This is a genomic window from Frigoribacterium sp. CFBP 8754 (assembly GCF_014841815.1).
Taxonomy (GTDB): Bacteria; Actinomycetota; Actinomycetes; order Actinomycetales; family Microbacteriaceae; genus Frigoribacterium; species Frigoribacterium endophyticum.
Genome location: NZ_JACYUO010000001.1, coordinates 609,952 through 724,060 on the forward strand (window position 1 = coordinate 609,952; position 114,109 = coordinate 724,060).

The window sequence follows — 114,109 nt, forward strand, 5'->3', positions numbered from 1 at the left end:
CCGCCGAGGCCGGGCGGCCCGCCCAGGGGGCGTCCGTCGCCGTGACGGCGCCGAAGTTGCCGACGCCCGAGCCGCCGTAGACGGTCGCGTCGGTGTTGAGGATCTCGTCCCAGGTGCCGGCCTCCGGCAGGCCCAGGCGCATGGTCTGCGGCACGCCCGAGAAGTTCGCGAGCACCGCGACCGACTCGCCCTGCCCCGACTTGCGGAGGAAGGCCACGACGCTCTGCTGCGCCGCGCCGCCGTCGATCCACTCGAAGCCCTCGACGTCGAAGTCGTGGGCCCAGAGGGCGCTCTCGCGGCGGTAGACGGCGTTCAGCTCGCTGACCAAGTCGAACACCTGCTGGTGCTCGGGGCGCTCGAGCACCGACCAGTCGAGGCCGTTCTCCTGGCTCCACTCGGTGGGCTGCCCGTACTCGGAGCCCATGAAGAGCAGCTGCTTGCCGGGGTGGCCCCACATGTAGGCGAGGTAGGCGCGGAGGTTCGCGCGCTTCTGCCACTCGTCGCCGGGCATCTTCTCGAAGAGCGAGCCCTTGCCGTAGACGACCTCGTCGTGCGAGATCGGCAGCATGAAGTTCTCGCTCCACGCGTAGTGGAACGAGAAGGTGATCTCGCCGTGGTGGTACGAGCGGTAGGCCGGGTCCTTCTCGACGTAGTCGAGGGTGTCGTGCATCCAGCCCATGTTCCACTTCAGGCCGAAGCCGAGGCCGCCCTCGCTCGTCGGGCGCGAGACGCCGGGCCAGCTGGTGGACTCCTCCGCGATCATGACGATGCCGGGGTGGCGCTTGTAGGCCGTCGCGTTCGCCTCCTGGAGGAAGGAGATGGCCTCGGTGGCCTCGCGGCCGCCGTGCTCGTTCGGCAGCCACTCGCCGTCGTTGCGGCTGTAGTCGAGGTAGAGCATCGAGGCGACCGCGTCGACGCGGAGGCCGTCGATGTGGAACTCCTCGAGCCAGTAGAGGGCGTTCGCGACGAGGAAGTTGCGCACCTGCGAGTCACCGAAGTTGAAGACCAGCGTGCCCCAGTCGGGCTGCTCGCCGCGACGCGGGTCGGAGTGCTCGTAGACGCTGCGGCCGTCGAAGTTGCCGAGGGCCCACTCGTCCTTCGGGAAGTGCCCGGGCACCCAGTCCATGATCACGCCGACGCCCGCCTGGTGCAGGCGGTCGATCAGGTAGCGCAGGTCGTCGGGGGAGCCGTAGGTGCTCTGCGGCGCGTAGTAGCCGGTGACCTGGTAGCCCCACGAGCCGCCGAACGGGTGCTGCGCGAGGGGCATGAACTCGACGTGCGTGAAGCCGAGCGCGGTGACGTAGTCGACCAGCGGGTCGGCCAGCTCGCGGTAGCTCAGGCCCGGGCGCCACGAGCCGACGTGCAGCTCGTAGACGCTCATCGGGCCCTGGTGCTGGTCGGTCGCGGCGCGCTGCGTCATCCAGTCGTCGTCCGACCAGGCGTGCGCGGCCTTCGTGATGACGGAGGCGGTGGCCGGCGGCACCTCGGAGCGGCGGGCCATCGGGTCGGCACGGTCCACCCAGGCGCCGTCGGGCGTGAGGATCTCGTACTTGTACGCACCGTCGACGACGCCGGGCACGAAGAGCTCCCAGATGCCGTTGCCGTCGAGCTTGCGCATCGCGTGGCGGGCGGCGTCCCAGCCGTTCAGGTCGCCCTTCACGCGGACGGCGTTGGCGTGGGGCGCCCAGACCGCGAAGGAGGTGCCGCGCACGCCCTCGTGCTCGCGCACGTGGCTGCCCAGCATCTTCCAGAGCTGCTCGTGGCGGCCCTCGCCGAAGAGGTAGAGGTCGAACTCGGTGACCGTGGGGGAGAAGCGGTAGGGGTCGTCGGCGACCCAGGGAGAGCCGCCGTCGTAGGTGGCGGTGACCTCGTAGCCGCCGAGCGGCGCGCGGGCGGCGCCCTGCCAGAGACCGTGCACGAGGTGCTCGAGGGCGACGACCTCGCCGGAGGCGCCGGTGACGGTGACCGTCTCGGCGAGAGGCCGCACGACGCGGACGACGGTGACCCCGTCGCGCACGTGCTCGCCGAGGATCGCGTGCGGGTGGCCGTGGCGGCCCTCGACGGCGGCGAGGACCTCGTTCTCGTCCAGGACGGGGAGGGCGGCGGCCGGGGTCGACTCGTCGACGCGGACGTCGGGCGGGGTCGGGTCCTCGGGGGCGGCGGTGGCGGGCTCGGGCTCGGGCTCGACGATGGGCTCGGGCTCGACGGCGACGGGCTCGGCGGGGTGCTCCGCGACGGGCTCGACGACGGGCTCGGGCTCGACGACGGGGTCGCGCTCCGGCTCGGCCTCGACCGCGGCCGGCTCCGGCGTGGCGACGGGCTCGGCGGGCTGCGCCGCGACGGGCTCGACCGCAGCGGGCTCGGCCGCCGGGGCCGTCCCCGGCGCGATGATCTCGTCGAACGACGGGCGGGCCGTCTCGGGCTCGGGGGCGGCGGGCTGCGCGGCGGCGCCGCGCCCGGGCTCCTCGGGCTGGGGCTTCGGGTGGCGGAAGATGCTCATCGGGGTGCTCCTCAGGGGGCGCGGTTCAGGTCGACCGACAGCACGTGCACGGGCTCCGTGAAGGCGTCGAGTCGGACGTAGTTGTCGTCGGACCAGGTCCACTGCTGGCCGGTGATCAGGTCGCGCACCGTGTACGTGCCGCCCGGGCGCAGCCCGAACTTCGTCACGTCGAGGTGCACGGTCGTCTCGCGGGCCGAGTGGGGGTCGACGTTGGCGACGACGATGATCGCGTCGGCGCGGCCGCTGCGGGTGTGGGCGCGGCTGAGGTACTTCGAGTACACGAGGATCGCGTCGTCGTCGCTCGAGTGGACGTCGAGGTTGCGGAGCTGACGCAGGGCCGGGTGCGACGACCTGATGCGGTTCAGCTGCGTGAGGTACGGAGCGAGGCTGGCCCCCGCCTCCTCGGCAGCCTGCCAGTCACGCGGCTTGTACTCGTACTTCTCGTTGTCGATGTTCTCCTCGCTGCCCGGGCGGGCGACGTCCTCGAACAGCTCGTAGCCCGAGTAGACGCCCCAGGTCGGCGAGGCCGTCGCGGCGATCGCGGCGCGCACCTTGTAGGCCGCGCGGCCGCCGTACTGGAGGTACGGCGTGAGGATGTCGTGGGTGTTGACGAAGAGGTTCGGGCGCAGCCAGCCGCTCGTCTCCTTCGACAGCTCGGTGAGGTACTCCTCGAGCTCCCACTTCTCGTTGCGCCAGGTGAAGTACGTGTACGACTGGTGGAAGCCGACCTGGGCGAGGGCCTGCATCATGGCGGGCTTGGTGAACGCCTCCGACAGGAAGACGACCTCGGGGTTCGTCTCGCGGATCTCGTGCAGCAGCCACTCCCAGAAGCGGACCGGCTTCGTGTGGGGGTTGTCGACGCGGAAGATCGTGACGCCGAGCTCGATCCACCAGCGCACGATGCGGAGGATCTCGCGGCTGATGCCCTCGTAGTCGTCGTCGAAGTTCAGGGGGTAGATGTCCTGGTACTTCTTCGGCGGGTTCTCGGCGTAGGCGATCGTGCCGTCGGGCAGCTGCGTGAACCACTCCGGGTGCTCGGTGACCCAGGGGTGGTCGGGCGAGCACTGCAGCGCCAGGTCGAGCGCGAGCTCGAGGCCGGTGTTGCGGGCGGTCTCGACGAACCAGCGGAAGTCGGCGACGGTGCCGAGGTCGGGGTGGATCGCGTCGTGCCCGCCGTCGGCCGAGCCGATGGCGTAGGGCGACCCGGGGTCGTTCGGCCCCGCGGTCAGGGTGTTGTTCGGGCCCTTGCGGAAGGTCGTGCCGATGGGGTGCACCGGCGGGATGTAGACGACGTCGAAGCCCATCCGCGAGATCGCGGGGAGGCGGCGGGCGGCGGTGCGGAAGGTGCCGCTCTTCCAGGTGCCGTCGGCCTGCTTCTTCGCGCCCTCGCTGCGGGGGAAGAACTCGTACCAGCTGCCCAGGCCGGCGCGGCTGCGCTCGACGCGGAGGGCCTCGGGCTCGCTGCGGGTGCGCAGGCTGCCGAGCGGGCGGGCCGCGAAGACGGCGGCGAGCCGGGGGTCGGTGGCCACGCGGAGGCGCGCGCCGGGGGTGAGCGACGTGTTGCCGAGCGCCTTGGCCGCGTCGGCCACGAGCGGGGTGTCGGGGTAGTCGCCCGCGGCGGCGGCCAGGAGGCGGCTGCCGAGGGTGAAGGTCACCTCGACGTCCAGCTCGGCCGGCACCTTGATCTCGGCGGTGTGCAGCCAGGTGGCCCAGTCGTCGGTGTAGCCCTCGACCTGCCAGGTCCAGTCGCCCTCGACCTCGAGCTGCACCTCCGTCGTCCAGCGGTCGGTGCCGGGGAGGCCCGCGACCATCGGGTGTCGGGTCTCGACGCCCTCCGGGTCGGTGAGCACGAGGTCGGCGCCGACGACGTCGTGCCCCTCGCGGAAGACGGTCGCGCCGAAGGGCACGACCTCGCCGCTGAAGGCCTTGGTCGGGAAGACCCGGTCGGGGGTGGTCGGGGAGAGCGCCGTGACGGGGATCCGCCCGACTCTGGGTTCGTAAGCAGCCACGGAGGCGACGCTACCCGGTATCGGGGGCAGCCGCTCCGGTGCGTCGCGCCGCGTGCGCGCCCCGGACGACGAGGAGGCGCGGTGGGCGCCCCCGGGCGGGTGCGGGCACCGAGGTGGACCGGTCCGTCCCCCGAACTGGGTCCATGCACGTGCATCGGAAATGCTTGTCCGCACTTAGGGGGACCAGTAATGTCGGATCCGTCGAGAAGGCCAGCCCGCCTCGGAGCCTGAACCCTCCTGAGAGCCCGGCGCCCTCGACGCCTCGCACCACGAGGTGAACCGCACACGCGTCGTCCACCCGGCCCCCGGTCAGCCATGCCCGGGGCGGGCGGCGCCGTGCCGACGCGCGACGGAGCGTGCCCGGACCTAGCCCGAGCTGGTCCGGTCCGCACCGTCGACCGCCGGAGGGGAGCCCGATCCCTTCCGGCGGGATGCGTGCGGCGGCCTCACCGTGCGGCGGGCGCAGCGTGCTGCTCCCCAGGGTGCAGGGGCCTCAGCCGCCCGGTGTCAGCACCAGGGCCACCACGACGCCCACGACGGCCACGTTCAGCACGACGGTGAGCACGAACGAGCGGCGGAACGACGCCTTGCGCGTCTTGTGCCGCAGCGTCCGCTGCGCGACGAGCGCCCCGGGCCAGCCGCCGACGAGGCCGAGGGCCAGCAGCGTCCGCTCCGGCACCCGCCGGGTGCGGCGGCGGGCCGCCCGCTTGTCGAGCGCGTAGACGACGACGGTCACCGCGTTCAGCACGAGCAGCGCCGCCCCGAGGGCGAGCAGCGCGGCGGTGCCGAGCGACGCGTCGGAGAACAGCAGGGCCACGCTCAGTCCCGCGCGACGGGCAGCAGCTGGGCGCCCGTGGCGCGCACGAGGTCGGCGGGGGCGATCTCGATGTCGAACCCGCGCCTCCCCCCGCTGACGAAGACGGTCTCGAAGGAGGCGGCGCTCGCGTCGACGACGGTCGCCAGCGCCGTGCGCTGGCCCACCGGGCTGATGCCGCCCACCACGTAGCCCGTGCGCCGCTCGGCGACGGCGGGGTCGGCGAGCGAGGCCTTCCGGGCGCCGACGGCGGCCGCGAGGGCCTTGAGGTCGAGGCGTCGGGAGACGGGCACGACGGCGACGACGAGGGTGCCCTGCGCGTCGGCGACGAGCGTCTTGAAGACGCGCTCCTCCGAGAGGCCGAGCTCGGCGGCGGCCTCCTCACCGAAGTTCGTCGCCGTGTCGTGGTGCTCGTAGGTGTGCGCCGTGAACGGGATCCCCGCGGCCAGGAGCGCGACGGTGGCGGGCGTGCCCGGCCCGCCCGCGCCTCCCGCGGGCTTCCGGGTCACGCGCTCTCCTCCGCCGTCGCGGGGCGGGCGCGGTAGATGATCACGGTCGGGCCGGAGACGAGCACCTCGTCGCCGGGCGCGACCGGGTGGAGGTCGGCGGAGTCGTCGCTCGTCCAGAGCGGCTCGTAGCCCTCGACGCCCTCGTGCCGGGCGACCGTCACGGCGGTGCTCGTCTCGGCGCCGTGCACGAGCACCAGCACCGCGTTCGGCGCCTCGTGCTCGGGCGTGGAGCGCGCGAAGTACTGCAGCGTGCGGACGTGCGGGTCGTTCCACTCGTCGGGGTGCATCTCGGCGCCCGAGGCCGAGAACCAGTCGATCTCGTTGGCGCTGAGGGTGCAGGCGCCCTCGAGGCCGAAGCGGGTCGGCCGCAGCGCCGGGTTCTCGGCGCGGACGCGGGTCAGGGCCACCACGTCGTCGGTGATGCCCTGCTGCCAGGGCTGCGTCGCCCAGTCGACCCAGGTCAGCTCGCTGTCGGTGCAGTAGCCGTTGTTGTTGCCGCGCTGCGAGCGGCCGCGCTCGTCGCCGGCGGTGAGCATCGGCACGCCCGACGAGACGAAGAGTGTCGCGAGCAGGTTGCGCATCGAGCGGCGCCTCGCGTCGCTGATCCACGGGTTGTCGCTGTGGCCCTCGACGCCGTGGTTGAACGAGCGGTTGTCGTCGGTGCCGTCGCGGTTCTGCTCGCCGTTGCTGAGGTTGTGCTTGGCGTCGTACGAGACGAGGTCGAGCAGCGTGAAGCCGTCGTGCGCGGTGACGAAGTTGAGCCCGGCCAGCGGGCCGCGGTCGTGCGCGAACACGTTGCTCGACCCGCTCAGCTTCGAGGCGACGCTGCCGAGGCCGGTGGGCGGGGTGCCCTGGGCGCGGGCGGCGGCGACGTCGGTCAGCCAGAAGTCGCGGGCGCGGTTGCGGAAGCGGTCGTTCCACTCGATCCAGCCCGGGGGGAAGGCGCCCGTCTGCCAGCCGCCGAGGCCGACGTCCCAGGGCTCGGCGACCATCTTGACGCCGGCGAGGGCCGGGTCGGTGACGATCTCGTGCAGCAGGGGGTGCTCGGGGTCGAAGGCGTGGTCGGCGCCGCGCCCGAGGGTGGCGGCGAGGTCGAAGCGGAACCCGTCGATCTGCATCTCGGTGGCCCAGTAGCGCAGGCTGTCCATCACGAGCCGGTGCGCGGCGGGGTGGCTGGTGTCGAGCGAGTTGCCGCAGCCGGTCACGTCGACCGGGCGGCCCTCGGCGTCGTGCCGGTAGTACGCGGAGCCGTCGAGCCCGCGGAGGCTCGTCACCGGCCCGCCCTCCTCGCCCTCCTCGGCCGTGTGGTTGTAGACGACGTCGAGCCAGACCTCGATGCCCGCCTCGTGCAGCAGTCGGACCATGCCCTTGAACTCGCGGACCACGGCGGAGGCGCCCGCCAGCTGGGCGTCGCGGCTCGCGTACGCCGCGTGGGGCGCGAAGAACGAGAGCGTGTTGTAGCCCCAGTAGTTCTCGATGCCCTGCGCGACGAGGCGCTGCTCATCGACGTGCTGGTGCACGGGCAGCAGCTGCACCGCGGTCACGCCGAGCTGCTTCAGGTGCGCGATGGTCGTGTCGGCCGCGAGGCCGGCGTAGGTGCCGCGCAGCTCGTCGGGCACGAAGGGGGCGAGCCGCGTGAGGCCCCGCACGTGCGCCTCGTAGACGACGACGCGGTCGAGCGGGGTGCGCGGCTTCTCGACGCCGCCCCAGTCGAACGACTCGTCGACGACGGTGGCCCGCCACTCGCCGCGGCCGGTGCGGCCGAGGCCGCGCGCCCACGGGTCGAGCAGGGGGAGCTCGGGGTCGAAGACGGCGCCGCCCCGGGTCTCGCCGTCGGCGCGGACCCAGTAGCGGCGGCCCGGGGTGAGGGCGTGGTCGGTGGCGCTCCAGACGTCGTGCTCGTCGCGGGTCATCGGCACGACGCGGTCGTGGGGCGCGTCGTCGACGACGAGCTCCAGTCGCGTCGCCGCGGCGGACCACACACGGAGGGTCGGGCCCTCGGGGCCCACGCGCACACCGAGGTCGGAGAGGGGATCGGCGTCAGGCACGGGACTTACAGTAGATCAGCGGCGGAGCGCCCCCCGAGAGGCGGGAGCGCCGATCCGGGCGTCGCCCGACCGGCCGTCGCACCGAGAGCAGGAGGAGCCGGGCATGAGCGTCTACCTCGACCACGCCGCCACCACGCCCCTGCACCCGGCCGCGCTCGCGGCGTACACGGCGGCGCTCGGCACCGTCGGCAACCCGTCGTCCATCCACTCCGCCGGCCAGGGCGCGAAGCGGCTGCTCGAGGAGTCCCGGGAGCGCGTCGCGGCGACCCTGGGCTGCGACCCGATCGAGGTGGTCTTCACCTCCGGGGGCACCGAGTCCGTCAACCTCGGGGTGAAGGGCCTCTGGTGGGCGCGGCAGTCCGACCGGCCGCGCCCGCGACTCCTCGTGCCCGGCGGGGAGCACCACGCCACCGTCGACACCGTCGAGTGGCTCGAGCGCTACGAGGGCGCCGTCGTCACGACGATCCCGCTCGACGAGCTCGGCCGCGTGCGGCTCGACGCGCTCGCCGCGGCCCTCGACGAGCACGACGACGTGGCCCTCGTCACGCTGCTCTGGGCCAACAACGAGGTCGGCACGATGCAGCCGGTCGACGAGGTCGTCGCGCTCGCCGCGGCCCACGGGGTGCCCGTGCACTGCGACGCGGTCGCCGCCTACGGCCAGGTGCCGATCGACTTCCGGTCGACGGGGCTCGCCGCGCTGAGCGTCAGCGCGCACAAGATCGGCGGGCCCATCGGCATCGGTGCGCTCGTGCTGGCGCGCTCGGCGACCGTCGTGCCGCTCATCCACGGCGGAGGGCAGCAGCGCCAGGTGCGGTCGGGCACGCAGGACGCCCCGGCCGCCGCCGCGTTCGCCGTCGCGGCCGAGCAGCCGCACCAGCCGTACGAGCCGCTGCGCGACCGGCTCGTCGAGGGCGTGCGGCGCGCCGTGCCGGGCGCGGTGCTGCGGGGCGACCCGGTCGACCGGCTGCCCGGCAACGCGCACTTCACCTTCCCCGGGTGCGAGGGCGACTCGCTGCTCTTCCTGCTCGACGCGGCCGGGGTCGCGGTGTCGACCGGGTCGGCGTGCCAGGCGGGCATCCCGGAGCCGTCGCACGTGCTGCTCTCGATGGGGCTCACGGCCGAGGAGGCGCGGGGTGCGCTCCGCATGACCGTCGGGCACACGAGCACCGACGCCGACGTCGACGCGCTGCTCGCGGCGCTGCCGGAGGCCGTCGCCCGCGCGACCCGCGCCGGCTACGCCGACCGCGCCCCCGCCCTCGGCGCCCGCTAGCGCGACCTCGCGCGTCCAGGTGACTCTTCCCGGGGCCTCGCGGGCGCCGAGGGCCCAGAAAGGGTCATCTCGCTGCACGGGGTGGATGTGAGTCATCCCCGGGTGACGTTTCTTGGGGGCTCGCGGAGCTCTCGGCCCCAGGACGAGTCACCTCGATGCGCGCGAGCGTCATCCCTCCCCAGGGCCGAGGAGGCGCGGGTCGTCCCGACAGCGTCGGCCCCGGTCGGCGGGGGCGGCCCACGGCCCGGCACGCTCCTGGCATGCGACCGCGCCCCCTGCCCTCCGAGCTGACGTCCCGCCCCTTCTCGGTGGCCGAGGCGCTCGAGGTCGGGCTGCGTTACGACAGGCTCCGCGCGAGCGACCTCCGAGCGCCGCACCGCGGAGCACGGTCGGTTCTGCAGGCGGTCGACCTGCGCGGCCGGTGCGAGGAGTTCGCCCCGCTCCTCCGTCGGCACGAGCACTTCGCCCACGTCACGGCGCTCGGCCTCTGGGGGCTCCCCCTGCCGAGGTGGCTCGAGGAGTCGCGACACCTGCACGTCTCCGACCCTGTCGCGCGGCAGCGGCGACGCCCGGGCGTGATCGGACATCGTTACTCGGCAGCGTCGTCGCACAGCCTGGACGGCCTGCCCGTGGCCGAGCCGCTGGAGGCCCTCGTCCAGGCGGCGGCGGACGTGCCCGTCGACACGCTCGTCGCCCTCGGCGACGCGCTGGTGGGCGGGTGGTCGCCGCACCCGCGGGCGCGGCTGCTGCCCGTCGCGGACCTGCAGGAGGCCGCGTCCCGAGCCCACGGCCGGCCCGGCGCGCGGTCGCTCCGGCGCGCGGTCTTGCTCGTCCGGGCGGGAGTCGACTCTCCTCGAGAGACCGCGCTGCGACTCCTCGTGGTCCGGTCCGGGCTGCCCGAGCCGGAGGTCAACGTGCGGCGCTTCGCCGCCGACGGCGCGTACCTCGGCAAGCCGGACCTCAGCTGGGCCTCGCCGCGCGTGGCCCTCGAGTTCCAGGGCGACCACCACCGCGAGGACCGCGACACCTGGCGCTACGACCTCCGCCGCCGTGAGGGCTTCGAGGACGACGGCTGGCGGGTGGTGCTCGTCAGCGACGACGACCTGCACGGGGCGGAGGCCCGGGCGCTCGTCGCCCGCCTCGCTCGCCTGTTGAGGCGGTGACGGCCATCGAGGTGCCGGTTCCTGGGCCCTGCTCCGTGTCGAGGGCCCAGGAAGGGGCACCTCGACGGCTGACGGTCGACACTGGGGGCATGCAGATCTACTCGTCGTCGCCCGTGGTCCGTGCCCGGCAGGTGGCGGGCGACCTCGTCGCCGTGGGGCTCGTCGTCGTCTTCGTCGTGGTGGGCGTCGCCATCGCGCAGTTCATCGCCGGGTTCGCCGACCTCGGCCGACAGCTCGAGGAGGCGGGGGCCGGCTTCCAGGGGGCGATGCAGGACGCCTCGCGCACCCTGGGCGACCTGCCGCTCGTCGGGGGCGCGGCCAGCGCGCCGTTCGACGGGGCGAGCGGGGCGGGCGGCTCCCTCGCCGACGCGGGCCGCCAGCAGCAGGACGGCGTGGCCCGCGCCTCCCTCGTGGCGGGCCTCGTCGTCGCCGGCGTGCCGAGCGTCGTCGTGCTCTGGGTGTGGCTGCGCGGGCGCGTCGGGTTCGTGCGCCGCGCCTCCTCGACCCGGTCGCTGCTCGCGACGCCCGGCGGCGAGGAGCTGCTCGCGCTGCGCGCCCTCACCGGCCGCGACTCCCGGGCGGCGCTCGCCGTGTCGCCCGACCCGGTCGCCGACTGGCGCGCGGGGGAGCCCGCCGTGGTGCGGGCGCTCGCCGACGTCGCCCTGCGCGAGGCGGGCGTGGCCCGCGCCCGGCGCTGAAGCGTGGGCCGGCAGGCCCCGCACGCCCCTCGCACCCCGGGCCGGTAAGCTCGGGCACCATGATCGCACTGGACTTCTCTGAGCAGATTGCCGCCCTCCGGGCCACGTTCGAGGACATCCGTGCGGTGATCGGGCAGGACCGCCTCGTCGCGGAGATCGCCCAGCTCAGCGAGCAGGCCTCCGCCCCCGACCTGTGGGACGACACGGAGAACGCGCAGAAGGTCACCAGCGCCCTGAGCCACCGCCAGTCCGAGCTCGAGAAGCTCGAGACCACCGAGCAGCGGCTCGACGACCTCGAGGTGCTCGTCGAGATGGCCAACGACGGCGACGACCAGGAGAGCGCCGACGAGGCGCAGGTCGAGCTGAAGGCCCTGCAGAAGATGATGGACACCCTCGAGGTGCAGACCCTCCTCGACGGCGAGTACGACCCGCGCCCCGCCGTCATCACCATCCGCGCCGGCGCCGGCGGGGTCGACGCCGCCGACTTCGCCGAGATGCTGCTGCGCATGTACCTCCGCTACGCGGAGAAGCACGGCATGTCGGCCACCGTGATGGACACCAGCTACGCCGAGGAGGCGGGCATCAAGAGCGCGACCTTCGAGATCGACGCTCCCTACGCCTTCGGCACGCTGAGCGTCGAGGCCGGCACGCACCGCCTCGTGCGCATGAGCCCCTTCGGCGCCGCGGGCAAGCGCCAGACCAGTTTCGCCGCGGTCGAGGTGATCCCGCTGATGGAGGAGACCGAGTCGATCGACATCCCCGAGAACGAGATCCGCGTCGACGTGTTCCGTTCGTCGGGCCCCGGCGGCCAGAGCGTCAACACGACCGACTCGGCCGTGCGCCTGACCCACATCCCCACCGGCACGGTCGTCTCGATGCAGAACGAGAAGAGCCAGATCCAGAACCGCGCCGCCGCCATGCGCGTGCTGCAGTCGCGCCTCCTCCTGCTCCAGAAGGAGGCGGAGAACGCGAAGAAGAAAGAGCTGGCGGGCACGATCACGGCCAGCTGGGGCGACCAGATCCGCAGCTACGTCCTCGCGCCGTACCAGATGGTGAAGGACCTCCGGAGCGAGCACGAGGTCAACAACCCGTCGAACGTCTTCGACGGCGACCTCGACGGCTTCATCTCGGCGGGCATCCGCTGGCGCAAGCGCGACGACAGCTGACGCTGTCCGACAGTCGTCGTCCTGCGGGCCCGCACCGCGCCTCCTCGCTGTCAGCGGATCCATAGCCGCCGCGGGCGGGGCGGCGCAGCGAGTCGCTGCCTGGATGGGCGCGGCCTCGGCTTAGGGTGATCCCCGTCATGATCCGATTCGATGAAGTCACCAAGGTCTATTCCGGCAACCCCCGGCCTGCGCTGAACTCGGTCACCCTCGAGATCCTCAAGGGCGAGTTCGTCTTCCTCGTCGGGGCGAGCGGCTCCGGCAAGTCCAGCTTCCTGCGCCTCGTGCTGAAGGAGGAGAAGCCGAGCACCGGCCAGATCCACGTCCTCGGCCAGAAGCTCAGCACGCTGTCGAGCCGCAAGGTGCCGTACTTCCGCCGCAACCTCGGCGTCGTCTTCCAGGACTTCCGCCTGCTGCCGCAGAAGAGCGTGTTCGACAACGTCGCGTTCAGCCTGCAGGTGATCGGCAAGAGCAAGGGCTTCATCCAGGAGGCGGTGCCCGACGTGCTCAAGATGGTGGGCCTCGTGGGCAAGCAGCAGCGCCTGCCGCACGAGCTCTCGGGCGGTGAGCAGCAGCGCGTCGCGATCGCGCGCGCCATCGTCAACAAGCCGTCCATCCTGCTGGCCGACGAGCCGACGGGAAACCTCGACCCCTCGACCAGTGCGGGCATCATGACCCTCCTCGAGCGCATCAACGCCGGCGGCACGACCGTGATCATGGCCACCCACGACGCCGGCATCGTCGACCAGATGCAGCGCCGCGTGATCGAGCTGTCGGGCGGCAACATCCTCCGCGACGAGCGCCAGGGCGGCTACCAGACCCAGGCGGTGCCCATCCAGGCGATCGGCGTCGAGGACTTGAGCACGAGGGGAGCGGACGCATGAGGCTCGGACTCGTCCTCAGCGAGGTCGGCAGCGGCCTGCGCCGCAACGCCTCGATGGTCATCTCGGTCGTGCTCGTCACGTTCATCTCGCTGACCTTCGTCGGCACCGCCGCCCTGCTGCAGCTGCAGATCAACCAGATGAAGGGGTACTGGTACGACAAGGCCCAGGTGGCCGTCTACCTCTGCACCGACACCGACACGACCGGCAACTGCACGGGCGCCAAGGCGACGCAGGACCAGATCGACGGCGTCGAGGCGCAGCTCTCGAGCGACGTGCTGGCGCCGTTCGTCGACCGCTCGTACTTCGAGACGCAGCAGGAGGCCTACGACCGCTTCACGACGCAGTTCGCCGACAGCCCGGCGACCGAGTTCGTGCAGCCGTCGTACCTCAACGAGACCTTCTGGGTGAACCTCAAGGACCCGACCCAGTCGGACGTCCTCACCGAGAGCCTGTCGAGCCTCGCCGGCGTGCAGAGCGTCGTCGACCAGCGCGGCTACCTCGACCCGATCTTCTCGGTGCTGAACGCCGCGAGCTACACCGCGATCGGCATCGCCGTGCTGATGCTGATCGCGGCCGTGCTGCTGATCGCCACGACGATCCGCCTCAGCGCGTTCAGCCGACGGCGAGAGCTCGGCATCATGCGGCTGGTGGGCGCGTCGAACCGGTTCATCCAGACGCCGTTCATCCTCGAGGGCGTGATCGCCGCCCTGCTCGGGTCGGTGCTCGCCGGCGGGGCCCTGATCGCGATCGTCAACTTCTTCGTCAAGGGCTACCTCGTCGAGAACTTCGCGTCGACGCCGTTCATCGGCCTGCAGGAGACCGCGATCGTCGTGCCCCTCGTGGTCGTGATCGGCATCCTGCTCGCGGCGCTGTCGGCCAACGTCGCCATCCGTCGGTACCTGAAGGTCTAGCGCGCGAGGGCCTGGGGGAGGCGCGGTGCTGGTCTGACCGGCACCGCGCCTCCCTCAGGTCTGAGCCTGTATGCTGACAGGCTGCCTGCACCAGGCAGCACCACCCATGACGACCAGGAGACAGCGTGGCGAAAGAGCGCGGTGAGAAGGTCGTGGCCACCAACCGCCGGGCGCGCCACGACTACACGATCGACGACACCTACGAGGCCGGCATCGTGCTGAGCGGCACCGAGGTGAAGTCGCTGCGGCAGGGGCGGGCGTCGCTCGTCGACGGCTACGCCTTCGTCGAGGGCGGGGAGGCCTGGCTCGACGCCGTGCACATCCCCGAGTACACCGAGGGCACGTGGAACAACCACGCGCCGCGGCGCAAGCGAAAGCTGCTGCTGCACAAGCAGCAGATCGTCAAGATCGGGCAGAAGACGAAGGAGGGCGGGTTCACCGTCATCCCGCTCAAGATCTACTTCAGCGACGGCCGGGCGAAGGTCGAGATCGCGGTCGCCAAGGGCAAGCGCGAGTACGACAAGCGGCAGACCCTGCGCGAGCGCACGGCGACCCGCGAGGCGGAGTCGGCGATGTCGGCCCGCAAGCACCTCGGCGAGTAGCCGAACGGGCCCCCAGGGCCTACACTGGAAGGCCGCGCGGGAACGCGCGGAACGGTTCTCCCGACAACAGCACAGAGTGTGACAACGGCCCCTCACGGGGATGATCGGTTTCGACATCGCCTGTGTGCGAACGAGAAGCGGGCCGAGGATCCAGGGTTATCTCGTAAACGATCTCTGGAAAACAATAAGTGCCAATAACAAGCGCACTGACTTCGCTCTCGCTGCGTAAGCAGTAGAGCCACATGAAGTCCGTCAGTCTGGTGACCGCCTTCTAACCAGTCCCTGACGTCATCTAGAGGGCTCGCTGCGTGACTACGCCTGGGGGTCACGCGGGACTTGCACTCGGGCTGGGCCCGTCGACCTAGAAGCCAGTAGCAAAGGTCGGGGCCGAGCAGAACGTCTCATCTGGCTACGCCCGTAGAATGCGTGCAATCTCAGCGATGGACGGGGGTTCAATTCCCCCCATCTCCACCACCGGCCGCTGTCACACTCCGTGCTCGTCCCGCCCCGTGCCTCGGCACCGGCGGGCCGGTGGCCCCCCGAAGCCCCCTCGACCTCTCCGGTCGAGGGGGCTTCGTCGTGCGGGCAGCTGCGGCCCGTCGGTGCTCGCGCACCACGTCCTCGCACGCGCACCACGCCGCGGCGTGGTTCCGGTGCGAGGAGGTGGTGCGTCGTGGGAGCCGCGGGGGCGGGGGAGTCGCGGGCGGGGCTGGGTGCCGACCCGCGCCTCCCCGGGGGCTGGCGGCCGCACGCCGAAGCCCCCTCCGCTGCTGGGGCGGAGGGGGCTCGGGTGCTGCGGTGTGGCGGGTGCTGCTAGTCCTGCTGCGCGTCGACGGTGCTCAGCTGAGCACGGCGACGACGGGCCGCGAGGACGAGGCCGGCTCCGGCCAGCGTGAGGGCGGCGCCGAGGCCGATCACGAGGCTGGAGTCGTCAGAACCGGTGAACGCCAGGCTGCCGGCGGCACGCACGGGCGTGGCCGAGGTGCCGGCGGGGACGATCGGCGTGGCGGCGGCGACGCGGAACTCGACGACGTTGGAGGGCTCGGAGATCAGCGGGAAGCCGTCGGCGTCGAGGGTGGGCTCGCCGTTCGCGTCAGCGAAGAACGAGATGGCGACGACGGAGTACTCGCCCGGCTTGACCATGCGGACGGTCGAGCTCCAGGTGCCGTCGGCGGCCACGACGATGACCGAGTCGGTGATGGCGTCCTCGAGGGGGCCGGACGACTGCGGTGCCTCGTCGGTCGGGTACAGCAGGAAGGCGATGTTGGCGCCGGGGGTGCCGGTGCCGCTGATCGTGACGTCCTGGCCGACGACGACCTGGGCGGGGACGGGCGAGGTGATGACGGGCGCCGCGGGGGCGACGGCGTCGGGGGTCACCGCGGCGGCGGGGAGGTTGAAGCTGCGCGTGACGGTGTTGTCGAAGCCGCTGGCGCCGACGAAGCCGCCGACCGTCACGGTCTGGGCGACGGGGGCGGTCTCGGAGTAGGTGACCCGGATGGAGTAGGTCGAGCCGTTGCCGAGGTTCTGGCGGCCGAGCTCACCGGCGGGGCCGGTCACGACGACGGTGGAGCCGACGGGGGCGGTGCCGCTGAAGGTGACGAGGCGGCTATCGGTGGTGGAGCCGGCGACGGGGCTGTCGAGCGTGACGGTCTTGGCCGGAGCGGCGACGGCGGGCAGCACGATGTCGCGCGTGACCGGGTCGATGCCGCTGCCGCCGAGGAGGCCGTTGACGGAGAGCGTCTGGTTGATCGCGTCGGCGTCGGTGAAGACGACGGGGATCGAGTACGCGCCCGAGGCGTCGAGGTTCTGGCGACCGAGCTCACGGTCGGCACCGCGGACGATGACGATCGAGTTCGGGGTCGCGGTGCCCGTGACGGTGAAGCTGCGGCTCGCGACGGGGCCCGCGGCGGGGCTGTCGATGGTGATGAACTTCACCGGAGCAGCGGCGGGGAGGGTGAAGTCGACGCGCTTGGGGTCGCTGAACCCGCTGCCGCCGTAGATGCCGGTGACGTAGATGCTCTGCGCGACGGGAGCGTCGACCGCGTACGTCAGCGTGGTGCTGAAGGTGGTCGCGTTGCCCGTGTTGATGCGGGTCTCGCGGGTGCCGCTGGCGTCGACGCCCTTGTAGATGTCGACGATGGCGCCGGCGAGGACGGTGCCCGACACGGTGACCGTGCGCGAGTCGACCGTCGAGCCCGCGGTCGGCGAGGTCACGACAAGGTTGGCCGGCGCAGCCTGTGCGGCGGTGGAGGTGAGCAGTGCCCCGCTGAGGGCGAGCGTCAGCGCGGCCGGTACGGCGAGCGCGCGGCGCCAGGAGAAGACGTTCTTCACGTGGTGTTGGTGCTTTCTGATCGGTGTTCGAGCTTCATCGCTCGTCGCCCTGGCCCAGCACCCGGATGACTTGCACAGGGGCAGTCGGTGATCGCCCCTCTCGGGACGCTATGCGACAGCTGTGCCCTTGCCTAGGAGCTGTGCGCTTCCTGGCCAGGTGATCCTGCGGAGGCGGCGGTCACCCTCCGGGTGGAAGCTCGCCCGGACCGGGTGGTTCGGGTGGTCAGCGCGGGGAGTCGGCGGAGGCGGCCGAGGACGACGCGTCCTCGGAGCTGTCGAGGGACCCTGCGCCGAGGGCCGGCAGAGTGACGGCCACGGTGTCGGCGTCGAGCAGCTCCCCGCCGTCGGTGCTGTCGACGTAGAGGCCCTGCTTCGCCGCGGCGCCGTCGCCGTACTCGATCTCGGCGGAGAAGCGTCCGTCGACGACCTCAGCAGTGGCGAGGAGGATCGCGTTCGAGTTGTCGTCGTAGATGCGGACGGTGGAGCCCTCGGGCGCGGTGCCGGCGACGGCGACGGATCGGGTGTCGGAGACGGCCCCGTCCGTCGGCGTCTCCACGACCAGGCGCGCCTCGGCGGCGGCGGGCAGGAAGGTCAGGGCTGCTCCGCCTGCGGCGAGCACGCCGACGACACCGATGGCCAGGACAGGGCGCCAGGGGAAGGATCTCGTCACGCGCGTCAGCTCTCTCGAGGGTGTCAGGGATCATGCACCTCCGTCGCGTCGGCGACGAGAGGTTCAAGGCGTCGGAGTTGCATCGCCCCGATACCCAAGAGTATCGACATCTGACCTGTCTGTTCGCGTGCTGTCCCCTGGGCGAACCGCCATGCACCCCCAGAAGTGGGGGGCGGTGGCCCGTCGGTCCTCAGGCGGACCAGGTAGCAGCGACGGCTAGGCCGTTGAAGACGACGTGGGCGAGGATCGCCCCGCCGATGCGCCCCGTCCGCGCGGCGAGCGTCCCGACGAGCAGGCCGAAGACCGTCGTGCTCACCAGGGTGACGAGAAGGCCGGCGGGTGAGAAGCTGCCGACGAGCGCGTGCATGAGCGCGAACACCAGCGACGTCGTGATGACCGCCATGACCGCGGCACCCCCCGCGTCGAGGCGCGTCGGCGTCGACAGCAGCCGTGCCGTCGAGCGCTGCAGCAGTCCCCGGAAGAAGACCTCCTCCACGACGGGCGCGAGCAGCACCCGTGCGAGCACGGTCGCGACCAGCACGCCGGCGGCGGGCCCGCCGTCGATGGTCGGGACGGGCTCGAGGCCCGTGCTGCCGACGACGACGAGGTTGACCACGGCGTCGAGCACGCGGGCGATGAGGCCGATGCCGACGCCCCACAGGAGGTCGAGGGGGCGGAGGCGCAGGCCGAGTCGTCGGAGCGCGCCCGCCCGCCCGAGACCGAGGGTCGCGAAGACGACCGCCGCCAGCAGCGGCACCCAGATGACGAGGTACGACACGACGACCGAGACGAGCGGCGGCACCCCGGGGGAGCGCAGGAGCAGGTCACCGACGACGTCCGACGCGATGACGACCGCCGCGAGGGCCAGGGCAGCGTAGAGGACGTCCCACGCGGCGGACCGCTCGCGGACGTGCTCGGCGGGGTCGAGGTCGCGACGTGTCATGAGGTCAAACTACGACGGTCCGCGCGTCCTGGATGTCCGGGACGACCTCGTAGTACCGGTCGGTATGGATAGGTTTAGCCCATGCAGACGCAGAAGCGAGCCCTCATCACGGGTGTCACGGGCCAGGACGGCATGTACCTGAGCCGCCTCCTCATCTCCAAGGGCTACGAGGTCTTCGGCCTCGTCCGGGGGCAGAACAACCCCAAGATCCCCCTCCTCCGCGAGTTCGCCCCTGAGGTCACCGTCCTCACGGGGGACCTCCTCGACCAGTCGAGCCTGCTCCGGGCCCTCAAGTCGTCGGCTCCCGACGAGGTCTACAACCTCGGTGCCATCTCCTTCGTGGCCTACTCGTGGGAGAACGCGCAGCTCACGAGCCAGGTGACGGGCCTGGGCGTGCTCAACATGCTCGAGGCCATCCGGCTCTACGCCGGCGACGACGCCCCGAAGATCCGCTTCTACCAGGCGTCGAGCTCCGAGATGTTCGGTCGCGTCCAGGAGGTCCCGCAGCGCGAGACCACGCTTCTCTGGCCTCGGTCGCCCTACGGCGTCGCGAAGGTCTACGGGCACTACATGACCATCAACTACCGCGAGTCCTACGGCATGCACGCCTCCTCAGGCGTCTTGTTCAACCACGAGTCGCCCCTCCGCGGCCCCGAGTTCGTCACCCGCAAGATCAGCCTCGCGGTCGCCCGCATCGCTCAGGGGAAGCAGGAGTTCCTCGAGCTCGGCAACCTCGACGCGAAGCGTGACTGGGGCTTCGCCGGAGACTACGTCGAGGCGATGTGGCTGATGCTGCAGCAGGACACCGCCGACGACTACGTCATCTCGACGGGCGCCACGCAGTCGGTCCGCGAGTACCTGAACGTGGCCTTCTCCCACGTCGGCATCGACGACTGGTCAGGCCTCGTGCGCCAGAACCCCGACTTCCTCCGTCCCGCCGAGGTCGATCTCCTCATCGGTGACTCGGCGAAGGCACGCGAGGCACTCGGCTGGTCGCCGAAGGTCGACTTCCCGACGCTGGTCACGATGATGGTCGACGCCGACATGGAGCGCGTCACGAACGGCACCGCGTGAGGTCGTCGTGCGTGCGCTGATCACCGGGGCGGCCGGACAGACCGGGAGCTACCTCGTCGAGGCGCTGAACGGACGAGGGTGGGACTGTCATGCCCTGGTCCGTTCGGCCAGCGACGTCGAACAGGGCCTCGGCGGCAGCATGACGCTGCACGAGGCGGACCTCACGGACTTCCCCGCGGTCGACGCCGTGGTCGCGACCGTTCGCGCCGACGTGGTCGTCAACCTCGCCGCGATCAGCTCGGTCGCCCGGTCGTGGTCTGAACCGGTGGAGACGGCGCTCCTCAACGGTGCTGCCGTCGCGAACCTCCTCGCGGCGGTCGAACGGACATCCGTCGAGACTCCGGCCCACTTCATCCAGGCATCCAGCGCCGAGATCTTCGGTTCGCCGTCGTCGAGCCCCCAGGACGAGGCGACGACCGTGGCTCCCACCAACCCCTACGGCGCAGCCAAGGCGTACGGGCATCTCCTCGTCGGCGCCTACCGGGCCCGGGGCATGTCGGCGTCGAGCCTCGTCCTCTACAACCACGAATCGCCTCGCAGGCCCCATGCCTTCGTCACTCGCAAGATCACGGCGGGCGCGGCGCAGATAGCTCAGGGGCGCTCGGACCACCTGTCGCTGGGCAACCTCGATGCCCGCCGCGACTGGGGCTGGGCTCCCGACTACGCCGAAGCCATCGCCCTGGTGGCCGAGGCGCGCGTGGCTGACGACTTCGTCGTGGCCACGGGCGAGGCGCACTCCGTCCGCGAGTTCGCGCTGGCTGCTCTGCGACACGCTGGTGTGCAGGATCCCGAGGGGCGCCTCCGGGTCGATCCGGCTTTCCTCCGCCCGACGGACGCCGTCGAGCTCGTCGGTGACTCGTCGAAGATCCGGCGTCGCCTGGGTTGGCGGCCCACCGTCACCTTCGACCAGATCGTCGGTTCGATGGTCGACGCGGACCTGCTCCGCTGATCCGCTCTCGCGTCGCCAGGGCATGGCACGAGGACGTCGACGACAGCCTCCCCGAGCGAGGGTGGCTCATGTGGCACGATTGCTCCGATGTGACCGTCTCTGGCGTCACGTCTTGATCAAGGGGAACCAAAGCCGTGGAACTGCGCGACTACATCACCGTCCTACGCAAGGGGTGGGTCTTCATCGTGGCGATGATGCTCGTGGGGGTCGGGCTCGCCTCGGCGTACTCGGTCGTCAAGACGCCCGACTACAGCGCCTCGGCGCAGGTCTTCGTGTCGACCCAGACCAGCGGCAGCGTCTCCGACCTGGCACAGGGCAACACCTTCACACAGCAGCGCGTGAAGACGTACGCCAGCCTCGTCACGACTCCCATCGTGCTGCTGCCCGTGATCTCCAGCCTCGGCCTGAACACCACGGCCGAGCAGCTCGCGCAGTCGATCACCGCCAGTGCGCCCCTCGACACGACGCTGATCCAGGTCGACGTCGTCTCGGAAGACCCGGTGATGGCCGCTGACATCGCGAACGCGACGTCGCAGAGCCTCACCAACGTGGTCGAGCAGATCGAGGCCACGAGCGAGGACGCCGACAGCGAGGCCGGATCACAGGTGAAGCTGACCCGGGTGCAGGAGGCGCAGGTGCCGAGTGCGCCGACCAGCCCGAACGTGCCGCTCAACCTGGCTCTGGGTCTCCTCCTCGGCCTCGCGGTCGGCGTGGGTGTCGCCGTGCTCCGTCACACCCTCGACAACCGCGTCCGCAACGAGGCCGACGTCGAGAAGATCAGCGACGCGCCCATCGTCGGCGGCATCGCCTTCGACCCCAAGGCCGACGAGCGCCCCCTCATCGTGCAGGCCGACCCGCGCAGCCCGCGCGCCGAGTCGTTCCGCACGCTGCGCACCAACCTGCAGTTCCTCGACCTGGGCACGAAGTCGCGCACCTTCGTCATGACGTCGTCCGTGCAGTCCGAGGGCAAGAGCACGACCGTGGCCAACCTCGCGATCGCGCTCGACAGTGCCGGTGCCCGCGTCATCCTCATCGACGCCGACCTCCGTCGGCCCCGGGTCGGCCAGTACATGGGCCTCGAGGACGCCGCCGGACTCACCGATCTGCTCATCGGCCGTGCCGACCTCGCCGACGTCGTCCAGCCGTGGGGCCGCGGGCAGCTGCACGTGCTCCCCGCCGGCCAGATCCCGCCGAACCCGAGCGAGCTCCTCGGATCCCGGGCGATGCAGGAGCTCATCGGCCAGCTCGAGCAGCAGTTCGACTACGTCCTCTTCGACGCCCCGCCCCTCCTGCCCGTCACCGACGCGGCGATCCTCTCGAAGAGCGCCAGCGGAGCCATCGTCGTCGTCGCTGCGGGCAAGACCCACAAGGGCCAGCTCAGCGGTGCCGTCGCCGCCCTCGAGAGCGTCGGCGCCCCGATCGCCGGCTTCGTCATGACGATGATGCCCACCAAGGGACCGGACGCCTACGGCTACGGCCGCTACGGCGGGGCCTACGGCTACGGCATCGAGGACGACAAGGAGACGAAGGCCGCGAAGAAGGAGAGGACGCGCATCGGCGCCGAGGCCCGCAAGGCTGCTCGATGACCGCGGGGCGCCCCTTCAGCATCCTCGTGGTCTGCACGGGCAACATCTGCCGGTCGCCCCTCGCCGAGCAGCTGCTCACCGCCCGCCTGGCGGGTTCGTCGACGCCGTTCGTCGTGATGAGCGCCGGCACGATGGCGCAGGACGGCGCCGCGATGGACGCTACCGCTGCCGACATGTCGCGAGCCTACGGAGGCGCGCCCGAGGCCCACCAGGCCACCTACCTCACCGAGATGCTGGCCGAGAGCGCCGACCTGGTGCTGACGGCCGCGCGCGAGCACCGCGCCGCGGTCGTGCGCCTCTCGCCTCGCGCCTCGCGCCGATCGTTCACCCTCGAGCAGTTCGCACGCCTGGCCGAGGCCTCGGACCCGGCAGAGCTCGCCGCGGCCGACAGCCCCGCCGAGGTCGTCCGTCTCGTGGCGAGCATGCGCGGCATGGTCCCGCCGCTGGACGACCCGGAGGCAGAGGACATCGTCGACCCGTACCGTCGCGGCCTCGACGTCCACGAGCGGGCAGCGGCGGACGTCGACCGAGCCGTCGATGCGATCGTGACGGCGCTCCGGGCGCCCGACGGGTCGGCAGCCGCGTGAGTCGCTCGGGGGGAGCGACGACGCGCACGTGGTGGTTCGTCGTGCTGGCGGTGCTCGTCGTCGCCGACGTCGCCCTCATCGCGGCGGCCGTCGCGTCGACCCGACCCGGCGAGCAGCGTGAGGCGGGGCCGATCCCGACGTTCTCCTCCGGCCCCACGACGGAGGTGCCGACCCCGACGCCTGAGCCCACGACCGCGCCGTCATCGACGCAGCCGGCGGGCTACCTCTCCGCCGTCAGCGCCACCGAGGCGTGGCGAGCCACCCCCGGGTCGTGCACGGACGACGCCGCAGTCGTCGAGCGCAGCACCGATGGAGGCGCGTCCTGGCAGCCGGTGGAGCTCGCCTTCGACCTGCGCACCGTCGTCGCGCTCGAAGCCGGCCCCGAGAAGGTCTCCGTGTTCGGCGGCGTCGGGGACGACTGCGAGCGTCAGTTCTGGTCGAGCTTCACGGCGGGGGAGTTCTGGGAGCAATACCCCGACCAAGCATCGAGCGTCGCATTCGCCGACGTCGACTCGTCGACCGTGTCACTCGGAGGAGCCTCCGTCCCGTCACCGTGCGCCTCTCCCGTCAGGGTGAGCGCCGAGGGCTCGACGAGCTTGGTCGCCTGCCAAGGCACGTTCTCCGTCAAGACCGGTACGGCCGACTGGGCTGCCGTCACCGTCCCGGGTCTCTTGGATGTGATTACCGTCGCGAACCAGTACATCGCGGCCGTGTCCAGCGTCAGCACGTGTGAGGGCGTCGCCGTGCAGAGCGTCGCCGTTCCTGTGACGTCGAGGAGCACGCCGACGACCATCGGCTGCGTCCCGGGCGTCGATGCTGGTGCGGGAGTGATGCTGGCGTCCGTTGACGACACCGTCTGGCTCTCAACCGCGTCCGCGGCTCTGGTCTCGGTCGACGGTGGCCGGACCTGGTGAGGACGCGACGATGAGCGCGAACCCGACGACCCGGGAGATCAGGACCGCTAGCTCGACCATCGGCTGGAACAAGGCCTACTCGCAGCGTCTGCTCCTGACCGACGCCCTGGTCCTCATCTGGGTCGTCTTCGGGGTCCAGATCGCCTGGTTCGGCATCGACACCGCCAATGTCGCCTTTCGGGGGGACCTCCGCAACATCGCCGTCAACTACACGGCGATCTCGCTCGTCGTGATCGTCCTCTGGCTGAGCGTGCTGGGGCTCTACGGGTCGCGAGCCGATCGTGTGATCGGCACCGGCAGCACGGAGTACAAGCTCATCTTCGACGTGAGCTTGCGCGTCTTCGGGCTCCTGGCGATCCTGGCCTTCCTCTTCCACGTCGACCTAGCGCGCGGGTACATCCTCATCGCGTTCCCCGTCGGCGTCCTCGTCCTGGTCTTCTCACGGTGGCTCTGGCGCCAGTGGCTCGTCCTCCAGCGTGCCCAGGGACGGTTCTCGGCGCAGGTGATGTTGGTCGGGTCGAGGGAGACCGTCGAGCACTTCGCGAGACAGCTCATGGCTCAGCCCTCCGCGGGCTATCACGTCGTCGCCGCGTGCGTTCCCGGAACGGCGGGAGGAACCGTCGGTGGCTCCTTGGGGGTCCCCGTCGTGGGGACCTTCGACGACCTCGAGGCGGCTCTCGTCACGAGCCGCGCCGACACGGTCGTCATCACGAGCTCTGACCATCTCCCGCCCGAGCGTGTCCGCGAGCTGAGCTGGAGCCTCGAACCAGGCGGGCAGCACCTGGTCGTCGCTCCGAGCCTGACCGACATCGGTGGTCCGCGCATCCACACGCGTCCGGTGGCCGGCTTCCCCCTCATCCACGTCGAGACGCCGACGTACGCCGGCCAGAAGCTTTTCTCGAAGCGGATCTTCGACATCGTCGTGAGCGCGCTCTTGCTGGTCCTCCTGTCGCCGCTGTTGGCCGTGGTCGCACTCATCGTCGCCGTGGGCAGCACCGGGCCGGTGTTCTTCCTCCAGGAGCGGGTGGGGCTCAACGGCTCGACGTTCCGCATGGTGAAGTTCCGGACCATGGTCGTCGACGCTGAAACTCGCCTACAGCGTCTCGCGCAGGAACAGCGCGCGGAAGGGAACTCGGTGCTCTTCAAGATGAAGGACGACCCACGCGTGACGCGCGCCGGTCGATGGCTCCGTCGCTACAGCATCGACGAGCTGCCCCAGCTGCTGAACGTCCTCCGTGGCGACATGGCGCTCGTGGGGCCGAGACCGCCCCTGGCGCGCGAGGTGGCTCAGTACGAGACCCACGTGCACCGCAGGTTCCTCGTCAAGCCCGGCATCACGGGCCTCTGGCAGACGAGCGGCCGTTCGAACCTCTCCTGGGAGGACAGCGTCCGTCTGGACCTGTACTACGTCGAGAATTGGTCGATGGCCGGTGACCTGGTCATTTTGTGGAGGACTGCCAGAGCGGTCCTCGCTCGTGAAGGAGCTTTCTGATGAAGTTCGGCGTCATAAACGGGGTCGCGGTGAGCGAAAGAGCCCTGAGGGAGGCTCGCATCGCCCGAGCGATCGTCCATCTGCGCGCCCACGGGGTCGAACACGGCGCGAGACCCGTCATCGAGCGTTGGTTGCCCGTCATCAAGAACGAGGGACGCATCCGGATCGGCGACCGAGCGGTCATCCTGGGCGCCGAGTCCCGGGTGCACCTCGAGACTCGTGAGGGAGCGACCCTCCTGGTGGGCGATCGTGTGCTCATCAACGCCGGATCAACGATCACATGCCATCGGGCCATCACGATCGGAGACGATGTGAAGATCGCCAACAACGTCGCGATCCTCGACACCGGAAGTCACGAGATCGTCGCGGGAACGGGGGTACCCGTCGCCCCGGTCGTCATCGAGGACGACGTCTGGATCGGGAGGGGCACGATGGTGCTGCCCGGCGTCACCGTCGGACGTGGTGCTGTCGTGGGAGCCGGAAGCGTCGTGACGAGGGACGTACCCTCGTTCACGGTGTCCGCCGGTTCTCCGGCGAGAGTGCTCAGGACCCTCGAAGCGACACCTCGTGCTCGTGCCTGAGACCTTGCAGCAGCATCCACTATCCGACGCGCCGGGGATGCGAGGCGGCGCGGGCAGAGCCCGCATGATCACGGCGGGGATGATCTTCACGGGCCTCGCGACTGCGGCCACGGCCGTGCTGGTCGCGGCTTCGCAGGTGCTTCCCGTCCAGATCACGATCGTCCTCTTGGGGGTGATGGCTGCCTTCGTCCTGCACGACCGGAGCCGAGTCCTGCTGTTCGCCGTTCTCATGGTGCCCTCGCTGAGCCTCGTCAGGAGAGTGACCGCGGGGTCCGCGGGCTACACGGATTCAGACCCGCTCATCCTCCTGCCCATCGCTCTCGTCGTGGCGGTCGTCGTCCTCAGCTGGACCAAGCCTCGGACCGACTCGAGTCAGCGATTCGTCCGTGGCGCGGCCGTGGCCGTCATCGCTGGAACGGCCGTCACCCTGGTCCTCCGAGGCTCGTTCGAGGTCAGCTCGTTGTTCTTCGCCGGCCTCATCGTCGTTCCCCTGATGCTGGCCATAAGCCTCAGCACGGGGCGCATGCCGCCCGTCTGGGACGTCGTATCGTCTGCCATCCCGGCCCTCGCGGTCCTCGCCGGGACCTACGGAATCATCCAGTTCTTCTTCTTGCCCGCCTGGGACAGGGCATGGATGATCACGAGCCGGCTCACCAGCATCGGTGCCCCGTTGCCCATGCAAGTCCGGGTCTTCGGTGCTTCCGAGTCACCTGGCCCGTACGCACTCTTCCTCGGACTCGCCATCACGCTGTGCCTGGCCAAGGCAGTGGTCGAGCCTCGGCTGCTGCGTCGTACGGCTTGGGTGGGCGTCGGTGCCTACATCCTCTTCCCGTTGCTCCTGTCCGGCGTTCGCTCGACACTGATCGGCATCGTCGTGAGTGCCGTCCTCCTGACCCTCATCCGCGCTCGTGGACTGACCCGGCTGGTGTTCCTTGCGTTCCTGGTAGGTGGCTACGCCTTGCTGCAGGCAGTCGTCGGCCGCTTCGGTGCCGGATCCTCGATCCTGACGTCGGACCGGTACTCCGGATTCTCAACGCAGGACGACTCCTTCGTCGCGAGGATCGACCTCCTGAGGAGCGTCGGGAACCCGCTCAGCTACATCGTCGGCGATCCTTCAGCGGGGAACGCTGACAACCTCTACGTCAGTGTCCTCATTCGGTACGGCTTCGTCGCTGCTGTCGCCCTTCTCGCGCTCCTCACCGTCTTGGTCGTCTCGGCCATCGGGCGACTCGCCGCGGGTCACTCCGAGACAGTGGCGCTCAGCGTGATCTTCATCGCGGTCAATTCGCTCTTCGGCCCCATCTTCGACGCTCTCTTCGGCATCGTCATCGGTGTGGTTTTCGGCACCCTGATGTCCGTCGCTCGGGAGGACGTCGGCGAGCCTTCACACGCGTCGATGGAGCCTGGCCGCGTGAAAACCCTGTAGCAGACCAGTGACCGAGCCGAGCATCCTCTCGCCGGCCCGAGAGTCTCCCCGGAAGCTCAACAACACGAACAGACCCAGGCCGCAGCAGATGCGGTTGCCGACGAGGAGCCCACGCACGAGGAATGCGAGACGGCGGCCAGACGATTCGTAGAGGGCGACCGCCACGGCCTCGTTGTAGCGCATGATGCGAGTTCTCTCTCGGGTGTAGAGAGTCCGTTCATCGCCGACAGCGCGTGCAGCGGGGAAGTGGTCGACCTGGATGCGAGGGTCGTAGGCACCGGTGAAACCCTGGCTGAGGATGCCGAGACTGAGGATGACTTCGTTCCCGGACTGAGCCCCCTCGCCCGTGACGAGGTCGGCGAGCGCCACGTTGCGGGCAGGTTGTGCCCGGACGCTCATGTTCGCTCCCTTCACGTGGTGGGCAGGGCGTCGGGTGCCCTTGCCGAGGTGGTGGTTGCCGATCAGTCGCCCTCGTCTCAGAGCGCCGACCACGAGAGACGCGGATCCAGCTTCCCTGTCACCGTGTACGTTGTCGCGACCACCCAACACGCCGAGTCGACGATCCGATCCGAAGGCGTCCCTGATGCGCTCGACCCAGTCGGGGAGGGCCTCTGCGTCGTCGTCGACGAACGATACGACATCGGAGTGTGCGTTCGCGATGGCCGTCTCGACGGCAAGTGCGAGGCCCGGTGCCTCGACCACGACCACACGAGCGCCTGCCGCCGACGCCGCCTCCTGAGTGGCGACGTCCTGCCGCTGCGCGACCACGATGACCTCGTCCGGTCGATCGAGTTGCACGGAGACGTGCCTCAGAGCATTGCTCAGAGCGTCTGGACGCCCCACGCTCGCGATGGCAACGGTCACCGTCACTCGGCCTGCTTCGGATGTCACGCTTCTCACCTGTCCTTGTTCTTGTGCTCGACGTGCGTGGAGCTGATCGTTCAACGGCCAACGAGCGTGTCGCGGACGAGTGCCAGGAGTATCCGGGGGATCGACGCGAGCCGCTTCACACGCTCCCGAGCCGGAACATCCGCATCGAGCGCGATCGCCCGGGCTACGTACAGTCTCTCCAACGTCCTCTCGCGAGAGCGAACGTGGGTGAGGTTCGCATCGTGCTCACGCCAGAAGCCTCGAGCTGAGTCAAGGTGCACCACACTTCCCTGCGTTGCCAGGTGGTAGCCCAGCCAGTAGTCGTACATGCCGCCGGCTCTCGCCGGCAAGTCGATGGCTTTGAGCACGGTCGATCGGGTCAGGGTGGCAGGCCCCATGGGCACGGCGATCGTCGTCACCGACGCCGAGTGCCAGGAGGCGATGAGACCGGGCTCCAGATCCGCGAGTCCCCAGAGTCTCCAGGCGCTCTCGGTCCGAGCCGGGTCTTCGCTGCCGTCGGCTGTCGCCACACGAGCCCGCGAGAACGCGGCGACAGCCTCCGGGTGCTCGTCCAGGGCCGCGACGAGCAACTCCACGGTGTCATCCGCGAAGAAGTCGTCGTGGTTGAGGATGGCGATGGCGTCACCCGTGCTGAGGGCGATCCCGAGTCGGTGGTTCCGAGCTGGCCGGAGCGGATTACCGTTGCCGACGTACCTGAAGCGGTCGTCGTCCAGCGACTCGACGAGCCGACGGCAGGACTCTTCGTCCGCGTCGTCCAGAACAAGCACCTCGAGGTGGTCGTGGGTCTGTCGTCTGACGCTCTCGAGTGTCTCCGCGAGGTAGTGGCCTTTATACGTGGCGACGATGACCGACACCTTCATCATGTGTGGTCTCCCTCGAAGTTGGCCTCAGGGCCGACGAGGGCGTAGTCGAGGAGCTGGGCGCAGCGAGAATCGGTGAAGTCGACGGCTCGAAGCCTTCCCGCCGCGCCGAGAGCAGGCAGGATCTCTGGGTCGATGACCAGACGGCGCATGGCGGCGGCGAGAGCAGCGGCGTCGCCGGGCTCGTGCAGCAGGCCGCTGACGCCGTCCTCGATGATCTCCGCGGGTCCACCGTCAGCGCTCGCGAGCACCGCCAGACCGTAGGCGAGTCCCTGGACAACGACCTGACCGAACGGCTCGGGACGAGTCGACGCATGAACGAGCACGTCATGAGACTCGAGGAGCGGCGCGACATCCTTCTGATGCGGCAGGAATGTCACGGAGAAGCGCGACGACTCAGCAGCGACTCGGAGAGCGTCACGATAGGACGAGGGCCCCATCACGTTGTCTCCGGCGATCGTCAACTCGATCTGCCCCGAGCCGACCTCCGGCCCCAGGAGCTGAAGGGCATCCAAGATGACATGGATGCCCTTCCACTCGACCAGGCGGCTCAGGCTCAGGAGGCGGAGACGGGGCGACTCGACGCGCTCGACCTCGGGACTGGTGCCGCGGATCCCCGACGGTGAGTAGACGGGACGTCGCACGAGGTGCCTGTAGCGACTCGGGACGGTCGCGGCCGTCCACGCGCTGTTCGGGAGGATGTCTCGGACACCGAGGGAGAACACCGCGGCCGTCAGGAGACGGCGCAGGATCGACAACGAACCAGCCGAGATGCCGTCATGGAGGATGACGACGTGGTCCTGTCCGCGGGGCTTGACCGCGGCGACCATGACAGCCGCGCGGAGCGTGTTCGACACGACGACACGGTCGCGGTTCCTGCGCAGGAGCCGGTGCAGGTGCACGGCCTGCTCGATGATGTTCAGCCGCCGAACGGGTGAGACGACGTCGGTGCCGGAATCGAAGGGGAGGTCGCCGACCCCAGGTTCGAGGAACACGAACCGCCAGTTGAGGCTGGTCTCCCGGGCCAGGCGTGGCAGCGCCAGCTCTGCCCCTCCTGGTTTCGAGGTGTGATCGACAAGGAGGACTGACCTGGGCTTGGGACGTTCAGGCGACACGCGAGCCTCCGTCCTTCGCGAGACGCAGGGCGCGAGGATAGATCTCCTCGATGAGACGGCCAGGAGACGCCAGCGTCGTGAGACGCTCCACCGCTGTTCGGCGCCCCGAGTCCTCAGGGCCTTCGATCGACGGCCCGCCCGACAGGCGCGCGGCGAGCGCGTCCGACAGATCGACGTCCGGACAGATCTGGAGGATGCCAGCCGGTTCGGTCAGGCTGCGCATGTACTCGCTGCCCGGGTTCGAGGATGCGATCACCGGCGTGCCCATCGACAGCGCTTCGTACGTGGGGATGCCGAAGCCCTCGTACAGGGAGGGGGCCACGAGTACCCACGAACGGCTGATGATCCGTAGGACGTCGGCGTCCGATGCTCCCGAGACGTGTCGCGTGCCCGCCGGCCAGGAGTGAGCGTCCGAGGAAGGCCCCACGACGGTGAGAACTATCTGGAGGCCCGTTCTCGCCCGGATCGCCTCGACGGCATCTGCGACGACAGCACCTCGTTTTCGTCCGGAGTAGGAGCCGATGAAGACGACTGACGCCTCGTCGGTCTTCTGGACGCCCTCTGGTGCCTGCACGGCCGTCACCGGCGGCATGAAGTCCTCACACTCGAACTCCTCCACGGAGTCTGGGCCGATGCCGATCTTGACGTCAGCACGGAGCGAGGAGATCCTCTCGGTGACGGCGAGGACGTAGTGGTTGAGCTTGCGGAGACCCGTGGACGATCTCGCCTCGGCCAAGGACGACCCCAAGAACGTGCGCACGAGGGGCGCGCCGCGATGCGAGGCCAGGGCCCAGTCGTCTCCGAAGCTGTGGATGACGTCAGGGCGGGTCGCCGAGATCACCCGGCGCAGTCGGAGCGGGGAGCCGTAGAAGCGCCCGAGACGACCTGAGGGGCGGGGAATCGTCCGCAGAGATGCACCGTCGAGTGGGGTGCCTCCGGCGAAGGTGACGATCGTGAGGTCGATGTCGGGGCGTGTCGCGAGGGCCGAGGCGAGGCGGTAGGCGTACCGGCCCACGCCGCCGACGTGACCCTCGTGGGGCCACTCGAGACAGATGAACGTGACCCTCATCGGACGGCGCGACCTGTAGCGACGGCCATCGATGAGTACAGGTCGATGTGACGGTCGGCCACGTTGCGCCAAGAGAAGGTCTCGGCGTGGGCTCGACAGTCGGCACCGGAGGGCCGCGAGCCTTCGAGGGCCGAGGTGAGCCGCTGCGCAAGGGCCTCGACCGAGTTGGACGGCACGATCAGGGACTGGTCGAGACCCACGACGGCGTCGGGGAGGCCACCACAGTCCGTGACGACGACAGGGCGGCCGACGGCGAGGGACTCCAGCGCGATCAGGCCGAACCCCTCGAGGGCCAGGGTCGGCACGACCGTGCAGGTGGCGGCACCGTAGGCGTGGCCCAGCGCCTCGTCGTCCAGTGTTCCGCGGAATGTGATCGAGTCACCGTGCTGGACGGACCGTGCGAGATCGTGTAGTTCCGTCTCGAACGTGCCCGTTCCGACGATGTGGAGTTCGGCCTCGGGAACACGAGCAGCGACGTCGGCCCACGCGCGGATCAGGACGTCGATGCCCATGCGTCGTTCGAGACGGCGGACGCAGAGCACGATCGGCTTAGACCCGGTCGGGTCAGGGCGGAGGCTGAAACGCCCCAGATCGACCCCCGGCGCGAGGATGCTTATCTTGCTGGCATCGACATGGTAGTCATTCGCTAGCACGTCCTTGAAGGACTCTGAGAGGACGATGTAGTGGTCGGCGCCTCGGTAACGAAGGCGTTCGAAGATCCGCTTGGCTGCAGCCGAGGTTCGGGACCCGCCTGCCACAAGGCTCTCCGCGGCCCAGGGGCCTTGGAAGTGGACCACTTCGAGAGGACTGCCCCGATATGCCCGCTTCCGCGCACCGTACAACGCGAAGTGCCGGTCGACCACGTCGGCTTGCTCGTCGCCCAGGATCCGTCGAGAGGCAGCGACACGGGTTCGTGTCCCGCCTCCGATGGGCCCCCACGAATGCGCACCGCTGACAGGGGGCGGGGTCCCGAACGATGAAGCGTGCACTGCGACGTCGTCTCTCATCGACAGGGCACCGAACAGATCCGTGAAGTACCGGTTCAGGCCTCCGCTCCTGCTCCCGAACCATTCAGATCCGGACATGTCTATGCGCACGCTGGCGGCTCCTCGGGTCGGGGTCGGGTTCTGGTGGGGTGGTCAGATCGGAGGGCAATGTGATGCTTCGGACCTGGAGTCACTCGTCGATCCAGCCTGCGATGCGTCGTCGGAACACCGCTTCGTCGAACTGCCAGGCACGCGCGACGGAATCTTCAGCACGCACTGTGCCGACACGATCCACAGCCTGGCGCATGTGATGAGCGTCGAAGACGTCGAGGAGCACTCCCGTCACCCCATCGACGACCGTCTCGGCAGCCCCGCCGACCGAGCTGGCGATCACTGCCGCACCCGTAGCCATCGCCTCGACAGGCATGATCCCGAAGTCCTCGACGGCTGGGAACACGTAGGCGAGGCACCGTCTGTACAGTTCCCGGAGCAATGCGTGCGAGGGCGATCTCACGATGTGGACGGTGCCCGGCTCCGTGCGCGCGATGAGCTCGAACTGTGAGAGGAGGGGACCGTCGCCGGCGAGGACCACGGGCACGTCGGTAGCGCGGCCCATCTCGACGACGAGGTCCAGGCGCTTGTAGGGAATGAACCGCGACGCGCCCAGCAGGAACGTGTCGGGCAGAGATGCAAGGGTCTCTTCCTCGTGTTCGGAGAGGTCGCCGTCATCCGCCGCGAAGCGCGCGACCTCGACTGGCGGATAGATGACCTGGCTGTCGCGGCGCCAGGAGTCCTTGAGTCGATCCTGGACGAAATGGCTGATGGAGGCGATCGACTTGGCCTCTTGAGCGCGGGCCCTGTCGATCCGTTTCAGCGGGGGCACAGCAAGCCGTACGAGGGCGGACTGGCCTCGGCTGTCGAGCTCGGGGTGCCAGATGTAGCGGGCAGACGTGTAGGCGTAGACGTATTTGGCGACGTGCCGACTCGGTCCGGAGAATCGCGCATGATGAGAGAAGAGGTGCGAACTGCAGAGAATCCACTCGGAGTCGTCATGACCGAGATGTCGCCACGTCGTGGGCATGAACGGAAGCGCGGCGCCCTTGTGTCGCCTCAGAGGCGTCCTCGCAAGCCAGGTCTCCGACACCCGATCGCTCTCGAAGCGCCGCGGTGCGTCGTTCCAGAGAGCTCTGATCGACGCATCCGGGTACAGGCGAGCTAGCTGTTCGACGACCTTCTCTGCCCCGCCGTGGGGCTCGAGCCATTCATGAACGATGACGCCACTCAAGCTGCCCCCAGTTGATCGTACTTCAGCTATTGGCGAGAAACCTAGCAGCACGAGGGGTCCTCCCCGTGCCTTGCCGACGCTGGTCGCCGGCGCGCTCAGGTCTTCCTGAGGGTCTGAGGTCGTCTGATTGAATGAGCGCATGTCAGCCAGTCACGCCGGGCGTCCGCGCTATCGCTCGACCCGGCGGACGCTCCGCGTGGTGCTCTTGGTCGTCGGAGTGCTCGTGGTCTTGACGGTGGCATGGGTAGGGATAAGGGGCTACCTCGCGTCACGGCACCTCCAGGCCGCCGCCGGGCTCGCTCAGGACGTGCAGGCCCAGGTCCTGGACAACGACGGTGCGGCAGCTCTCGCCACAGCCGCTCAGCTGGGGGACGAGGTCCACGCCGCTCGAGACCTCACTGGTGACCCGGTGTGGCGGCTCATCGAGGGCATCCCCGTCGTGGGTGACGACATGAGCGCCGTTCGGCAGGTCTCGGAGATCCTCTCCGCCGTTGCTGATGATGCCATCACGCCCGTTGCCGGGATCGCCAACAGCGTAAGCATCGATTCGTTCAAGCCGGTCGACGGTGCCATCGACCTTGCTCCTCTCATCGAGGCCCGGCCGGCGGTGACACGCGCCGACGCCACCCTCGACTCGCAGCTCTCGATCGCGGAGGGCATCGACACGACTCATGCTGTGGGTCAGGTCCGGGAGGCCGTCGGCCAAGTCGTGGACGTCCTACGTCGGGCCAGCGGTCAGGTGGACGTCGTCGCCCGCGCCGTCGACCTCGCTCCAGCGATGATGGGGGCCGACGGGCCACGGGACTACCTCGTCCTGTTCCAGAACAACGCCGAACTGCGAGCGACAGGGGGCATCCCGGGGGCGGTCGCCCTCCTGCACGTCGAAGGTGGAAAGCTCAGCCTGGTGCAGCAGGCATCATCGAGCGACTTCCCACGGGCAGACTCGCCCGTGCTGCCCCTTCCAGCAGAGACCCGGGGCCTCTACGGCGACATCACTGGTCAGTACATCCAGGACGTTAACCTCACTCCGCAGTTCCCTCTCAGTGCACAGTTGGCGAGCGAGATGTGGAGACGCGAGTTCGGCACCACCGTCGACGGTGTGCTGTCGATGGATCCCGTTGCGCTCAGTTACCTGATGACGGCGACTGGCCCGATCACCCTTCCTACTGGTGACGTCCTCACCTCGGACAACGTCGTGTCCTTGCTCTTGAGCGAGGCGTATTCCCGCTACGACGATCCGGTGCAGCAGGACCTGTTCTTCGCGGGGACCGCGTCGGGGGTCTTCTCAGCGGTAGCGTCGGGTGCCCTGGAACCTCAGGCGTTGGTCGCGGCATTGGCTCGAGCCGGTGACGAGCGACGCATCTATCTATGGAGTGCAGACCCTGGCGAGCAGGCCCGCCTCGCCGAGACGAGCCTCGCTGGAGAACTGCCGGCGAGCACCCCCACTCGTCCGGGCTTCGGTGTCTATTTGAACGACGGCACCGGTGCCAAGATGGACTACTACCTGGGAGCCGAGTTCGGGGTCGGGAATTCTGTGTGCCGACAGGACCGCCGATCGACCTACGTCGTTGAGGTCACGCTGCGGAACGATGCACCGGCCGACGCTGCGTCGTCGCTGCCGCCCTACGTCACCGGTGGCGGGAACTTCGGTGTGGAGGCCGGCCTGATCAGCACCAACGTCGCCGTCTATGCCCCCAGTGAGGGGGTGTTCATGCAGGCCACGGTCGACGGCCAACCGGCCGCACCCCAGACGGCCATGGACTCGGGGCGCTCGGTCGTGCAGCTGCAGACCACGCTCTCACCAGGGCAAAGTACGACGATCAAGATGTCGTTCCTCGGCGGGGAATCCACGACTGGCGCCGCGCGCCTGGAGACGACCCCGATTGTTAACCTTCCGGAAACACAGCACGTAAGCGTTGCCTGTGAATCTCCGCTAACCTGAGCCTGCGTCTCATTCCGCAGGGGAAGTCACTGGGGCGCCTATCCACTTAGGGGAACCCATGAAGAAGATCATCGCCGCAGCTCTGCTCGTGGTCGCGGGCGTTTTCGCTGGTCCGGCTGCTGCCCAGGCTTACGTCCCGTCCACCAGCGTCACGGTGCAGGGCAACGTCGCCGCCGGCGGCACCATCAACGTCACCATCGTCAACGGTTCGTTCATCGCTGGCGAGAACGTCAGCTTCGCCGTCACCGGTGAGGGTCGCGTCACGCTGGCCGCCGTCGAGACCACCACTCTCGTCAAGACCGCCGACGCCAACGGCTCGGCTCGCGTCGCCGTCACGCTCCCGACCACGGCTCGTGGCTCCTACGCGCTGACCGCGACCGGCCTCACCTCGGGCAACGTGGCCACCGCCGCCCTGACCGTGGTCGCCGCTGATGGCACCCCCGCCGCTGGCTCGAACAACGCCGGTGGCCTCGCCTTCACGGGTTCGACCGTCCCGACGCTCGTCATCTGGGCTGCCGCCGGCGCCCTGATGCTCGGCATCGCGCTGATGGTCGTCGTCACGCTGCAGCGCCGCGCGCGCAACAACGCGTAACAACAGATCCTCCTGAAGGCCCCGAGCTCCGGCTCGGGGCCTTCTTGCGTGCGCAGATGACTGCAGCCGTTGATATTCAGATCGGCCGAGATATCGGGCCGGTCGCCCCGGCCTGAATGCTGGAGCGCCCACAGTCCGAATTGGAGCCTCAGGCCGCCCATCCGGAGCCAGTGCCGAGTCTGCGTGCCAGACGAGCTGCACGCTGTCTCGAAGGACCAAGGACCAAGGACCAAGGACCAAGGACCAAGGACCAAGGACCAAGGACCGAGGGAAGGACGAATGACGAATGACCAAGGGTCGGGTCGAGGGCTCGACGGGCTCGGGTCTGGTGATGGAGGCGAAAGCACCCCGGTTCCGCTCGAGACACGGGAACCCGTGTCAGGGCGCCACCTGGCGAGGAGGACCAGCCCCGGTCATGGAGGCTCGACGAGCCTGGTGATGCTTCAGGCTTTCTGCCTGCTCAGCACGGACCAGGCGGAGAGGCGTGCGACGGAGAAGACGAACATCGCCGCCGCCATTGTGAGTCCGCTGAGCGCGTTGCCGACGGCAAGCGTCGTCACTAGCCCAGCGAGGACGACGATCCCGACGACTGAGGCGACGACGAGGTGGCCAGCTGCCTCACGAGCCGAGTCGGCCAGTACTCTCAGGGACCACTGGTCCGCGATGACCTGGGTGGCGACGAGGACGATGACGACAGGGGTCAACCCGTCGAAGGTCGGCCCGAACAAGGCTCGTCCGAAGAAGAAGACGACCACGACGATGGCAGAACCGGAAAGCAACGAGCAAGTGATGCCGATGAGCGTTCGACGCCTCATGAAGACCTTGCTGTCGTCTGCGCTGAGACCTGCGAACTTCGAGTAGGCAAGGGAGTTCAGGGCTGCGGTCAGGCCAGCGGATGCGGTAGCGCATGTCACCGCCAGGGAGTAGACGCCCAGGACGGAGGCCTGAGTGAGAGCGGACAGCGCAACCTGGTCGCCCCGGCCCCCTACTGCGTCCAGAGCGCTCGTGGCCCAGTACTTGAGGCTGAAGTTCCACGGGACAGGAGCGGGAGCGCTACCTCGGATCAGTATCACTGCGAACAGACAGCCGAGGACGGTTGAGAGCACCTGCCCGCCGAGCATGATGACGTATGCCGATCTCAGGGTGAGAGCTCCGAGAAAGTACGTGACGATGATCGTGCTGGCTGGCAGGACGAGGACCGCTGCCCTTGTGAGGTTGTAACGGACGATCTTGTTCTTGAGCAACAGCAGCTCGACGCCCACCTGCCCGAAACCAGACCCCACCAGGACGACGGCGCTGACTCGAATACCGAGAGCTACCCTGTCGTCTCCGTTAGCGACCAGGTCGGCCGTCCCGACAGCGAGGGCTGCGCTCAGGACGCCGAGGGCAAAGGTGGCCACGACGCCGGCACCAGATATCTGGTCCCGCTTCACGCTCTGGAGGGCCAGTCCGCGCGGCAGGCCAAGGAAGCTCACCCATGAGAGAAGCTGCAACGTCACGAAAGCGGCAGCGAGCACTCCTCGACCGTCAGCGCCCACAGTTCGTGCCAGGAGCGGTGCGGAGACGAGGCTGAGCGCGGTGCCGCCATATGTGATGCCTGCAGTCTGGACCAATGCACGAAGGTCTCTGCCACGGAGGAACTCAAGCACGCGATGCATCCTCGGGGGATTCGATTCTGGGCCCACGCGGCACCGGCATCCATTTCTGAACGTCGTGCGCGGGATGTCGGGCGGGGACGAAGGGCGGCGGCGTCCGCGAACATCCATCTCATCCGCCACGATGGTTACGGGTCTGGGCCATGAACGACTACCGAGGGCAACTCTAGACGAGGTGTCTTCTCAGCTTGTCACCCTGCGTGAGGTGTGCCTTTTTGTGCGGGTTGGGTCACTCGACTGGCGGGGCCAGAGGCGATGAGAAAATCATGCACTCTTCGGGACAGCTTGTGGGACGGCCCCTCTACTGCCTTGAAAAACGCGTAGGCAACAGCCAGCGACACCGGTACTGCGAGCATCAATGTCCATGCCTTGCTGCCCGCGGGGAGCAGCTCTGAGATGGCTACCACGATGGGCTCATGCACCAGGTAAAGGCTGAAGGAGATCCCCCCGAGGAATAAGACGAGACGGCTCTCGAGCGCTCTCTTTAACGTCGGCATGACAATCGCCAGGGCGACGAGCAGCCCAGCTCCGACTACTTCCAGGACAGCGGCGAGACGAAATATGCCTCGACCTGAGATCAAGGACAAAGTCCAATACGAGGTCGTGAGGAACACTGCGCCCACGAACAAGCCAGCCCACGTTAAGGCCGGTCTCTTCAAAAGGTCGATCAGTGCGCCGAGGCGTCTCAGCCGCTCCAGGTGGGGGGCCATGATGGCCCCTACGAAGAACAATGGCAGGAACTGCAGGGCAGTTACGTTCAGCGCAGTGCCTGCAGCGACCGCGAGAAGCGACGCTGCAACAACTACATGCCACAGATGCTGAAATTTGACGGCCACAAGCACGACGAGGGGGAGAAGGACCGAGAAGATCACTTCCCAGCGAAGCGACCAGAGGGCGCTGTTGATCCCGGACGTACCCGTCACTAGAACGGCGTCGCGCAGGACGCTGGGCCCGGTGACAATTTCGTCGTGACCCCTGACCCACGAGGAGTCTCCCACGCCGAATTCTCTAGGCACGAAGGTCATCAGTAGTACTGCGACTCCGATGGAAGCCCAAACCGGCAAGTAGAGGCGCAGTAGACGGCTCGGGTAGTAAGCAACCCAGGAAAAGGCTGGGCTTTTCATGACCGACGCTGTCAGTACGAGGCCGCTGAGGATGAAGAAGACGTAAACGGCCTCTCGTCCAGCCCAGACGACATGGAGCGGAGAGTAGGTGAGCCAAGCTATGGATGGAGCTGCCCGTATCCCGTCATACGGAGCTGCGAACGCGGGAATGACGAGCAATGAGTGGTGAATGACGACGACCATGGCGGCAAGTCCACGAAGTCCATCGAGCGACCGATCGCGACGGGGCAAACGCGCCGCGTTCGCTTGATCAACCGGGCGGCTTACGCTCTGCATGTTCGCAAGGTTAGCTCACGTCCTACTCGACGCTGCGCTCCGCAAGTTCGCTGCCCTAGTCCCAACGGGCTAGCCGTCAGCTGAGTTCTCTCAGGCCTTGTCAGCGTCCGTTGGAGGTCATGACCTGGACGAGCTCAGCGTCGAGAAGGCTGACGCAGGTCGTGTCGGAGAAGCTCGCTGCGGCTCGTGCCCCTGCTGTCCCTAAGAGCTTCCGCGTGGCCGGTTGCTTCAAGAGCAGAGAGATAGACGCCGCGAGACTCCGGGGGTCACCAGGTTCATGCAACAACCCTGTTTCCCCGTCCCGAATGAGTTCGTTGGGTCCGCCTCCTCGACTGGCCAAGACAGGCAGCCCGTGGCTGAGGCCCTGGACGATCACCTGACCGAACGGTTCTGGACGTATAGATGCGTGCACGAGGACGTCGTGTTGAGTTAAGAGGGTATCGACGTCGAGCTGGTGCGGGAGGAAGACCACCACGAATGGGAGCGCGGCAGCCGCTGATCGGAGGCGCTCGACGTACGCCTCGCTACCCATCAGAGCGTCGCCAGCGATGGTTAGTTCGATACTGCTTGACGAGGTGTCGGCGGTGAGAAGGGAGAGGGCCTCGAGGATGACGTGGATGCCCTTCCACTCCACAACACGACTTAGGCTGAGCAACCGCAGCGGGATGTCCGGGAGATCGTCAGGGGCTTGGGTGACGACGTCGGCTGGTGTCCCCGACGGGGAAAAGACCGGTGCGCTCACCCGTTCACGAAAGCGGGAAGGGACCGACCGGCCAGTCCAGACGCTGTTGGGCAAGATCTTCGTGACCCGAGAGAACGCAAAGCGACTAGCCAGCCGTTTTCCCAAGGACAGGGAATCTGAAGAGACCCCGTCGCGCAGGAGCTGGACGTGTACTTGGTGTCGCGACTGTAGCGCCGCGACAAGTACGGCGGCCCGCAGCGTATTCGACGCTATGACGTCCCCAGGATGTTCGCGAAGCAGACGCCTCAGGAAGAACATCTGAGCCAGCGGGCCTTGTTGTTTCTTTGGAGCGACAACGACCACGCCATCGTCGAAGGGCAGAGCGTTAGTCAGCGGTTCGAGGAATGCGAACTGCCACGAAAGCCGACTATGACGTGCAATGCGGGGAAGTGCGAGCTCTGCTCCACCCGGCTGGCTCGTGTGGTCGATAAGAATCACACTGGTGGGCTCATGCGGCTCTGCACGGCGTGGCGTGGAAACGACGGTTCTTCTCCTTCTCCATCTCTTCAGCGTGTATGCGATGGTACGCGCTGGACATCAAACGAATCGACCTTGACGAGAACGAGGAACATGGAGGTCTGAGCCGACGGTGACCAACATCGTGTGCTCAGGGCCGCGCCCCACTTGAGGTTGGCGAGGGGGTCCAGCCCGACCAAGCTGACAGAACGCATCTGTGTCGCTGCCAAGACTGTCAGCTCTCATCCCCTTTGGTTGACAACGGGCCAGGCCTCGCGTTCTCGGGATCGCATGTCGGGTCCTGGTAACGCTGCGGGCGCGATGACTTGAAAGGAATGATCGTGGGATCGGCTAGCGTCGGCTCAGTACGAGTGATCGCGAACGCGGCTATGGCTGTCCGTGCCGAGCAACGACGTGTCCGAGCATGGTCACTCCCAGCAGGGCCCCGAGCAGCGCCCCCGTCGTGTTCGCGAGCAGGTCGTCCAGCGAGGCGAAGCGGTCCGGGAGGAAGAGCAGCTGGCCGAGCTCGACGCTGCCGCTGATCACGAACCCGGCCACGGCGCCCCACCACCAGCGGCGCAGGCCGACGAGCAGCACCACGATCAGCCCGACCGGCACGAAGAAGACGATGTTGGCCGTGAACTCGACGGCGCTGTAGCTCATCCACGCGGGGAAGCCGATGGTGTGCAGCCGGTCGAGCACCCGGATCAGCAGGGGAGTCACCCCGCTGTCGACCGGCCTCGACGTGAAGGCCACGAGCGCCACGAACGCGCCGTAGCCGAGCGCGGACCGGACCGCGAGGCGCCGCGTCGCAGGGCCGGGTGTTCCGGCGGGGTGAGCGCCCAGCAGGGGGCGGAGCGCCGCACTGATCAGGGCACCGAGCGCGAGCCCGACCGCGACGGCCACCGTCAGGGAGGTGAGGCGGGCGCGGACCGGCACCGCGCCTCCCGCAGTCGCCGCCGTCAGCACCACGACCGCCACGACCCCCAGCACGGCGGCGGTGCACAGCAGCGCCCGTCGGCGACGGAAGCCCGTGGCGACGTCGGCCAGGGGGAGGAGCGGTGCGAGCGCCAGCGCGATCGCGGCCACCTGCGTGTAGCCGTCCGACATGGTGAGCAGGCCGATCGGCCGCGTCAGGGCGAGCACGTCGGCCCAGGTCGACCGCGCCACCTCGGCGACGGCCGGGACGAGCGCGACGGACGATCCGACGAGGGCGAGCACGACGAGCCAGGCCGCGAGCAGACGGGCGGCGGTCGTCCGCAGCCGTCGCGTCGTCATCCGGCCCACGGTAGCGGTGTCCGCCTGCGACCGCGCCGGGGGATCCCGCAGGTCAGCTCCGGGCGTCGACGCTCAGTCGTGCGCCTCGACGTACGAGCACGGGAGGGTGATCGTCCACGGCCCTCCGGGCGCGATCGGCGCGACGGCCTCGGCCTGGCCGGTCTCGCACTGCTCGACCACCGCGTCGGCACCGCCGGCCCACTCGGGGCCCGCCGCGCGGGCACCGTCGACCGACCCCGTCTGCACGACCTGCACGAGGGTCACGACGGCGAGCAGGAGGCCCAGCACGACCGCGGCGAAGCGCCGTCGGCGACCCAGCGCGACGCCCAGCGCCAAGGGCAGGAGCGCCACGAGGAGCATGCCGGGCACGACGCCGTAGCGGCTGAACGAGAAGGCCTCCCACTCGGCGGGCCCCCACGTCGAGTAGAAGGCCCGGTGGTAGCCGTTGGCGAGGTACGCGCCCGCGTAGGCGCCCATCGAGCCCCCGAGGAGGGTGAGGGCGGCCACCCGCTGGAGTGCCGTGCCCCGGAGGAGCACCCACGCTCCGGCCGCGACGAAGGGCAGCGCGGCGAGGGCGAGCAGCCACAGGCGGCCGTCCGCGATCTCGCCGACGGAGGAGGCGTCGGCCCAGAGGGCACCGCCCGGTACGTTGACGAGGTACCCCGTGACGAGGTCCGCCAGGCTGCCCGGCGCGCCGGCAATCTCCTCGCGGGGCGACGACACGGCGGCGACGGCCTGGGCGACGAGCCCTGCCAGCAGCGCGCCCCTGGCCGGCCAGCGGCGTGCGTCTCGCCACCCCCAGAGCAGCAGCGGGACGAACAGGACGGCCTGGATCTCCGTCGCCCCGACGACGAACAGGCCGAGGGTCGCGAGCACGACGCCGACACGGGTCCGCGGGCGGTGCAGCAGCACCCACGGCGTGACCCAGAGCAGGAACCAGTGCAGGTTCGCGACGTTGCCGAGCACCTCGACCGACACGACCGGGAGCAGCACGGGCGTCAGTGCCAGGGCTCCCCGGGCGCTGGGGCTCGTCACGAGGTCGGCCGTGCAGGCCCAGACGACGACGGCCACCACGCCGACCGTCAGGCAGCTCGCGGCCGTCATCGCCAGCGCCCACTGCTCGACGTCGACCGAGGCCGTCACGGCGTCGGCGATGACGCGGGGCAGCAGGTGGAGATAGCCCGCGTAGGGCGTCGCCCAGAGGGAGCCAGCGGAGGCGGCGGCGCTGTCCGCGAGGAAGTCGCGGCCGTCCTCGGCCCAGAGCGTGTCGCGGGCGGCCTCGGGGACTCGCAGCCAGGCCCACAGGACCGTGACGACGAAGAGCACGACGGGGTTCGCCCCGCGCACCGGGGCCCCGGTGAACATCGCGCGGTACGAGCTCTGCCCCCGCGAGGTCGGGGTCGTGGTCGACGTGCTGATGGCGGAGCCGTTCTCTCGAGGCGGTCGGGCGACGACCGAGCTTATCGAGGCGGCGGGGCGGCGGCGACCGACAGGTGTAAGACAGGAGCATCCCATGACGAAGACATCCGACTCCTCCTCTGCCCGCGACTCCGACGGAGCGCCCGCGGCCCCCGGCCAACGCGGGCAGATCACCGACCGCCAGAAGTGGCAGGCGTTCGGCGTCTGCGTCGGCGTCGCCGCCCTCACCATCCTCGACCTGTCGAAGGTCAACGTCGGCCTGCCGAGCATCGAGGCCTCGCTCGGCGCCGGGCCGACCGCCCTGCAGCTGATCGTCGCTGGCTACGCCCTCGCCTTCGGCCTCTCCCTCGTGCCCTCCGGCCGCCTCGGCGACCTCAAGTCGCGCCGCCTCATGTTCGTCATCGGGCTGAGCGCGTTCACGATCGCGAGCATCCTCTGCGCCCTCGCCCCGAGCATCGAGCTGCTCGTCGTCGCCCGCATCCTCCAGGGGGTCGCGGCCGGCATCCAGATGCCCCAGGTGCTGGGGCTCGTGCAGCAGCTCTTCCAGGGCAAGGAGCGCGGTCGCGCCTTCGGGCTCTTCGGCGCCGTCATCGGCATCTCGACCGCCTTCGGCCCGACCCTCGGCGGCCTCCTCATCGCGATCGGCGGCGACCAGGACGGCTGGCGCCTGCTGTTCTGGATGAACGTGCCCCTCGGCATCGTCGCGATCGTCTTCGCCCTCAAGCTGCTGCCGCGGGCGACGACCGCCCCGAGCGGCCACAACGAGCTCGACCTCGTCGGCATCGTGCTGCTCGGCCTCACCATCCTCACGTTGATGCTGCCGTTCGTGCTGACCACCGGCCAGGGCGACGAGCCCCTCCGCTGGCTCTTCCTCATCGGGTTCGTCGGGTTCGGCGCCGCCTTCGTCGCGTGGGAGCAGCGTTACAAGGCCCGCGGCAAGTCGCCCGTCGTCCACTTCTCGCTGTTCTCGCTCGCGTCGTACCGCAACGGCACCCTCATCGCCACCGTCTACTTCTGCGCTCTGCCCGCCACGTTCCTGCTCACCACGCTCTACCTGCAGCAGGGCCTCGGCCTCGAGCCCGTCTACGCCGGCATGGTGACGATCCCGTTCGCGCTCACCTCCGCGGTCGCGGCGTTCTACGGCGGCCGCATCGTCGACAAGTACGGCCGCAGCCTCGTGGTGCTCGGCCTCGCCCTCGTCGCCGGCGGCTTCGTGCTGCTGCTGCTCGCCGCGGTGCTGACCCCGCAGGAGATCACGCCCTACGCGATGGGCGTCGGCATGCTCGTCGCCGGAGCGGGCGGCGGCTTCGTCATCTCGCCGAACCAGACCCTCACCCTGGCGGAGGTGCCGGTCGAGATGGGCGGCGTCGCCGGTTCGATGGGCCAGGTCGGCCAGCGCGCCGGCACCGCCATCGGCACGGCGGCCGCGGTCTCGACCTTCTACTCGGTCATCGCCGGTGCCGGGTCCGACGCGTCGCTCGACGTCTACCACGCGGCCTACCGCAGCGGCTTCTTCGTCACCATCGCCCTCGTGGCGGTCGCGCTCGTGCTGGCGCTGCTCGACTTGCGGGCCCGCAAGCAGGGGCGCGTGGGGGAGGCGGCCAGCGCCTGATGAGGTCCGCCCCGCCGGGCGGGGTCGTCGCGCCCGGAGCGGCTCCCCGACGACGTGCGTCGCGGGGCCCCGCCGGTCGGCGAGTCAGGCGGTCGCGGGCGAGGACGCCAGCGCGGCGACGAGCCACGCCGTGATGTCGACGTCGTGCGTCGCGGGGAGGTCGACGGCGGCCGGGTCGACGGCGCTGACGGTGCTGCTCGAGGGGGAGACGACGGAGGCGGCGGTGACGACGGGCATGAGGGGCTCCTTCACGAGGCGGTGACGTCGCCGTGGGCGGCGCCCCCGGCGTTGACGGAGCCCCCGCAGCCCGCCCTCAGGGCAGGCGAGCCGCGGGGCCCCTGGTGCGCCGGCCCGTCCGTGGACAGGACCCCTCCGGGGTGCGGCGTCGACCTGCGGCCAGTCAAGCGGTCGCCGCGACGCACGGCATCACCCCGGGGGATGGGACTGCCCGGGCGCGAGCTAGTCCGGAGGGATGAGGCGGGTCGCCGGGTGGCGCCCTGCGGCCCGCGCCTCCGGTTCACGACTGCTCGGCTCGGACGGGCTCTTGCGTGCTGCTCAGCCCGCGACGACCCCGAGCACCCCGTCGTGCAGCAGCCCGTTGGTCGCGAGGGCGCTGCCGTGCCACGGGCCAGGCCGGCCGTCGGCGCTCGAGAACCGGCCCCCCGCCTCCTCGACGATCGGGATGACCGCCGCCATGTCGTACGGCTCGAGCCCGAACTCGCCCGCCACGTCGACGCTGCCCTCGGCGACGAGCATGTACGACCAGAACTCGCCGTAGGCCCGCGTGCGCCAGACCCGGCCGGTGAGGTCGAGCAGCTGGTCGAGCCGACCGGCGTCGCGCCAGTACTCGAGGCCGTTGTAGCTCAGCGACGCGTCGGCGAGGTCGCTCACCCCCGACACGCGCAGGGGAGCGGTGCCGTGCTCGGACGAGAACGCCCCGCCGCCCCGCGTCGCCCACCAGCGCCGCCCGAGGATCGGCGCGCTCACGACCCCGAGCACCGGCACCCCGTCGACGACGAGCGAGATCAGGGTCGCCCACACCGGCACCCCGCGCAGGAAGTTCGCCGTGCCGTCGATCGGGTCGACGATCCACTGGCGGTGCGAGGCGCCGTCGTCGCCGTACTCCTCGCCGAAGAAGGTGTCGCCGGGGCGCTCGGCCTCGATGCCGGCCCGGATCGCCCGCTCGACGGCCTGGTCGGCGTCGGTCACGGGCGTGCGGTCGGGCTTCAGCGACACGTGCAGGTCCGCCGAGCGGTAGCGCTCGGTGCTGATCGCGTCGGCCGCGTCGGCCAGCTGCAGCGCCAGCCGCAGGTCGTCGGCCCACTCGGCCGAGCCTCTCGGGTCGGCAGCGGACGAGGAGTCGCGGGTCGGGTCGGTCACCTCGCCAGCGTACCGAGCGCGGCCGGCCGGCACCGCGCCTCCGGCTGACCCGTCCTGCCCGACCCGCACCGCGCCTCCTCAGGCCACCTTCTTGCGGCAAATGCCGACTGAACGAGACCGGTGAGCCGCAGAACAAGTGCTTTTCCGGGTCTCAGATCATCCCCGGTCGGCATTTGCAGCCAGCAGCCCCCGGACGGGCCGGTGCGCACGCACCCGGCGGACCGCCACCCCGAGACGCGTCGCGGCTACGGCTGCTCGTCGCCGCGGGCGTCGTCGTCGCGCGCGGCCTGGTCGCGGCCGCTGACCCCGCCCTTCGAGGCGAGCAGCGTCTGCAGCGACCGGAGCCGCTCGCGCCCGGTCTCGCCGAGCTCGCCGGCCTCGACGCGGTCGACGATCTCCCAGTCGTGGGCCTCGGCGAGGGGGATCCCGTCGGGCGCGGGCCCGTCGGCGGGCAGCGCGTGCGCCGCGAACGCCTTGAGGATGTTCTCGGGGTCGACGTGGCCGAGGCCGAAGGACCGCACGCCGGGGGTGTCGACGATCCAGCCGCCGCTCGGCACCTTGAACGACACGGTCGACGACGACGTGTGCCGCCCGCGGCCGGTCACGGCGTTCACCACGCCGACCTCGCGCTGCGAGCCGGTCAACGCGTTCACGAGCGTCGACTTGCCCACGCCCGAGTGCCCCACCGTCACCGTCACGTGGCCGTCGAGCAGCTCGCGCAGCTCGTCGAGCACGGGCGACGGCGAGCCGTCGGGCAGCGGGTCGAACGACGTGGAGGTGGTCGTCACGATCCGCAGGTCGAGGCACGCGAAGTGCGCGGCGAACGGCGCCGGGTCGGCGAGGTCGGTCTTCGTGATGCAGAGGATCGGCTCGACGCCCGCGTCGAACGCGGCCACCATGTAGCGGTCGACGAGGCGGGGGCGCGGCTCGGGGTCGGCCGCGGCCACGACGATCAGCATCTGGTCGGCGTTCGCCACGATCACGCGCTCGACGGCGTCGCTGTCGTCGGCGCTGCGCCGCAGCAGCGTCGTGCGCTCCTGCACCTTCACGATGCGGGCCAGCGAGCCCTCGGCACCGCTCGTGTCGCCGACGACGCCGACGCGGTCGCCCGTCACGACGCTCTTCTTGCCCAGCTCGCGGGCCCGAGCGGTCGTGATCTCGCGCTCGTCGGGGGTGCCGGCGTCCATCAGCACGCCGTAGCGGCCGCGGTCGACCGTCCAGACGACGCCCTCCTCGGCCTGGTCGTACGCCGGCCGCTGCTTCGTGCGCGGCCGGTTGGCCTTCGGGTTCGGGCGCACGCGCACCGAGCTCTCGTCGTACTCGCCGTAGGCCTCGTCGTCCGCGTCGCCCTCGACGTCGCTCCACCAGCTCATGCCGGCGCCTACAGGAAGCCGAGCAGGTCGATGTCGGCGGGCCGCTCGCTGACGCGGCGACCGAGCAGCTCGCTCCACAGCTCGGTGAACTGCGGCAGCGTCTTCGTCGTCACGCGCACGTCGTCGACCTCGACGCCGTCGACCGCGAGGCCGATGATCGCCGCGGCCGTCGCCATGCGGTGGTCCTCGAACGAGCGCCACTGGCCGGCGTGCAGGGGGGAGGGCTCGAGGTGCAGGCCGTCGTCGAGCTCGGTCACCCGGCCGCCGAGGGCGTTGATCTCGCTCGCGAGGGCCGCGAGGCGGTCGGTCTCGTGGCCGCGGAGGTGGCCGATGCCGGTGATCGTGCTCGGCCCGGAGGCCAGGGCCGCGAGGGCGACCAGCGCGGGGGCGAGCTCACCGCCGCGCGACAGGTCGACGTCGACGCCGGGCAGCGAGCCGCCGCCGATCAGTCCGTCGCCGCCGTCGACCGTGAGCACGTCGCCCTCGAGCGTGACGGTCGCGCCCCAGAGGGGCAGCAGCTCGATCAGGTCGGCGCCGACCTGCGTCGTCTCGGCGGGCCAGTGGGCGATCGAGACCGTGCCGCCCGCGACGAGCGCCGCGACCAGGAAGGGCGCCGCGTTCGACAGGTCGGGCTCGATGACGAGGTCGCGGCCGGCGATCGGGCCCGCGGGCACCTCCCAGACGCCGGCCGACGGCGAGGTCACCTCGACGCCGCGCTGCGCGAGGGCGTCGACCGTCATCTCGATGTGGGGCATGCTCGGCAGGCTCTCGCCGGTGTGGGTCAGGGTCAGGCCGCGCGAGAAGCGCGGGGCCGAGAGCAGCAGCCCCGACACGAACTGGCTGGAGGCGGACGCGTCGATCTGCACCGCGCCTCCCTCGACCTCGCCGGTGCCGTAGAAGCTGAAGGGCAGCGAGCCGCGGCCGTCGTCGGCCACCTCGACGCCGAGCGCCCGCAGCGAGGCGACCGTGGTCGCCATCGGGCGGCGGCGGGCCGACTCGTCGCCGTCGAACGTGACGGGGCCGAGGGCCAGCGCGGCGACCGGGGGCAGGAACCGCATGACGGTGCCGGCCAGGCCGCAGTCGACGGTGACCCCGCCCTGCAGCTCACCGGGGGTGATCTCGAGGTCTGGGCCGAACGGCTCGCCCGACTCGACGTCGTCGATCGTGGTGCCGAGCGACCGCAGGGCCTGGATCATCAGCGCGGTGTCGCGCGAGTGCAGCGGCGCCCGCAGGCGGGAGGGGCCGGAGGCGAGGGCCGACAGCACGAGCTCGCGGTTCGTCAGCGACTTCGACCCGGGCAGCGAGAGGGAGGCGCGGAGCGGCCCGGCCGCCCGCGGCGCGACCCAGCGCCCCGGGTCCGCCTCGGGCACGCGGCCGTCGTCGTAGGGGGAGAACTCGGGCGCGGAATACCTGTACACCTGCATCGGTTCACCAGGGTAATGCAGCGACGACCTGGAGGACGTGTGCCCACAGCACTTGCACCGATGACGCTTCCGGGGCGCATCACCGTGGCCGAACTAGAATCGGCCCTGATGATCACCCCCGAGGGCGACGAGCCCACCCCCGCGACCAGCGCGACCGCCGCTGCGCCCGTGCCCGAGCGCGCCGTCGTCGCCCCCGCGACCGACGGGGCCGCGGGCGAGGCCGGCGCCGACGAGGTCGGCCCCGCCGAGGCCGAGGCGACGCCTCCGGGCGAGGCCGAGCTCCGCTCCCTCTTCGAGGAGCAGGCGCTGCCGTTCATGGACCAGCTCTACGCCGCCGCGATGCGGATGACGCGCAACCCCGCCGACGCCTCCGACCTCGTGCAGGAGACGTTCGTCAAGGCGTTCGCCGCCTTCCGGCAGTTCCAGCAGGGCACCAACCTGAAGGCCTGGCTGTACCGCATCCAGACCAACACGTTCATCAACACGTACCGCAAGAAGCAGCGCGACCCCTACCAGGGCACCATCGACGAGCTCGAGGACTGGCAGATGGGCGGCGCCGAGTCGGCGACGCGCACCTCCGGCTCCACGCGCTCGGCCGAGGCCGAGGCGATCGACCACCTCCCCGACAGCGCCGTGAAGGACGCCCTGCAGAAGGTCCCCGAGGACTTCCGGATGGCCGTCTACTTCGCCGACGTCGAGGGCTTCTCCTACCAGGAGATCGCCGACATCATGAAGACCCCCGTGGGCACGGTCATGAGCCGCCTCCACCGTGGTCGCCGCCTCCTCCGAGGCCTCCTCGCCGACTACGCACGCGACCGCGGCATCGCGGTGCCGGCCGGCACGACGACGAAGGGCAGCAAGCGATGACCGACTGCGGGTGCGACAAGACCAAGGCCGAGCTCGAGGAGTACCTCCACGGAGAGCTGTGCCGCGAGGACGCGGCCGACATCCGCGAGCACATCGCGAACTGCGCCGACTGCGCGGGCGAGCGCAAGGTGGGCGAGGTGCTCACCGAGGCTGTGCAGCGCGCGTGCCGCGAGACGGCCCCCGAAGACCTGCGCTCGACGGTGCTCGCGCGGCTGCGGGCCCTCCAGGCCCAGCACTGACCGACCCCGGGGAGTCGCGGGTCGGCTCCCCGGAACCGCAGCCCCCCGGCGCACCGTCGTCACGCACCGCGGCACTGCGCTAGCGTCGGCGTCATGACCGCCACGGTGGAGGTGCTCGGCACCCCGACGCCCGACGACCTCGACGACCTCGTCTCGCTGATCAGCTCGCTGGGCTACGCCCTCGACGCCGACGTGCTGTCGGCCCGCCTGGCCCGTCTCACGGCGGAGGCCGGCCACGAGACCTGGGTCGTCCGTGACGCGGCCGGGCGCGTCTCGGCGGTGGCCGGCGCGCACGTCACGTGGGCGTACAACGCCGACGCCCCGACCGCCCAGCTGCTGCTGCTCGTCGTCGCCGACGCCGCCCGCGGCGACGGCCTCGGGTCGTACCTGCTCGGCCACTTCGAGGGGTGGGCCCGGGGGCACGGCGCCCGCACGCTCGACGCGGTGTCGGCCGCGGCCACGGACTCGGCGCACCGGTTCTACCGCAAGCGCGGGTACCACGAGGCGGGCGTGCGGTACTCGAAGCTCGTCTGAGGGCCCTCTCGCAGGGTCCTGGTCGAGGTGACGTCGCCCCGGCCTCGTGGCCCGGAGACGCCCGTCAGCTCCCGGGCGCCCCGGGCTCAGCGCCCGGCGGCGTGGTGCGCCGCCACCGCGGCCGCGTCGAGCGCGGTGTCGTACACCCGCACCGTGTCGACGTCGCCCCGGAGGGTGTAATCGGTCGGCTCACCGGCCCACGACGCGAGTGACTCGCGGCCGACCCGCCACGAGCCGTTGTACGCCTTGAGGGCGCGGGCGTCCGTCCGGCGGCCCTGCAGCTCGCCGTCGAGCCAGAGCTCCGTGCTGCCGGGCCGGAACGTGCCGACGGCGTGGTGCCATTCGCCGTCGGTCACCACGCTCCGCCCGCCGAGCGCGAAGCGGAAGTCGTTCGACCCCTGCACGCCGAAGTGCAGGGTGCCGTCGGCCCCGACGTAGAGGTGGCGGTCCTTGTAGGGCGACGCGGCGGAGGTGCTCGAGCTGTAGCCGACGATCCTCCCGCCGGCGCTCTCGGTGCGGAACCACGCCTCGACCGAGAACGTCGAGGGCGCGGGGCCGACCACGGTGCTCTGCACGCGGGCGTCCGGGGCGTCGAGGCTCATCGACGGGTCGCCGTCGCAGGGAGCGTCGTTCCGCACGGGGCCGGAGGCCGACCGGCCGAGGTGCCCGTGGCCGCTCTCGTCGCGGACGTCGCCGCCCCGTGGCTCCGAGAAGCCCCAGGCCAGCACCGGGTCGTCGACCAGCGGGCCGCCGAAGCACGGGAAGGTGTCGGTCGAGGCCGTGACCGCCGACCCGGTGGTCGCCGAGAAGGCGGCGTCGCTCGTCGTGCCGGCGGCGGCGACCGCCACGACCACCAGCGCGCCCGCGGCGAGGCGCACCGGGCCGGAGGCGCGGGTCGGCTCGCCGACGGAGGGCGCGTCGGTCTCCCACCGCGGAGCACCGCAACGGCGGCAGGGCAGCCCCTGCCGGACGTCGCGGTCGGCGCGGGCGAGCACCGAGATCACCGACGCCGCCGCGACGAGCAGCAGGATCGGCGCGACGGCGCCCTGTCGCAGCCACACGCCGGGCAGGCCCACGGCCGGCACGCGCAGCACGCCCGCGCCGTGGACGGCGGCCGGGGAGACCGGGCTGCTGTCGTCGGCGGCGTTGGCGTCGCCCCGGAGGCGCAGCCCCTCGTCGCCGGTGCGGACGAGCCGGTGCAGTCGCAGGCGGTCGGCGTGGTCGGGGTCGTCGACGAGGAGCACCTGGCCCGGCACCGCGTCGGCGCCGTCGATCGGCACGGCCGCGACGACGTCGCCGGTGCGGAGGCGCGGTGCCATCGAGTCGCTCGCGACCGTCGTCACCGCCCACCCGGCGGCGGCCGGGAGCACGCACCAGAGGGCGAGCAGGGCGACCGTCCAGAGCGCGGTGCGCGCCGCCGTGGCGACGGCGACCACGGGCAGGTCGCCCGGGCAGGAGCGGACGAGGTGGGGCACGGGGATCCCTCGGGTGGCGGTCGGGTGCGGAGCGGACGGACGGCGTTCGGGGGCGACGGGTGCGTGCCGGCGGGGCACGGGGCCGCCGCCGGCGCGCCGTCGGTCAGTCGTTCTGCGCCTCCCAGACGAACGTCGTCGCCGCCTCAGCCTCCTGCAGGGCGTTCGTCGCGTCGTCGGCGAGGTGGTACGTGACCCGCCACAGGGAGTCGGTCGTGCCGGCGGGCACGCTCCAGTCGCCCACGCCGTCGGCGAACGAGGTCGAGGTCGCCAGTTCGGCGAGGGTGCCGGCGAAGAGGATGTCGCCACCGGGGACGAACCGCTCGCAGGTCGCCTCGGGGGCCCCCCGCTCGACGACGACGGCCAGGGACGACCCGAGGGCGTCGAGATCGACCGTGTCGCTCGCGTAGAGCCGGACGGTGCTGGCGGCGCTCGTGTCGGCCGTGACCGTGAGGCAGTTCGAGCCGGTGTCGCCCGGCAGCAGGCCGGCGACCTCGAAGAGCGCCTGGCCCTCGTCGTCGTCGCTGATCGCGACCTTGCCGGTGGCCCAGCTGTTGCCGGCGTTCTCGGTGGTGTCGGAGAAGGCGGCGTACGAGCTGGTGCCGACGACGACGCCGCTGATGACGACGGCGAGGGGGAGGGCGGCGAACGCCGCGAGGCGGGTGGAGCGGGCGGAGAGGTGCATGGGAGTCCTTCGTCAGCGGCGGGGGCCGGTCGTGGTGAGAGGATGTCGCATCTGAGATGTTACGTGACATTCCACATCCTGACAACCGCTCAGCGCATCACCGCCCGGGAGCCGTCCGGCGTGGCCACCGGAAGAGCACGTCCGCCCGCGGCCAGCGCGTGACCACGAGGTGGAGGAGGGCGCCGATCGAGAGGGCGCCGATCAGGCAGAGGGCGACCTCCACGAGCGGAGGCGCTCCGAGCGCCACGCTGAGGTCGTGCCCCGCCTTGACCCCGATGGTGTGCGGCAGGTACCAGGTGATGCTCCGTCCGCCCACCAGTGCGGGGAAGCGGCCGACCCGTCGACGACCGAGCCAGGTCGCACCCGCGACGAGCGCGACGAACGACCCGGCGACCGGCAGCGCTGCCCACGGCTGGAAGGCGGGGGAGTCGCCCCCCAGCGCGACCGCCACGGCCGCCGTCGCGGCGACCACGACCGCGCTCACCAGCACGGCGCCCCGTGATCCGCAGGCCCGACGGAGGGCCTCGGGTCGACGGCCCGACCAGACGCCCAGGAAGAAGAAGACGGCCATGGCCCAGAACCGACCCGGCAGGTCGCCGGGGAGCTCGGGCACGGTCAGCGACGCGAGCGCCGCGCCCGCGGCCAGGAGACCGGGGTGGAGTCGTCGGGCCAGGAGGGCCACCACCCCGAAGATGAGCAGGTAGGCCAGGAACCAGGTGCCCCACGGCAGGTGCGACGTGGTGTCCGCGACGGCCTCGTCGAGCCGGCCCAGGGCGATGCCCCGGGCGACGTCGACGGCGACGATGACCGCGCCCCACACGACGAGGGGCCACAGGACGTTCCGGGCGCGCGCGAGCAGGAACGACCGGGCCCCACGACCGACGGTCGCGGGCACCAGGGCCCCCGAGAGGAACATCAGGAGCGGCATCCGGAACGGTGCCAGGGCGATCGTCACGTCGCGCAGCCACTCCGGCACGTCGGCCGGGTAGAGGATCGCGTGGTGCAGCGCGACGAGCAGCACGCAGAGGCCCCGGGCGACGTCCACGCCGACCTGCCGGGGCGGCCGGCTGGCTCCGGAGCGCGGCACCGAGGGTCGGGGAGCGGCAGGAGGTGCGTCGTCGAGCGGGGCGAGGCGGGTGGGGGAGGCGGGGTCTCCGGGAGCGGGCATGCGCACCAGGGTCGCCCCGCGCCTCCTCGGCTCCGGGAGCCCGGCACGACGGAGGGCGACATCGGCTCGGCCGACGTCACCCTCCGTCTCGTCCGCCGCGGTCGGCGGGCTTCACCCCGACGGCGCTACAGCGTGAGCGCCGCCGCGATCAGCTCGGCCTGCTGCGCCGCGCTGGCCTTCGTCGAGCCGGCCGCCGGCGACGCCGAGGCGGGGCGCGACGCGACCCGGATCGGGCGGTCGAGGTGTTTCTGCAGCTCGAGCACGACGAACGGCCAGGCGCCCTGGTTCTCGGGCTCCTCCTGGGCCCAGACCAGCTCGGCCTGCGGGTAGCGCGACAGCACCTCGCGGATCCGCTCCAGCGGCAGCGGGTAGAGCTGCTCGAGGCGCACGAGGGCGACGTCGTCGCCGACGCCGCGCTTGTCGAGCTCGGCCGTCAGGTCGTAGTGGATCTTGCCCGAGTGCAGCACGATGCGCTTCGTCGCCGACGGGTCGGAGACCCGCGTGCAGTCGAGCACCGGCTCGAAGCGGCCCGAGGTGAACGCGTCGACGCCGCTCGTCGCGCCGCGCAGCCGCAGCATCGCCTTCGGGGTGAAGACGACGAGCGGGCGCCGCGGCCGGGCGTAGGCCTGGCGGCGCAGCAGGTGGAAGTAGGAGGCGGGGGTCGAGGGGCGCGCGACGGTGATATTGTCCTCCGCGCAGAGCTGCAGGAAGCGCTCCATGCGCGCCGACGAGTGGTCGGGGCCCTGGCCCTCGTAGCCGTGCGGCAGCAGCAGCACGACGCTGGAGCGCTGGCCCCACTTCTGCTCGGCGCTCGAGATGAACTCGTCGATGACGGTCTGCGCGCCGTTGCTGAAGTCGCCGAACTGCGCCTCCCACATCACGAGCGCGTCGGCCCGCTCGACCGAGTAGCCGTACTCGAACGCCATCGCCGCGTACTCGCTGAGCAGCGAGTCGTAGATCCAGAGGTTCGCCTGGTCGTCGGTGATGTTCTGGAGCGGCAGCCACTCCTGGCCGTTCTCGCGGTCGTGCAGCACGGAGTGGCGCTGCACGAAGGTGCCGCGACGGCTGTCCTGGCCGGCGAGCCGGACGGGCGTGCCCTCGGTGAGCACCGAGCCCATCGCGAGCAGCTCGGCGAAGGCCCAGTCGATGCCGCCGGCGCGGCTCATGTCGACGCGCTTGCGCAGCAGCTGCGACAGCTTCGGGTGCACCGAGAAGCCCTCGGGCGGGTTGTCGTGCGCGTCGCCGATCGCGTGGATCAGGTCGAGCGACACCCCGGTCGTCTCGGGCTCGCCGGTGCGGTCGTCGCGCTGCGACACGGGTCGCTCGAGGTCGTCGACGTCGCCCGCGTCGTCGGTGACCACCGGCATCGACCCGGTCTGGGCCGCGTGCGTCTCGGCGAAGGCCCGCTCCAGGCGGTCCTGGAAGTCGCGGTGGGCGCCGTCGTACTCCTCTTGTGTGATGTCGCCGCGGCCGACGAGCGCCTCGGTGTACAGGGTGCGGACGCTGCGCTTGGCCTCGATGAGGTTGTACATCAGCGGCTGCGTCATCGACGGGTCGTCGCCCTCGTTGTGGCCGCGGCGGCGGTAGCAGACCAGGTCGACGACGACGTCGCGCTTGAACTGCTGGCGGTACGAGAACGCGAGCTCGGCGACGCGCGCCACGGCCTCGGGGTCGTCGCCGTTGACGTGGAAGACCGGCGCCTGGATCGTCTTCGCGACGTCGGTCGAGTAGACCGAGGTGCGCGACTCGGACGGCGGCGTCGTGAAGCCCACCTGGTTGTTGATCACGACGTGGATGGTGCCGCCGACGCGGTAGCCGCGCAGCTGCGACATCTGCAGCGTCTCGACGACGACGCCCTGGCCGGCCATGGCCGCGTCGCCGTGCACCAGCACGGGCAGCGTGGCGAAGACGCCCTTCGGCCCTCTGTCCTGCTTCGCGCGGACGATGCCCTCGAGCACGCCGTCGCCGGCCTCGAGGTGCGAGGGGTTCGCCGCGAGGTAGACGGGGATGGTCTCGCCGGTCGCGCTCGTGAACTCGCCCTCGGTGCCGAGGTGGTACTTCACGTCGCCGGAGCCCTGGACCGTCTTGGGATCTTGGGTGCCCTCGAACTCGCGGAAGATCTGGCCGTACGTCTTGCCGGCGATGTTCGTCAGCACGTTGAGGCGGCCGCGGTGGGCCATGCCGATCGCGACCTCCTCGAGGCCCTCCCGGGCGGCCTGCTGGATGACCGTGTCGAGCAGGGCGATCGCCGACTCGCCGCCCTCGAGGCTGAAGCGCTTCTGGCCGACGTACTTCGTCTGCAGGAAGGTCTCGAACGCCTCCGCCTCGTTGAGCTTCGCGAGGATCCGCATCTGCTCGTCGTGCGAGGGCTTCACGTACGGCACCTCGACGTGCTGCTGCACCCAGGCCCGCTGCGCAGGGTCCTGGATGTGCATGTACTCGACGCCGATCGTGCGGCAGTAGGAGTCGCGGAGGATGCCGAGGATGTCGCGCAGCAGGGCGGAGGTGCGGCCCCCGAGGCCCCCCGTGACGAACTCGCGGTCGAGGTCCCAGAAGGTCAGCCCGTGGCTCTCGATGGCGAGGTCGGGGTGGGTGCGCTGGCGGTACTCCAGCGGGTCGATGTCGGCCATCAGGTGGCCGCGCACGCGGTAGCTGTTGATGAGCTCCTGCACGCGCGCCGTCTTGCCCACGCGCTCGGCGAGGTTGACGTTGATGTCGGCGTTCCAGTGGATGGGCTCGTAGGGGATGCGGAGGGCCGCGAAGATCTCCTCGTAGAAGCCGCGCTGCCCGATGAGCAGCTCGTTGACCTTCTTGAGGAACTCGCCGGAGCCCGCGCCCTGGATGACGCGGTGGTCGTAGGTGCTCGTCAGCGTCACGGTCTTGCCGATGCCGAGCTCGACGAGGGTCTTCGACGACGTGCCCTGGAACTCGGCCGGGTAGTCGAGCGCACCGGCCCCGATGATCGAGCCGGCCCCCTTCATGAGGCGCGGGACGCTGTGGACGGTGCCGATGCCTCCCGGGTTGGTCAGCGAGATCGTGTTGCCCTGGAAGTCCGCCGCCGTGAGCTTGTTGTCACGGGCCCGGCGGACGACGTCCTCGTACGCCGACAGGAAGTCGGCGAAGGTCATCTCGTCGGCCTTCTTGATGCCGGGCACGAGGAGGGCACGGGTGCCGTCCGGCTTCGGGATGTCGATCGCCAGGCCGAGGTTGATGTGCGGGGGAGTGACGACGGAGGGCTTGCCGTCGACCTCGTCGTAGAAGACGTTCTGGCTCGGGAACTCCTTGAGCGCCTGCACCAGGGCCCAGCCGATGAGGTGCGTGAACGACACCTTGCCGCCCCGGGCACGCTTCAGGTGGTTGTTGATGACGATGCGGTTGTCGATCATCAGCTTGGCCGCGACGGTGCGGACGCTGGTCGCGGTGGGCACCGTGAGGCTGGCGTCCATGTTGGTCGCGAGGGACTTCGCCATGCCGCGGAGCGGCGTGACCACGGCCTCGGGCTCCGGCGTGGGCTCGGCGGCCGGGCGCTTCGGCTCCGGCGCCTTCGCGGGCGAGTCGGCGGGGATGGGCTTCGCGGAGGGCTCCACCGACGTGGTCTTCGCCGCCTTCTTGCCGGCGGGCGCGGCCGGGGCGGGGGCCGGGGCGGCGGGCTCGTCCTGGCCGGGGGCGCCGGCGACCTCGTCGGGGACCTGGGCCTGGCCGCCCTCGGTCGAGGCGGGCTCCGGCGCGGCGGGCGTGCTGGTCGCCGCGGCGGCGGACTGCGGGGCGGAGGCGGCGTCGTCGGCGCCTCCGGCCGGGGACCCTCCGCCGTCGGCGGGCGTGTACGCCTCGAGGACGGGCCACCACGACTCGTCGACCGCGTTCTTGTCGACCAGCCACTGCTCGTAGAGCTCGTCGACCAACCACTCGTTGGCGCCGAAGGCACCCTCGTCGGTCGTTCCCGTCACGTGGCTCGTCACAGCCGATCGCCCACTCTCCGTTGATTGTTGATCAGTGCGTGGGCAGCGCCGCCCACGGTGCCCCAGCTTAAGCGCATCCGACCGAGCGCGGGCAGGGCGACCCGCAGGAGGCGCCCCACCGGCGGGCTCGTATCCCACGGAGTCAGCGCGGTCGAGGAGAGCTACCGTGGAGCCATGAGGTTCTACGAGACGACGCCGACCCACGACCTGACGTACTCCGACGTGTTCCTCGTGCCCAGCAGGTCGTCGGTCACGAGCCGCCTCGACGTGAGCCTCGCCCCGGGCGACGGCACCGGCGCCACCCTGCCGATCGTCTCGGCGAACATGAACTCGGTGACCGGGCCCCGACTCGCGGCGACCCTCGCCCGGCGCGGCGGCCTCGGCGTCCTGCCGCAGGACATGCCGCTGCAGCAGCTCGACGCGGCCATCCGGTGGGTGAAGGCCCAGCCGGTCGACTACGACACCCCCTACTCGCTCGACGCGGGCGAGACCGTCGAGACGGCCCTCCGCACCGTCCCCGCCGTCGAGGGCCACGGCATCGTGCTGCACGACGGCACCGGCGCGTACCTCGGCTGCATCGCCGCCTCCCGCCTCGGCACCGCGCCCCGCGACGCCGTGCTCGGCGACCTGCTGCACGGCGCCCTCACCTCCCTCGACGCCGACGACGTCGACGGCCCGCGCGCCGCCTTCGACCGCATGGTCGCGGCCGAGATCGACTTCGCGCCGGTGCTCCGCCACGGCCGTGTCATCGGCACGGTCAGCCGCAAGAGCGCGCTCCGCAGCACGCTGTACCGGCCGGCCCTCGACGCCGGGGGGCGCCTCCGCGTGGCCGCCGCCGTCGGCATCACCGGCGACGTCGCCGAGAAGGCGCGGGCGCTCGCCGCCGCCGGCGTCGACGTGCTCGTGATCGACACCGCGCACGGCGACCAGGACGGCATGGTCCGGGCCATCAAGGCGGTCGCGGGCCTCGGGCTCGGCCTGCCGATCGCCGCCGGCAACGTCGTCACCGAGGAGGCGGTGCGCCACCTCGTCGCCGCCGGGGCCTCCATCGTGAAGGTCGGCGTCGGCCCGGGCGCGATGTGCACCACCCGCATGATGACCGCGGTCGGCCGCCCCCAGTTCTCGGCCGTGCTCGAGACGGCCGCGGCGGCCCGCGCGCTGGGCGCCCACGTCTGGGCCGACGGCGGGGTGCGGTACCCCCGCGACGTCGCCCTCGCGCTCGCCGCGGGCGCCGCCTCCGTCATGATCGGCTCGTGGTTCGCGGGCACGATCGAGGCCCCCGGCGAGCTGGCGGCCGACGAGGAGGGCCGGCTCTACAAGGAGAGCTGGGGCATGGCCTCGACGAAGGCCGTGCAGGGCCGCTTCGAGCGGCTCGACCCCTACGAGCTCGCCCGCAAGACGCTCTTCGCCGAGGGCATCTCGTCGTCGCGCATCTACCTCGACCCGCTCCGCCCCAGCGTCGAGGACCTGCTCGACATGATCACCTCCGGCGTCCGCAGCTCGTTCACCTACGCCGGCGCGACGACCCTGCCCGAGTTCGCCGAGCGGGCCCTCGTCGGCGTCCAGTCGGCGGCGGGGTACGAGGAGGGCAAGGCGCTGCCGGTCAGCTGGTAGCGGACGCGGCCCGCGTCCGCTCGACAGGTGGGGGCGCGAGCGCCCGCGCGCGGTAGGATCGCACGCCTATGGATGACCCTCCGTCCCAGACGACCGCACCCTCCCACCATCTCCTCGCCGAGCGGGGTGACCGCTCCTCGTGAACGAGTGGATCCTCCTCGGCATCGGCCTGCTGCTCACCGTCGGCACCGGCCTGTTCGTGGCCAGCGAGTTCAGCCTCGTCAACCTCGACCGGTCCGACCTCGAGGCCCGTGAGCAGAAGGGCGAGAAGGGCCTGGGCCCGACCATCGGCGCCCTCCGCATCACCTCGACCCACCTCTCCAGCGCCCAGCTCGGCATCACGCTGACGACGCTGCTGACCGGCTACACGATGGAGCCCGCGATCTCGCGGCTGCTCGAGCCGCCGCTCACCGCGGTGGGCGTGCCCGAGCCGGTCGTCGACGTCGGCGCGCCGATCGTCTCGATCGTCGTCGCGACCCTCCTGTCGATGATCATCGGCGAGCTCGTGCCCAAGAACTTCGCCCTCGCCCTGCCGCTGCGCACGGCGAAGCTGGTCATCCCCTTCCAGGTCGGCTTCACCACGGTGTTCAAGCCCGCGGTGCGGCTGCTCAACGAGACGGCCAACGCCATCCTGCGGTCGATCGGCATCGAGCCGAAGGAGGAGCTCTCGGGCGCCCGCACCGCCGAGGAGCTCTCGTCGCTCGTCCGTCGGTCGGCGTTCGAGGGCAGCCTCGACACCGACACCGCGACCCTGCTGGCACGCACCCTGGCGTTCAGCGACCACACCGCCTCCGACGTGATGACGCCCCGCCCCCGCCTGTCGACGGTGACGCGGACCGACTCCGCCGAGACGGTGCTCGAGCTCGCGCGCCGCACGGGCCTGTCGCGCTTCCCGGTCACCGACGACGGCATCGACGACGTCGTCGGCCTCGTGCACGTCAAGCAGGCCGTCTCCGTGCCCCGCGAGAAGCGGGCCGACGTGCCCGTGTCGGCGCTGCAGACCGACGCCGTCCGCGTGCCCGAGACGATGACCCTCGACAACCTCCTCGCCGAGGTGCGCGGGCGCGGCTACCAGATGGCCGTCGTCGTCGACGAGTACGGCGGGACCGCCGGGGTCGTCACCCTCGAGGACCTCATCGAGGAGCTCGTCGGCGAGGTCTCCGACGAGCACGACCGCAGCCGCGTCGACGTCGTGCGCTCCCGCAACTGGCTCACCTTCCCGGGCCTCCTGCGCCCCGACGAGCTGCTCGAGCGGGCGTCGGTCAAGGTTCCGGAGGAGGGCCCCTACGAGACCGTCGGCGGCTGGCTGATGAGCGAGCTCGGGCGCCTGCCCTTCGTGGGCGACGTCGTCGAGAGCGACTCCGGCACCTTCCGGGTCGAGCGCCTCGACGGTCGCCGGATCGACCGCATCCGCTTCACCCCCACCCCGGACGACGAGGCGAGCGAGGCCGGTGACGCTGACCGCGCCTCCGGCACCGGGGCCGGCTCGTCGCAGATCGCCGACGCGCGTCAGGGTGCGCACGACGACGCCCGCGGGCCGGGCGGGCCCGCCACCCGCACCGACCGGGCGACCAGGGCCGCCACGGCGGCGGCCGCCGCCCGGGCCGCGGGGCGCGGCGCCGGCACGACCACGACGACGACGAAGGAGGACGCGCGATGAGCGACTGGCTCGGCATCGTCTGGCTCGTGCTGCTGCTGATGGGCAACGCCTTCTTCGTGGCGGCGGAGTTCGCCGTCATCAGCGCCCGTCGCTCGCAGATCGAGCCGAAGGCGGAGGCGGGCAGCCGCGCCGCCAAGACGACGCTCTGGGCGATGGAGCACGCGACGATGATGCTCGCGACGACGCAGCTCGGCATCACGATCTGCTCGCTGCTCATCCTCAACGTGTCGGAGCCCTCGATCCACCACCTGCTCGAGGGCCCGCTCGGCCTCACCGGCCTCAGCGAGGAGCTCGTGAGCGTGGTCGGCTTCGTCATCACGCTGGTGCTCGTGTCGTTCCTGCACGTGGTGCTCGGCGAGATGGTGCCGAAGAACATCTCGTTCTCGCTGCCCGACCGGGCCGCGCTGCTGCTCGCCCCGCCGCTCGTCGCGATCGCCCGCGTCTTCCACGTCGTGGTCGTCGCCCTCAACTGGTCGGCGAACGCCGTGCTGCGGGCCTTCGGGGTGGAGCCGAAGGACGAGGCGGCCAGCGCGTTCACGGTCGACGAGGTCGCGACGATCGTCGCGCAGTCACAGCGCGAGGGCACGCTCACCGACGCGAGCGGCACCGTGCAGGCCGCGTTCGAGTTCACCGAGAAGACCGTCGACGACGTCGCGGTGCGGATGTCGGGCCTCGTCACGCTGCCGGAGGACGCGACGCCGTCCGACGTCGAGCGCGCCGTCGCCCAGAACGGCTTCTCGCGCTACGTGCTCGTCGACGACGGCGGCGACCCGACGGGCTACCTGCACCTCAAGGACGTCATCGACCTCGACGTCGACGAGTTCCACGACCCGGTGCCGCCGAAGCGGATCCGTCAGCTGATCTCGATCTACCGCGGCACCGAGCTGGAGGACGCCCTCGCGACCATGCGCCGCAGCGGCGTGCACGTCGCCCGCTCGTTCGACGAGCACGGGGCGACGCAGGGCGTGCTGTTCCTCGAGGACATCCTCGAGGAGCTCATCGGCGAGGTCCAGGACGCGACCCGGCGCTCGTAGCGGGCGCTCCGGCGGGCGGGCCCGCCGCCTCCCGCCCGGTGCACGACGACGGCCGCCCCGATCGAGAGATCGAGGCGGCCGTCGTCGTCCGGTGCCGGAGGCGCGGAGCGGTTGCCGGGGTCAGCTCACCCGGAACGGCGCGCGCTGGTACTGCGCCGGCACGTAGTCGAGCTCGACGCCCAGCTCGGCGGCGGCCCGGAGGGGGAAGTGCGGGTCGCGGAGGAACTCGCGGGCCATCAGCACGACGTCGGCCTGGCCCGAGGAGATGACCTCGTCGGCCTGGCGGGCGGAGACGATGAGGCCCACCGCGCCGGTCTCGACGTCGGCCTGCCGACGGACGTGCTCGGCGAACCGCACCTGGTAGCCGAGGCCCACGGGGATGCTCACGCCGGCGACGAGGCCGCCGGTCGAGATGTCGAAGAAGTCGGCCCCGGCATCGCGCGACCACGCGGCGACGGTCGCGGTGTCGTCCTCGTCCCAGCCGCCCTCGGCCCAGTCGGTGGCGCTGAAGCGCACGAGCAGCGGGTAGCCGTCGCCGACCTCGGCCCGCACGGCGCGGACCACGTCGAGCAGGAGGCGCGCGCGGTTCTCGAGCGACCCGCCGAACTCGTCGGTGCGCTGGTTGCTCAGCGGCGAGAGGAACTGGTGCAGCAGGTAGCCGTGCGCCGCGTGCAGCTCGATCAGCTCGAAGCCGGCCTCGACCGAGCGGCGGGCGGCGCTGCGGAACGCCTCGACGAGGCCGACGACCTCGTCGTGCGTCAGCTCGCGCGGCTCGTCGTAGCCCTCGAAGGCGACCGCCGAGGGCGCGACCGTCGGCCAGCCGCCCTCGCTCGCGGGCACCGTGCCCTGCACGTCGCTCCAGGGGCGGAAGGTCGACGCCTTGCGGCCCGCGTGCGCGAGCTGGACGCCGGGCACCGAGCCCTGGCCCTTGACGAACGCCGTCACGGGCTTCCAGGCCTCGACCTGCTCGTCGTTCCAGAGGCCGGTGTCCTGGGGCGAGATGCGGCCCTCGGGCACGACCGCGGTGGCCTCGCTGATGACCGCACCCGCGCCTCCCCGGGCGAGCGCGCCGAGGTGCACGAGGTGCCAGTCGGTGGGCACGCCGTCCTCACGGTCGACGCTGTACTGGCACATCGGCGCCACCCAGAGCCGGTTGCGGAAGGTCGTGCCGCGCAGGGTGATGGGGTCGAACAGGCCGGGGGCGCCGTCGGCCGGGGCCGTGCGGGGGGAGTCGGTGGTCACGCTGGTGTCGGACGTCACGGGGATGTCATCGCCTTTCAGGTCGGAGGGGGACGACCTCGATCGTCCCGCGGTCGCCAACGCGGCGCCCGCCCGCCGTGTTCCCCGGGCCGCCCGCCCGGGCGTGGCGGGGGAGACCCGGTCTAGCGTCGAGGGGTGACCGACTTCACCGACTCCACCGACTTCACCGACTGGACCCCCTCCGACGCCGCGGGCGAGATCGCGGTGCCCCGCCCCGACGACGACAAGTACAGCCGCGGGGTGCTCGGCGTCGTGACCGGGTCGTCGTCGTACCCGGGGGCCGCCGTGCTCGGCGTCGAGGCCGCCCTGCACACCGGGGTGGGGATGCTCCGCTACGTCGGGCCCCGCCGCGCCGCCGACTTCGTGCTGCACCGGCGGCCCGAGGCCGTGACGGGCATCGGCCGCGTGCAGGCGTGGCTGCTCGGGTCGGGGGTGGACGGCGACCACCTCGACGACGAGACGGAGGAGGGCTTCCGCACCGCCGCCTCCTCGGGGCTGCCGCTCGTGCTCGACGCGGGCGCGCTGTCGCTGCGGGAGCGGGCCACGGGGCCCGTCGTCCTCACCCCGCACTTCCGCGAGCTGGCGACGGCGTCGGGGCAGGAGGTCGACGAGGTCGCGGCCGACCCCGCCGGAGCCGCCGCGCGGGCGGCGGAGACCTGGGGCTGCACGGTGCTCGTCAAGGGGCACCGCACCTACGTCGCCTCGCCCGGCGGCACGCGCCTGGTCGCCGCCAGTGCTCCGTCGTGGCTCGCGACGGCGGGGGCCGGTGACGCGCTCGGCGGCGTGCTGGGGGCCCTCGTCGCCACCCACGCCGACGAGGTCGCCGACGACGCGGAGGCGCTGGCCCGGCTGGCGGCGACGGCGGCGGTCGTGCACGGCCTCGCGGCGTCGCGGGCGAGCGCGGGCGGGCCGCTCACCGTGCTGGGGCTGGTGCACGCCCTGCCGGCGACCATCGCCGAGCTGGTCCCGGGGCGCTAGCCGGGGGCTGCGGCCCCGTCGGCGGGGGAGCTAGCCGGCGGGGGTCGCCGCGACCAGGAACTCGACCGAGCCGGCGTCCTCCACCTGGACGAAGCCGAAGCTCGGGGCGTCGACGCCGTAGTCGGAGAAGGTCACCGGGACCGACCCGCTCACCTGGACCCCGTCGCCCGAGAGGGCCGCCTGGAGGTCGACGGTGACGCTCTGCGTCACGCCGTGCATGGTGAGGTCGCCGGTGGCCTCGACGCTGGCGACCTCGCCGTCGGCGGGCACGGCGGCGTCGATCGGCTGCGTGAGGGTGAAGGTCGCCGTCGGGTAGGTGCCGGCCTCCATCGCGTCGTCGCGGAAGTACCCGTCGCGGTTCGCGCTGTCGGTGGCGATGCTCGCGACGTCGACCGTGACGGTCGCCGCCGTGATCGTCGTGCCGTCGACCGTCACGGTGCCCGTGACCTCGTCGGTCGAGCCGACCACGGTGACGTCGGTGCCGTTCAGCACCTCGTCGACGCGGTAGCCCGCGCTGCTGCCGTCGCCGATCGACCAGTCGCCGGAGGCCTGGCTCACGTCGACGGTCGTGGCGCCGGGGGTCACGCTGACGGTGGGCGCGGCGTCGGGCTCGCCGACGATCACGTCGCGGTAGAACGCGGGGCCGGCCACGGCGGCGGTGACGCCGAGGCCCACCACGACGACGGCGGTGACGGCGAGGGCGGTCTTCGTGGACTTCTTCATGGTGTCTCCTGGGGTCGGCTCGGCACGGGTCGGCTCACGGGGGGCTCCGACGATGATGTCGGGCCGCCCTCGGCGGCACCTGGGAGGTCAGGCCGTGAAGCGGGCGAGGAAGTCGCGGGCGCGCTCGGTGCGCGGCGCCGTGAAGAGCTGGGCAGGCGGCCCCTGCTCGGCGATGCGGCCCGCGTCGAGGAAGACGACGCGGTCGGCGACGTCGCGCGCGAACGCCATCTCGTGCGTCGCCATGAGGATGGTCGTGCCGACCTCCTTGAGCGTGCGGACGAGGTCGAGCACCTCGCCCACCAGCTCGGGGTCGAGGGCGCTCGTGATCTCGTCGAGCAGCAGCACGGCGGGTCTCGGGGCGAGGGCCCGCGCGATCGCGACGCGCTGCTGCTGCCCGCCGGAGAGCCGGTCGGGGTACGAGCGCGCCTTGTCGCCGAGGCCGACGCGCTCGAGCAGCTCGACGGCGCGCTGCTCCGCCTCGCGGCGGGGCTGGCGCAGCACGTGCCGGCTCGCGAGCGAGACGTTCTCGAGCACGGTCATGTGGGGGAAGAGGTTGAAGTGCTGGAAGACGACGCCGATGCGGGCCCGGACGGCGTCGACGCGCACCCGCGGGTCGCTGATGTCGGTGCCGTCGAGGGTGATGCGCCCGTCGTCGATCGTCTCGAGCAGGTTGACCGTCCGCAGCAGCGTGGACTTGCCCGAGCCGCTGGCGCCGATCAGGGCCACGACCTCGTCGCGGGCCACGTCGAGGTCGATGCCGTCGAGCACCGTCGTGTCGCCGAACGCCTTGCGGACCCCCTCGAGGCGCAGGACGGGGGCGGCCCCGGCGGCCGGCACCGCGCCTCCGGCGGGCGTGACGGGGGCGCTCACACGACGCTCCCGGCCTGCTCGCGGCGGCGGAGGCGCGCCGACAGCCAGTCGGTGAGCCAGAGGGTCGGCAGCGCCAGCGCGACGAACAGCAGGCCGGCCAGGACGTAGGGCGTGAAGTTGGCGGCGGTCGCCGTCTCGATCTGCGCGGCGCGGACGGCGTCGACGGCGCCGAGCACGGAGATGAGCCCGACGTCTTTCTGCATCGAGACGAGGTCGTTCATCAGGGCCGGGGTGACCTTGCGGAGCGCCTGGGGGAAGACGACGAGGCGCAGGGTCTTCGCGTGGCTGAGGCCGAGCGACCGGGCGGCGAGCCGCTGCGACGGGTGGACGGCGTCGATGCCGGCCCGCACGACCTCGGAGACGTAGGCCGAGTAGGTGAGGATCAGCGCGATGGTGCCCCAGAACTCGGCGGGGAGGCGGGGGATGCCGAGACCGAGGCCGGGCACGCCGAAGCCGACGAGGTAGAGCACGATGATGAGCGGCAGCCCGCGGAACAGGTCGGTGTAGCCGCGCACGAGCGCCCGGACGGGGAAGAAGACCGGGCCGCGCAGGGTGCGGAGGGCCGACAGCACGGTGCTCAGCACCGCGACGCCGAGGGCCGCCACGACGAGCACCCGGACATTGAGCCAGAGGCCCTCGAGCACCCGGGGCCAGGCGGCGACGAGCGACTCGCCGTCGAAGAAGCTGAAGCGCACGCGCTCCCAGCCGGGCGTGCTCGTCACCGCCCACCAGGCGAGGGCCGCGAAGACCACGGTGCTGATCGCCGCGACCACGACCGAGCGGGTCGACTGCCGGCGGCGGTACGCGCGCCGCCCGAGCTCGAGGTCGCTGACCGGGGCGGGGGCCGGGCCGCCGGCCGCGGGGCCCGTGCCGGCGGCGACCGGTGCCGGCGCTACGAGAGCTCCGGCACGTCGTAGTCGGCGAGCCACTGCTGCTGCAGCTCGTCGAGGGTGCCGTCGGCCCGCAGCGCGTCGACGGCGGCGGTGACGTCGGAGGTCAGGTCGCTGCCGAGCGGCAGGACGATGCCCAGCTCGTCGCTCGCGCCCTCGGCGGCGGGCAGCTGGCCGAGGACGACGCCGCCCTCGACGAAGTACGTGGCGGTGGGCACGTCGAGCACGATGGCGTCGACCTGGCCCGACTCGAGCGCCGCCTTGGCGTCGTCGTTGGAGTTGTAGGCCTGCACGCCGCCGTCGGGGTCGATGGCGGTCTCGGCGGCCGTGAAGCTCGTGGTCGCGCTCTGGGCGCCGATCGCGAGGCCCTTCAGGTCGGCGACGCTCGTCGCGTCGGCGGCGGCCGTGCCGGGCAGCGTGACGACGGCCTGGCGGGTCTCGTAGTACGGCGACGAGAAGTCGACGGCCTTCTTCCGCTGGTCGGTGATCGAGAACTGCTGCAGGTTCAGGTCGTACGTCTTCGGGCCGGGCGCGATGGCCTCGTCGAAGGTGGTGCGCACCCAGACCACGTCGGAGTCGTCGTAGCCGAGCTGCTCGGCGACGGCGTAGGCCACGGCCGACTCGTAGCCCTCGCCCGTCGTCGGGTCGTCGCCCTCGACCCAGGGGCTGTACGCGGGCTCGCCGGTGGCGACCGTGAGCTTGCCCTCCGTCACGAGGCCGACGCCCCCGCCGGAGGCGTCGCCCGACCCGCCGGAGGCGCCCGAGCAGGCGGTGAGGAGGCCGACGGCCACGAGGGCGGTCGCGACGGCGGAGGCTCGACGGAGTCGGGTGAGGCGCATGGGACGAGAGTACCGGCGGCGACCGACGGACGACGCCTCGGAGACGCCCCGTGACGGGCGGCTAGCCTGTGCGCATGACCCGCGCCGCGCCTCCCTCGTCCGGACGCGCCGACACGGGGAGCGTGCCCCTCCCGACCGGGTCGGCGGCGTCCGCTGCCCCCGTGGCCTCGGGCCGGGTCGCCGCGGGGGCCGCGCGCCGGGTCGCCGCGTCGCCCGTGCTGCTCGGCGTCGCCGTCGTGCTCGTGCACCTCTGGCTCGGGCACGCGGCGCTGACCGGCCCGAACCAGCCGATGGGCGACGTGCTCAGCGTCTACTCGACCTGGATGCAGCGCGGCGTCGGCGCGGGGGACTGGGTCGGCATCGACCGGCCGTGGGTGTACCCGATCCTGGCGGCCGTTCCCATGCTGCTGGCCCGCGTGGGCGGCCCCGAGCACTACGGCACGGCGTGGCTCACGATCGTCCTGCTGCTCGACGCCGCCGCGCTCGCCGTCCTGACCCGCGGCGGCCGCCGCGAGCTCGCCGCCGCGTGGTGGTGGCTGGCGTTCCTCGTCGTGCTGGGGCCCATCGCCGTGGGGCGCATCGACGCCGTCACGGTCGCCCTCGCCCTGGTCGGCCTGCTCCTGCTCACCGCGCGCCCCACGCTGGCCGCCGCCCTGCTCACCGTCGCCGCCTGGGTCAAGGTCTGGCCGGCGGCCCTCGTCGTCGCCGCGCTGATCGCCGTGCGCCGCCGCCGTGACGTGCTCACCGCGGCGGTGACGACGAGCGTCGTCATCGTCGCGATCTCGCTCGTGCTCGGCAGCGGCGCGACCGTGCTCGGCTTCGTCGGGCAGCAGGCGGGCAGGGGCCTCCAGGTCGAGTCGCTCACCGCGGTGCCGTGGCTGTGGCGGGCGGCCTCCGGGGCCGCCGACACGACCGTCTACTACGACCGCGACATCCTGACCTTCCAGGTCGCCGGGCCGGGCGTCGCGCTCGCCGCCCAGGCGACGACCGTCGTCATGGCGCTGGTCGTGATCGCCGTGGTGCTGCTGGGGCTGCGGGCCGTGCGCTCCGGGGCGTCGGCCGAGCGCCTCCTCGCGCCCCTCTCGCTCGGGCTGGTCACGGCCCTGATCGTCACCAACAAGGTGGGCTCGCCGCAGTTCGTCTCGTGGCTGGCCGTGCCCGTCGTGGTCGGGCTCGTGCTGCAGCGCCGGGGCGGGCCCTCGTTCGTCGTGCCGGCAGCGCTCAGCCTCGTCGTCGCGGGCCTGACCCAGGTGATCTACCCGTGGTGCTACGACTCACTCCTCGCCGCCGAGCCCTGGATCGTGCTCGTGGCGACCCTGCGCGGGGTCGCCGAGGTGGGGCTGCTCGCGCTCGCCGCGGCCCAGCTGTGGCGACTCGGCAGGACGGCGACGGCAGGGCGGGGCAGGATGGGCGCATGATCGTCGCCTTCTCCGTCTCGCCCAGCGGCGGTGCCCCCGCCGGCCACCTCGACCCGGAGGCGCACGGCGACTCCGTCCACGACGCCGTCGCCGCGGCCGTGGCGGTCGTCCGGGCGTCGGGCCTGCCGAACCGCACCTCCTCGATGTTCACCGAGATCGAGGGCGAGTGGGACGAGGTCATGGCCGTCGTCAAGGACGCCACGGAGGCGGTGGGCCGCTTCGGCACCCGCGTCTCGCTCGTGCTCAAGGCCGACGTCCGCCCCGGCCGAACCGGTGAGCTGACCGGCAAGGTCGAGCGCCTCGAGGCCGCCCTCGGCGAGCAGGGCTGAGCCCTGACCCTGGTCGTCGTCGGGGCGCTCCTGGTCGTCCCGGGGCTGCTCGCCTACACGGGCGCCTGGCGCCGCTGGTCGGACTCCACGGTGCTGCACTGGCCGTTCGGCGTCGCGTGGGCCGGCACGGGCGTGGCGATGGTGGGCGCCGGCAGCCTCCTCTGGGCGCGCGCGGAGCCCGTCGCCGACGTCCTCCAGCAGGTGGGCCTGTGCATCTGCGTCGTCGGGATCGTGGCCGCCTTCTGGCTGCCCGCCGTCCTCCTGCCCGCCTGGTACCGCGCGGCGAAGTCCGACACGGGCCCCGGCCGGGGCACCGGCGGCCGCTGATCGGGCCGCCCCGGGGGCTGCGCCCGCGCCTCCCCAGGGCGTACCATCGAGGGTCAGGTCGAATCGATTCGAACCGACACGGTCAGGCCGGAGGCACGACGTAGCCCCCGCCGACGCCCCCAGCTCGCTCGACGGAGAGCCCTGGGCCCCCTCAGCCCGACACCTCCGACCCAGCGAAGGCAGCCGCCCGTGACCACCCTCTCCACCCGTCGCAAGACGTTCGCCCTGATCGCCCTCGCGCTCGGCGGCTTCGGGATCGGCTCGACCGAGTTCGTCGCCATGGGCCTGCTGCCGAACATCGCGCAGGACCTCCTGCCCGACCTGTACGCGCAGTCGTCCGACGCGGGCATCGCCCGCGCCGGCTGGCTCGTCAGCGCCTACGCCCTCGGCGTCGTCGTCGGTGCCCCGACCATCGCCGCGATGTCGTCGCACCTGCCCAAGAAGAAGCTGTTGATGGGGCTGCTCGCGCTGTTCGTCGTCGGCACCGTGCTGTCGGCCGTGCTGCCGTCGTTCGGCTGGGTGCTCGCCGCGCGCTTCTTCGCCGGGCTGCCCCACGGCGCCTACTTCGGCATCGCCTCCATCGTGGCCGCCACGATCATGGGGCCGGGCAACCGCGGCAAGGGCGTGGCCCTCGTGCTCAGCGGCCTGACGATCGCCAACGTCGTGGGCGTGCCGACGATCACGGCCCTCGGCCAGGCGCAGGGCTGGCGCACGGCCTACCTCGCCGTCGCCGCGATCTTCGCGCTGACCTTCGTCGCGGTGGCCTTCGCCGTGCCGCGCATGGAGGGCGACTCGTCCGCGTCGATGCGCCGTGAGCTCAGCGCGTTCCGCAAGCCGCAGGTCTGGCTCGTGATGGGCGTGGGCGCGATCGGCTTCGGCGGCTTCTTCGCCGTCTACAGCTACATCGCCAACGCGGTCACCGAGGGGGTCGGGGTCGACGAGGGCGTCGTTCCGTGGGTGCTCGTCGGCGTCGGCGTCGGCATGACGATCGGCAACGTGATCGGCGGCTGGGCCGCCGACAAGAACCTCAAGGCGGCCCTCACCGTCGGCTTCGTGGGCCTCATCGCCGCGCTCGTCGCCTACGCGCTGCTCGTCGACAGCCTCGTCGGCATCTTCGCCACGACCTTCCTGCTCGGCCTGGTCAGCTCGATGATCGGCCCGTCGGTCCAGTCGCGCCTGATGGAGGTCGCCGGCGAGAGCCAGGTGATCGGCGCCGCCCTGAACCACTCGTCGATGAACCTCGGCAACAGCGCCGGGGCCTACCTCGGCGGGGCCGTCATCGCGGCCGGGTTCGGGTTCGCCGCACCGGGCTGGGTGGGAGTCGCGCTGGCCCTGGCCGGGGTCGTCCTGACGGTCGTCAGCTTCCGCCTCCAGAAGACGGGCGACGCTCGCCAGGCGGCGCTCTGCGCCGCCGCCCGCGAGGCGGACCACAAGGAGGACACCGACACGGGCTCCGTGTTCATCGGGCAGCGCTAGCGGCGCGGGCCCTCACGACGTCGAACGGCCCGGCACCCCTCGAGGGGAGCCGGGCCGTTCGCGGTGCTGAGGGCTAGAAGCTCGTCTGCGCCGGGGTGTCGATGAGGATGCCGTCCTGGAGGGCGCGCTTCCGCAGCGCGACCTTCGTGCCGACGTCGTAGCCCGCGACGCGGTACTTCTCACGGATGCGCTTGAGGTAGCTCTTCGCCGTCTCTTCGCTGATGCCGAGCTGGTACGCGACGGCCTTGACGGGCTCGCCGCCGCCGTAGAGCGCCATGACGCGGCGCTCCTGGGCGCTGAGCTTGGGCACGCCGCCGATCTCGGCCGCGTTGAGGGCGAGGTCGAGCTCGGCCGAGATGTACGACTCGCCCTTCGCCGCGGCGCGGATGGCCTCGACGATCATGTCGGCGTCCTCGCTCTTGACGAGGTAGCCGAGCGCACCGGCCGCGAGGGCCTCGCGCACGACGTTGGGCTCGGAGTACGTGCTCATCAGCACGGTCTTGACGCCCGTGGTCTTGAGCGTGTTGATCTTCAGCGAGATCGGGATGTTGTCCTTCAGGTCGAGGTCGAGGAGCACGACGTCGACGGGGAACTCGGGGTGCGTCAGGAGCTCGGGCCAGGAGGCCACGGCCGCCACCATCGAGATGTCGCTGGCGGCACCTCGGATCCACTCGCTCAGGGCTCCGAGCAGCATCTTGTGGTCGTCGACCAGGGCCAGACGGATGCGGTCGTCGGGGTTCGTCACGGGTGCCTTCTTTCTCAGGACGTGGTGTTCAGACTAGACGGAGGGACGGAACGGGCTGTCACGACTCGGCGGGGTTGTCGACGATGCAGTGCAGCTTGATCATGACGCTCTGCTCGTGGGTCGAGGCGGTGTACTCGCCGACCCGCTCGAGGGCGTTCCAGGTCGCGGGGGTCACGCGGTTGCGCCGGATGCCGGTCGTCGTCAGCACGACCGGCACGTCGACGCTGCGCCCGGCGAGCGACGCGATGGACTTGGTCGACGCCGTGACCGGGCCGAGGGTCAGGGTGATGGTCGTGCCGGGGGTGCGGCTCTTCGAGTCGCCGAGCAGGAGCCAGACCGCCTGGAGGAGGCCGTCGCGCTGCGGGGGAGCGAGCAGGCCCGCGAGCGACGACGGGTCGACGAGCGTGACGGACCGGCCCAGGTACTCGGACTCGGTGACCGCGTGGTGGAGCCAGGTCTCGCGCCGCCCCTCGATGAGGTGCAGGCGGAGCTCGGTCGCGAGCGAGGCGGCCTGCGACGCGACCTTCGGCGCGAGGGGGAGGGGCACGTCGCCGCCGGCGACCCCGTCGAGCAGCTTCTCGGCGGCGAGGTCGAGCCGCGCGAGCTCGTCGCTCGCCAGCATGCCGACGGCGAAGCGGGGCTGCGTGACGTTGCTCTGCACGAGCACGCGGTCGAGCTCGACCTGCACCATCCGCCGGAACCGCTGCACGATCGAGGTCGCCACGGCCGAGGGCAGGACGGCCAGGGCGATCACGGAGAGCTGCTGGGGCACGGTGTCGGACGTCAGCGGCGTGGTCACCAGCACCATGACGACGAAGGCCACGAGCAGGACGCCGCTGGCGACGACGATCTCGCGGGCCGGCCGGAGCGTCACGATCGGCAGCAGCCCGAACCCGACGGCCACGGAGGCGGTGGCGAACGCGCCGACGTCGTGGAGCGGGGCGATGGCGATGAAGTCGAGCGCCACGACGACGACGAGCACGCCGCCGATGACGGCGAAGACGGAGCCCGTCAGGCGCTCGCCCCGGATCGTGACCAGGGCCGCCGTGCCGACGAACGTCGCGATGTAGAGGAGCCACGCCACGAGGGCCGGGGCCACGGAGGGGTAGTCGGCGAGGTGGCTGAGGAAGAAGACCAGGCCGTAGACGGCCTGGAGGCCCGCGATGACCGCGGCGCCGAGGCCGAGGTAGCCGGTGCCGAGCGTGGCCCCGGCCGCGCGCGCCTGACGGAGGGAGCGCGCGCCGGTCGAGCTGATCGGCAGGCCGCGCGCCGCACGACGGCCCCGCACGACGCCGAGGGTGTTCTCGTCGATGCTCATCGCGGTGCCTCCAGGACGACGGTGGTGCCCGAGCCGGGCGAGGAGAAGAGCCGGGCGCTGCCGCCGACCTCGTGCAGGCGGCCGACCACCGACTCCTTGAAGCCGAGCCGCTCCTCCGAGATGCCCTCCAGGTCGAAGCCGACGCCGGCGTCGGTGACCATGGCCCGCACCATGTCGTCGTCGTGGATGATCGTGACGTGCGCCTCGGTGACGCCCGCGTGCCGTCGGACGTTCTCCAGGCACTCGGCGAGGGCGAGAAGGAAGGCGTCGAGCACGTGGGTCGGCAGCAGCACCTGGCCGGTGCCGTGCCAGCTGACCTCGAGGCCCATGCGGCCGAAGCGCTGCTTCACCGACTCGAGGGTCTGGCCGAGGGGCGCCTCCTCGACGGTCTCGAGCGAGTACTCGCCGGAGGCCTGCGGCTGGGGCGTGCCGCCGAGCCGGAGGTGGCGGAGCAGCCGGGCGTCCTCCGCGGCCTGCGCCTGGAGGGCCTGGGCCGTGACCCCGACGCCCGAGTGCGCCAGGAGCGTCAGGGTGGCGAGCACGGTGTCGTGCAGGAGGCGCGCGCCCTGCCGGCGCTGGGCCTCCGTCTCGCTCGCCTGACGCTCCGCCCGGTGGGCGTTGCCGATGCTGTAGATGCGCCGCGCGGCGAGGGGAACGCTGCGCCCGAGCCAGATGCCGGCGACGAAGACCAGCGCCCAGCCGAGCACGACGGCCGCGACGGGGAAGGTGAAGAGCGAGCCCGTGGCCAGCGCGACGAGGGTGACGGCGACGACGAACGCGACCGACGCCGTGACGACCCGCAGCCGGCTCGACGACAGCACGATCGTGAACGAGGCGGTCGCGCCCCCCGCGAGCGGCACGACGGCGGTGGCGATGCCCGGGCTCGGCTCGCCGGTGGCGGGGAGGAGGGCGACGACGGTCGCCGCGATGCCCGCGGCGAGCCCCACCACGACCCACGCCCGCGCGTGGCCGCCCGAGCGACCGACGATCGCGAGGGCCACGATGAGCACGAGCACGAGGGGCACGACCGCCGCGAGGTGCAGGGGCTCGGCCACCCCGGGGTACGCGAGCGCGAGGAGGCTGACGGCCGCGCAGGCGATGCCGAGGGTGCGCGCCGTGCTGCTCAGCAGCCGGTCGCGCTCCTGGGCGAAGATGTCCATGTTGATCCCGAGTCGGACTGCTGGTGTCGTGGAGGCCTGCCGGGTGACAGCGACCTCACCATGTTTTCACACCCGGACCACCCGTGGGGGTGGTAGCGCGCGCGACGCGCCGAGGGACGAGCCCGATTCAGGTCTCGAGCAGGCGCCGCAGGTGCCCCCCGACCGCCGCGTTCTCGATGAGGAAGCCGTCGTGGCCGAACTCGCTCGAGATCACGGCCGCGTCGCCGCCGTCGAGGCCGTGGGGCAGGAGGCGCGCGATGGTCCGCTGGTCCGCCACCGGGAAGAGGCGGTCGCTGTCGATCCCGAGCACGAGCGCCCGCGCCGAGACCCGGGCCAGGGCCGCCTCGACGCCGCCCCGCCCCCGGCCGACGTCGTGCGAGTTCATCGCGCCCAGCAGCGTCACGTAGCTGCCGGCGTCGAAGCGTCGCGTGAACTTGTTGCCGTGGAAGTCGAGGTAGCTCTCGACCTGGAACCGGCCCGGCCCGCCGAGCGGGCTCACCTCGCTCTGCCAGGCACGGCCGAAGCGGGCGTTGAGCTCGTCGGGCGAACGGTAGTTGAGCAGGGCCATGCGCCGTGCGAGCGCGAGGCCGCGGTACGGGCCCTCGCCGTCGGGGGCGTCGTGGTAGTCGCCGTCGCGCCAGCCCGGGTCCATCTTGACGGCCTCGCCCTGCACCGTGTTGAGAGCGATCTGGTCGGCGCTGGCGAGCGGCGGCGCCGCGAGCACGGCGAGGCGCTCGAGGCGGTCGGGGTGGCCGACGCCCCACTCCAGGGCGTGCATGCCGCCCATCGAGCCGCCGACGACCGCGGCCCACTGCTCGACGCCCAGCGCGTCGGAGAACGCGACCTGCGCCTCCACCTGGTCCCGGATCGTCAGGTGGGGGAACCGCGACCCCCACTCGACGGCGTCGGGCGCGAACGACGACGGGCCCGTGCTGCCCTGGCAGCCGCCGAGCATGTTCGGGGCGACGACGAACCAGCGGTCGGTGTCGATCGCGAGGCCGGGGCCCACGACGCCGTTCCACCACCCGGCCGTCGGGTGGCCGGTCGAGGCCGGCCCGACCACGTGGCTGTCGCCGGTGAGCGCGTGCAGCAGCAGCACGGCGTTGCCGCGGTCGGCGTCGAGCTCGCCCCAGGTCTCGTACGCGATGCGCGTCCGGGCGAGCGAGCCCCCGCTCTCGAGCGGGAGGTCGCCGAGCGTGACGAGGGAGCGGTGCCCGGGGTCGTCGCCGTCGCGCCACGCGCCGGTGGCCGGCGGCTTGCCGAGCATCGCCAGGCGGTGACGCTCGGAGACGATGCTCGACGGGACGGTGTCCTCTGATGTGCTCTGCCAGTCCATGTCGTCTCCATCATGGGGGTGGTCGGCGGGCGCCGCCCGTTCGTGACGTCGGGAGCCCGGGAGGGGCTGCGGTGCGGGGACGCGCGGGAGGCGCGGTGCCCTGGCCCGGGCACCGCGCCTCCCTGCGGGGCTCAGCGGGTCAGGACGACCGCAGGGCCTCCTGCGTCGTCCGCCGCGCGGCCGCGAAGCCGGCCTCGAGGTCGGCCTTGAGGTCGTCGACCGACTCGATGCCGACGGAGAGCCGGACGAGGCCCGGCGTGACTCCGGTGGTCAGCTGCTGCTCGGGGGTCAGCTGCGAGTGCGTCGTCGACGCCGGGTGGATGACGAGGCTCCGCACGTCGCCGATGTTGGCGAGGTGGCTGAACAGCTGCAGAGAGTCGACCAGCGCACGGCCCGCGTCGACCCCGCCCTTGAGCTCGAACGAGAGGACGGCGCCGACGCCCCGGGGCGCGTACTTGTTGGCCGCCGCGTACCAGGGGCTCGTCGGCAGGCCCGCGTACCAGACGGCCGCGACGTCGTCGCGGGAGTCGAGCCACTCGGCGATCTCCTGGGCGTTCTGCACGTGGCGCTCGATGCGGAGGCTGAGCGTCTCGATGCCCTGGATGAGGGCGAATGCGCTGTCGGCGGCGTTCGACGACCCGAGGTCGCGGAGCAGCTGCACGCGCGCCTTCACCACGTAGGCCAGCTCGTCGCCCACCGCCTGCGTGTAGACGGCGCCGTGGTACGACGGGTCGGGCTCGGTGAGGCCGGGGAAGCGCTCGGCGTGCTCGCTCCAGCGGAAGGTGCCGCCGTCGACGATGAAGCCGCCGATGACGGTGCCGTGCCCGCCGAGGAACTTCGTGGCCGAGTGCACGACGACGTCGGCGCCGTGCTCGAAGGGGCGGATCAGGTAGGGGGTGGCGATCGTGTTGTCGACGATCAGCGGCACGCCCTCGGCGTGGGCCACCTCGGCGACGAGCTCGATGTCGAGGATGTTGATCTTCGGGTTGCCGATCGTCTCGGCGAAGAAGAGCTTCGTGTTCGGCCGGACGGCCCGGCGCCACTCGTCGGCGTCGTCCTGGTCCTCGACGAAGGTGGTCTCGATGCCGAGCTTCGCGAGCGTGTACTTGAAGAGGTTGTAGGTGCCGCCGTAGATCGACGACGACGACACGATGTGGTCGCCCGCCTGGGCGATGTTGAGCACGGCGAACGTCGACGCCGCCTGGCCCGACGCCACGAGGAGGGCGCCGCTGCCGCCCTCGAGGGTCGCGATGCGCTGCTCCACCACGTCGTGGGTGGGGTTCATGATGCGCGAGTAGATGTTGCCGCTCTCGGCGAGGGCGAAGAGGTCCTGGGCGTGCTGCGAGTCGCGGAAGACGTACGAGGTCGTCTTGTAGATGGGCGTCGCCCGGGCGTTCGTGGTCGGGTCGGGTCGCGCCCCGGCGTGGATCTGCTGGGTCTCGAACTTCCAGTCGCTCTGGTCGGTCACGGTGGTCTCCTGCGTCGGTCGGTGCTGCTCGGGTCGCGGTGGGGCCACGGTACGACACGGGCCGCGCCCGCCGGGACCGCCCGGACACGGGGCGTAACGGGTGCCGGCGCGCGCCCCGACGGGCGGCGGTAGCGTCGGAGGGCGCCGTCCCGCGACCGTGGGCGGCGGGCACGGCAGAGAAGGAGACGCACATGGCGGGACGAGTGGTGGTGACCGGGGCGAGCTCGGGCATCGGGGAGGCCACGGTGCGCCTGCTGCGCGGCCGGGGCTGGGACGTGCTGGCGGTCGCCCGTCGGGAGGACCGCCTCCGCGCGATCGCCGACGAGACGGGCGCGACCTGGTTCCGCGCCGACGTCACCAGCGACGACGACGTCGCGGCGCTCCGCGCCCACGTCGAGGCGACCGGGCCGCTGCACGCCCTCGTGAACAACGCCGGTGGGGCGTTCGGCCTCGACAGCGTCGAGGCGGGCTCGGTCGACGACTGGCAGCGCATGTTCGACGTCAACGTGCTCGGCACCAAGCGCGTCACGGCGGCGTTGCTGCCCGCGCTGCGCGACGGCGCCGAGGAGGCGGGGGTCGCCGACGTCGTGACCGTCACCTCGATCGCGGGCCACGTCGCGTACGAGGGCGGCGGCGGCTACAACGCGTCGAAGTTCGCCGAGCACGCTCTCGTGGCCGTGCTGCGGCTCGAGCTGGCGGGGGAGCCCATCCGCGTCGTGGAGATCGCGCCGGGCATGGTGCAGACGGAGGAGTTCTCGCTCGTGCGCTTCGGCGGCGACCTGGCGCGGGCCGACGCCGTCTACGCCGACGTGCCCGGGCCGCTCACGGCCGACGACGTCGCCGAGTCGATCGTGCACGCCATGGAGCTGCCGGGCCACGTCAACCTCGACCTCGTCACCGTCAAGCCGGTGGCGCAGGCCGCGCCGCACCGCGTCGCCCGAGGCGCCCTGGCCGTCCGTCGCCCCTGACGGCTCGTCCTGGCCGACCGCCTCGCCGACCGCGAGCGGTCGCTCGGACGGTCGCGCTGACGGCCCCTCGATCGGTCCGCCGGGCGCCCGGGACCCTCGTGCGGGGGGTGAGCCGGGCGAGGAGCGGGTGAGCCGACCCGCCGCCGTCAGTCTCGAGCATCCCCCAGAACGGGGGGCACGGTGGCCCCCGTCCGCGGGACCAGCGGCCCCCTTCGGCGCCGCTGCGACCCCCGTCCGAGGGGCGTCAGGGCCGACCGTGTCCCCCTAGATGAGGACTCACGGGCGTGATGAGATGAGAAGCCCTCGGATCAGAACGGGGGACGGGGGCGACCCTCCGTCAGCGCCGGGCGGGTCGCCAGCGGCGGCAGGCGCCGGCCGGGCAGAGCGAACAGTCCGTCCCGGCGCGGTAGTGCTCGTGGGCCTCCAGGGCGTGCCCGCACACGCAGAGGGCCGCAGGCTCGGGGCGATCAGCGGTCACGGTGGTCTCTCCGGGGGGCTCGGGCGGACGCTCGGGGCGCCCGTCTGGTGTCTCGCGATCCTATTCGTGGACCGCTGAGGAGGCCCCGGGGGCTGCGGCGTCGCACCTGGGAGTCGGCTGGTGGGGGGACAGTTCGGGGGACACGCGGTGTCCGCCATCGGGTACCGACCGGTATCGGGGGACGGCCGCGGAGGTGTCGGCCGCGACGCCCCGACGGCGACGGATCACCCCTCGACACGACCGGGTGGGGGTGCTTGCGCGTCGTCGCCAGGCGCGTATGTTGGTGCTCACCCGACAGCGGCGCCGATCGAACCCGAAACTCGATCGGCCCGCCCAGCCCGGCTCGACGGACCCGAAAACCCCGAGTCGCCGGCTCTCCACCGCAGGCCACCCCACCTGCCGGTTCGCTCACCCACGCAAGGACCCCCCTCGTGAACCCGGTCTCACCCCTGCCCTCGATCGCTCAGCCCCGCATCTCCATCGTCGTCCCCGCCCGGAACGAGGCCCGCAACCTCGAGATCGTGCTCCCGATGCTGCCCAGCGTGCACGAGGTGATCCTCGTCGACGGCCACTCGGTCGACGACACCGTCGCGACGGCCGTGCGCGTCATGCCCGACATCAAGGTCGTCCACCAGACCCGCAAGGGCAAGGGCAACGCCCTGGCCTGTGGCTTCGAGGCCGCCACCGGCGACGTCATCGTGATGTTCGACGCCGACGGCTCGGCCGACCCCGCCGAGATCCCCCGCTTCGTCGAGGCGCTCGTCGCCGGCGCCGACGTGGCCAAGGGCAGCCGCTTCGTGCAGGGGGGCGGCAGCGAGGACATCACGCGCTTCCGCGCGCTCGGCAACTGGGGCCTCAACGCCCTCACGAACCTCCTGCTGGGCACCCGCTACACCGACCTCTGCTACGGCTACAACGCGTTCTGGGCCCGCATCGTCCCGAGCCTCGAGCTGCTGCCCAGCGGTCTCGCGCCCCGTGCCGACGGCCAGATGCACAACGGCGACGGCTTCGAGATCGAGACGATCCTCAACTGCCGCACCGCCGCCCTGGGCTACGACATCGTCGAGGTGCCGAGCATCGAGAAGCTCCGCATCCACGGCTCGAGCAACCTCAACGCCGTCACCGACGGGTTCCGCGTGCTCCGGGTCATCCTGGAGGAGCGTCGTCGTCGTCCGTCCGCGTCGGCCCGTCGTGCCTCGATGCGCGCCGCGGCGGCCCCGGCCCCCGAGCTCGTGTCGACGGGCACCGGCTCCGTCCGGACCGGAGCGCGCCGGGACGTCGCGTGACCGGCGCCCCGGTCACCGTCTCCGTCGTCGTCTGCGCCTACACCGAGGAGCGCTGGGACGACCTGCTCGCCAGCGTCGAGTCGGTGCGCCGCCTGCCGGAGACGACGGAGGTCGTCCTGGTGATCGACCACAGCGACGCCCTGCTCGCGCGCAGCCGTGATCGCTGGAGCGACGTCGTCGTCGTGCCGAACCGCTTCCGCCAGGGGCTGTCCGGTGCCCGCAACACGGGCGTCGCCGCGGCCCGCGGCGAGGTCGTCGCCTTCCTCGACGACGACGCCGCGGCCGACCCCCGCTGGCTCGAGCACCTCCTCGCGCCGTTCTCGGAGCCCGACGTCGTCGGCGTCGGCGGCCACGCGACCCCGCGGTGGCCCGACGACGCCCGCGCCTTCTACCCGCCGGAGGCCCTGTGGGTCGTCGGCTGCAGCCACCGCGGCCTGCCGACGACGACCGCCGACGTGCGCAACGTGATCGGCTGCTCGATGGCCTTCCGCCGCGCCTCCGTCGTCGCCGTCGGCGGCTTCAACCTCGACACGGGCCGGGTAGGCACCGTGCCCCTCGGCTGCGAGGAGACGGAGCTCTGCATCCGCATCCGGCAGGCCGACCCCTCAGCCCGCATCGTGCTCGAGCCGCGCGCCGACGTCCGCCACCACGTGACGCCGCCGCGCGTGACCTGGGTCTACGCCCGTCGTCGCGGCTGGAGCGAGGGCCTCTCCAAGGCCGCCCTCAGCCGTCAGGTCGGCGCCGGCGACGCGCTCTCGAGCGAGTCCGACTACCTGCGCCGCGTCGTGCCCGCCGCTCTCGTCCGCGAGCTCGGGCAGACGGGTCGAGGAGGCGCGGGCCGCGCGGGCGTGCTGCTCACGGTGGTCGTCGCCACCGTCCTCGGCTACGCCGCCGGCACGCTCCGCCGCGCCCGTCTCGCGCCCCACGACCCCGCGGTCGGCCGCGCTCTCCTCGAGGAGGCGACCGCCGCCTCCCCGGGCGGGCCCGCCGTCGCCGAGGTCGCCTCGTGACCGCCCTCTCGCTCACGCGCCCCATGGCGAGCACCGCGGTGCCGACCTGGTCGGGCGCCCTGTGGGTGGGCGCGGTCGACGTCGCCGACCTCGCGCGCCCCGACGTCGACGACCTGCGGCTCGTCGACGCGGAGGGCCACCCCGCCGCGCGCCTGCTGGTACGCGACGGGCGCGAGGTGCTCGGCGTCGTCGAGGTGCCGGTCGTCCACGACCACGTCTCGATCGACCTCGTGCGCTCGGAGGCCGCCGACCTCCCGGCCGCGCCCCGCCCCGTGGCCCTGCCCGCCGGCGGGCTCCCGACCGTGACGGTGGTCGTCTGCACGCGTGACCGCGCCGAGCAGCTGCGCGGCTGCCTCACGTCGGTGCTCGCCCTCGACCACCCGGCCTTCGACGTCGTCGTGGTCGACAACGCCCCCTCGACCTCCGCGACCCGCGACCTCGTGGCCGACGAGTTCGACGACCCGCGCGTGCGGTACGTGGTCGAGCCGGTGGCCGGCCTCTCCGGCGCCCGCAACGCCGGCCTCCGCGCCGCGACCGGCGAGGTCGTCGCCTTCACCGACGACGACGTCGTGGTCGACGCCGGGTGGCTGCTCGGCCTCTGCGACGGCTTCGCCCGGGCCGACGACGTGGCCTGCGTGACAGGCCTCGTGGCGAGCGGGGAGCTCCGCACCCCCGTGCAGCGCTCCTTCGACGACCGCGTCTCGTGGTCGCGGAACGTCTCGCCGCGCGTCTTCCGCCTCGACGAGCAGCCCGCCGACCTGCCGACCTTCCCCTTCTCGGTCGGTGCGTTCGGCACCGGGGCCGACTTCGCCCTCCGCCGCGACGTCGCGCTCGCGCTCGGCGGCTTCGACACGGCGTTCGGCGTCGGCACCCGCACCGCCGGGGGAGAGGACCTCGACGTCTTCACGCGCGTGCTCTTCGCCGGGCACGCCCTCGCCGTGCAGCCCTCGGCCCTCGTCTGGCACCGGCACCGCGCCGACCTGGCTGCGCTCCGCGTCCAGGCGGCGGGCTACGGCACCGGCCTCGGCGCCTGGCTCGCCGGCGTGGCCCTCGACGGGCGCACGCGGCGTGCCGCGCTCCGCCGCGCGCCGCACGCGGTCGCGGCCCTCCTCGCCAAGGGGAGGGCGGGCACCGCCTCCGCCACGACCTCTCGTGTGAGCACGGCCCCGGCCGACGCCGAGCTGGAGCGTGAGCTCCGTCGCACCGCCCGCGTCGAGCTCGCCGGGGTCGCCCGCGGGCCGCTGCTCTACCTGCGGCAGCGCTGGGACGGCGCGTCGACGATGCGCCCGGTGCGGGCCCCCGTGGCCGCCGCGACGCCGACGCCCGGGGCGGCCGCGACACCGGTCGCGGCCCCGACGCCCGCGCCGCTGCCGACGCCGGCGCCGGTGCCGACCGTCGCGGGGGCAGCCTCGTGACCGCCATGACCGTGCCCGCGCTCCGCGCCGCGACCCCCGCCGAGGGCGGCCGCCGCACCCTGCCCATCTCCGCCGTCGACCGCCTCGCCGCGGGCGCGCACGTGCTCGGCGTGATGGGCCCGCTGGTGCTGCCCCCGCGGACGGCCCTCGTCGCCGCCCTGCACCGCGTCGTCTCCCTCGGGCCCGGTGCGCGCCTCGGGCTCGTGGCGGCCGACCGCCGCGACTGGGCCTGGACCCCCGAGACCCAGCGTGAGCTCTGCGAGCGGATGGTGAGCGAGATCCCGCCGCTCGGCGACGACCTCGCGCCCGACGAGGTGCTCGAGCACCTCGTCGGCATGATCGACGACGCCCTGCCGCTGCAGGTGATCGTCTCGGGCGAGCGGCTGCTGATGATCTACGACCACCAGGTCGTCGACGCACGCTTCACCTCGCGGCTGCCCGCCGCCCTCCTCGACCTCGCCGCCGGCGGCGAGATGCCGGCCTGGCTCAGCGCCGAGGGCGTCCGCCACCCGCTGTGGCGCGCCGTCGCCGCCACGTACCTGCGCCACCCGGCCCGGGTGCCGGCGCTGCTGCGCGCCCGGCGCGTGCAGGTGCCCACGGTGCCGACCGGGGTCGTGCAGGAGCGCGAGCAGGTCGCGTGGGCTCCCTCCACCGCCGTGGCCTGGGGCCGGGGCGACCGACGGACCTTCACCGAGCTGCGGCGCTGGCTCCGGGCACAGCCGCACCCCGTGGCGTTCTCCAGCGCGGTGATCGTCGCGCTGCGCGCCGCGTTCGTCCGGGAGGGCGTGCGGCTGGGGGCCGAGAGCGAGCTCGTCTGGGACGTCCGCCAGTACCTGCCGGCCGGCGTCGACACCACCGGCAACTTCGTGACGGGCGTGCCCGTCACCGGGGTGGACGACCTCCTCGCCGTCGACGAGAGCATCCACGAGACCGTCACGTCGGGCCGGCCCCTCGCGGCCCTCGTCGCCGGTGCCGTCAAGGAGGCCGTCCGCCCGGGCGACCGCAGGGTGCCCGCCACGGCGCCGGCCCACGCGCGCGGCCACCTCGTCGTCAGCAACCTCGGCGTCGCCCGGACGATGCAGGGCCTGCCCTGGGTCCGCGACGGCCGCGCGGCAGAGCTCGGCTACACCGTGCACCCCGTGCCGGCCGAGAACCTCTCCGTGCAGATCGCCGTCATCGACGGCGCCCTCCAGGTGGCGGTCGCCTACAACGACAACGTGTTCGACCGCGGGGTCGTCGACCGGGCCCTGGCGCGGTTCGTCGCCGACCCGCTCTCGCTGATCGACGGCGCGCCGGGCTCCTGACGGGGGCGACCAGGCCGGGGAGGCGCGGGTGGCGCTCGACGCGCACCGCGCCTCCCCGGCACCATGGGCGGGTGACCCCCGCACCGACCTCGACATCCGACCGCGCCGTCGCCCGCTGGGCCGCCTTCTCCGCCGACCCCGCGGGCGGCAACCCCGCCGGGGTCGTGCTCGACGCGCGCGGCCTCACCGACGCGGAGATGCAGGCGACGGCTCTCGCCGTCGGCGACGCCGAGACGGCCTTCGTCGTCGGGCCCGACCTCGACGGCGACGGGCGTCGCCACCGGGTGCGCTACTTCTCGCCCGTGGCCGAGGTGCCCTTCTGCGGCCACGCGACCGTCGCGACGGCGATCGCGCTCGCCGAGCGCGACGGGCCGGGCCACATCGTCGTCGAGACCGCCGTGGGCCCGGTGCCCCTCGAGACGACGGTCGAGCCCGACGGGGGAGCGCGGGCGTCGTTCACCTCGCCCGAGCCGCGCGTCGAGCCGTTGGAGCCGGAGGTGCTCGCGCGGCTGCTCGCGGTGCTCGGACTCCGGGCGACGGAGCTCGACGCCTCCCGGCCCGTGCTGGCGGCCTGGGCCGGCAACCTCCACCCCGTGCTGCCCGTCGTCGACCGCGCGGCGTTCGACGGCTTCGTGGTCGACGCGGGTGCGCTCCGGCCGCTGATGGACGAGCAGGGCTGGGCCGGCACGGTCACCGTCGTCCACGAGCTCGGCATCGACGACGACGGCACCCTCGTGCTGGAGGCCCGCAACCCCTTCCCGGTGGGCACGCTCGTCGAGGACCCGGCCACGGGGTCGGCCGCGGCCGCCCTCGGGGGCTGGCTCCGCGCCTCCGGCAGGGTCGTGCCTCCGGCCAGGGTCCGCGTGCACCAGGGCGCCCACGTGGGGCGGCCCGGGGTGCTCGACGTGCTCGTGCCGGCCACGGGCGGCGTCGTGGTGTCGGGCCGCGGCGTGCGGATCGACGAGGGGGCCGCGGGGGCGGGGCCGGCGAGCTAGGCGCCGGTCTCCGTCGGGTCGTCGGTCACCGTCGCCTCGCCGGTCTCCGTCGGGTCGGCGGGCCCGACTCCTGCGGGGCCGCCGCGCTCGTCGTGGCGCTCGGCCAGGCCGGCGAGGTCGATGTCGAGCAGGTCGCGGAGCCGCTCGTCCCGGCCCTCGTCGTAGCCCGGGGCCGGCGCGGCCGCCCAGCCGATCCGGTCGACGACGGTGCTGCCGACGTCGTCCCACGCACGGGCCCGCGCGGCGTCCACCACGGCCGCGACGAACGCGTCGTCGCGGCCCGCCCGGCCGAGCTCCTTCACGAGCGCCTTGTGGGTCGCCTCGCGGAGGCGGAGGGCGTCGACGTCGTCGACGCGGTAGTCGAACTGGTGCTGTGACTGGCCGTACGAGCGGTGGGTGCGGCGGCGGACCCGTCGGAGGCGTCGGGCGCCCTCGAGCTGCTCCTCGGTCAGGCGGTCGATCTCGGAGCGGACGAAGCCCGTGGCGACCTCCTCGTCGAAGGGGAGGCGCTCCTGCAGGGCCCTGCGGATGACCTGGTTGGCGGTCGCGACCACGAGCGACGCGCGGATGATGAGGAAGCCCTCGTCGACGGCCCGCTCGAGCGGGCTCGGGTCGGCGCGACGTGCGGTCGGTCCGGTCGTCACGGGCGGGCCTCCTCGGGTGGTCGGCGGGCGGACGGGCGGACGGGCGGCCGCGCAGTGGTCGGACGGGTGGTCGGCGCCGCCCGCGCCCCCGGTCCGTCGACCCTACCCACGGGGCCGCCCAGGCGTCGTCCGTATCGTGGCGCCATGACCGCTCGCGAGCCCGCCCCCGTCAGCACCGTGGCGCCCGACCTGCTGCGGGCGCCGGTGATCAGCCAGCACTGGGGCGGCCTCGCCTTCGCCCACTGGCGCGTCGAGCCCGAGCGCGTGGCGCCGCTGCTGCCCCCGGGCACCCGCCCCGACGTCCACGACGGCTCGACGTGGGTCGGCCTCATCCCGTTCGAGCTCTCGCGCAGCGCCTTCGGCCGGCTGCCGCCGGTGCCGTGGCTCGGCACCTTCCTCGAGACGAACGTGCGGCTCTACTCGGTCGACGACCTCGGTCGCCGCGGGGTGGTCTTCCGCACCCTCGAGGCCGCGAAGCTGCTGCCCGTCGTCACCGCGAACGCGGCGCTCGGCCTGCCCTACCGCTGGGCCTCGATGAGCCGGCGCCGGGTCGGCGGCACGGTCGAGTACGCCTCCCGCCGCCACGGCCCCGGGCCCCGGCCGTCGACGCGGCTCGCCGTCCGCCCCACCGACGAGGAGGTCGTCGGCGACCCGCTGGCGGAGTTCCTCACCGCGCGCTGGGGCATGCACGTCGCCCGCGGCGGCACGACGAGGTACTGGCCGAACACGCACGGGGCCTGGCCGCTCCGACGGGCCGAGCTGATGGACCTCGACGACGAGCTCGTCGCCGACTCCGGGCTGCCCGGGGTCACCGACCGCGCGCCCGACTCCCTGCTCTGGTCGGACGGCGTCGACACCGTCTTCGCGCCTCCCGGAGGCCGGTGGGAGGCGCCCTGACCGTGCCCCGACGCCGAGGGTGCCCGACGGGCGTCGCGCGCGGGTGCGCGGCCCACTACGGTTGCTGGCATGGTTTCCTCACCCGACGACCCGACCGACCTCGCCGCACCCCCCGCGGGAGGGGCGCCGGGAGCCGGGGTCGGCGAGACCGTGCCGGAGGCGCCCGTCGCGTCGTCGACGGAGGCCCCCGGCCGTGAGGTGCTCGGCTGGCTGGAGTTCGGCGACGCCGCCCGCCACCTGGCCCGCGACGTCGTCGCGGCCGACTTCACGCCCGACGTGATCGTCGCGGTCGCGCGCGGCGGCCTCGTGCTGGCCGGATCGATCGCGTACGCCCTCGACACGAAGATGTGCGGGTCGATCAACGTCGAGTTCTACACGGGCGTCGACGCCCGCCTGCCGGAGCCCGTGCTGCTGCCCCCGACCCTCGACGCCCCGTCGCTCGCCGGCAAGCGCGTGCTCGTCGTCGACGACGTCTCCGACTCCGGCCGCACCCTCGCGCTCGTGCGCGACCTGCTCGCCGAGGTCGCCGACGAGGTCCGCACCGTCTGCCTCTACAGCAAGCCGCAGACCATCCTCGAGCCGGACTTCGTCTGGAAGCGCACGGCGCAGTGGATCACCTTCCCGTGGAGCGCCCTGCCCCCGGTCACCCGCGACGCGACGGTGAGCCGCGAGGCATGAGCATCCACCTGGTCGGCGGCGGCTGGTCGCCCGACGCCCCCGACATCTACGAGCCCTTCGTCGCCGAGGCCGCCGTGCGCGGCGCCGCCCTGGGCCGCGCCGTGCCCCGCGTCGCCGTGCTGGTCGTCGTGGCCGACGGATCGCCCGGCGACGAGTTCGTCACCGGCTGGCCGGCCCTCATCGCGCACGGCGGGCGCTGCGAGGCCGTCGTCACGGTCGTCCAGGCCGGCGCGGCCTTCGACACCCGGGTGCTCAGCGACGTCGACGGCCTCGTCGTCGCCGGCGGCCTCACGCCCGCCTACCTCGAGTCGGTCACGCCGCTGATCGACCAGGTGCGGCTGCTCGTCGCCGACGGCCTGCCCTACCTCGGCTTCTCCGCCGGCGCGATGATCGCCGCCGACCGGGCCCTGCTCGGCGGCTGGCTGATCGGCGACGTCGCCGTCTGCCCCGAGGACGCCGCGGAGGGCCTCGGCGAGGTGACCCTGGGTGAGGGGCTCGGGCTCGTCGACCTCGCCATCGACGTGCACGCCGCCCAGTGGGGCACCCTCACGCGCCTCGTCGCGGCGACGGAGGCCGGCCTCGTGCGGGGCGGCGTCGCCATCGACGAGCACACGGCCCTCGTGGTCGGCGAGGGGGCGCTCGCGGTGCTCGGCACGGGCAACGTCTGGCGCGTCGAGCCGCAGACCGACGACGACGGCGAGATCGTCGGCGTCTCGGTCGGCACCCTGGGCGTCGAGTGACGGCTCACCCCCTCCGCGACCTCGTGCACCCGAGCTGGGCGGAGGCGCTCGACCCGGTCGCCGACGAGGTCGCCGACATGGGCGAGTACCTCCGTGCCGAGGTGCGGGCCGGGCGCGGCTACCTGCCCGACGGCGCGCTCGTGCTCCGGGCGTTCACCTACCCGCTCGACGAGGTCCGCGTGCTCGTCGTCGGTCAGGACCCGTACCCGACCCCCGGCCACCCGATCGGCCTGTCGTTCGCGGTCGACCCGCACGTGCGGCCGGTGCCCCGCAGCCTCGCCAACATCTACCGCGAGCTGCACGACGACCTCGGGGTGCCCGTGCCCGCGCACGGCGACCTGACCTCCTGGTCGGAGAACGGCGTCATGCTGCTCAACCGGGTGCTGACCGTCCGGCCCGGCGAGGCGGCGTCGCACCGCGGCAAGGGCTGGGAGCCGGTCACGCAGCGCGCCATCGAGGTGCTCGCGGCCCGCGGCGGCCCACTCGTCGCGATCCTCTGGGGGCGCGACGCGGCCGGCCTCGTCCCGATGCTCGGCGAGGTGCCCACGGTGCAGTCGCCGCACCCCAGCCCGCTGTCCGCGTCGCGCGGGTTCTTCGGGTCGAGGCCGTTCAGCCGCACGAACGAGCTGCTCGTGCAGCAGGGCGGGCAGCCGGTCGACTGGGCCCTGCCCGCGGAGCCGGCCGCCGCCTCCTGACGGCCTGCCCTGTCGGCGGGCGACCGCGACGTGCCAGAGTGGACGGGTGCTCGAAGAGGAATACCAGACCCGGCGGCGGCTGCCGCGTGAGCTGCGGCCCGCCCCGCTGCCCGAGCCGGCGTTCAGCTTCGAGATCCGCCCCGCCGTCACGGCCGACCTGCCGTACGTGCGCGAGATCTACAACCACTACGTGCAGAACTCGACGGTCACCTTCGACGAAGAGCCGATGACCCTCGCCGACTGGCGTCGCAAGGCGGGGGTGGCCGCGAAGCTCGGCATGCCGTTCCTCGTCGCGGTGAACCCCGCGGGCGAGGCGCTCGGCTACGCGACCGCGATGCCCTGGGGCGGCAAGGCCGCGTACCGGTACACGGTCGAGAGCTCGATCTACCTCCGCGCCGCGTCCACGGGGAAGGGCCTCGGTCGCGCCCTGCTGGAGGCGCTGGTCGAGGCGTGCCGCGAGGCCGGCATCCGCGAGATGGTCGCCGTGATCGCCGACAAGAACGCCGAGGCGTCGATCCGGCTGCACGAGTCGCTCGGCTTCACCGAGGTCGGCCGCATGGGCCGCGTCGGCTTCAAGTTCGGCCGCTGGCTCGGCACCGTGACGATGCAGAAGTCGCTGAAGAAGCGGCGCCGCGGGAGGTAGGGCGGCTGGGGCTGCCGCTGCTGCCGCTGTAGCTGCCGCCGCTCGGGTCGGGCTCTGGTCGGGCTCGGGCTCGTGCTCGTGCTCTCGAATTTGAGAGTGATCGGCGCGGGTCGGCCGCAGACGCGGGGCGTCCTGGTCGCTCGAGGACGGATGTCTCTCGCATTGCGGAGCGGGACGTGCGGCGGGTGCCGGGCGCCCGGCACCTCAGGCGACGACGCGGCGCAGCACCTCCGCGGTGGCGGCGACGTCGCCCGGCTCGCCGCGCCAGAGCATGCGCACGATGAGGCCGTCGACGGCGAGCGAGACGACCGCCAGCCGCTCGGCCGGCACGCCGACCCGCGCGAGCACGTGCTCGAGCGACGAGTACCAGGCCTCGGCGTCGTCGTGCAGGCCCGGGTCGCGCACGGCCTGCAGCAGCATCTCGTACTGGGCGACCGCGGCGGCCCGCTCGACGACGGTGTAGCGCACCAGCGTCTCGGCGAGGTCGCCCAGCGTGGGCTGCTCGAGCTCGTCGAGGGAGCGGGTCCAGGTCGCGGTCGCGTGCCGGAGGGCGCTCCGCAGCATGTCGTCCCGCGACGAGAAGTAGTAGGTCGCGGCGGCGAGCGGCACGCCCGCCGCCGTGGCGACCGCCCGGTGGGTGACGGCGGACGGGCCGCCGGCCTCGAGGACGGTCAGGACCCCGGCGAGCAGGGCGCGCCTCCTCGCCTCGCCCTTCGGCGTCAGGGAGGCGTCTCCGCGAGGGCCGACCCCGGGGGAGTCGCGGGTCGGCTCGTCGGCCGTGCCGCCCCGCTGCTCGCCGGTCCGGGTCACGCGGCGGCCTCGTGCCGGCCGCCGAGCTCCAGCATGGTGACGCCGCCGATCACGAGCACGATGCCGCCGAGCTGCAGGAGCGTCAGCGGCTCGTGGAAGACCAGCCAGCTGATCAGCGCGACGAGCACGACGCCGATGCCGGCCCAGACGGCGTAGGCGATGCCGAGCGGCACGCCCCGTCCGAGCGACTGCGAGAGCATCGCGAAGGCGAAGACGTAGCCCACGACGACGACGGCGTACTGCCACCAGCGCGCGTCGGGCCCGCTGGTGACCTTGAGGAAGCTGGTGGCGACGACCTCGCCGACGATGGCCAGGGAGAGGAAGAGGTAGCCCATGGTGGTGACTCCGAGCCGTGCGACGATCCCGCCGAGCCGTGTGCGTCAGGCGAGGGAGCACGAGTGAGACGAATGTACCAGAAAGAGTGGTCGCTGGCTCGGCTGTCGCCCCGCGGGCACGGCGGAGCACCGCCGCCCCGCAGGGCGACGGTGCTCGGCCGTCGGCGGGTGCCGGTCAGCGACGGGCCTCCCGGCGACGCGCGACGACCAGCAGGGCGAGGCCGGCCAGGAGGGCCAGCAGGGCTCCGGCGAGCGTCGCGGCTCCGTCGACGCCGGTGTAGGCGAGGGCGGACGTCGCGGCGGCGGCCGTGGTGGTGGAGGCGCCGGTCGCGGCGAGGGCCTCACGACCCGTCGCCGAGGTGGTCGCCGCTGCCGTGACACCGCCGGTGGCGGCGGTCACGACGGCCGGGCCGACGGGCTCGTCGGTCGTGGCCGGGGTGGTGGGCAGCACCGGGGTGCCGGGGTCGACCGGGGTGGTCGGGTCCGTCGGCGTGGCGGGGTCGACCGGCGTGGTGGGGTCGACGGGCGTGGTGGGGTCGACCGGGGTGGTCGGCGTCACCGGGGTGGCGGGGACGACGGGCGCGCCCCCGTCGGTGTCGCTGTCGCCGATGACGGAGACCGCGGCGCCGCCGACCGTGATCGGCAGGCCGATCACGGGCACGACCTGGGTGCCGCCGAGGACGCCGTCGTCACCGCTGGTGACCGGGCCGGTGCCGGTGCCGGTGGTGGGCGTGGTGCCGGTGGTGGTGTCGGTGCTGCTGCTGTCGCCGATGACGGAGACCGCGGCGCCGCCGACGGTGATCGGCAGGCCGATCACGGGCACGACCTGGGTGCCGCCGAGGACACCGTCGTCACCGCTGGTGGCGGCGCCGGTGGTGGGGGTGGTTGCGGTGCCCGTGGTGGGCGTGGTGCCGGTGGTGGTGTCGGTGCCGGTGCCGGTGGTGGGCGTGGTGCCCGTGGTGGTGTCGGTGCTGTTGCTGTCGCCGATGACGGAGACGGCCGTGCCGCCGACGGTGATCGGCACGCCGATCACGGGCACGACCTGGGTGCCGCCGAGGACGCCGTCGTCGCCGCTGGTCGCGGCGCCGGTCGCGGGGGTGGTGCCCGTGCCGGTGATGGGCGTGGTGCCCGTGGTGCTGCCGGTGCTGCTGCTGTCGCCGATGACCGAGACCGCGGTGCCACCGACGGTCACCGGCAGGCCGACGACCGGGATCACCTGGGTGCCGCCGAGGACGCTCTCGTCGCCGCTCGTCGTGCTGCCCGAGCCTGTGCCGGCGGCGGGTGCGGTGCCCGTCGCGGGCGTCGTGCCGCTGCCCGTGCCGGCGCCGGTGCTCGAGCTGTCGCCCAGCACCGAGACGGCGGTGCCGCCCACGGTCACGGGCACGTCGAGGTCGACCAGCGCCTGGGTGCCGCCGAGGACGCCGTCGTCACCGCTGGTCTCGGGGGCCGGCGACGCCGACCCCGTCGGGCCCGCGGCGGGCGCCGTGGTCGTGCCGCCGGTGCTGCTGTCGCCGAGCACCGAGACGGCCGTGCCGCCCACGGTGACCGGCAGGTCGAGGTCGACGAGCGCCTGGCTGCCGCCGCCGATCGAGTCGTCTCCGCTCGTCTGGGCGGGAGCGGGTGCCGGGGCAGGTGCCGCCGGCACCGTCGGGGCGGTGGCCGGTGCCCCCGCGCTCGTCGCGTCGCCGACCACGCTGACTGCCGTGTCGGTCACGGTGACCGGCACGTCGACCGAGACGATGCCCTGCGTGCCCGACAGCAGCCCGGCGTCGCCGCTGGTCGTCGTGACCGGCGCGGCCGCGGGAGCGGCCGGAGCCGGAGCCGGAGCAGCGGCCGGAGCGGGAGCCGCAGCAGCAGGCGCGGCCGCCGGGGCCGACGACGTCGCGTCGCCGACCACGCTGACGGCGGTGCCGAGGGCCGAGACCGGGGCCTCGACCACCGCGGCGACCTGGGTGCCCGAGAGCAGCCCGTCGTCTCCGCCGGTGAGGGTGTCCGCCTGGGCGGCGGTGGTTCCGAGGGCGCACAGGCCCCCGACGAAGAGCGCTCCGAGGAGCCCTCTCGAGACGTGCTTGTTCATGGTCTTCTCCGTACGAGTGAGGTGTGGGCGCCGCGCGGGGCGGCGAGGGTCGCATGTGTCGCTCGGCAGGCGGTGCCTACGGCGGCGGGTCCGCATCCTGCTCAGCAGGAGCGGCCGCGGCGTGGGCGGGAGCCCACGAGCGACGCGACCGACCTCAGTCGGGGGAGCTGTCGGTGTCGTGCACGGGCGACGACGGGAGGTCGTCGTCGCCGTCGGAGGAGCCCGCCGTGATCGTCAGGGCGGGGAGCTGGGAGGCGCGGGTCGCGTCGGCCACGACGGCCCCGCCCGCGGCGCCCGCGCCGGCGCCCTGCGAGCCCTGGCCCGAGCCGGAGGGCAGGGCGGGCTGGCCGTCGTCGGACGGGCCGGGGAGCGGGGCGGGAGAGAGGGGCAGGTCGGAGGCGCGGGTCGGGTCACCGGAGGAGGCGCGGTCGCCTGCCTGCGCCGCCACGATCGCGGCCCGGAGCGCGGTGCCCGCGTCGACCGCGACGACGTCGGCGGCCTCGGGCGACAGCGACGCCGTCGCGGCCGGGTCGCCCGCAGCGAGGCCGGCGGCCGGGGACACCGTGGCGGAGGAATCGGTGCTGAGCTCGTCGCCGACCCCGGCGGTCGCCGTCGGGCCCGCGTCGGGCGCGTCGCCCGTGCCGGCTACGCCCGGCGTGACGGGCAGGGCGGGGACGGTCGGCAGGGCGGGCACGAGCGGCGCGAGCACGTCGGCGGGAGCCGGGGCGGCCGCGGCGTCGGCGACCGTGCCGACGGCGGCGTCGGCGACGGCGGCGACGGGGGCCACGACGGTCGCCACAGGCGCGGGGCCCGTGACGGCCTGCGCGACCGGGACGGCCGCGACGACGCGGTCGACGGTCTGCGCCACGGGGGCGACGACGCTGCTGACGGGGGCGGCGGCCGCGACCTGCTGCACGACCTGGGGCGCCACGGGGGCGACGGCCTGCACGACGCGCTGCACAGGCGGCGCGACCGCGGTGACCTGGGTGGCGACCTGCGTCGCCGACGACACCGCGCCTCCGGCCGTCTGCGCCACCGCCGCGACGGGGGCGTCGAGCGAGCCCGTCACGCCCCCGAGGGCCTGCGTCGTCCCGCCGAGTAGCGAGGGCGACGGCGCGGTCTCGGCGGAGGCCGACCGCGGTGCGAGGGCGAGCGCGAGGACGACTAAGGCCACCGCGAGGAGGCCGGAGAGGACCAGGAGGCGCACGAGCGAGAGCGCGGCGGGTCGCCGCGTCGTCGTCTCGGCCGTCTGATCCACGGCGCACCGCCTTCGGTCGCTTCGTCGAGTCGCCGGCTGGTGAGGGCCGGCCGCGGGGTGGTTGATCCCGCGTGCCGACATGTCTACGCCGTCGTCCCCCGCTCGTCAACGAAGGATGCTCAGATGTACCCCGCATTCCCGCCGCGGCATGGTCGTAGGCTCGGGGCGATGTTCGAACTCCACCACCTCAGCGCCCACGAGCAGTGGGACTGGCTGCGCCGCGGCGAGGTCACCCCCCGCGAGCTCGCCGACCACTACCTGGCCAGGATCGAGCGGCTCGACCCGCAGGTGCGCGCCTTCGTCACGGTGACGCCGGACGCCGCCCGGAGCCGCGCCGACGAACTCGCGGCCGCGGGCCGCAGCGCCGCACCGCTCTGGGGCCTGCCGCTCGCCGACAAGGACCTCTACGACCGGGCCGGGGTGCCCACCCGCTCCGGCTCGCGGCTCACGGCGTCGACGCCCGCGGCCCGCGACAGCGAGATCGCCGCCGTGCTGTCGGAGGCCGGGGCCGTCAGCCTCGGCAAGACGAGCACGCCCGAGTACGGCCTCACCGGCTACACCGAGCCGCTCGCGGGCCCGGTCACGCGCAACCCGTGGGGGCTCGGCACCGGCGTGGAGCTCGGGGCGGGCGGGTCGAGCGGCGGCGCCGCGGCCGCGGTCGCCGCCGGGCTCCTGCCGTTCGCGCCCGGGAGCGACGGGGGCGGGTCGATCCGCATCCCCGCCGCGGCGAACGGGCTCGTCGGCCTCAAGCCGTCACGCGGTCGCGTGCCGGCGCAGTCCGGCCTGTCGAGTCTCGGCGGCCTCTCGGTGGGCGGCCCGATCGCCCGCACCGTGGCCGACGCGGCCCTGCTGCTCGACGCGATGGTCTCGCCCGACGGCCGGCCGCCCCGGGTCGACACCGCGCTGCGCGCGCCCGACTCGCCCGACGGGGCCTGGCTGGGGTCGGCGGTGCGCGGCGAGGGCCGCCACCAGCTCGGGGTGCTGACGGCCAGCCCGTGGGACGACGCCTACGACGTCCGGGTCGACCCGCGCCTCCTGGCGGTCCTCTCCGACGCCGTCGACCTCCTGGCCACGATGGGGCACGGGGTCGAGGAGGCCTCGCTGCCGGCCTCGCGGTACCCGCAGCTCTTCCGCACCCTCTGGCAGGCGGGCGCCGCGGGCATCCCGGCCGAGACCGACGACGACTTCGCCCGGCTCGAGCCGATGACGGCCTGGCTCGTGCGGCGCGGCCGCGAGATCGGCGCCCGCGAGCTCGGGGCGACCCTCGCCGGGCTCACCGACTTCGAGCGGAGCGTGGTGCGGGCCTTCGACCGGTTCGACGCGGTCGTCACGCCCTCGCTCGCCCTGCTGCCGCAGCCGCTCGGCTGGTACGACGCCGACGACCCCGAGCGCGCGTTCGAGCAGCAGTGCCTCGTCTCGCCCTTCACGTCGTTCGTCAACGTGGCGGGCCTGCCCGCGATCACGCTGCCGGTGGGCGAGGTCGACGGCCTGCCGGCGGGCGTGCAGCTGATCGGGCGCCCCGGCCGGGAGGACGTGCTGCTGAGCATCGGCGCACAGCTCGAGCGGCGGCTGCGCTGGCAGCGGAGGCACCCCTCCGTCTGGTGATCGACGCACGAGGTGACCCGAGCTGGGCCCTCGAGCACGTCGAGGGCCCAGGTCGGGTCACCTCGACCGCGCTGTGCCGTGCCGTGCCCGCCGAGCACGCGCCCGCCGAGCACGCGCCCGCCGAGCACGCGCCCGCCGAGCACGCGCCCGCCGAGCACGCGCCGACGCCGCTCAGTCGATCGTCGGCACCGACGCGATCAGCGACCGGGTGTACTCGTGCTGCGGCCGCCGCAGCACGTCGTCGGTCGCGCCCTGCTCGACGACCCGCCCGTCGCGCAGCACGGCCACCCGGTCGGCGAGGTGCTGCACGAGGCCGATGTCGTGCGAGACGAGCAGCAGGCTGAGGCCGAGGTCGGTGCGCAGCTCGCGCAGCAGCTCGATGATCTGCGCGCGGACGGTCACGTCGAGGGCGCTCATCGGCTCGTCGCCGACCAGCAGCCGCGGGCGGTGCACGACGGCGCGCGCGAGCGCGATGCGCTGGCGCTGACCGCCGCTGAACTCGTGCGGCCACCGCTCGGCGTCGGCGGCGTCGAGGCCGACGCGCTCGAGCACCTCGGCCACGAGCGCGCGGTGGTCGCCCGCCACGTGCAGGTGCCGCAGCGGCTCGGCCACCGTGTCTCCGACGCGCATCCGCGGGTCGAGCGAGCTGTACGGGTCCTGCAGCACGACGCCCGTCTGCCGTCGGAACCAGCGCAGCTGCGCCGCCCGGCCGGGCTCGACCGGCCTCCCGTCGAAGGTGACCGCCCCGTCCGTCGGGCGGTCGAGGGCCAGCAGGAGGCGCACGAGCGTCGACTTGCCGGAGCCCGACTCGCCGATCAGGGCCACGCTCTCGCCCGGCCCCACGTCGAGGTCGGCGTCGACGAGCGCGTGCCGTACCGGGCCCGGCTGGAAGGGCGACCGACGCGGCAGCCGGAAGGTGCGCGTGAGGCCCCGGCCGCTGAGCAGGGGCGACGCGGTCGGCCCGGACGCGCCGCGAGCGGCGTCCGTGCTCCCCGCGGCGTCCGCCGTGCCCGCGCTGCCCGCCGCGCCCGTCGGCCCCGTCACGACGCCCTCCACGTGGTGGCGCGGGTCGCGGCCACGAGCCCGCGCGTCACGGGGTGCTCGGGGGCGTGCAGGAGGCGCGTGACCGGCCCGCTCTCGACCGCGCGCCCCTGCGACAGGACCACCGCCTCCTCGGCCACCTGCGCCAGCACGGCGAGGTCGTGGGTCACGAAGAGCAGCGACGCCCCCCGCTCGTCGACCAGGCGGCGGAAGAGCCGGAGCACCTCGGCCTGGGTCGTGACGTCGAGCGCTGTCGTCGGCTCGTCGGCGAGCAGGACGGTGGGCCGGGTGATGAGCGCGGTGGCGATGACGACCCGCTGCCGCTGGCCGCCGGAGAGCTGGTGGGGGTACCTGTCGACGATGTGGTCGGGCTCGGGCAGCCCGACCTCGGCGGCGGCCTCGACGGCGCGGCGGCGGGCCTCGCGGCGGGTCACCGTGCCGTGCAGGCGGAGCGGCTCGGCGATCTGGCGCCCCACCGTCATGACGGGGTCGAGGGCCGTGCGCGGGTCCTGGAAGACGGTGCCGACCACGGCGCCGCGCACGCGGGCCAGCTCGCGCTCGGGCAGGCCGAGCAGCTCGCGCCCGTCGAGGCGCACGCTGCCGGCCACGCGCGCGGAGCGGGGCAGCAGGCCCAGCACGGCGAGGGTGGTCAGCGACTTGCCCGACCCCGACTCGCCGATGAGTCCGAGCCGCGCGCCGTCGTCGAGCCGGAGGGAGAGGTCGTCGACGACGGCCCGGTCGCCGATGGTCACGGTCAGGTGGTCGATCTCGAGCGTCACGAGGTCACCTCCGGGGCGGGGGAGCGGGCGGGGTCGGCAGGGTCGGACGGGCGAGGGCGGTCCACGCCGCCTGAGCGGCTCGCACGGCCCGTGCCGGAGGGCCGGTCGCGGAGGCGCGGGTCGGCCGCGTCGCGGACGGCGTCGCCGAGCAGGTTGAGGGCGAGCACGGTGAGCGTGATCGCGAGCCCCGGCCAGACGACCGTCCAGGGGTGCACGCCGAGGAACTTCTGGAGGTCCGCGAGGAGTCGCCCCCACGACGCGGTCTCGGCCGAGGCGCCGTAGCCGAGGAAGGAGAGCCCCGCCTCCGCGAGCACGCTGGTCGCCATGGCGAGCGACAGCTGCACGACGAACACCGGGGCGATGTTCGGCAGCACGTGGCGGCGGAGGACGGCCGCGGTGCCCGCGCCGGAGGCCCGGGCCGCCGTGACGTAGTCCTCGCGGACCACGCGGCGGATCTCCGCGCGCGACACGCGCGCGATCGTGACCCCGTAGCCCACGCCGGTCGCCACGACGACGACCGCGAGCGAGCCGCCGAACGCCGCCGCGAGGGCCATCGCCACGAGGATCGTGGGGAAGGCGACGAGCACGTCGATGAGCACGGCCGTCGCCTCGCGGACGGGCCGGGCGGTGAGCGAGCCGAGCGCCGCCAGGGCCAGGCCGACGAGCACCGCGACCACGCCGGCCGAGACCGCGACGACGACGGTCGTGCCGGTCGCCGCGAGGACGTAGCTCGCGATGTCGCGGCCGACGCCGTCGGTGCCGAAGAGGTGGGCGCCCGACGGGGGCAGCCAGGCGGAGTACGGGTCGGTCGTGAAGGGGTCGAGCGGCGTCCAGACCCGGCTCACCAGCGCGCCGACGAGCAGCAGGGCGAGCCAGCCGGCCGCGGCGGCGCCGGCGGGGCGGCGGAGGAGGGCGCCGAGCGCGCTGCGCCGCTTCACGCCTCCTGCTCCCGGAGGCGCGGGTCGAGCCGGCGGTGCACGACGTCGACGACGAGCCCGACGAGCAGCACGAGGGCCGTCAGGGTCATCAGCTCGCCCTGCACCTTGGTGAGGTCTCGCCGGCCCACGTCGCTCACCAGCATGCGGCCGAGGCCGGGGAGGGAGAAGAGCTGCTCGACGACGACCGCGCCGACGACCAGGCCCGCGACCTGGAGGCCGAGCACGCTGACGACGCTGAGCAGCACGTTCGGCAGTCCGTGGCGGAGCAGGGCCCGCGTGGTGGTCATGCCCTTCGCGGCCGCGGCCCGCACGTAGTCCTCGTCGAGGGCGCCGACGACGGCGGAGCGGGTGAAGCGGAACAGCACAGCGCCCTCGACGAGGCCGATCGTGACGGCCGGCAGCACGAGCGAGCGCAGGGCCCGGCCGGGCTCCTCCCAGCCGTCGACGGGGAACCCCTGGGTCGGCAGCACCCTCAGGGTGACCCCGAAGAGCGCGATGAGCAGCATGCCGGCCCAGACGACCGGCACCGCGGCGAGCAGCTGCGCGACGACGCCGAGCACGGCGCCCGACGGGCGGTGGTGACGGATCGCGGCCACGACCCCGAGGGGCACGCCGACGGCCAGCCCGACGACGAGCGACATCCCCGCGAGGGGCAGCGTCACGCCCAGCTTCTCGGCGACCTCGTCGGCGACCGGGGTGCCCGTCACGAGCGACTCCCCGAGGTCGAGGCGCAGCAGGCCGCCGGCCCAGTCGAGGTACTGGACGACGACGGGCTGGTCGAGGCCGAGGGAGGCGCGGATCGCGGCCACCTGCGCGGGGCTGCCGGTCGTGCCCGCGATCGACTGCGCCACGTCGCCCGGCAGGAGGCGCAGGGTGACGAAGATCAGCACGCTGGCGACGGCGAGGCCCAGCGCGAAGAGCGCGACCCGGCCGAGCAGGAACCTCGTCACTCGGTCGTGGCCAGCTCGGAGAGGTCGAGGCGGGTGCTGGTCGACGTGGTCGGGAAGCCGGTGACGCCGTCGCGGATCGCCGTCAGGGTCGTGGAGGTGTAGAGCCACTCGGCCGGGGCGTCCTCCGACACGATGGCCGCGGCGTCGCTCAGGGCCTGCGCGGCGACGGCCGGGTCGGTGGCGGCCAGCGACTGCTCCCAGAGCGCCTGCACCGGGGCGCTGTCGTAGCCCCAGTAGTAGTCGGGGTCGGCCCAGTTGCCGAAGTCGTGCGTCTCGGCGTGGTCGACCATGCTCAGCTGGAAGTCGCGCGGGCCGCCGTCGGCGGGGGCCGTGTAGACGTCGTCGAGCCACGTCGTGAAGTCGACCTGCTCGACCGTCAGGGTGATGCCGACGGCGGCCAGCTGGGTGGTCAGCACGTCGCCGATCGCGGCCGGGTAGAAGTTCGCGTACTCGAGGGTGAGGTCGAGGCCGTCGGCGTGCCCGGCCTCGGCGAGGAGCGCCTCCGCCGCCTCGGGGTCGTAGGCGTCGACCGACGTCAGGTCGGCGTAGCCCGGGTCGAGCTCGGGGATCGGCCCGCCCTGGTCGACGGCCGAGCCGCCGACCGCGGTGATGATCGCGTCGTTGTCGATCGCCATCCGGATCGCCTTGCGCACCCGCACGTCGGTGAAGGGCTCGACGGCGTTGTTGAAGGCGAGCGTGTACTTGTCGGTCGTCTTCCCCTGCTCGAGGCTGACGCCGTCGACGCCCTCGAGCTGCGACGAGAGGGTGGCGTCGACGGCGGTCTGCACGTCGAGGTCGCCGGAGAGCGTGGCGTTGATCGCGGCCGACGGGTCGGTCACGTAGCGGAACACGACGGCCTCGACGCTCGCCGGGGTGCCCCAGTAGCCGTCGGCGCGCTCGAGGCGGAGGTTGTCGCCCTGCGTCCAGCTGGCGACCGTGTAGGGGCCCGTGCCGTTCGCGGTGGTCGACGGGTCGTTCGTGGCGGCCTGCTCGAGCACGAGGCCCGCGCGGCCGGTCAGGGCGAAGAGCAGCGCCGAGTCGGGGCGCGACAGCGTGAGCACGACGGTGTCGTCGGCGGGGGCCGAGATCGACGAGACGGCGGCCAGGTCGGCGTGCCCGGCGAGCGTCTCGTCGGTGCGCACCTGCTCGAGCGACCAGACCACGTCGGACGCGGTCATGGCCGCGCCGTCGTGGAAGGCCACGCCGTCGTGCAGGGTGAACGTGTACGTGAGGCCGTCGTCGCTGATCGTGTGCTCCGAGGCGAGCACGTCGACGACGTCGTTCTCCTCGGTGCGGCCGACGAGGCCCTGGTAGACGTTGTCGATCAGGACCTGGTCGAGCGCGACGCCGTCGGTGTGGCGGATGTCGAGGTCGCTCGGCTCGAGCACGAGGCCGACCGTCACGGTGGCGTCGGCGTCGGGCGAGCCGGAGCCGTCGGAGCCTCCCGAGGTGCAGCCGGCCACGAGGGCGACGACGAGGGCGGAGGAGGCGGCGGCGGCGAGGAGGCGGCGGGAGCGCATGGGGGAGGAGTGGCCTTTCGGAGCGGTGCGGATCGGCGCGCCGTCGCTCGTCGCGACCTGCGCACCCCGGGTGCAGGACGTCCTCCGTCGCTGCCGGACGATGGATCTCGGCTGGCGCTCCGTCGCTGCTGGACGGGCGCCGCCCCTCTGCCCCCGGGTCGCTGCTGGACCGAGGGCTCCCGCGAATCTACTACACCCCTGGGAACCCGCCGCGGGTGTCCGCGGAGAGTGGCGGCTTAGGTGAGCCTCACCTATATTGAGGGGGACATGTTCTTCGACGACCCGAACCCGCCGCTGCCGCACGACGCGATCCGCGTCCTCTTCGCCGGCGACGCCTCCTCGCTCCCCGCCCTCCGCGAGATGCTCGCCAGCCTGCCGATCTGCGCCCGTGGCCAGGTGTTCGTCGAGGTCGGCTCCGCCGCCGAGGTGGAAGAGCTGGCATCGCCCGGCCGCGTCACCGTGACCTGGCTGGCCCGTGACCGCCGCTCCGGCGCCCCCGGCTCGGGTCGCTCCTGCGCCCCCGGCGAGGCGCTCGACCGGGCCGTCCGCGCCTGGCTCGCCGAGATGTACGTCGACGCCGCCGACCTCGCGGCCGGCGAGCACCTCATCTGGATCGGGGGCCCCGCCTCCTTCGCCTACGACCTCCGCCACGACCTGCGTGCCGTGCACGCGGCCGACCACGGCGCCGCCGCGACGCTCTGACGTGAGCCTCGCCGTCACGGCCCCGTCGGCCGCCCCCGTCGCGCGCCCCGCGCACCGTCCCTACCGGGTCCGCGTCGCCGCGGTCACGAGCCTCAGCCCGTCGTTCACGCGCCTCACCTTCACGGCGCCCGACCTGGCCGACTTCGGCACGGACGGCCTCGACCAGCGCATCAAGGTCGTGCTGCCCCTGCCGGGCACCGGCTTCGACGACTTCCCGGTCGACGACTGGTGGGGCGCCTGGCGTGCCCTGCCGGCCCACCGGCAGAACCCCTTCCGCACCTACACGGCCCGGGCCGTCCGCCCCGAGGCCCACGAGGTCGACGTCGACTTCGTCGTGCACGACGACGGCGGCCCGGCGGGCACCTGGCTCAGCACGGTGGCCGTCGGCGACGAGGCGATGCTGGTCGGCCCCGACGCGACGAGCGGCGTGCACGGCAGCGGCGTCGAGTGGTCGCCGGGGGAGGCCCGCACCGTCATGATCGCGGGCGACGAGACCGCGGCCCCCGCCATCTGCTCCATCGTCGAGCAGCTGCCGGCGGACGCCCGCGGCTGCGTCTTCGTCGAGGTGCCGACGGCCGCCGACGCGCTGCCCCTCGTCGCGCCGGCCGGCGTCGACGTGCACTGGCTGCCCCGCGAGGGCCACGCCGGCACGGCCGCCCACCAGGGCCACGGCGGCCGCCTGGTGGAGGCGGTGCGCGGCTGGACGGCCCGGTACGTCACCGCCCGCCACCACGGGGTCCCCGTCGAGGAGGTCGACATCGAGCACGACGTGCTCTGGGACGTCCCTCAGGGCCACGCTCCGCACGGGGCGTCGCTCGACGGCGACCTCTACGCCTGGCTCGCCGGCGAGGCCGGGGCGATCAAGGCCCTCCGCCGCTTCCTCGTCAGCGAGGTCGGCGTGGACCGCCGGCAGGTCGCGTTCATGGGGTACTGGCGGCTGGGCAAGGCCGAGGGCTAGCAGCCCCCGGCCCCGCCGCGACCGGTCAGACCTCGGAGGGCAGTCCGACGATCGCCGACGTGCGGTCCCACAGGGCCTCGGCCAGCAGGTCGTCCTTCGCCTGGCGCGTGCGCAGGCCGTCGGGCTTGAGCTGGTCGAAGTACGTGCCGCTCGGCACGCCGATCGTGCTCGGCCCGGCGAGCTGGATGAGCGGCAGGGCCCCGGCCTTCGCCGAGATGCCGTAGTTGCCGTTGCTCAGCACGTTGGCCATGCGCCACATCGGCGACGTCTGGCCGAAGCCGGTCTTGACGATCCCCGGGTGGAACGAGAAGGCCTCGAGGCCGGTGCGGCGGGCGAGCTCCCGCACGAAGAGGATGGTCTCGATCTTGCTCGTGCCGTACTGGCGCCAGCCGCCGAGCCAGGGGCGCTTCGTCCAGTTCAGGTCGTCGAGGCGCACGTGGCCGAACATGTTCGCGACGCTGGCGGTCGACACGACCCGGCCGCCGCTCTCCTGCAGCCGCGGCAGCAGGAGGCGCGTCAGCAGGAAGGGAGCGAGGTGGTTCGACTGGAGGATGCGTTCGTGGCCGTCGCTCGTCAGCTCGTGGTCGCTCACCAGGCCGCCCGCGTTGTTCGCGAGGACGTCGATCGTCGGATAGCGGTCGAGGAGGCGGTCGGCCAGCGAGCGGACGTCGTCCAGCCGGTCGAAGTCCGCGAGGAAGGCCGTGCCGCCGACCTGGTCGGCGACGGCCCGGGTGCGCTCGGCGTTGCGACCGACCACGGCCACGTCGGCCCCTCCGCTCGCCAGGGCGAGCGCCGCCTCCTTGCCGATCCCGGAGCTGGCTCCGGTGATGATCACGGTGCGGGTCATCGGTAACCGCCTTCCTCGAGGCCGGCCTCGATCTCGAACCTGTTCGTCAGCGGGTCGCTGCCGGCCAGGGCGTACAGGAACGGCATCAGCATGCCGTACTTCTTCCACTGCGCGACGTGCCGCGCCTCGTGCCGAAGCACGGCGGGCCCGTCGTTGTCGCGGGTCAGGTACACGCGGCCGACGCAGGTGCCGCCGCGCTTGAACGCCCAGCGGGGCAGGCCGCGGCAGACGATCAGGTCGCCCACGACTCGGACCTTGCCGACGCTGAGCGGCACGCCGACGGCGAGGCCGACCGCGGTCGCCCAGGCGCAGCCCGCCCGCGAGATCGGCGAGTCGACGAGGGGGTTGATCACGGACGACCGTAGGCGTCGAGCAGGCGCAGCCAGATCTCGCTGACCGTCGGGTACGACGGCACGGCGTGCCAGAGGCGGTCGATCGGCACCTCGCCGACGACGGCGACCGTGGCGGCGTGCAGCAGGTCGCTCACGTCGGGGCCGACGAAGGTCGCCCCGACGATGACCTTCCGGGCCTCGTCGACGACGATGCGGGCGTGGCCCTCGTACGAGTCGGAGTGGATCGCCGAGCCCGCGACGGCGGCGAGGTCGTAGTCGACGACGCGCACGTCGAGGCCGCGCTTCTGCGCCGCGTCGGCGGTGAGGCCGACGCTCGCGACCTCGGGGTCGGTGAACGTGACCTGCGGCACGGCGGCGTCGTCGGCCGTGGCCACGTGCGCGCCCCAGGGCTCGGTCGCCAGCTCGCGGCCGAGGGCGCGGGCGGCGATCACCTCGCCGGCGGCGCGGGCCTGGTACTTGCCCTGGTGGGTGAGCAGCGCCCGGCCGTTGACGTCGCCGACGCCGTAGAGCCAGTCGGTGCCCTTGACGAGCAGGGTGTCGTCGACGTCGAGCCAGGTCCCGGCCTCGACCCCGACGGACTCGAGGCCCAGGTCGGAGGTGCGGGGAACGCGCCCGGTCGCGACGAGGATCTCGTCGGCGATGACGACGGTGCCGTCGTCGAGCGTGACCTCGACGGTGTCGTGCTCGGTGCGGCTGACCTGCACGGGCGAGGTGCCCTCGCGCACGTCGACGCCCATCGCCCGGAGGCTCTTCCCGACGAGCTCGCCGGCGAACGGCTCCTGCCCGCCGAGCAGGCCGCTGCGCGCGACGAGGGTGACCGTGGAGCCGAGCTGCTGGTAGGCCGTGGCCATCTCGGCCGCGACGACGCCGCCGCCGACGACGACGAGGCTCTGCGGGACGCTCTTCGCGCTCGTCGCCTCGCGGCTCGTCCACGGACGGGCCTCGGCCAGCCCCGGCACGTCCGGGAGGAGCGCGGAGGAGCCGGTGACGGCGGCGACCGCGTGGCGAGCCGTGTAGACGGTGTCGCCGACGGTGACCTCCTTGACGCCCGTGATGGTCGCGTGGCCGCGGATCAGCTCGATGCCGGCGCCCTCGACCCACTCGGCTTGGCTGGAGTCGTCCCAGTTCGAGGTGAAGGAGTCGCGGCGGCGCAGCACCGCGGCCACGTCGACCTCTCCCGTGACGGCCTGGGCGGCCCCGTCGACGGCCCGCGCAGCCCGGAGGACGGCGGTGGAGCGCAGCAGCGCCTTCGAGGGCATGCAGGCCCAGTAGGAGCACTCGCCGCCGACGAGCTCCGCCTCGACGAGGGCGACCTCCAAGCCGCTCCGGGTCGCGTAGTCCGCCACGTTCTCGCCGACAGCGCCGGCGCCGATCACGATGAGGTCATAAGTCGTCATGGGGAGAACCTAGTCCCGGGCCCCCGGGTGGTCACCCAGCCGACGCGCGTCGCGGACATGTCCGTTCCGTGAGTGGTTCCTGAGCAGCAGGTGGGAGGCGCGGGTACAGCCGGCCCGGGACGCGTACCTTCTGATCCATCGCGCAGACAGCGCTCATTGAGGAGGTCACCATGGGACTCGACGACAAGATCAAGAACGCCGCTCAGGACATCGCCGGCAAGGCCAAGGAAGCTCTCGGAGACCACAAGGGCGACGAGAGCCTCAAGGCCGAGGGTCAGAAGGACCAGACCAGCGCCTCCGCCAAGAAGGTCGGCGAGGACGTCAAGGACGTCTTCAAGTAGGCCGATCCGCCTCGTTCTCGGGCCCGCTTCCCCCTCGGGGAGGCGGGCCCTCGACGTTCCCGGGGTCCCGGCCTCGTCGGGGCTGACGCGGCCGTCGGCCGTCGTGCCCGCGAGAAGGCTCCCGAGGGGAGTCAGCGGCCGGTGAACTCCGCGTCCGTGCGGGCCAGGAACGCCTCGTGACCGATCCGGGCGTCGTCCGTCCGCATCAGGCGCACGAGCTCCGGCTGCAGCTGCGACTCCGCCGCGCGGTCGCCCTCGCGGACGGCGAGCCGGGCGTTCGCGAGCGTCGCCTGCACGGCGAGCGGTGCCTGCGCGGCGATCCGCCGGGCGAGCTCGAGCCCCCGGCCGAGCGCCTCCGCGCGCGGGAGCACCTCCTGCACGAGACCGATGCGGAGCGCCTCGGCGGCGTCGAGGAGGTCGCCGGTGAGCATCCAGCGCATCGCGTCGCCCCAGCCGACGCGGCGGGGCAGCCGGACGGTGGCGCCGCCGAAGGGCAGGATCGCCCGGCTCACCTCGATCTGCCCGAAGCGCGCGTCGTCCGCGGCGACGACGACGTCGCTCGCGAGGGCCAGCTCGACGCCGAGCGTCAGGCAGGTGCCCTGCACGACCGCGACGACCGGCTTCGACAGCTGGCGTCCCTCCACCTGCCAGGGGTGCAGGCCGCCCTCGGGCACGACGTCGAGGCCGTCGGGGCCGACGGCGGGGGCCACGTCGGCGAGGTCGAGCCCCGCCGTGAAGTGGTCGCCGTGGGCGTGCAGCAGTCCGACCCTCAGCTCGGGGTCGCGGTCGAGCAGGCCGTAGGCCAGGCTCAGCTCGCGGAGCAGGCGCAGGTCTGCGGCGTTGCGCTTCTCGGGGCGGTCGAGGCCGATCAGCAGCACGTGGCCGTCGCGGACGACGCTGACCCGCGGCCGCTCGCCCCCGTCGCTCATCGCGACAGCGCTCCCACGACGCGGAGGATGGTGCCCATGTCGTCCGACGCGTGCGTGGCGTCGACGGGCGCGAAGCCGCAGAGGCCCGCGCCGACGAGGGTGAAGCGCTGCTTCAGCGCGGTCAGCGTCTCGATGAGCACGCTCGGCTCGAGGCCGAACGGCTGGGGGTCGAGCAGCCCGGTGAGGGCCGAGGGGTCGAGCACGTCGAGGTCGACGTGGAGGTAGACCTCCGTGGCGCCCGTCTCGGCGACGGCGTCCACGACGTCCTGCGGGGAGAGGTCGAGCGACGACACCGAGCGGATGCGGCGGCTCTCGAGGTGGACGTCCTCGGCGTCGTCGATCGAGCGGACGCCGGCGAGGACGACGCGCCCCGCGTCGACAGCCTCGGGAGCGGGCCCCGAGGAGAAGGTCGGGAGGTCGTCTCCGCCGTCGATCAGCGTGCGGAGCACCATGCCGCTGAACGCCCCGCTCTCGCTGCTGCGCGGGCTGTGCAGGTCGGGGTGGGCGTCGAACCACACGACGGCCGTCTGCGGGGTGACGGCGTGCCGGACGGCCGCCAGCTCGACGCCGCAGTCGCCGCCGACCACCAGGGCGGGGGAGTCGTCGCTCCGCAGCTCGTCGGCGACGGCCTCGGCGGCGGCGAGCACGGACGACAGCCGGTGCACACCCGTGCCCAGTGAGTCGCCGGCGCCCACGGGCACCTCGACGAGGGCGGTGGCGCTCGGGGGGAGGTCGGCCAGCACGGCGTAGGCGCCGTCGGCGAGCCTCATGGCCCGCGACGACGGCGAGCCCTGCCACTGGGGGACCACGACGAACCTCACGGGCGTCAGTCTGTCACAGCGCGCGGCCCGCGCGACCAGGGCGAGCTGAGCCGGCCGACGGCGCGTTCGAGGGGGCCCCGGCCGACGAAGCGCTGCCAGAGCACGGCGTACGTCAGCGTGGCCACGACCGCCACCGCGAGCTGCCAGAGGGGCAGCCCGTACGACCCGCCCTCGGTGCGGTACGCGAAGAAGAGCGGCGCCGTGAGCAGCAGGTGCGCGGAGTAGACCGTGAGCGGCTGGGCCCCCGTGGCCGACAGGGGACGGAGCGCCGTGGCCACGCCACGGCCCCAGGCCCGGTCGGGGCTGGTGAGCAGCAGCAGCAGCCCGACGACCGCGATCGCGACGCCGCCGCTGCCGACGATCTCGGCGGGCATGCCCTCGTGGTCGGCGGGGTCGAACGCCGGCACCGCGGCTGCCCCGGGCAGGTACCGCACGGTGTAGCCGACGAACGCCGCGACCGTGCCGGCCCCGAGCATGACGAGCTGCGTGCCGCGGCTCCGGAGGTCGCTCCGGGCGGCGACGAGGCCGACGAGCAGGAAGGGCAGCCAGACGAGGGCGGGGTAGGCCCCGACGAGCAGGGCGTCGGTGGCCACGCCCGCGGCCCCGGGGAGGCTGGAGTCGCCGTAGACGTCCTGGGGCACGAGCGTCGCGAGGGCGGGCGCGCCGACCGCCACGACCGCGGCGATCACGAGCAGCACCCCGGGCGGGGCGAAGAGCACGACGAGCAGGAGGAGGAACATCACGCCGTAGTAGGGGAGGATCACCAGCACGTAGCCGTTCCAGGCCTGCAGCAGCAGCCCGAGGGCGATGAGGACGCCGGCCCGGATCGCGATCGACCCGACGACGCGGGCCCGTCGGCCCCGGGGCGTGGGCGCGGCGCCGCCCGACATCAGCCCGAGCGACACGCCCGCCAGCGTGGCGAAGAGGATGGCCGAGCGACCGTCGAAGAGCCGTTCGTCGAGGTCGACGCGCGGCCACATGTGGGCCGCGAACATGCCGAGCACGGCGAGCCCGCGGGCGACGTCGACGCCGACCACGCGGGAGCGCCCGGCTCCCCGGGCGGCACGGGGCCCCGTGCCGTCCGAGCGGGGCTCGACGACGGACGGGGCGGGCCAGGGGGAGCCGGGCGCGGTGGTCACTGCGCGGTGCTCACTTGTCGAGGGCGCCGAGCTTCAGGGCGGCGAGGCGCGCCTCCACCTCGGTCTGCTGGTCGAGGTCGTCGAGGCTCTCGAACTGGGCGTCCAGGCTCGAGGCGGCGAGCTCCTGCTGGCCCAGCACCCGCGCCTCCTCGCGACGGATCTTGTCCTCGAAGCGGCTGATCTCGCTGGTGGGGTCCAGCACGTCGATGCTGCCGATCGCGTCGGCGACCTTCGACTGGGCGGCGGCGGTGCGCGAGCGCGCGACGAGCTCGTTGCGCTTCGAGTTCAGCTGCTCGAGCTTCGCCCGCATCGAGGTCAGGCCGGCCTTGAGCTTGTCGACGACCTCGGTCTGCGAAGCGATCGTGGGCTCGGCGTCGCGCGCCTCCTTCTCGGAGGCGATCTGGCGGCCGAGGGCCACCTTGGCCAGGGCGTCGAACTTGTCGGCGTCCGCCGTCGCCCCCGAGCTGCGCAGCTGGTCGGCCTTCGTGCTGGCGGCGACGGCCTTGCGCTCCCAGTCGGCGGCCGCGGCGACGTCCTCGGCGTGGTCCTGCTCGAGCAGGCGCAGGTCGCCGATGGTCTGCGCGACGGCGGCCTCGGCCTCGCGGATGCTCTCGGTGAAGTCGCGCACCATCTGGTCGAGCATCTTCTGCGGGTCCTCGGCCTGGTCGAGGAGGGCGTTGATGTTGGCGCGGGTCAGCTGGGCGATGCGCCCGAAGATCGACTGCTTCGTCATGGGGTGGTCCTTCCGGTGGTGGTCGTGGGGGTGGGTGGGTCTGGTGCCGGCGGGGGCCGGGGGGAGTCGCGGGTCGGCTGGTGCGGGGAGGCGCACGCCGGTCAGAACCGGCCGCCCCCGGAGCTGCGGCCTCCGCCGCCGCCGCCGCCTCCGCCGAAGCCGCCCCCGCCGCCGAAGCCGCCGCCCCCGCCGTTGAGGAGGCCGCCGATGACGAGGCCCGTGACGATGCCGCCGAGGTCGGCGCCGCCCCGGCCCCGACCGCCGTAGCCGCCGCCGAAGCCGACCTGCTGGTACTGCTGCACCTCGGCCGCGGCCTCGCTGGCGGCCGCCGCGGCGAGCTGGGCCGCGTCGTGCGCCTCCACCAGGGCCGCGTCGCGGTCGCGCACCGCGAGGGAGACCGCCGCGGCGAGGTGCCGCTCGGCCTCGGAGAGGCGGGTGCGCGGGCGGGTGCCGATGCCGCCGCGCCGGGTCTGGATGAAGTCGCGGGCGGAGCTGATCTGGTCGCGGGCCGTGCGCAGCGCCTGGTCGAGGGCCGCCTGCGCCCGACGGTCCTTCTCGCCCTGCTCGCGCACCGCCGCCAGGACGGCGTCGATGCGGACGTTGGCGGCCCCCAGGTCGGCGAGCACCGCCAGGGGGTCGTCGGTGGTCGTGCCGGCGAGGGCGACGGCGGCGCGCGCGGCGGCCGCGGAGCCTGCGACGTCCACGCCGTCGGGGGCGCTCCCCGGGGGCAGCGCCTCGGCCGTCGCGACGTCGGCCCGCAGGTCGGCGGCGAGGGCGGCGATCGTCGTGGCGGCGGTGCGCAGCTGTTCGCCGGCGTGGTCGACGGAGGAGAGCAGCTGGTCGACCTGCCCGAACGCCTGGCGGACGGCGCGGACACCGGCGACGGCCTCGCCGGGACGGGAGGCCGCGAGGTCCTCCCGCGCCGCGTCGGTCGTCTCCCGGGCGAACTCGACGAGCCGGTCGGCCTGGTCGGCGTTCTCGGCGACGCTGGCGACCGCGCGGGGCGAGTACGCGGTCGCGAGCCGGGCGAGCACCTCGCGGGCCTTGGCGACCCGGACGACGCGCGACTCCAGCTCGGCGGGCAGGGCGGCCACGTCGGCGGGCACCCGCTCCTCGGCGGCACGGCGCTCGTCGAAGGCCCGCGACTGCTCCTCCAGGGCGGCGTCGGCGGCTCGACAGAGCTCGACGATGCGCTCGGTCCACTCGCGTCGCTGCTCGGCGGAGTCGGGCACGGCGTCGTCGAGCCTCTGCTGCAGCTCGAAGGCCTCGCGGGCCTGGTCACGGGCCCGGCGGAGGGCCTCGACGAAGGGCCGGGCGGCGTCGTCGCCGAACTGGGCCGCGGCGAACCCGACCTCCTGCTGGCCGGCGGTGATCTCGTCGTCGAGGGTCACGAGCATGCCGGCGGCCTCCCGCTCGAGCTCGGCCTGGCGGGCCGCCGCGGCGTCCTCCGCCTTCCGGCGACGACGGGTGCGCAGCACCACCACCGCGACGCCCACGACGATCGCGAGGACGACGACCACGAGCACGACGCCGAGCAGCCACGACATGTCGGGGCCCGCCTGGTCGTCACGGATGCCGTCCGCGAGGGCGACCGCCGCGCCCGCCCAGTCGTCGTCGCGGAGGCGGGGCTCGACGACGTCGGCCTGCAGCCGCTCGCGCTCGGCGTCGGAGACCGGGCCGGTGGAGTCGGTGGAGAGGTCGTAGACCCGGTCGCCCACCGCGACCGAGAGGAGGACGTCGTCGGGGCCGAGCTGGTTCAGCGAAGCAGTGGCGCTGCCCCACGCGGCGCGGTCGGCGGGGGAGGAGAAGGAGTCGACGTAGACGACGAAGAGGTCGACGCCGGAGTCGGCGGAGAGGGCGTCGAGGCTCTCCTCGACCCGCTGCTCGTCGGCGGCCGACAGCACGTCGGCCTGGTCGAGCACGTACGCCCCCGACAGCGAGACGGGCGGCTCGGCGTGGGCCCGGTCGGCACCGACGCCGACCACGGCCGACCCCAGAACCACGGCGGCCGCGGCCAGAACGGCCCCGACACCTGCCCCCCGACGGCTTCGTTCACTGACGCGCACACTGCTCCCCTCGGTCGTTCCGCGGAGTCTATCGACGCCGGGTCGGCGGGGGCCCGGCCGACCCCGGATGGAGCGGTCGACGGCGACGGGCTACTCGACGAAGAGGAGCGCGACGGAGGCGACGGCGCAGGCGGCGCCGACGCCGACCAGCACACGCCCCACCGCGCGCAGGGCCCGGCCGTCGTCGTGCGGCGCGTCGGTGCGCGGCCGGGACGGGCGGTCGGGGTCGTAGTGCACGGTGATCTCGGTCTCGACCGGGGTCTCGAGGGGGTGGTCGCCGAACTGGGTCTCGTGCAGCTCGCCGGAGGAGTCCATCCACCGGGCGACGGCGGCGCGGGCCCAGGCCGGCGGCGGGATGACGACGGCGACCGTCTCCTCGTAGCGGGCGGCGCGGTGCCGGGCGTGTGCGCCCAGGAGAAGGAAGGGCACGCCGACGACGAAGCCGAACCAGCCGAAGAGCTCCACGACGGGGGAGATCACGGTGAGGGCGTCGGACACCCTGCGATGCTACCGGCGGCCGGCCGGGCGGCGGCGCAGCCCGTCGCAGCACGTCCGGGCCAGCGGGGCCGCGCCCCTAGACTCGCCGCGTGAGCCGCCCCCTCGACCGCGTCCCGTCACCGCTCCTGGCCGTCGCGGCCATCGTCTCCGTCCAGTTCGGCGCGGCCCTCGCCCGCACGCACTTCGAGGCGCTCGGCCCGACGGGCGCCGCCGCCCTGCGCCTCGCCCTCGGCGCGCTCATCCTCGTGGTCGTCTTCCGCCCCCGCGTGCGTCGCTGGTCGCGGCGCACCTGGCTCGGCGTCGTGCTGCTCGGGCTCGCCCTCGCAGGCATGAACTCGCTCATCTACCTCGCCATCGACGTCGTGCCCCTCGGCGTCGCGGTGACCCTGGAGTTCCTCGGGCCGCTGGCCGTCGCGCTCGCCCAGACCCGGCGCTGGCTCGACGCCGCCTGGGCGCTGCTCGCCCTCGTCGGCGTCGTCGTCCTCGGCCTCGACTCGTCGGGTGCGACCCCCCTGGTCGGCGTGCTGCTCGCCCTCGGTGCCGGGGCCTTCTGGGCCGGCTACATCGTGGCCAACGCGAACCTCGGCCGGTCCGACGACGCGATGGGCGGGCTGGCCGTCTCGATGGTCGTCGCGGCCGCCGTGGTGGTGCCCGTGGGCGCGGCCGACGCGACGCGGGCCGTGGTGGCCGACCCGCGACTCCTCGCGGTCTTCCTGCTCGTCGCGTTGCTGACCTCGGCGCTGCCGTACTCGCTCGAGGTGGTCGCGCTGCGACGCCTGCCCACGCGCGTGTTCGGGGTGCTGTCGAGCCTCGGCCCGGCCGTCGCCGCCCTCGCCGGGCTCGTGGTGCTGCGCCAGGCCCTCGGCGCCCGCGAACTCGTGGCGCTGGCCCTCGTCACCGCCGCCAGCGTCGGGGTGACGGCGACGGCGGGGCGGGGGAGGCCCTCCCGCGACGTGGTGGAGGCGCCGCCCGTCTGAGGTCGTGGCGGTGAGGTCGTGGCGGTGAGGGCATGGCCGCGCCGGGTGTGCTCGTGTCCCCCGCGGAGCGGACCCTGCCTCCGCTCAGCCCTCGCACTCACAGGTAAGCGGCAGGTGGACGGCAGCCGTCTCGCCGGTGTTGTACCCCGAGCGCGGGGTACGCTCGGCAGACGAGCCCCCGTAGGCGGGGCTCCTGAGGCCGGGAGGACATCATGGGAGCTGTTCTGGAACGCACGTCACGGGCCGAGGTGATCGACCTCGGAGACGGTTTCCACCGCGTCTCCACGCCCACCGCGGGCGTCATCGGGTTCGTCCACGAGTCCTCGGGCCGCTTCGAGGTCCTGCGGGGCCGGAGCCGCCAGGCGACCCGTCAGGAGGGCGCGTACCGCACCCTCGACGTCGCCGTCATCGCGCTGACGTACAGCTGATCGACGGCTGGTGAGCTCCGCGGGGGAGGCCCCGACGTGGCCGTGATCGGGTACCGGCGTGACTCCGACGACGAGGTCGGCAGCCACCAGCGCGACGCGCTGGCCGGTGCGGCGTGCGAACGCGTCTACGTCGACCAGGCCACCGGCCCCCGGGCTCGTCGCCCGGAGCTGCAGAAGGCGTTGTCCTCCCTCCGGGAGGGCGACGTCTTCGTCGTCTCACGCCTCGACCGGCTCGGCGGCACCCTGGCCGAGGTGGTCGCGCTGATCGCCGCGCTCGACGACCGAGGCGTGGCCTTCCGCTCGATCGACGACGACATCGACGAGCTCGGCGCCTGGGGCCGGTTCTTCTTCCGCGCCGCGGGGGCGCTCGCGTCGTACGAGTCGACCATCGCCGACGAGCCGGCCCGGGCCGCCGAGCGGAGACGTCAGGAGGCGCACTACAAGCGCCGGGGCGCACCCGCCCTCAGCCGACGGCGGCTCCAGATCGCCCGCGACATGCTCCGCGACGAGGCGAGCCTGGTCGACGTCGCCCGTCACCTCGACGTGCCGCTCCGCACGCTCCGGGAGGGCCTCGCGGAGGCGGACCGGTCTCAGGACGACCCCCGGGCGCCGGCCCGCCGGGACCCGATCCGCTGACCCGAGCCGCTGTCCCGTCGGCCACCGACCTGACCGTCCCTTGACACGGAGGGGCCACCGGGTCCAGCCTCCACGGCATGAGCCTCTTCATCACCTGCCCGGTCGAGGACGTCGAGCGCTCGACGGCGTTCTACACCGCCCTCGGCTGGGCTCCGAGGCCGGAGATGTCCGGCCCCGGTGCAGCGTGCTTCGTGGTCACCGGCGACCAGCACGTCATGCTCGTCAGCCGCGAGCAGTACACGGCAGTCGGTGCGACGGAGGAGCTGGTCGGGGCACCCGGCGCGCCCTCGCCGGTGACGGTCTCGTTCGACCTCGAGAGCCGCGAGGCCGTCGACGACCTCGTCACGCGCGCCGACGCCGCGGGCGGGCGCGTCGGAGACACCGACGAGTACCCGTTCATGTACCAGCGGCAGTTCGACGACCCCGACGGCTACCACTGGTCGCCGTTCTCGATGACGACGGACGCGGACGTCCCCATGGCGTCCTGAGGCGGTGTGGGACGGGGCAACGGCCCGTCGTCGACACCGATCCACAGAAAGCGTGGTGCTCGGCGTCTTCGCGAGGACTTGCTGCCGCCGAGGGATTCGGTGCCCCCAGAAGGATTCGAACCTTCGCCCCTGCCTCCGGAGGGCAGTGCTCTATCCCCTGAGCTATGGGGGCCAGGGTCGACGACAAGGCTAGCAGCCCGCAGGGTCGCCGACGGACACGCGCCGGCCCCGCCTGGGCCGCGGCGCAGCGGGCGGGTGCACTCTGGGGCGGTGACCCACGACGACGACGCGGCCCGCGCCTCCCACGTTCCCTCTTCTCCCGACTCCGGCGGCGGCGACGACGCCGGGCAGGGCGGCCGACGCTCGCTCCGCGACCGGGTGCGCGGCGCTCGCCGGCCCGAGATCGACGTGTCGCCCCTCGACCCTGAGCAAGCACCCCCGGAGCCGATCGCGCTCTTCCTCACCTGGCTCGACGACGCGGTGGAGGCCGGGGTCGCGCAGCCGCACGCGATGACCCTGTCGACCGCCTCGACCGCCTCGGGGCCGACGGCGCGCACCCTCCTGCTCAAGGAGGTCGACGACGCCTTCTGGTTCACCACCTCGTCGCTCAGCCCCAAGGGCCGCCAGATCGCCGACGACCCCCGCGTCGCGCTGACCCTCTCCTGGAGCGACCTCGGGCGACAGGTCCGCGTGCTCGGCGATGCCCTCCCGGGGCCGCGCGACGTCAGCGAGGACGACTTCCGGGCGCGGCACCCCGA

At 72.7% G+C, this 114,109-nt stretch carries 105 protein-coding genes, 1 tRNA gene and 1 other RNA gene (1 of these 107 cut by a window edge); 50 read left to right on the forward strand and 57 right to left on the reverse strand.

The genetic code is table 11. The features are described 5' to 3' along the window. The 5 genes from glgB to glgX all read right to left on the reverse strand — a co-directional run. Positions 1–2,500: 1,4-alpha-glucan branching protein GlgB (glgB, locus tag IFT72_RS02825; RefSeq protein WP_192045501.1), on the reverse strand; the 2,500-nt coding region annotated here is incomplete at its 3' end. Between the two features lie 11 nt (positions 2,501–2,511). Then, positions 2,512–4,509, reverse strand: a complete 1,998-nt coding sequence (locus IFT72_RS02830) for an alpha-1,4-glucan--maltose-1-phosphate maltosyltransferase (protein ID WP_082514295.1) — start codon at positions 4,507–4,509, stop codon at positions 2,512–2,514. 493 nt (positions 4,510–5,002) lie between these two features. Beyond that, complete coding sequence (locus IFT72_RS02835) at positions 5,003–5,326, reverse strand: DUF1294 domain-containing protein (protein WP_371741148.1); 324 nt, start codon at positions 5,324–5,326, stop codon at positions 5,003–5,005. Positions 5,327–5,328: 2 nt separating this feature from the next. Continuing rightward, positions 5,329–5,832 (reverse strand): Cys-tRNA(Pro) deacylase, encoded by a 504-nt coding sequence (gene ybaK / locus IFT72_RS02840; RefSeq protein ID WP_192045502.1) that lies wholly within the window; start codon positions 5,830–5,832, stop codon positions 5,329–5,331. Next, positions 5,829–7,880 (reverse strand): glycogen debranching protein GlgX, encoded by a 2,052-nt coding sequence (gene glgX, locus IFT72_RS02845; RefSeq protein ID WP_192045503.1) that lies wholly within the window; start codon positions 7,878–7,880, stop codon positions 5,829–5,831. Before glgX ends, ybaK begins: the two co-directional genes overlap by 4 nt. A gap of 103 nt (positions 7,881–7,983) precedes the next feature. On the opposite strand from glgX, the gene IFT72_RS02850 reads away from it, so the two are divergent. The 8 genes from IFT72_RS02850 to ssrA all read left to right on the forward strand — a co-directional run bounded on the left by IFT72_RS02850 (position 7,984) and on the right by ssrA (position 15,045). Then, positions 7,984–9,150, forward strand: a complete 1,167-nt coding sequence (locus tag IFT72_RS02850; RefSeq protein WP_192045504.1) for a cysteine desulfurase family protein — start codon at positions 7,984–7,986, stop codon at positions 9,148–9,150. A 260-nt stretch (positions 9,151–9,410) separates the two neighbouring features. Continuing rightward, on the forward strand, positions 9,411–10,313 hold the full coding sequence (locus tag IFT72_RS02855) for a hypothetical protein (RefSeq protein ID WP_192045505.1): 903 nt from the start codon (positions 9,411–9,413) through the stop codon (positions 10,311–10,313). Positions 10,314–10,402: 89 nt separating this feature from the next. Beyond that, on the forward strand, positions 10,403–11,011 hold the full coding sequence (locus tag IFT72_RS02860; protein ID WP_192045506.1) for a hypothetical protein: 609 nt from the start codon (positions 10,403–10,405) through the stop codon (positions 11,009–11,011). Positions 11,012–11,070: 59 nt separating this feature from the next. Further along, positions 11,071–12,177: a peptide chain release factor 2 gene (gene prfB / locus IFT72_RS02865; RefSeq protein ID WP_056053657.1), complete on the forward strand. Its 1,107-nt coding sequence runs from the start codon at positions 11,071–11,073 to the stop codon at positions 12,175–12,177. A gap of 137 nt (positions 12,178–12,314) precedes the next feature. After that, positions 12,315–13,058 carry a cell division ATP-binding protein FtsE gene (gene ftsE, locus IFT72_RS02870; RefSeq protein ID WP_056055785.1) on the forward strand — a complete coding sequence of 248 codons (744 nt, stop codon included), beginning with the start codon at positions 12,315–12,317 and terminating at the stop codon, positions 13,056–13,058. Beyond that, positions 13,055–13,969 (forward strand): permease-like cell division protein FtsX, encoded by a 915-nt coding sequence (ftsX, locus tag IFT72_RS02875; RefSeq protein ID WP_056053660.1) that lies wholly within the window; start codon positions 13,055–13,057, stop codon positions 13,967–13,969. The genes ftsE and ftsX overlap by 4 nt, the downstream gene beginning before the upstream one ends. A gap of 125 nt (positions 13,970–14,094) precedes the next feature. Further along, positions 14,095–14,571, forward strand: a complete 477-nt coding sequence (gene smpB, locus IFT72_RS02880; protein ID WP_056053663.1) for an SsrA-binding protein SmpB — start codon at positions 14,095–14,097, stop codon at positions 14,569–14,571. 96 nt (positions 14,572–14,667) lie between these two features. After that, positions 14,668–15,045: a transfer-messenger RNA gene (gene ssrA / locus IFT72_RS02885) on the forward strand. 339 nt (positions 15,046–15,384) lie between these two features. Here the strand turns inward: ssrA and IFT72_RS02890 are convergent. The 3 genes from IFT72_RS02890 to IFT72_RS02900 form a co-directional block, all read right to left on the reverse strand. Continuing rightward, positions 15,385–16,902 carry a hypothetical protein gene (locus tag IFT72_RS02890; protein ID WP_192045507.1) on the reverse strand — a complete coding sequence of 506 codons (1,518 nt, stop codon included), beginning with the start codon at positions 16,900–16,902 and terminating at the stop codon, positions 15,385–15,387. Between the two features lie 223 nt (positions 16,903–17,125). After that, positions 17,126–17,572, reverse strand: coding sequence for a hypothetical protein (locus tag IFT72_RS02895; RefSeq protein WP_192045508.1), 447 nt, complete (start codon positions 17,570–17,572; stop codon positions 17,126–17,128). A 190-nt stretch (positions 17,573–17,762) separates the two neighbouring features. Beyond that, complete coding sequence (locus tag IFT72_RS02900; protein ID WP_192045509.1) at positions 17,763–18,515, reverse strand: CPBP family intramembrane glutamic endopeptidase; 753 nt, start codon at positions 18,513–18,515, stop codon at positions 17,763–17,765. 81 nt (positions 18,516–18,596) lie between these two features. Between IFT72_RS02900 and IFT72_RS02905 the strand changes: the two genes are divergently transcribed. The 8 genes from IFT72_RS02905 to IFT72_RS02940 all read left to right on the forward strand — a co-directional run bounded on the left by IFT72_RS02905 (position 18,597) and on the right by IFT72_RS02940 (position 27,124). Continuing rightward, complete coding sequence (locus IFT72_RS02905; RefSeq protein ID WP_056053676.1) at positions 18,597–19,589, forward strand: GDP-mannose 4,6-dehydratase; 993 nt, start codon at positions 18,597–18,599, stop codon at positions 19,587–19,589. 7 nt (positions 19,590–19,596) lie between these two features. Further along, complete coding sequence (locus IFT72_RS02910) at positions 19,597–20,538, forward strand: GDP-mannose 4,6-dehydratase (RefSeq protein WP_192045510.1); 942 nt, start codon at positions 19,597–19,599, stop codon at positions 20,536–20,538. A 134-nt stretch (positions 20,539–20,672) separates the two neighbouring features. After that, positions 20,673–22,124, forward strand: coding sequence for a polysaccharide biosynthesis tyrosine autokinase (locus tag IFT72_RS02915; RefSeq protein ID WP_056053685.1), 1,452 nt, complete (start codon positions 20,673–20,675; stop codon positions 22,122–22,124). Continuing rightward, positions 22,121–22,711 carry a low molecular weight phosphatase family protein gene (locus IFT72_RS02920; RefSeq protein ID WP_192045511.1) on the forward strand — a complete coding sequence of 197 codons (591 nt, stop codon included), beginning with the start codon at positions 22,121–22,123 and terminating at the stop codon, positions 22,709–22,711. The genes IFT72_RS02915 and IFT72_RS02920 overlap by 4 nt, the downstream gene beginning before the upstream one ends. Continuing rightward, a complete protein-coding gene (locus tag IFT72_RS02925) occupies positions 22,708–23,625 on the forward strand; it encodes a hypothetical protein (protein ID WP_192045512.1) in 918 nt (305 codons plus the stop codon). The genes IFT72_RS02920 and IFT72_RS02925 overlap by 4 nt, the downstream gene beginning before the upstream one ends. A 10-nt stretch (positions 23,626–23,635) precedes the next feature. Then, positions 23,636–25,117, forward strand: coding sequence for a sugar transferase (locus IFT72_RS02930; RefSeq protein ID WP_192045513.1), 1,482 nt, complete (start codon positions 23,636–23,638; stop codon positions 25,115–25,117). After that, a complete protein-coding gene (locus IFT72_RS16330; protein ID WP_192045514.1) occupies positions 25,117–25,698 on the forward strand; it encodes a DapH/DapD/GlmU-related protein in 582 nt (193 codons plus the stop codon). Before IFT72_RS02930 ends, IFT72_RS16330 begins: the two co-directional genes overlap by 1 nt. A 79-nt stretch (positions 25,699–25,777) precedes the next feature. Then, positions 25,778–27,124 carry a hypothetical protein gene (locus IFT72_RS02940; protein WP_192045515.1) on the forward strand — a complete coding sequence of 449 codons (1,347 nt, stop codon included), beginning with the start codon at positions 25,778–25,780 and terminating at the stop codon, positions 27,122–27,124. On the opposite strand, the gene IFT72_RS02945 is transcribed toward IFT72_RS02940, so the two are convergent. The 6 genes from IFT72_RS02945 to IFT72_RS02970 form a co-directional block, all read right to left on the reverse strand. Then, positions 27,083–27,988 (reverse strand): glycosyltransferase family 2 protein, encoded by a 906-nt coding sequence (locus tag IFT72_RS02945; protein WP_192045516.1) that lies wholly within the window; start codon positions 27,986–27,988, stop codon positions 27,083–27,085. The two genes, IFT72_RS02940 and IFT72_RS02945, sit on opposite strands and share 42 nt — an antisense overlap. 77 nt (positions 27,989–28,065) lie before the next feature. Further along, positions 28,066–28,878 (reverse strand): glycosyltransferase family 2 protein, encoded by an 813-nt coding sequence (locus IFT72_RS02950; RefSeq protein ID WP_192045517.1) that lies wholly within the window; start codon positions 28,876–28,878, stop codon positions 28,066–28,068. Continuing rightward, the gene (locus IFT72_RS02955) at positions 28,875–29,990 is read right to left on the reverse strand and encodes a glycosyltransferase family 4 protein (protein WP_192045518.1); all 1,116 of its coding nucleotides are present in this window, start codon (positions 29,988–29,990) and stop codon (positions 28,875–28,877) included. Before IFT72_RS02955 ends, IFT72_RS02950 begins: the two co-directional genes overlap by 4 nt. After that, positions 29,980–31,059, reverse strand: coding sequence for a glycosyltransferase family 4 protein (locus tag IFT72_RS02960; protein ID WP_192045519.1), 1,080 nt, complete (start codon positions 31,057–31,059; stop codon positions 29,980–29,982). Before IFT72_RS02960 ends, IFT72_RS02955 begins: the two co-directional genes overlap by 11 nt. Then, on the reverse strand, positions 31,056–32,156 hold the full coding sequence (locus IFT72_RS02965; RefSeq protein ID WP_197981062.1) for a glycosyltransferase family 4 protein: 1,101 nt from the start codon (positions 32,154–32,156) through the stop codon (positions 31,056–31,058). The genes IFT72_RS02960 and IFT72_RS02965 overlap by 4 nt, the downstream gene beginning before the upstream one ends. A gap of 79 nt (positions 32,157–32,235) precedes the next feature. After that, on the reverse strand, positions 32,236–33,330 hold the full coding sequence (locus IFT72_RS02970) for a glycosyltransferase (protein WP_192045520.1): 1,095 nt from the start codon (positions 33,328–33,330) through the stop codon (positions 32,236–32,238). Between the two features lie 199 nt (positions 33,331–33,529). On the opposite strand from IFT72_RS02970, the gene IFT72_RS02975 reads away from it, so the two are divergent. Then, positions 33,530–35,272: a DUF4012 domain-containing protein gene (locus IFT72_RS02975; protein ID WP_192045521.1), complete on the forward strand. Its 1,743-nt coding sequence runs from the start codon at positions 33,530–33,532 to the stop codon at positions 35,270–35,272. A 58-nt stretch (positions 35,273–35,330) separates the two neighbouring features. Then, positions 35,331–35,864 (forward strand): hypothetical protein, encoded by a 534-nt coding sequence (locus IFT72_RS02980; RefSeq protein WP_192045522.1) that lies wholly within the window; start codon positions 35,331–35,333, stop codon positions 35,862–35,864. A 443-nt stretch (positions 35,865–36,307) separates the two neighbouring features. Here the strand turns inward: IFT72_RS02980 and IFT72_RS02985 are convergent, their stop codons facing one another. The 5 genes from IFT72_RS02985 to IFT72_RS03005 all read right to left on the reverse strand — a co-directional run bounded on the left by IFT72_RS02985 (position 36,308) and on the right by IFT72_RS03005 (position 42,760). Beyond that, positions 36,308–37,513, reverse strand: coding sequence for an oligosaccharide flippase family protein (locus IFT72_RS02985; protein WP_192045523.1), 1,206 nt, complete (start codon positions 37,511–37,513; stop codon positions 36,308–36,310). A gap of 197 nt (positions 37,514–37,710) precedes the next feature. Continuing rightward, complete coding sequence (locus IFT72_RS02990; protein WP_256414082.1) at positions 37,711–38,919, reverse strand: acyltransferase; 1,209 nt, start codon at positions 38,917–38,919, stop codon at positions 37,711–37,713. 100 nt (positions 38,920–39,019) lie between these two features. Beyond that, positions 39,020–39,661, reverse strand: coding sequence for a glycosyltransferase family 4 protein (locus IFT72_RS02995; protein ID WP_192045525.1), 642 nt, complete (start codon positions 39,659–39,661; stop codon positions 39,020–39,022). Between the two features lie 843 nt (positions 39,662–40,504). After that, positions 40,505–41,395 (reverse strand): VanZ family protein, encoded by an 891-nt coding sequence (locus IFT72_RS03000; RefSeq protein WP_192045526.1) that lies wholly within the window; start codon positions 41,393–41,395, stop codon positions 40,505–40,507. Between the two features lie 72 nt (positions 41,396–41,467). Continuing rightward, positions 41,468–42,760 (reverse strand): hypothetical protein, encoded by a 1,293-nt coding sequence (locus IFT72_RS03005; protein WP_192045527.1) that lies wholly within the window; start codon positions 42,758–42,760, stop codon positions 41,468–41,470. Positions 42,761–42,908: 148 nt separating this feature from the next. Between IFT72_RS03005 and IFT72_RS03010 the strand changes: the two genes are divergently transcribed. Continuing rightward, complete coding sequence (locus IFT72_RS03010; RefSeq protein WP_192045528.1) at positions 42,909–44,426, forward strand: MFS transporter; 1,518 nt, start codon at positions 42,909–42,911, stop codon at positions 44,424–44,426. Between the two features lie 84 nt (positions 44,427–44,510). Here IFT72_RS03010 and IFT72_RS03015 read toward each other — a convergent pair whose 3' ends face one another. The 4 genes from IFT72_RS03015 to aroA form a co-directional block, all read right to left on the reverse strand. Beyond that, complete coding sequence (locus tag IFT72_RS03015) at positions 44,511–44,663, reverse strand: hypothetical protein (protein WP_192045529.1); 153 nt, start codon at positions 44,661–44,663, stop codon at positions 44,511–44,513. Between the two features lie 318 nt (positions 44,664–44,981). Then, on the reverse strand, positions 44,982–45,806 hold the full coding sequence (locus tag IFT72_RS03020) for an inositol monophosphatase (RefSeq protein WP_371741150.1): 825 nt from the start codon (positions 45,804–45,806) through the stop codon (positions 44,982–44,984). A 245-nt stretch (positions 45,807–46,051) separates the two neighbouring features. Then, a complete protein-coding gene (gene rsgA, locus IFT72_RS03025) occupies positions 46,052–47,179 on the reverse strand; it encodes a ribosome small subunit-dependent GTPase A (protein WP_167258889.1) in 1,128 nt (375 codons plus the stop codon). 8 nt (positions 47,180–47,187) lie between these two features. Next, entirely contained in the window at positions 47,188–48,603 is a 1,416-nt protein-coding gene (gene aroA / locus IFT72_RS03030) for a 3-phosphoshikimate 1-carboxyvinyltransferase (RefSeq protein WP_192045530.1), read from the reverse strand. A gap of 108 nt (positions 48,604–48,711) precedes the next feature. Here aroA and IFT72_RS03035 point away from each other — a divergent pair, with 108 nt between their 5' ends. The 3 genes from IFT72_RS03035 (at position 48,712) to IFT72_RS03045 (ending at position 50,243) form a co-directional block, all read left to right on the forward strand. Beyond that, the gene (locus tag IFT72_RS03035; RefSeq protein ID WP_197981063.1) at positions 48,712–49,470 is read left to right on the forward strand and encodes a sigma-70 family RNA polymerase sigma factor; all 759 of its coding nucleotides are present in this window, start codon (positions 48,712–48,714) and stop codon (positions 49,468–49,470) included. After that, positions 49,467–49,709 carry a zf-HC2 domain-containing protein gene (locus IFT72_RS03040; RefSeq protein ID WP_056053738.1) on the forward strand — a complete coding sequence of 81 codons (243 nt, stop codon included), beginning with the start codon at positions 49,467–49,469 and terminating at the stop codon, positions 49,707–49,709. Before IFT72_RS03035 ends, IFT72_RS03040 begins: the two co-directional genes overlap by 4 nt. Before the next feature lie 93 nt (positions 49,710–49,802). Then, a complete protein-coding gene (locus IFT72_RS03045; RefSeq protein WP_167258892.1) occupies positions 49,803–50,243 on the forward strand; it encodes a GNAT family N-acetyltransferase in 441 nt (146 codons plus the stop codon). 86 nt (positions 50,244–50,329) lie between these two features. Here IFT72_RS03045 and IFT72_RS16580 read toward each other — a convergent pair whose 3' ends face one another. From IFT72_RS16580 to IFT72_RS03065, 4 genes are all read right to left on the reverse strand, one after another. Further along, positions 50,330–51,718 (reverse strand): LamG-like jellyroll fold domain-containing protein, encoded by a 1,389-nt coding sequence (locus IFT72_RS16580; RefSeq protein WP_192045531.1) that lies wholly within the window; start codon positions 51,716–51,718, stop codon positions 50,330–50,332. Between the two features lie 103 nt (positions 51,719–51,821). Further along, positions 51,822–52,400 carry a hypothetical protein gene (locus tag IFT72_RS03055; protein WP_192045532.1) on the reverse strand — a complete coding sequence of 193 codons (579 nt, stop codon included), beginning with the start codon at positions 52,398–52,400 and terminating at the stop codon, positions 51,822–51,824. Positions 52,401–52,497: 97 nt separating this feature from the next. After that, positions 52,498–53,568, reverse strand: coding sequence for an acyltransferase (locus tag IFT72_RS03060; protein WP_192045533.1), 1,071 nt, complete (start codon positions 53,566–53,568; stop codon positions 52,498–52,500). A 125-nt stretch (positions 53,569–53,693) separates the two neighbouring features. Next, positions 53,694–57,527, reverse strand: coding sequence for a multifunctional oxoglutarate decarboxylase/oxoglutarate dehydrogenase thiamine pyrophosphate-binding subunit/dihydrolipoyllysine-residue succinyltransferase subunit (locus IFT72_RS03065; protein ID WP_192045534.1), 3,834 nt, complete (start codon positions 57,525–57,527; stop codon positions 53,694–53,696). A gap of 174 nt (positions 57,528–57,701) precedes the next feature. Here IFT72_RS03065 and IFT72_RS03070 point away from each other — a divergent pair, with 174 nt between their 5' ends. From IFT72_RS03070 to IFT72_RS03080, 3 genes are all read left to right on the forward strand, one after another. Further along, entirely contained in the window at positions 57,702–59,141 is a 1,440-nt protein-coding gene (locus tag IFT72_RS03070; protein WP_192045535.1) for a GuaB1 family IMP dehydrogenase-related protein, read from the forward strand. Positions 59,142–59,280: 139 nt separating this feature from the next. Continuing rightward, positions 59,281–60,801 (forward strand): CNNM domain-containing protein, encoded by a 1,521-nt coding sequence (locus tag IFT72_RS03075; RefSeq protein WP_192045536.1) that lies wholly within the window; start codon positions 59,281–59,283, stop codon positions 60,799–60,801. Next, on the forward strand, positions 60,798–61,835 hold the full coding sequence (locus IFT72_RS03080; RefSeq protein WP_056053761.1) for a hemolysin family protein: 1,038 nt from the start codon (positions 60,798–60,800) through the stop codon (positions 61,833–61,835). The genes IFT72_RS03075 and IFT72_RS03080 overlap by 4 nt, the downstream gene beginning before the upstream one ends. 120 nt (positions 61,836–61,955) lie before the next feature. On the opposite strand, the gene IFT72_RS03085 is transcribed toward IFT72_RS03080, so the two are convergent. Then, on the reverse strand, positions 61,956–63,029 hold the full coding sequence (locus tag IFT72_RS03085; protein WP_192045878.1) for an NADH:flavin oxidoreductase/NADH oxidase: 1,074 nt from the start codon (positions 63,027–63,029) through the stop codon (positions 61,956–61,958). Positions 63,030–63,230: 201 nt separating this feature from the next. On the opposite strand from IFT72_RS03085, the gene IFT72_RS03090 reads away from it, so the two are divergent. Then, a complete protein-coding gene (locus tag IFT72_RS03090) occupies positions 63,231–64,073 on the forward strand; it encodes an NAD(P)H-hydrate dehydratase (RefSeq protein ID WP_192045537.1) in 843 nt (280 codons plus the stop codon). A gap of 30 nt (positions 64,074–64,103) precedes the next feature. Here the strand turns inward: IFT72_RS03090 and IFT72_RS03095 are convergent, their stop codons facing one another. The 4 genes from IFT72_RS03095 to IFT72_RS03110 all read right to left on the reverse strand — a co-directional run bounded on the left by IFT72_RS03095 (position 64,104) and on the right by IFT72_RS03110 (position 67,395). Next, positions 64,104–64,796 carry a YceI family protein gene (locus IFT72_RS03095; RefSeq protein ID WP_192045538.1) on the reverse strand — a complete coding sequence of 231 codons (693 nt, stop codon included), beginning with the start codon at positions 64,794–64,796 and terminating at the stop codon, positions 64,104–64,106. A gap of 87 nt (positions 64,797–64,883) precedes the next feature. Beyond that, entirely contained in the window at positions 64,884–65,666 is a 783-nt protein-coding gene (locus IFT72_RS03100) for an amino acid ABC transporter ATP-binding protein (RefSeq protein WP_371741151.1), read from the reverse strand. After that, positions 65,663–66,595: an ABC transporter permease subunit gene (locus IFT72_RS03105; protein WP_192045539.1), complete on the reverse strand. Its 933-nt coding sequence runs from the start codon at positions 66,593–66,595 to the stop codon at positions 65,663–65,665. The genes IFT72_RS03100 and IFT72_RS03105 overlap by 4 nt, the downstream gene beginning before the upstream one ends. Then, a complete protein-coding gene (locus IFT72_RS03110; protein ID WP_056053774.1) occupies positions 66,559–67,395 on the reverse strand; it encodes an ABC transporter substrate-binding protein in 837 nt (278 codons plus the stop codon). The genes IFT72_RS03105 and IFT72_RS03110 overlap by 37 nt, the downstream gene beginning before the upstream one ends. A 74-nt stretch (positions 67,396–67,469) precedes the next feature. On the opposite strand from IFT72_RS03110, the gene IFT72_RS03115 reads away from it, so the two are divergent. The 4 genes from IFT72_RS03115 to IFT72_RS03130 all read left to right on the forward strand — a co-directional run bounded on the left by IFT72_RS03115 (position 67,470) and on the right by IFT72_RS03130 (position 70,945). Then, a complete protein-coding gene (locus IFT72_RS03115; protein WP_244634141.1) occupies positions 67,470–68,813 on the forward strand; it encodes a glycosyltransferase 87 family protein in 1,344 nt (447 codons plus the stop codon). Further along, positions 68,810–69,142, forward strand: a complete 333-nt coding sequence (locus IFT72_RS03120; protein WP_192045540.1) for a thiamine-binding protein — start codon at positions 68,810–68,812, stop codon at positions 69,140–69,142. The genes IFT72_RS03115 and IFT72_RS03120 overlap by 4 nt, the downstream gene beginning before the upstream one ends. 90 nt (positions 69,143–69,232) lie before the next feature. Continuing rightward, the gene (locus IFT72_RS03125) at positions 69,233–69,469 is read left to right on the forward strand and encodes a hypothetical protein (protein WP_192045541.1); all 237 of its coding nucleotides are present in this window, start codon (positions 69,233–69,235) and stop codon (positions 69,467–69,469) included. 189 nt (positions 69,470–69,658) lie between these two features. Further along, positions 69,659–70,945 (forward strand): MFS transporter, encoded by a 1,287-nt coding sequence (locus tag IFT72_RS03130; RefSeq protein ID WP_056053785.1) that lies wholly within the window; start codon positions 69,659–69,661, stop codon positions 70,943–70,945. A 73-nt stretch (positions 70,946–71,018) separates the two neighbouring features. Here IFT72_RS03130 and IFT72_RS03135 read toward each other — a convergent pair whose 3' ends face one another. The 5 genes from IFT72_RS03135 to IFT72_RS03155 form a co-directional block, all read right to left on the reverse strand. Further along, positions 71,019–71,690: a response regulator transcription factor gene (locus IFT72_RS03135; RefSeq protein ID WP_056053789.1), complete on the reverse strand. Its 672-nt coding sequence runs from the start codon at positions 71,688–71,690 to the stop codon at positions 71,019–71,021. Between the two features lie 58 nt (positions 71,691–71,748). Next, complete coding sequence (locus tag IFT72_RS03140; protein ID WP_056053792.1) at positions 71,749–73,008, reverse strand: hypothetical protein; 1,260 nt, start codon at positions 73,006–73,008, stop codon at positions 71,749–71,751. Then, positions 73,005–74,168 carry a sensor histidine kinase gene (locus IFT72_RS03145; protein WP_056053795.1) on the reverse strand — a complete coding sequence of 388 codons (1,164 nt, stop codon included), beginning with the start codon at positions 74,166–74,168 and terminating at the stop codon, positions 73,005–73,007. Before IFT72_RS03145 ends, IFT72_RS03140 begins: the two co-directional genes overlap by 4 nt. A gap of 127 nt (positions 74,169–74,295) precedes the next feature. Next, positions 74,296–75,504: a homoserine O-acetyltransferase gene (locus IFT72_RS03150; protein WP_192045542.1), complete on the reverse strand. Its 1,209-nt coding sequence runs from the start codon at positions 75,502–75,504 to the stop codon at positions 74,296–74,298. 139 nt (positions 75,505–75,643) lie between these two features. Beyond that, positions 75,644–76,972, reverse strand: a complete 1,329-nt coding sequence (locus IFT72_RS03155) for a bifunctional o-acetylhomoserine/o-acetylserine sulfhydrylase (RefSeq protein WP_185232185.1) — start codon at positions 76,970–76,972, stop codon at positions 75,644–75,646. Positions 76,973–77,163: 191 nt separating this feature from the next. Between IFT72_RS03155 and IFT72_RS03160 the strand changes: the two genes are divergently transcribed. The 6 genes from IFT72_RS03160 to IFT72_RS03185 all read left to right on the forward strand — a co-directional run bounded on the left by IFT72_RS03160 (position 77,164) and on the right by IFT72_RS03185 (position 84,428). Further along, positions 77,164–77,940 (forward strand): SDR family oxidoreductase, encoded by a 777-nt coding sequence (locus IFT72_RS03160; RefSeq protein ID WP_192045543.1) that lies wholly within the window; start codon positions 77,164–77,166, stop codon positions 77,938–77,940. Between the two features lie 909 nt (positions 77,941–78,849). Further along, a complete protein-coding gene (locus IFT72_RS03165) occupies positions 78,850–79,704 on the forward strand; it encodes a glycosyltransferase family 2 protein (RefSeq protein ID WP_200931964.1) in 855 nt (284 codons plus the stop codon). Continuing rightward, the gene (locus tag IFT72_RS03170) at positions 79,701–80,714 is read left to right on the forward strand and encodes a glycosyltransferase family 2 protein (protein WP_192045544.1); all 1,014 of its coding nucleotides are present in this window, start codon (positions 79,701–79,703) and stop codon (positions 80,712–80,714) included. The genes IFT72_RS03165 and IFT72_RS03170 overlap by 4 nt, the downstream gene beginning before the upstream one ends. Next, positions 80,711–82,129, forward strand: a complete 1,419-nt coding sequence (locus IFT72_RS03175) for a glycosyltransferase (protein ID WP_197981064.1) — start codon at positions 80,711–80,713, stop codon at positions 82,127–82,129. The genes IFT72_RS03170 and IFT72_RS03175 overlap by 4 nt, the downstream gene beginning before the upstream one ends. Then, positions 82,126–83,433, forward strand: a complete 1,308-nt coding sequence (locus IFT72_RS03180; protein WP_192045545.1) for a hypothetical protein — start codon at positions 82,126–82,128, stop codon at positions 83,431–83,433. The genes IFT72_RS03175 and IFT72_RS03180 overlap by 4 nt, the downstream gene beginning before the upstream one ends. A 71-nt stretch (positions 83,434–83,504) precedes the next feature. Next, entirely contained in the window at positions 83,505–84,428 is a 924-nt protein-coding gene (locus tag IFT72_RS03185) for a PhzF family phenazine biosynthesis isomerase (RefSeq protein ID WP_192045546.1), read from the forward strand. On the opposite strand, the gene IFT72_RS03190 is transcribed toward IFT72_RS03185, so the two are convergent. Continuing rightward, positions 84,425–85,072, reverse strand: a complete 648-nt coding sequence (locus IFT72_RS03190) for a hypothetical protein (protein WP_192045547.1) — start codon at positions 85,070–85,072, stop codon at positions 84,425–84,427. The genes IFT72_RS03185 and IFT72_RS03190 overlap by 4 nt on opposite strands. Positions 85,073–85,216: 144 nt before the next feature. Here IFT72_RS03190 and IFT72_RS03195 point away from each other — a divergent pair, with 144 nt between their 5' ends. From IFT72_RS03195 to IFT72_RS03215, 5 genes are all read left to right on the forward strand, one after another. Continuing rightward, a complete protein-coding gene (locus tag IFT72_RS03195) occupies positions 85,217–85,969 on the forward strand; it encodes a YqjF family protein (protein ID WP_192045548.1) in 753 nt (250 codons plus the stop codon). Between the two features lie 69 nt (positions 85,970–86,038). Further along, positions 86,039–86,647: a phosphoribosyltransferase gene (locus IFT72_RS03200; RefSeq protein WP_192045549.1), complete on the forward strand. Its 609-nt coding sequence runs from the start codon at positions 86,039–86,041 to the stop codon at positions 86,645–86,647. Continuing rightward, a complete protein-coding gene (locus IFT72_RS03205) occupies positions 86,644–87,387 on the forward strand; it encodes a Type 1 glutamine amidotransferase-like domain-containing protein (RefSeq protein ID WP_082514310.1) in 744 nt (247 codons plus the stop codon). Before IFT72_RS03200 ends, IFT72_RS03205 begins: the two co-directional genes overlap by 4 nt. After that, entirely contained in the window at positions 87,384–88,082 is a 699-nt protein-coding gene (locus IFT72_RS03210) for a uracil-DNA glycosylase (RefSeq protein WP_185232195.1), read from the forward strand. Before IFT72_RS03205 ends, IFT72_RS03210 begins: the two co-directional genes overlap by 4 nt. A 46-nt stretch (positions 88,083–88,128) precedes the next feature. Then, positions 88,129–88,725, forward strand: a complete 597-nt coding sequence (locus IFT72_RS03215) for a GNAT family N-acetyltransferase (RefSeq protein WP_192045550.1) — start codon at positions 88,129–88,131, stop codon at positions 88,723–88,725. 204 nt (positions 88,726–88,929) lie between these two features. On the opposite strand, the gene IFT72_RS15875 is transcribed toward IFT72_RS03215, so the two are convergent. The 4 genes from IFT72_RS15875 to IFT72_RS03235 all read right to left on the reverse strand — a co-directional run bounded on the left by IFT72_RS15875 (position 88,930) and on the right by IFT72_RS03235 (position 93,205). After that, on the reverse strand, positions 88,930–89,535 hold the full coding sequence (locus IFT72_RS15875; RefSeq protein WP_192045551.1) for a TetR family transcriptional regulator: 606 nt from the start codon (positions 89,533–89,535) through the stop codon (positions 88,930–88,932). After that, positions 89,532–89,870 carry a multidrug efflux SMR transporter gene (locus tag IFT72_RS03225; RefSeq protein ID WP_056053831.1) on the reverse strand — a complete coding sequence of 113 codons (339 nt, stop codon included), beginning with the start codon at positions 89,868–89,870 and terminating at the stop codon, positions 89,532–89,534. The genes IFT72_RS15875 and IFT72_RS03225 overlap by 4 nt, the downstream gene beginning before the upstream one ends. Positions 89,871–90,045: 175 nt before the next feature. Beyond that, on the reverse strand, positions 90,046–91,947 hold the full coding sequence (locus IFT72_RS03230; protein ID WP_192045552.1) for a hypothetical protein: 1,902 nt from the start codon (positions 91,945–91,947) through the stop codon (positions 90,046–90,048). A 154-nt stretch (positions 91,948–92,101) separates the two neighbouring features. Then, positions 92,102–93,205, reverse strand: coding sequence for a hypothetical protein (locus IFT72_RS03235; protein WP_192045553.1), 1,104 nt, complete (start codon positions 93,203–93,205; stop codon positions 92,102–92,104). Between the two features lie 168 nt (positions 93,206–93,373). Here IFT72_RS03235 and IFT72_RS03240 point away from each other — a divergent pair, with 168 nt between their 5' ends. Continuing rightward, positions 93,374–94,810: an amidase gene (locus tag IFT72_RS03240; protein ID WP_192045554.1), complete on the forward strand. Its 1,437-nt coding sequence runs from the start codon at positions 93,374–93,376 to the stop codon at positions 94,808–94,810. Between the two features lie 171 nt (positions 94,811–94,981). Here IFT72_RS03240 and IFT72_RS03245 read toward each other — a convergent pair whose 3' ends face one another. The 5 genes from IFT72_RS03245 to IFT72_RS03265 form a co-directional block, all read right to left on the reverse strand. Beyond that, on the reverse strand, positions 94,982–95,719 hold the full coding sequence (locus tag IFT72_RS03245; RefSeq protein WP_192045881.1) for an ABC transporter ATP-binding protein: 738 nt from the start codon (positions 95,717–95,719) through the stop codon (positions 94,982–94,984). A 131-nt stretch (positions 95,720–95,850) separates the two neighbouring features. After that, entirely contained in the window at positions 95,851–96,630 is a 780-nt protein-coding gene (locus IFT72_RS03250; protein ID WP_192045555.1) for an ATP-binding cassette domain-containing protein, read from the reverse strand. Further along, positions 96,627–97,568, reverse strand: a complete 942-nt coding sequence (locus IFT72_RS03255; protein WP_192045556.1) for an ABC transporter permease subunit — start codon at positions 97,566–97,568, stop codon at positions 96,627–96,629. Before IFT72_RS03255 ends, IFT72_RS03250 begins: the two co-directional genes overlap by 4 nt. Continuing rightward, a complete protein-coding gene (locus tag IFT72_RS03260) occupies positions 97,565–98,518 on the reverse strand; it encodes an ABC transporter permease (protein ID WP_056053847.1) in 954 nt (317 codons plus the stop codon). Before IFT72_RS03260 ends, IFT72_RS03255 begins: the two co-directional genes overlap by 4 nt. After that, positions 98,515–100,038, reverse strand: coding sequence for an ABC transporter substrate-binding protein (locus IFT72_RS03265; protein WP_056053856.1), 1,524 nt, complete (start codon positions 100,036–100,038; stop codon positions 98,515–98,517). Before IFT72_RS03265 ends, IFT72_RS03260 begins: the two co-directional genes overlap by 4 nt. Before the next feature lie 267 nt (positions 100,039–100,305). On the opposite strand from IFT72_RS03265, the gene IFT72_RS03270 reads away from it, so the two are divergent. Both IFT72_RS03270 and IFT72_RS03275 read left to right on the forward strand, forming a co-directional pair. Continuing rightward, positions 100,306–100,740, forward strand: a complete 435-nt coding sequence (locus IFT72_RS03270) for a siderophore-interacting protein (protein ID WP_056053871.1) — start codon at positions 100,306–100,308, stop codon at positions 100,738–100,740. A 1-nt stretch (position 100,741) separates the two neighbouring features. Continuing rightward, positions 100,742–101,698, forward strand: a complete 957-nt coding sequence (locus tag IFT72_RS03275) for an SIP domain-containing protein (RefSeq protein ID WP_192045557.1) — start codon at positions 100,742–100,744, stop codon at positions 101,696–101,698. A 25-nt stretch (positions 101,699–101,723) separates the two neighbouring features. Here the strand turns inward: IFT72_RS03275 and IFT72_RS03280 are convergent, their stop codons facing one another. From IFT72_RS03280 to IFT72_RS03290, 3 genes are read right to left on the reverse strand one after another with little or no spacing between them, the layout of a single operon-like run. Next, positions 101,724–102,545, reverse strand: coding sequence for an SDR family NAD(P)-dependent oxidoreductase (locus IFT72_RS03280; protein ID WP_192045558.1), 822 nt, complete (start codon positions 102,543–102,545; stop codon positions 101,724–101,726). Next, on the reverse strand, positions 102,542–102,898 hold the full coding sequence (locus IFT72_RS03285) for a Fe-S oxidoreductase (protein ID WP_255465346.1): 357 nt from the start codon (positions 102,896–102,898) through the stop codon (positions 102,542–102,544). The genes IFT72_RS03280 and IFT72_RS03285 overlap by 4 nt, the downstream gene beginning before the upstream one ends. Further along, positions 102,895–104,295 carry an NAD(P)/FAD-dependent oxidoreductase gene (locus IFT72_RS03290; RefSeq protein ID WP_192045559.1) on the reverse strand — a complete coding sequence of 467 codons (1,401 nt, stop codon included), beginning with the start codon at positions 104,293–104,295 and terminating at the stop codon, positions 102,895–102,897. Before IFT72_RS03290 ends, IFT72_RS03285 begins: the two co-directional genes overlap by 4 nt. 170 nt (positions 104,296–104,465) lie before the next feature. On the opposite strand from IFT72_RS03290, the gene IFT72_RS03295 reads away from it, so the two are divergent. Further along, entirely contained in the window at positions 104,466–104,636 is a 171-nt protein-coding gene (locus tag IFT72_RS03295; protein ID WP_167258932.1) for a CsbD family protein, read from the forward strand. 131 nt (positions 104,637–104,767) lie between these two features. Here IFT72_RS03295 and IFT72_RS03300 read toward each other — a convergent pair whose 3' ends face one another. From IFT72_RS03300 to IFT72_RS03325, 6 genes are all read right to left on the reverse strand, one after another. After that, positions 104,768–105,565 carry a crotonase/enoyl-CoA hydratase family protein gene (locus tag IFT72_RS03300; RefSeq protein ID WP_185232217.1) on the reverse strand — a complete coding sequence of 266 codons (798 nt, stop codon included), beginning with the start codon at positions 105,563–105,565 and terminating at the stop codon, positions 104,768–104,770. After that, a complete protein-coding gene (locus IFT72_RS03305; RefSeq protein ID WP_369814248.1) occupies positions 105,562–106,386 on the reverse strand; it encodes an arginase family protein in 825 nt (274 codons plus the stop codon). Before IFT72_RS03305 ends, IFT72_RS03300 begins: the two co-directional genes overlap by 4 nt. A gap of 5 nt (positions 106,387–106,391) precedes the next feature. Then, complete coding sequence (locus tag IFT72_RS03310; protein ID WP_192045560.1) at positions 106,392–107,525, reverse strand: acyltransferase; 1,134 nt, start codon at positions 107,523–107,525, stop codon at positions 106,392–106,394. Positions 107,526–107,535: 10 nt separating this feature from the next. Then, a complete protein-coding gene (locus IFT72_RS03315; RefSeq protein ID WP_192045561.1) occupies positions 107,536–108,258 on the reverse strand; it encodes a PspA/IM30 family protein in 723 nt (240 codons plus the stop codon). A 101-nt stretch (positions 108,259–108,359) separates the two neighbouring features. Further along, the gene (locus IFT72_RS03320) at positions 108,360–110,261 is read right to left on the reverse strand and encodes a TPM domain-containing protein (protein ID WP_192045562.1); all 1,902 of its coding nucleotides are present in this window, start codon (positions 110,259–110,261) and stop codon (positions 108,360–108,362) included. 153 nt (positions 110,262–110,414) lie between these two features. After that, positions 110,415–110,822, reverse strand: a complete 408-nt coding sequence (locus IFT72_RS03325; RefSeq protein WP_185232223.1) for a hypothetical protein — start codon at positions 110,820–110,822, stop codon at positions 110,415–110,417. 89 nt (positions 110,823–110,911) lie between these two features. Between IFT72_RS03325 and IFT72_RS03330 the strand changes: the two genes are divergently transcribed. From IFT72_RS03330 to IFT72_RS03345, 4 genes are all read left to right on the forward strand, one after another. Then, on the forward strand, positions 110,912–111,799 hold the full coding sequence (locus IFT72_RS03330) for a DMT family transporter (RefSeq protein ID WP_200931966.1): 888 nt from the start codon (positions 110,912–110,914) through the stop codon (positions 111,797–111,799). 212 nt (positions 111,800–112,011) lie between these two features. Continuing rightward, entirely contained in the window at positions 112,012–112,227 is a 216-nt protein-coding gene (locus tag IFT72_RS03335) for a hypothetical protein (RefSeq protein ID WP_185232225.1), read from the forward strand. Positions 112,228–112,263: 36 nt separating this feature from the next. Further along, a complete protein-coding gene (locus IFT72_RS03340; RefSeq protein WP_192045563.1) occupies positions 112,264–112,863 on the forward strand; it encodes a recombinase family protein in 600 nt (199 codons plus the stop codon). 77 nt (positions 112,864–112,940) lie between these two features. Continuing rightward, a complete protein-coding gene (locus tag IFT72_RS03345) occupies positions 112,941–113,351 on the forward strand; it encodes a VOC family protein (RefSeq protein ID WP_192045564.1) in 411 nt (136 codons plus the stop codon). Between the two features lie 100 nt (positions 113,352–113,451). On the opposite strand, the gene IFT72_RS03350 is transcribed toward IFT72_RS03345, so the two are convergent. After that, positions 113,452–113,523, reverse strand: a tRNA-Arg gene (locus tag IFT72_RS03350). Between the two features lie 98 nt (positions 113,524–113,621). Between IFT72_RS03350 and IFT72_RS03355 the strand changes: the two genes are divergently transcribed. After that, positions 113,622–114,109, forward strand: the 5' portion of a protein-coding gene (locus IFT72_RS03355) for a pyridoxal 5'-phosphate synthase (protein ID WP_192045565.1). The gene runs 250 nt beyond the window's last position; 488 of the gene's 738 nt are visible here — the first part of the coding sequence; the start codon lies at positions 113,622–113,624; its stop codon lies beyond the right edge, outside the window.

Bases quoted from the DNA above. Each gene is read 5' to 3' on its own strand.
- IFT72_RS03205 (WP_082514310.1), top strand. From the start codon at position 86,644: ATGAGCATCCACCTGGTCGGCGGCGGCTGGTCGCCCGACGCCCCCGAC.
- IFT72_RS03005 (WP_192045527.1), bottom strand. From the start codon at position 42,760: ATGTTCACCGGGGCCCCGGTGCGCGGGGCGAACCCCGTCGTGCTCTTC.
- IFT72_RS02905 (WP_056053676.1), top strand. From the start codon at position 18,597: ATGCAGACGCAGAAGCGAGCCCTCATCACGGGTGTCACGGGCCAGGAC.
- IFT72_RS03280 (WP_192045558.1), bottom strand. From the start codon at position 102,545: ATGACCCGCACCGTGATCATCACCGGAGCCAGCTCCGGGATCGGCAAG.
- IFT72_RS03195 (WP_192045548.1), top strand. From the start codon at position 85,217: ATGACCGCTCGCGAGCCCGCCCCCGTCAGCACCGTGGCGCCCGACCTG.
- IFT72_RS03120 (WP_192045540.1), top strand. From the start codon at position 68,810: ATGATCGTCGCCTTCTCCGTCTCGCCCAGCGGCGGTGCCCCCGCCGGC.
- IFT72_RS02860 (WP_192045506.1), top strand. From the start codon at position 10,403: ATGCAGATCTACTCGTCGTCGCCCGTGGTCCGTGCCCGGCAGGTGGCG.
- IFT72_RS02950 (WP_192045517.1), bottom strand. From the start codon at position 28,878: ATGATGAAGGTGTCGGTCATCGTCGCCACGTATAAAGGCCACTACCTC.
- ftsX (WP_056053660.1), top strand. From the start codon at position 13,055: ATGAGGCTCGGACTCGTCCTCAGCGAGGTCGGCAGCGGCCTGCGCCGC.
- IFT72_RS03095 (WP_192045538.1), bottom strand. From the start codon at position 64,796: ATGAAGAAGTCCACGAAGACCGCCCTCGCCGTCACCGCCGTCGTCGTG.
- IFT72_RS02990 (WP_256414082.1), bottom strand. From the start codon at position 38,919: ATGCAGAGCGTAAGCCGCCCGGTTGATCAAGCGAACGCGGCGCGTTTG.
- IFT72_RS03045 (WP_167258892.1), top strand. From the start codon at position 49,803: ATGACCGCCACGGTGGAGGTGCTCGGCACCCCGACGCCCGACGACCTC.
- IFT72_RS03295 (WP_167258932.1), top strand. From the start codon at position 104,466: ATGGGACTCGACGACAAGATCAAGAACGCCGCTCAGGACATCGCCGGC.
- IFT72_RS02920 (WP_192045511.1), top strand. From the start codon at position 22,121: ATGACCGCGGGGCGCCCCTTCAGCATCCTCGTGGTCTGCACGGGCAAC.
- prfB (WP_056053657.1), top strand. From the start codon at position 11,071: ATGATCGCACTGGACTTCTCTGAGCAGATTGCCGCCCTCCGGGCCACG.
- IFT72_RS03055 (WP_192045532.1), bottom strand. From the start codon at position 52,400: ATGCACCTCTCCGCCCGCTCCACCCGCCTCGCGGCGTTCGCCGCCCTC.
- IFT72_RS03145 (WP_056053795.1), bottom strand. From the start codon at position 74,168: ATGGACATCTTCGCCCAGGAGCGCGACCGGCTGCTGAGCAGCACGGCG.
- IFT72_RS02960 (WP_192045519.1), bottom strand. From the start codon at position 31,059: ATGAGGGTCACGTTCATCTGTCTCGAGTGGCCCCACGAGGGTCACGTC.
- IFT72_RS16330 (WP_192045514.1), top strand. From the start codon at position 25,117: ATGAAGTTCGGCGTCATAAACGGGGTCGCGGTGAGCGAAAGAGCCCTG.
- IFT72_RS02980 (WP_192045522.1), top strand. From the start codon at position 35,331: ATGAAGAAGATCATCGCCGCAGCTCTGCTCGTGGTCGCGGGCGTTTTC.
- IFT72_RS03010 (WP_192045528.1), top strand. From the start codon at position 42,909: ATGACGAAGACATCCGACTCCTCCTCTGCCCGCGACTCCGACGGAGCG.
- IFT72_RS03080 (WP_056053761.1), top strand. From the start codon at position 60,798: ATGAGCGACTGGCTCGGCATCGTCTGGCTCGTGCTGCTGCTGATGGGC.
- rsgA (WP_167258889.1), bottom strand. From the start codon at position 47,179: ATGAGCTGGTGGAGCGACGTCGAGGGCGACGCGGACGACGAGGCCTAC.
- IFT72_RS03015 (WP_192045529.1), bottom strand. From the start codon at position 44,663: ATGCCCGTCGTCACCGCCGCCTCCGTCGTCTCCCCCTCGAGCAGCACC.
- IFT72_RS03335 (WP_185232225.1), top strand. From the start codon at position 112,012: ATGGGAGCTGTTCTGGAACGCACGTCACGGGCCGAGGTGATCGACCTC.
- IFT72_RS03060 (WP_192045533.1), bottom strand. From the start codon at position 53,568: ATGCCCGCTCCCGGAGACCCCGCCTCCCCCACCCGCCTCGCCCCGCTC.
- ftsE (WP_056055785.1), top strand. From the start codon at position 12,315: ATGATCCGATTCGATGAAGTCACCAAGGTCTATTCCGGCAACCCCCGG.
- IFT72_RS03040 (WP_056053738.1), top strand. From the start codon at position 49,467: ATGACCGACTGCGGGTGCGACAAGACCAAGGCCGAGCTCGAGGAGTAC.
- IFT72_RS03345 (WP_192045564.1), top strand. From the start codon at position 112,941: ATGAGCCTCTTCATCACCTGCCCGGTCGAGGACGTCGAGCGCTCGACG.
- IFT72_RS02850 (WP_192045504.1), top strand. From the start codon at position 7,984: ATGAGCGTCTACCTCGACCACGCCGCCACCACGCCCCTGCACCCGGCC.
- aroA (WP_192045530.1), bottom strand. From the start codon at position 48,603: ATGCAGGTGTACAGGTATTCCGCGCCCGAGTTCTCCCCCTACGACGAC.
- IFT72_RS02855 (WP_192045505.1), top strand. From the start codon at position 9,411: ATGCGACCGCGCCCCCTGCCCTCCGAGCTGACGTCCCGCCCCTTCTCG.
- IFT72_RS03070 (WP_192045535.1), top strand. From the start codon at position 57,702: ATGAGGTTCTACGAGACGACGCCGACCCACGACCTGACGTACTCCGAC.
- IFT72_RS03300 (WP_185232217.1), bottom strand. From the start codon at position 105,565: ATGAGCGACGGGGGCGAGCGGCCGCGGGTCAGCGTCGTCCGCGACGGC.
- IFT72_RS02930 (WP_192045513.1), top strand. From the start codon at position 23,636: ATGAGCGCGAACCCGACGACCCGGGAGATCAGGACCGCTAGCTCGACC.
- IFT72_RS03000 (WP_192045526.1), bottom strand. From the start codon at position 41,395: ATGACGACGCGACGGCTGCGGACGACCGCCGCCCGTCTGCTCGCGGCC.
- IFT72_RS03200 (WP_192045549.1), top strand. From the start codon at position 86,039: ATGGTTTCCTCACCCGACGACCCGACCGACCTCGCCGCACCCCCCGCG.
- IFT72_RS03110 (WP_056053774.1), bottom strand. From the start codon at position 67,395: ATGCGCCTCACCCGACTCCGTCGAGCCTCCGCCGTCGCGACCGCCCTC.
- IFT72_RS03035 (WP_197981063.1), top strand. From the start codon at position 48,712: ATGATCACCCCCGAGGGCGACGAGCCCACCCCCGCGACCAGCGCGACC.
- IFT72_RS02900 (WP_192045509.1), bottom strand. From the start codon at position 18,515: ATGACACGTCGCGACCTCGACCCCGCCGAGCACGTCCGCGAGCGGTCC.
- IFT72_RS03290 (WP_192045559.1), bottom strand. From the start codon at position 104,295: ATGACGACTTATGACCTCATCGTGATCGGCGCCGGCGCTGTCGGCGAG.
- IFT72_RS03240 (WP_192045554.1), top strand. From the start codon at position 93,374: ATGTTCGAACTCCACCACCTCAGCGCCCACGAGCAGTGGGACTGGCTG.
- IFT72_RS02940 (WP_192045515.1), top strand. From the start codon at position 25,778: ATGATCTTCACGGGCCTCGCGACTGCGGCCACGGCCGTGCTGGTCGCG.
- IFT72_RS03270 (WP_056053871.1), top strand. From the start codon at position 100,306: ATGTTCTTCGACGACCCGAACCCGCCGCTGCCGCACGACGCGATCCGC.
- IFT72_RS03115 (WP_244634141.1), top strand. From the start codon at position 67,470: ATGACCCGCGCCGCGCCTCCCTCGTCCGGACGCGCCGACACGGGGAGC.
- IFT72_RS03140 (WP_056053792.1), bottom strand. From the start codon at position 73,008: ATGAGCATCGACGAGAACACCCTCGGCGTCGTGCGGGGCCGTCGTGCG.
- IFT72_RS03160 (WP_192045543.1), top strand. From the start codon at position 77,164: ATGGCGGGACGAGTGGTGGTGACCGGGGCGAGCTCGGGCATCGGGGAG.
- IFT72_RS03225 (WP_056053831.1), bottom strand. From the start codon at position 89,870: ATGGGCTACCTCTTCCTCTCCCTGGCCATCGTCGGCGAGGTCGTCGCC.
- IFT72_RS03230 (WP_192045552.1), bottom strand. From the start codon at position 91,947: ATGAACAAGCACGTCTCGAGAGGGCTCCTCGGAGCGCTCTTCGTCGGG.
- IFT72_RS03150 (WP_192045542.1), bottom strand. From the start codon at position 75,504: ATGGACTGGCAGAGCACATCAGAGGACACCGTCCCGTCGAGCATCGTC.
- IFT72_RS03265 (WP_056053856.1), bottom strand. From the start codon at position 100,038: ATGCGCTCCCGCCGCCTCCTCGCCGCCGCCGCCTCCTCCGCCCTCGTC.
- IFT72_RS03315 (WP_192045561.1), bottom strand. From the start codon at position 108,258: ATGACGAAGCAGTCGATCTTCGGGCGCATCGCCCAGCTGACCCGCGCC.